Here is a 115,343-nt window from a genome sequence, read left to right as displayed (position 1 = left end):
TCCCCATGACCCGCAGACCACCGTCAGCCTGGTGGAAGCCGCCGGCGGCGAATGCCTGATGCTGCCGTTGGACGTGGGCAATACCGCCTCGGTGGATGCGCTGGCCGAGCAAGCCATACAGCATTTTGGGCGACTGGATTACGCCGTGGCCAACGCGGGTTTGCTGCGTCGCGCACCGTTGCTGGAGATGACCGACGCGCTGTGGGACGAGATGCTCAATGTCGACCTCACGGGGGTGATGCGCACCTTCCGCGCGGCGACCCGGCATATGCATGCGGGCGGCGCGTTGGTGGCGATTTCATCGATTGCCGGTGGCGTGTACGGTTGGCAGGAACACAGCCACTACGCGGCGGCCAAGGCCGGTGTGCCGGGTTTGTGCCGGTCGCTGGCGGTGGAATTGGCACCGCTGGGTATCCGTTGCAATGCGGTGATCCCCGGGTTGATCGAGACGCCGCAGTCGCTGGATGCGAAGAATTCGCTGGGGCCGGAAGGCTTGGCGAAGGCGGCGCGGGCGATTCCGTTGGGCCGGGTAGGGCGGGCGGATGAAGTGGCATCGCTGGTGCAGTTCTTGACCAGTGAGGCGTCGAGCTATTTGACCGGGCAGAGCATCGTTATCGACGGTGGGCTGACCGTGCGCTGGCCTGACTGATGTACCCGATCCAAATGTGGGAGGGGGCTTGCCCACGATGACAGTGTGTCAGTCACAGGTGCCCTAACTGACACACCGCCATCGGGGGCAAGCCCCCTCCCACATTGGAATTGTGTTTGTCTCTGGAGAATTGATATGCCCCAACTCACCCATCGCCGCGCCGTCATCACCGGCGCCGGCAGCGGCATCGGTGCCGCCATCGCCCGTGCCTACGCCGCTGAAGGCGCGCGCCTGGTGCTGGCCGACCGCAACGCCGCCAGCCTCGCCGAAACCGCGATCACCTGCCGCAACCTCGGCGCCGAGGTGTTTGAATGCCTGGCCGACGTGGGCAGCGTCGAAGGCGCCCAGGCCAGTGTCGACCGTTGCGTCGAACAGTTCGGCGGTATCGATATCCTGGTCAACAACGCGGGCATGCTCACCCAGGCGCGCTGCGTCGACCTGTCCATCGACATGTGGAACGACATGCTGCGCGTCGACCTCACCAGCGTCTTCGTCGCCAGCCAGCGCGCCTTGCCGCACATGCTCGCGCAGCGCTGGGGGCGGATCATCAACGTGGCCTCGCAACTGGGGATCAAGGGCGGCGCCGAACTGACGCACTACGCCGCCGCCAAGGCCGGTGTGATCGGCTTTACCAAGTCCCTGGCCCTGGAAGTGGCCAAGGACAACGTGCTGGTCAACGCCATCGCCCCCGGCCCGATCGAGACGCCGTTGGTGGGTGGCATCAGCGAAGACTGGAAGCGCGCCAAGGCCAAGGAGCTGCCCCTGGGCCGCTTTGGCTTGGCGGACGAAGTGGCACCGGTTGCAGTGCTGCTGGCCAGCGAGCCGGGGGGCAACCTGTTTGTCGGCCAGACCCTGGGCCCGAACTCCGGCGACGTCATGCCATGACGGAGGTGTAGCGATGTGCGGACTCTGCGGATTGCTCGGCGAAGACCTGCACTGGAGCGACCCCCTGGGCGACGAACTGCCCCGACGCCGCGAACGCCTGCGCCGGATTGCGGCGATCAACCAAGTGCTGGCGGTGTTCCGGCTCAAGGTCGAAGACTTCCAGGGCGCGTCCTACCTGCTGTTGGGCGCCACCGGTAAACAGGCACTCGCCCATGGCCTGGATCAACTCTGGCAGGCCGCCGAAACCCTGCTCGGCCGCCCGTTGGATCCTCTCGATCCGAAACTGCTCGACCATCTTGAACGCTGAACCGCCCTCTGTGGCGAGGGAGCTTGCTCCGGTTTTCTGGGGGCTGCTGCGCAGCCCAACGGGAGCAAGCTCCCTCGCCACAATGGACGGTTTGGAAACGACTATGAGCATTGCCCTTAACGTCATCACCGGCTTCCTCGGCAGCGGCAAGACCACCTTGCTCAAGCGCCTGCTGCAGGGCGAAAGCCTGGGCGACACCGCGCTGCTGATCAATGAATTCGGCGATGTCGGCATCGACCACCTGCTGGTGGAAGAAGTGGCGCCGGACACTGTACTGCTGCCCAGCGGCTGCGTGTGCTGCTCGATCCGTGGCGAGTTGAAAGACGCGCTGCTCGGCCTGTTGCAGCGCCGCGAGCGCGGTGAAATCCCGGCCTTTAAACGGGTGATCCTGGAGACCACTGGCTTGGCCGACCCGGCGCCGATCCTCGCCACCTTGAACAACGATGTGCAACTGCGCGGGCGTTTCCATATCGGCCTGGTGATCACCCTGGTCGACGCCAGCCACGCCACCCTGCAAGAACGCCTGCACCCGGAATGGCTGGCCCAGGTGGCCGCGGCGGACCGCTTGCTGCTGAGCAAGACCGATCTTGCGGGCGAATGCGCGGCACTGCGCGCGCACTTGCAGGCGCTGAATGCGGGTACGCCGATCCTGAATACCCACGACATCCACAGCGGCGATCAACTGTTGCTGGGTGAGGGCCTGCGCAGCGCCGAACCGGCGGTGGAAGTCAGTCGCTGGCAGCTGCATCGGACCACCACAGCTATCCACGGTAGTGCACAAGTGTGCAGCCTGACCTTCGACCAGCCGCTGGATTGGGTGGGGTTCGGGGTCTGGTTGTCGATGCTGTTAAGATGCCACGGCGAACGAATCCTCCGTGTCAAAGGGCTGCTCAACGTGAACGCCAGTAACGCCCCCATCGTCATTCATGGCGTGCAGCATTGCCTGCATGCGCCGGTCCATTTGCCTGCGTGGCCGGGCAGTGACCGCCAATCGCGGCTGGTGTTTATCCTGCGCGGCCTCGACCCCGCGCTGCTGCGGCGCTCGTTCGAGGCGTTCTCGCGGCGGTTCGCGGCATGATCACCCTTCGCGTCCTCGGCACCTCCGTCACCTTGCTCGAATGCCTGCGTGTACGCGCCGAACAGGAACTGGGCATTCGCCTGGTGTACCAGGTGCATGACGTCGAACAGGCCCAGCGTATCGCGGTGATGCAGCCCGAGAGCTATGACCTGTACGACCAATGGTTTCACAACGTCGACTTCGTGTGGCCGGCCCGGGCGATCCAGCCCATCGACACCCGGCGCATTGCGCTGTGGCACGAGATCAATGACCTGCCCAAGCGCGGGCGCCTATCCCCCAATGACCGCCTGGGCAGCGGCAGTGTGCCGAGTGAGCGCCTGTTCGTGCAGCACGACGGCAGCCTCGGCAGCACTGTCACCGAGCGCATCAGCATGCTGCCGCTGACCCACAACGCCGACAGCTTCGCCTACCGCCCCGAGCGGCTGCCCGAAGGTTTTTGCCACGGCAACGAAAGCTGGGGCTGGCTCCTCGACCCCGCGTGGCGTGCGCGTACGGCCTTGCAAAGCGACGCCGCCATCGGCGCCCTGGATGCCGCGCTGGCGGTGCAGGGCGCAGGGCTGGCGACGTTCAAGGACATCGGCAATATGAGCATCGAAGAGATCGACGTGCTTGCCGACATCCTCGTGCGCAAACAGAAAGAAGGACACTTCGCGGCGTTCTGGTCCGATGATGAAGAGGCCGCGCAACTGATGCTCAGCCCGAGTATCGATATCCAGAGCCTGTGGTCACCGACCTTGATGCGCCTGCATCGCGCTGGGGTGAAATACCGCCTGGCGGTGCCGAGCGAAGGGTATCGGGCGTGGTTTGGTGGCGTGTCGTTGTCGCGGCATGCCAAGGGGCCGGTGCTGGATGCGGCGTATGCGTATCTGAATTGGTGGCTGTCCGGGTGGCCCGGGGCGGTGATGGCGCGGCAGGGGTATTACATCGGCAACCCGGCGCGCAGTCGTGATCACCTGAGCAGTGCGGAGTGGGATTACTGGTATGCGGGTAAGCCGGCGCGGGAGGAATTGCTGGGGAGTGATGGGTTGCCGTTGATTGATATCGGTGAAATGCGTGATGGCGGGTCTTATGAGCAGCGGATGGGGCATATTGCGGTGTGGAATTCGGTGATGGATGAGCATAATTATTTGGTGCGGCGGTGGGGGGATTTTATGCGGGCTCGGGGTGGTTGACCGGGTACCTATCCGTTGCTGCGGTAACGGCTAACCCGGCGTCCTGCCGGGTTCTTACTGTCGATCTCGGTTAAATGTGGGAGGGGGCTTGCTCCCGATTGCGGTGTGTCAGCTAATACATCTGCAACTGCCCCACTGCTATCGGGGGCAAGCCCCCTCCCACAGTTTGATCTCCATGTATCAGGTGCTTACTTTTGGGATCTTCCAGAAGTGAGTCTCAACCCCCCCCAAAAATCAGCCAACCCTCTGTCGCCAATAAACCGGCACTAATATCCCCGGTTTTATTGGGTGCACTTACCCCAACTCCCAGCTAATCTCCTCACACCCAACACTCAAACAAAATAGATGTTTTTTTGACGCCAGGTCAGCGGTCGCAAGGGACGCACATGACAAAGGGACGCCGTGGCAGAGAGAGGCGAACGCTGCCAGAGGGCACTGCAATGAGGTGGCGCCACACGTTCCAAACCCGTATCGCGGGGGTGCTCGCGCTATTGCTGCTGGTCGTCGTTGCCGCTACCTACTTTGCCGTAAAGACCGCGACCTCCCGCGCCGTGGAAAACCAGGCGCGAGTCCAATTGAAAACCGGCAGCCAAGTGTTCGAGCGCCTGCTCGACCTGCGTGGGCATCGCCTGCAAAACGGCCTGGACTGGCTGACCGCCGATCTCCCCTTCAAACGGGCTGTGGCCGAAGGCAAGACCGTGCCGATTCTCGCCGCCCTGCGTCGCCACGGCACCGGTATCCGCTCCAGCGAAGTGTTTGTATTGGGCCTGGACGGCAAGGTCATGGTCAGCACCTTGCCGATCCTCACGCGTGGGCAGTTTTTCCCCTATGACGACGCCCTGCGCCACGCGCGGCGCACGGGGCTGCAGATGCTGATTGTGGCGATGGATAGCCGGCCTTATTTGCTGGTGCAGGATGAAGTGCTCGACCCACTGCCCGTCGCCCGCATCGTCATGGGCTTTCCCATGGACACACTGTTCGCTAACGAACTGCGCTCCATGAGCAACCTGGAGGTGTCGTTCCTCAGCGTGCAAAACGGCAAGCCCGGAGCGCTGTTCAGTACGCAGCCGGACGCTTACCACGCCACCACCCTTAGCCTGCTGCGCGAGGGGCACATCAGCCCTGAACCGAAGATCCACCTGTTTTATGGCCGGCGCGTGCTCAGCCAAGTGTTGCCGCTGGCCAACACCGGCGATGGCAACGAAGTGCGCGTGTTGCTGCAAAGCCCGCTCGACCATGCCTTGGAGTCCTTCGCGCCGCTGGACCGGCAGTTCCTTGGAATCGCCCTCGCGGTGCTGCTGGTGTCGTTGGCCGGGGCGTTGTTTTTGGCGCGACGGGTGTCGCGCCCGCTCAATGCCCTGGTGCAGGCGGCCGGGCGGATTGGCGCCGGTGACTATCGCACGCCGGTGCGGGTGCGCAGCCACGATGAGTTCGGGCTGTTGGCCCGTGCCTTCAATGCCATGCAAAGCGGCATCGCCACGCGCGAGCGGCAATTGGCGCACAACGCGCTGCACGACCCGCTCACCGGCCTGCCCAATCGCGCGCTGGCCATGGAGCGACTGGGCAGCGCGATCAGTGCGCGTCGGCCGGTGGTGTTGCTGTACCTAGGGATCGAAAACTACCGGGTGATCAACGAAGGTTTCGGCCCCCAGGGCGTGGAAGAAATGCTGCGCGAAGCCAGCCGCTGCCTGTCCATGAGCCTGTTGGCCAGTGACACGGCGGCACGTATTGCCGGCAGCGAGTTCCTGCTGTTGCTGGAAAACACCGAGGTCGACCGCGCCGTGGCCCGTGCCGACCGCCTCTACGCACTGCTCACCGAACCCCAGCGTATCGGCAACGACGAGCTGCGCCACGAAGTGAGCATCGGCATCGCCGCCTACCCAGCCGATGGCCAGCACGTGGAAGAGTTGATCAGCCGCGCCGCCATCGCCCGGCATGACGCCTCGAGCCTGCCGGGGCATTTGCAAATCTACCAGCAGGACCGCGACTTGGCCCATCAGCGCCAGATCACGCTTATCCGTGACCTGCGGCGTGCGGTCATCGAGGGTGAGTTGTTCCTGTGCTACCAGCCCAAGCTCGACCTCAAGCACGGGCATGTGCGCCAGGCCGAAGCCTTGTTGCGCTGGCAGCATCCGGCCCTGGGCCAGGTGTCCCCGGACGAATTCATCCCCCTGGCCGAACGCACCGGCAGCATGAGCAGCCTGACCCTGTGGGTGATTGAAGAAGCCATCCGCCAGATCGCCGAGTGGGCGCAGCGCGGCATGCTGATCCAGCTCTCGGTGAATATTTCGGTGGATGATCTGGCCGATGATGAGCTGGCTATCCGCGTCACTGCCTTGTTGATGCAGTACCAGGTGGGGGCCGAGCAACTGATCTTCGAGATCACCGAAAGTGCGATCATGCACAACCCGCAACAGGCGCTCAGCGTGTTGGAGCAACTGCGCGGCTGTGGCATCAGCCTGTCGGTGGATGACTTCGGCACCGGCTATTCGTCGCTCGCGCAATTGCAGCGTTTGCCGGTGCAAGAGTTGAAAATCGACCAGTCCTTCGTGCGCAACCTCAACAGCACCAGTGGCGACGGAGTGATCGTGCGCTCGACCATCGAAATGAGCCACAACCTGGGGCTCAAGGTGGTGGCCGAAGGTGTGGAGTTCGAGCCCAGCCTCAAGCTGCTCAAGCTATGGAATTGCGACACCGCACAGGGCTACCTCATCAGTCGGCCATTGAACGCGATGGCGTTCGAGCGTTGGATGCGCCGCGAGCGGGCGCCCATCTAAATAGTCATTCCCGTCGACTACAGATTTTTAGAGCAGGGTCGATAACCTCTACAGAGCTTGACCGATTGCATAGGTTTTCGCCGACCTGCGGTCATGTGTTCCTGTAAGCTGAGTGATGGCAATTAGCCTTATTTGCGTCATCATGCCTGCAGTGCAACGCTTCTGTGCCAAGGCTGGCCGCTCTTTTAGCCCATTTTCTGCGGATCGACCATGGCTCGGATTTTCCACCTGTTATCCCGTGCGGCGCTGTTGCTGGCCGCGGCCGGCCCCGCGTCGGCGGCGACGCTCGAGGTGGCGGCTTACCAGGCCGACGGCCGCCCGGTCGCCGATGCCGTGGTGACCCTCCGAGGCCCGGCCGATGCACCGCAGGGTGTGCTCAAGGCCGATATGGACCAGCGCGGTCAACGCTTCGCGCCCCATGTGCTTGCGGTGCATACCGGCACGCAGGTGCGCTTCCCCAATAGTGACAATATTCGTCATCAGGTCTATTCGTTCTCCGCTGCCAAGCGCTTTGAGCTGCGTCTTTACGAAGGCACGCCTACCGACCCACTGCTGTTCGATAAACCCGGTGTGGTGGTGCTGGGCTGCAACATTCATGACTGGATGCTGGGCTATATCTACGTGACCGACGACCCTCGCTTCGGCGTCAGCAATGCCCAGGGCCGGGTGCACCTGGAACAACTGCCGGCCGGCGACTACCACCTCACCCTATGGCATCCGCAACTGGCGGGTATGCAGCCGCTGGATGGCGGCACCTTGCACATCCCCGCGGCCGGCCTCAGCCACCGCGTTGTGTTGAGCCTGGAACCTGCGCCTGCGGACTTGCCGCCGGCACCCAGCGCCTTTGGCGATGCCTTCAATCGAGCCGCCCATGAAACTGCGCAATAGTTTCCAGGCGCGGGTCGCCAGTGTGCTGATCCTGCTGTCGCTGGTGGTGATCGGCGCGTTGTATTTCAGCGTCAAGGCCGCGACCCGCTCGGCGGTACACGGTCAGGCCCTGGCGCAGTTGGACGTGGGGACGCGGGTGTTCGAACGCTTGCTCGACGCGCGCGGCCGACGCCTGGCCGATGGCGTGCAGTTGTTGGCGGCCGACTTCGGCTTTCGCGACGCTGTCGCCAGTGGCGATTCAGCGACGATGCGTTCGGTGCTGCTCAACCACGGTAAGCGTATCAACGCCAATGACATGATCCTGCTGGGCATGGACGGCAACGTCCTGGCCAGCACCGTGGAGGAAGTCCCCGAAGGCTCGACCTTTCGCTACGACCAGGCCCTGCGGGAAGCTCGGCGCAATCGCCAGGCGACGCTGATCGTGCCGTTGCAAGGCGAACCGCACCTGTTGGTGGAGGCTTCGGTGTTGGCACCGTTGCCGATTGCACGGGTGGTGATGGGGTTCAGCATGGACGGTGCGTTCGCCGATGAGTTGCGTTCGTTGAGCAACCTGGAAGTCTCATTCCTGGCGATTGATCGTGGCCGTCCTGGCGAGCTGGTCAGCACCCAGCCGCAGGTACTGCGCGCGAGCATCAGCGCGCTGATGCAGGGCGATTCGACGCGCCGTGGCGTGTCCACCACCGATCACCTTGAGCACCGTTTCCTCAACCAGTCGCTGGTCCTGGCCAGTGATGAAAACGGTAAAGTCCTGGCCCTGCTGCAAAGCCCGCTGGACGCGGCGATGCAGGCGTTTGGACCGCTGGATGAAAAGATCCTCGGCATTGCCCTGGTCGCGCTGATCGCTTCGCTGATCGGTGCGTTGCTGCTGGCCCGCACGGTATCGCGCCCGGTGCAGGCGCTGGCGCTGGCGGCCGAGCGTATCGGCAGTGGCGACTACCAGACCCCGGTCGTGCTGGCGCGCAGTGATGAACTGGGGCGCCTGGCCCTTGCGGTCAACGCCATGCAGAGTGGCATTGCCGAGCGCGAACAACAGCTGGCGCATAACGCCCTGCATGATCGCCTCACCGGCCTGCCGAACCGTGCGCTGGCCATGGAGCGCCTGGGCAGTGCAATTGCGCTGCAGCGGCCGATGGCGTTGATCTACCTGGGTATCGACAACCTGCGCGTCGCCAGCGAAGCCATCGGGCCGCAAGCCGTAGACCAATTACTCTTGACGGTGAGCCAGCGCCTGCAAGCGGCGTTGCGCCCCGGCGATACCCTGGCGCACCTGATCGCCGATGAATTCCTGCTGCTGCTCGAAGGCGCGGGCAGCGACGAAGCCGTGGGCATGGCCGACAAACTGCAACAACTGTTGCTGCGTCCCCAGCGCATCAATGGCCATGATCTGGCGTTGGACTGCCGCCTGGGCATCGCGGCGTACCCGGCCGACGGCGCAAACCCCATTACTTTGCTGGAGCGGGCGGCGATTGCCATGAAGGACGCCGCACAAATGCCCGGCCGCTTGCAGGTCTACGAGCAGGGGCGCGACCTGGTGCACCGCCGCCAGATCACCCTGATCCGCGACCTGCGCCACGCCCCCAACCTGGGCCAACTGCTGTTGCACTACCAACCCAAGCTGGACATCCGCCAAGGCCATGTGCGCCAGGCTGAAGCGCTGTTGCGCTGGCAGCACCCGCAATTCGGCATGGTCTCGCCGGCGGAATTCATCCCCTTGGCCGAGCGCTCGGGCAGCATCACGTTGCTGACTCAGTGGGTGATCGAGGAGGGCATCCGCCAGTTGTGCGAGTGGAACGGGCGCGGCCTGTCTCTGCAGTTGTCGCTGAACATCTCGGCGGACGACCTGCTTGGCGATGAACTGGCCCATCGGGTCTCGGCATTGCTGCGTCGCTATGGTTTGCCGGCGGAACAACTGCTGTTCGAAATCACCGAAAGCGCGGTGATGCGCGAGCCGGAAAAAGCCCTCAAGGTGCTCAACCTGCTGCGCGACTGCGGCATTGGCCTGTCGGTGGATGACTTCGGCACCGGCTATTCGTCATTGGCGCACCTCAAGCGCCTGCCGGTGCAAGAGTTGAAGATTGACCAGTCTTTTGTGCGCAACCTCGATGAAACCAGCGAAGACGCGGTGATCGTGCGCTCCACCATCGAGATGAGTCACAACCTGGGCCTCAAAGTCGTCGCCGAAGGCGTTGAATACGCCCACAGCCTGCGCCTGCTGGAGCGCTGGCAGTGCGACACGGCACAGGGTTACCTGATCAGCCGGCCCTTGAGTGCCGACGCCTTCGAAGCCTGGGTGGCCTTGCCCCTCAGTGCGCAAACTTCCCTGGTTCATTGAGTGGCATGACGGTGCGTGTTTCTTTTCTGATGGGTTGCCTTTGCGCGCTGACCCTACAAACGGCGCTGGCCGATAATGGCCGGCTGATCGCGACCGGCGGCGCCAGCAGCATTGAAGGCGCGGCGGGGGGTGGTATCACACCGTGGGCCGTGCTGGCCGGGTATGGCGAACAGCACGAGTGGGGCGCCACGGCATTCGCCACCACGGTCAACCTTCCGGATTATCGCTTGGACGTGGCCGGTCTGGCGCTGGCCTATGACAACCGTGTCGAGCTGTCTTTCGCCCGCCAGCGCTTCGACCTCGGCACACTGGTGCACAGGCTCAACCTGCCCGAAGACAACCTCGGGCAGGACGTGCTGGGGCTCAAGGTACGGCTGTTCGGCGACGTGATCTACGACGCGCTGCCCCAGGTTTCGCTGGGGCTGGAATACAAGCACCAGACCCACTTCGATATCCCCAGCCTGGTGGGCGCCAAGCGCGACAGTGACGTCGAGGGCTATCTGGCCGCCAGCCGCTTGTTCATGGGCGCCGCGTTTGGTTACAACGTGCTGGTCAACGGCAGCCTGCGCTACAGCCGGGCCAATGAGACCGGCTTGCTTGGCTTTGGCGGTGACCGCCGCGACAGCCGCAGCCTGCTCAAGGAGGGCTCGCTGGCGCTGCTGCTCAACCCGCGGTGGGCCGTGGGCGTGGAGTACCGCGAGAAGCCCGACAACCTGTCGTTTGCCGGCGAAAGTGACTGGGCGGACGTGTTCGTCGGCTATTTCCCCAACAAGCATGTGTCGTTTGTATTGGCCTACGCACGCCTTGGCGAAATCGCCACGCTGGATAACCAGAATGGCACCTACCTGTCGGTGCAAGGGAGTTTCTGATGCGCGTGTTACCGCTATTCCTCGCGCTGTTGCTCAGTGCCTGCGCCCAGCAGCCGCCGAAGGATGACAGCCTCTATCGCGACCTCGGCGCCCTGCCGGGTATCACGCGTATCGTCGAAGGCATGTTGCTCAACATCGCGCGCGATGAACGCATCGTCGAGCGCTTCCGGCGCATTGATATCCAGCGCCTGCGCAACAAGCTGATCGAACAATTTTGTATGGAGGCGGGTGGGCCGTGCACCTACACCGGCGACAGCATGGCCGAGAGCCACAAGGGCCAGAACGTGAGCCGCAGTGATTTCAATGCGTTGGTGGAAGACTTGATCAAGGCGATGGACAGCGAGGGGATTGCAGTGCCGGTACAGAATCGCCTGATTGCGCGGCTGGCGGTGATGCGCGGGGAAGTGATCGAACACTGATCGCAACTGTGGGAGGGGGCTTGTCCTAATGCCAGTCAGTTAAGAAGCAGCAAGAGCGAAAAGTAACCCGTGGCGAGGGAGCTTGCTCCCGCTGGACTGCGCAGCAGTCCCAGTCTTTTGAAACAAAGAGCTGGGGCCGCTTCGCGACCCAGCGGGAGCAAGCTCCCTCGCCACAGGTACGGTGCTCACCTTTAACTGACTGGCATTAGGGCTTGTCCCCTCCCACAGTCTTGTTGTCGGTGTCGCTTAATCCGGCAGTTTGAACGCCATCACATAGTCACCCTGCTTGGTACCCAGGGAGCCATGACCGCCGGCCATGACCAGCACGTACTGCTTGCCGTCCTTGCCGGTGTAGGTCATCGGTGTGGTTTGCGCGCCTGCAGGCAGGCGGCCTTCCCACAGTTGCTTGCCGTTTTTGACGTCGTAGGCACGCAGGTACTGGTCGAGGGTACCGCTGAGGAACGACACGCCACCGGCGGTGGTGAAGGTGCCGCCCAGGCTAGGTACGCCCATGGTCAGCGGGATTGGAACCGGCGAGCTGTCACGCACGGTGCCGTTCTTGTGCATCCAGAGGGTCTTGTGGGTGGTCAGGTCGACCGCCGCCACATAGCCCCACGCCGGCGCCTGGCACGGCAGGCCCATTGGCGACAGCATGGCTTCGAGGATCACGCCGTACGGCGCGCCTTTGTTCGGCTGCACGCCTTCGGTTTCGCTGACGCGTGGGCCTTGCTTGGCGATCTCGGCGGCCGGGATCAGTTTCGATTTGAACGCCATGTAGCTTGGGTTCACGAAGGCAATCTGGCGAACCGGGTCGACGGAAATGCCACCCCAGTCGAACACGCCGAAGTTACCTGGGTAAACGATCGAGCCTTGCAGCGATGGCGGGGTGAAAGCACCGTCGTAGCGCATGGATTTGAAATCAATCCGGCACAGCATCTGGTCGAACGGCGTCACGCCCCACATGTCGCGCTCTTTGAGCGGCGGCGGCATGAAGTTCAGGTCGGACTTGGGTTGGGTCGGCGACGTGTGATCGCCCGCGACCGCACCTTGCGGTACCGCCACTTCGTGGATCGGCACAACCGGTTGGCCGGTGGCGCGGTCCAGCACGTAGATGCTGCCTTGCTTGGTCGACGCCATCACCGCTTGCTTCACGCCTTCAGCGGTCTTGATGTCGATGAGCGAAGGCTGGCCGCCCACGTCCATGTCCCACAGGTCGTGGTGGGTGAACTGGAAGGTCCACTTCACATGGCCGCTGTCGATGTCCAGGGCGGTCAGGCCGGCGCTGTATTTTTCCGAGTCTTCGGTACGGTCGCCGCCGTATTGGTCGGGCATCTGGTTGCCCATCGGCAGGTACAGCATGCCGAGTTTTTCATCCACGGCGAACATGGACCACATGTTCGGCGAGTTGCGGGTGTAGGTCTTGCCCTCGGCCAACGGCGTGGTGTCGTCCGGGTTGCCGCTGTCCCAGTTCCACACCAGCTTGCCGGTGTGCACGTCGAACGCGCGGATCACGCCGCTTGGCTCGTCGGTGGAAACGTTATCGGTGACGTGGCCGCCGATCACCACCAGGTTCTTGGTCACGGCCGGTGGCGACGTGGAGTAGTAACCGCCTGGGGCGAAGCTGCCGATGTTGGCACGCAGGTCGACCTGGCCTTTGTCGCCGAAGTCTTCGCACATCTTGCCGGTGTCGGCGTTGAGGGCGATCAGACGGGTGTCGGCAGTCGGTACGAAAATACGTTTCGGGCAAGCATTCGGTGCAGCAGCGGGGCTGGCGCTGCCAGTCGGGCTCTGCTCGGAAGCGTAGGCGGCGTCATCGTGATACGACACGCCACGGCAGGTCATGTGCGCCCAACCCTTGAAGTTCTCGGCACCCTGGCTGCTGATCTTCGGATCGAAGCGCCAGATTTCCTTGCCGGTGTCCGGGTCGAGTGCAATCACCTGGCTGTGCGGCGTGCACACGTAGAGCATGCCGTTGACTTTCAGCGGGGTGTTTTCTGCGGTGGTCTCGCCTGGATCATTCGGGCCAGGGATGTCACCGGTGCGGAAGGTCCACGCAGGCACCAGTTTGTGAGCGTTTTCCGGAGTGATCTGCGCCAGCGGCGAGTAGCGATCACCGTAGGCCGAACGGCCGTAGGAGTTCCAGTCGCCATCGGCCTGGGACGGCGCAGCGCTGGCCATGCCCGGCACCGCATCGCGGTCCAGTTGGCCTTTGATCTCACCGGGGTTGGTGAATTGGCTGGCGACGGCAGCCGCACCGGCCAGCACCACGGCCACGCTCAACGCGCCAGTGCCCAGTGGGGCAGGCTGGCCACGCAGCAACGGACGGCGAAACCACGGGAGCAGCATGACGATACCCAGGGCGAACAGCAGCGCCAGGCGCGGCACCAACTGCCACCAGTCCAGGCCGACTTCCCACAAGGCCCACACGGTGCTGGCGAACAGCACCAGTGCGTACAGACCCAACGCGGCGCGGCGGGTGGCCAGCAGCAGGACGCCGGTCAAGGTGATGCCGATACCGGCCAGCAGGTAGTACAGCGACCCACCGAGCATGCTCAGCTTGATACCCCCGGCCAACAAGGCCAGGCCCATGATCAGCAGCAAGACGCCTAGCAGCCTGGGCAGCAGGCTACTTGGGCTTGAGGCACCGTCAGTGCTCATAGTTGTGTTTCTCCGTTACGTTGGAATTATGTATCCCCGTGTGTCTTCACTGTAGATGACGATTCGGCACGGGCTTGGTTCAGCGTTAATTCGGTTTTTCCGGGGATAAACGGGGTTATCCACAGGCGGGCGATTTATCCCCAGGCGCAGAGGGGGGTAAGACAGCGCTGTCTTTGCAGGCGGGAAATGTCAGCAAGATGGGGTCGACCGGGGAGTGAAACGTTTCAGGTTATTGCCGGGAAGGATAAAGGCAGTGGGCGCCGAGAGAAAGCGCAAATCGCAAGATGCATCATTTCCGATTTGGTAACAGTGACTAAATGTCGCTGCAAAAAGAGGGGCAGGGCAGGGTTTTTGTAGTGAGCGAGCTTGCCTCGCGCGGAGCAAGCCCGCTCACTGCAAGTAGTCAGGCGTACGCCTTAGAACGTTGTACGGATACCGAACTGCACGCTTCTGCCCGGTGCCGGCGCGATATCGCGCAGGATCGAGCTGGCATAGCGCACCGTCTGGTTGGTCAGGTTTTCACCGTTCACAAACGCCAGCCACTGGCTGCCCCCCATGTTGAAGCGATAACCCGCGCTCGCGCCCAGGGTGGTATAGCCATCGGTGCCGCTCTCGTTATCCGGCACACGCCCTTGGCCGGCGGCATGTTCCACGTCGATGCGCGCCTGCCAGCGGTCGAGTTCCCACAGCAAGCCGCTGTTCAAGCGTAACGGTGCAATGCGCGGCAGGGCTTCGCCGGTATCGAGGTTGGTGGCGCGGGTGTAGTCGCCCGACAGTTCCAAGGCGAATTTGCCGTAGGCGCCTTCGCCAAGCTTCCAGTGATCCTGGGCTTCGAAGCCGGCGAAACGTGCACGCACGCCGGAGTATTCGTACTCAGGGATACCGGCTGCGTCCTCTTCACCTTCATCGTTCAATGTGCGACCGGTGCCCAGCAAGCCGATGTAATTGGAGAAGCGGCTGTAGAACACGCCGAAGCTGCCCTTGTGGGTGCCGCTGTCAAAGCGCAGTGCCAGGTCGCTGGACACGGCTTTTTCTTTTTTCAGGTTGGCATCGCCCAATTCGTAAGTGCCGGTGGCGACGTGGGCGCCGTTGGCATACAGCTCGTAGAAGGTCGGCGCGCGCTCGGTGTAGCCCAGGGTCGCGGCCAGGGACCAAATTGGCGTGAGGGTGTACACGGCGCCCGATGACAGGCTGCCGGCGGTGAAGGTGTTGGACCGGTCGGCATTGGCGAAACGCGCATTGCCCTTGGCATCCGGGTCGACGCTGGTGTGTTCCAGGCGCCCGCCGAGGCTGAGTTTCAGGCGCTCGGTGGCCTGCATTTCTTCAAGGATAAACAGTGCGCCGGCGTTGGTATCGGTCTGCGGCACAAAGGCTTCTTCGCCGAGGGCCGAGAACTCGTTGCGGGTCACTTGCGCGCCGACCACGCCGTCGAACGGGCCGATCGGCTGGTGGCGCGCTTCAACCCGCGCTTCATAACCTTTGTTTTTGAAGATCGTGCCGGTTTCGCCGCCTTCGATTTCGCGGTGCTCGTAGTCGGTATAGCCCGCGTCGAGTTTCAGCGAGGTAAACGGGCCTTGCAGGTTGCGGATCTCCGACGCGAAAGCGTAGTGATCCTGCTGCATGCGGATGCGTACATCCTGCTCGGCGGGGGAGCCGTAGTTGGCGTCGTAGTTGCTGTAGGACAGCCCGGCATACCCGTCGTCCCAGGTGTAGGAACCGCCCACGGCGCCGCCGTCCTGGCGCCCATCACTGTTGCCCAGGCGGCCATTTTTTCCGGGCGCGTCGTCGGTTGCCGGGGCGTGTCGGCTGCGGGCCTGGCCAGGGATCTTAAGGTCGTTGAATTCCCGCGCATTGGCATCCAGGTGCAAGGCGAACGTGCCGTTACCGGCTTCCAGTCTGCCGGCGCTGCTGCGGGTGGTGTCGGCGCCGCCGTAGCGCAACTCACCGGCACCGTGGATGCCTTCGATGGCCTCGGTCGGGATGCGGTTGTCGAAGGTGTTGACCACCCCACCGATGGCGCTGCCGCCGTACAACAGGGCCGCGGGGCCGCGCACGATTTCGATGCGGTCGACGTTGACCGGGTCCAGCGGCACCGCATGGTCGTAGGACAGCGACGACGCATCCAGCGCACCGACGCCATTGCGCAGGATGCGAATGCGGTCACCATCCTGACCACGAATGATCGGTCGGCTGGCACCTGGGCCGAAGTACGACGACGACACGCCTGGCTGCTTGTTGAGGGTTTCGCCGAGGCTGCCTTTTTGTTGCAGGGTCAGGTCATCGCCTTCGAGCACGGTGGTGGGCGAGGCGAGTTGTTCGCTGCCCAGCGGGTTGCCGGTGATGACTTGGGGTTGCAGTTCAAGGGCCTGGGCTTCGGAGCAGATCAGCAGGGCGGCAGCGAGCGGGGACAAGCGCCACAGAGAAGAGAGGGACATCGGACATTCCTTGGCAAAACGGGGAAAAGATTTGATATTTATAGTTACAATATAACATCTCTTTTTTTGCTGGGAACGGGAACTTTTTATAACCGGGCAGGCGGGTGATAAGGTGTGCACCTTCGTGACCCATTTTTCATAGGCCTGGCATGACCGCGACAAGCAACGACCCCCTCCATGGCGTGACCCTGCAACACGTCCTCACCACGCTGGTGGAACACTACGAATGGGAAGGCCTGGCCGAGCGTATTGATATCCGCTGCTTCAAGAGCGATCCAAGCATCAAATCGAGCCTTACGTTCCTGCGCAAAACCCCATGGGCTCGGGAGAAAGTCGAAGGGTTGTACGTGAAGCTGATGCGCACCAAACGCCCGTTGGATTGATCCCATGAAGCGGTTCGTGGCGGCAGCGGCATTGGCCGGCTGGGCGGGGTTGGCGATTCAGCAATACCTGATTTTCTATTCGCGCTGGACGTCCGGCGCCAGCCTGCTCGGCGGGCTGATCAACTTTTTCAGTTTCTTCACCGTACTCACCAACACCCTGGCGGTGGTGGTGTTGAGCTATGCCTGGGTGAATCGCGACTCAGCGGCGAAGCGGTTTTTTCTCGCGCCAAGGGTCAGCAGTGGCATTGCTGTGAGCATCGTTGTGGTCAGCCTGGCCTACAACCTGCTGCTACGGCATTTGTGGAGCCCTTCAGGCTTTCAATTCATTGCTGATGAATTGCTGCATGACGTGATGCCGGTGCTGTTTTTGATCTACTGGTGGCGGTGTGTGCCCAAGGGCCATTTGCGCTTCAGGCACATCGGCGCCTGGGTGATCTACCCGTTGGTGTACTTCGCCTACGCGCTGCTGCGTGGGGACTTGCTCGGGCAGTATCAGTACCCGTTCATTGATGTGAGCACCCTGGGTTATCCACAGGTGTTTGTGAATGCCGGGGGGATTCTGTTGGGGTTTGTGTTGATCGCGCTGGCGGTGGTGGGGCTGGATAGGCTCATCAAGCCCCGCACCTGACTTACTCTTCTTCGCTGCCCTCGGCCCGCCAGTAACCGACGGCCTTGAGGAATTCCTCGTTGACCTTGTGCGTGTCCAGCAACACACGTCGTACCTGGCGCGACAGCTTGGTTTCGGTTGCGACAAAGCTGTACAGCGAACCGGCCGGCAGGCTCAGGTTGCGCACTGTTTCGAGCAGGTCATCCTGGCCGCGCACCACCCATTTCACCTGCACGTCGGCGGCACTCTGCAGGGCTTGGCGCTCTGCTTCATTGGCGATCTCAATCACCGCCAGCACCGTGCGCCCGGCCGGGAGTTCTTCCAGGCGGCGCGCGATGGCGGGCAGGGCGGTTTCATCGCCGATCAGCAGGTAGCTGTCGAAGATATCCGGCACGATCATCGAGCCCCGTGGCCCGCCGATATACAGGTGTTGGCCGACTTGCACCTGCTCGGCCCAGGTGGACGCAGGGCCATCGCCGTGCAGCACAAAGTCGATATCCAGCTCACCCGCGTCCAGGTCAAAGCGCCGGGGCGTGTAGTCGCGCATGGCCGGTTGCGGGCCTTCGCCTTTGATGCTGAAGGTCGGGCTTTCCAGCGCCGCTTGTTCAGCGGCGTTTTGCGGGAACAGCAGCTTGATGTGATCGTCGCTACCCAGGCTGACAAAGCCCGCCAGCTCAGGGCCGCCGAGCGTGATGCGGCGCATGCGTGGGGTGAGATCAACCACCCGCAGCACTTGCAGGCGGCGACGCTTGATCTCGTGGGTAACGCGATGGATGGCTTGCGTATTCATTGGTCTTTCCCGTCGGCAATGGCTTGAGCGGTGCCGTTGAGCAGCGCCGCGACACGAATGATTTCTTCCGGGCTCCAACGCCCGTGGTGCGAATGCAAGGCGTGACGCAGGTTGTGTACCGCCTCATGGATTTGCGGTGGACGGTCGTGGCCGCGCAGTGAGCGTTTGCTCACATCGATGCGCATGCGGATGCCGTCGAGGGCAACCGCCTGTTCGCTTAAGAAGAGACGACCGGCGTCGGTGATTGTGTAGCGTTTTTTTCCACCAGCGGCATCGCCAGCGATCAATTCACTTTCTTCAAGAAAGGTCAGGGTGGGGTAAATCACGCCGGGGCTGGGGGTGTAGGCGCCGTCGAACAGGCTTTCGATCCGGCGAATCAAGTCGTAGCCGTGGCACGGTTGCTCGGCGATCAGCGCCGGCAACAGCAGTTTCAAATCGCCGGGGGCAAACACCCGGGGGCCGCGACCGCGGCCGCCGCGGGGGTCAAAACTGTCGCGTGGGTGAGGATCGTCTCGCATGGTAGGAGCCTCTGTGTGTGTCTAGATATAACGTAAGATATATCTTAGATTTCACGCAAGGGCGCCCGACGGACGGTCCGCGTGCCGCCACAGTGTTTTGCACTATTTAGTGGGTCTGCCTAAGTAAACAGTGTTGTTTTTTTGAATATGTAATCCTATTCTTACGGACTCTTCGCAACTAAAGAATTCTCGTTTAGTTCAATGTAATCCCTTTCTTACAGTCGTTCTTAAAGTTTTGGCAAATTGCCATAATCTTCCTATGTGTCTTGGTGTAACAAGGCCACGAGATTCAGGGAAAAAGACGGCTTACTTGCTCGTGCTCGCAGCGGAAACTTGTCGGGTGTCGAACGGCTCCTGATTTGCAATGCAAATAGTTGGAAAAAATCGGCGCTTTTAATAGGTCCTCGCACAACTGCGTCAGGATTTCTAACGATGATTATTGATAGGTGAGTACTTGCAAATGAAATCTAAAATGAAAGCTGCGCTGTTCTCTGTCGGGCTGTTGGCTGCTTCGATGTCCGTTGCTAATGCGGCGGATGGAACCATTACCTTTACCGGCTCGGTGCACTCGGGTGCTTGCTCTATCAAGCCTGAATCCGTCGATCAGACTGTTCCCCTGGGTTCGATCGCAAAGCACCAGTTGCAAGATGGCGGTAAGTCCAATGCGCGCCCTGTGACCATCGAACTGGAAGGCTGCGATTTGACCGGCCTCACCGATAACACCGTGACCACCACCTTCACCGGCGCGCCCTCCAGCGCTGTTCCGGGAGCGATCGGTACCGTGGGTGGCGCGGGCGGCGTGGGCGTCATGATGACGCACGGGGGTCGTCCTATTCAGCTGGGTGTCGCGACCACCCCGCAGGCCATTTCCGTCGGTGATAACACGTTGGAATTTGGTGCTTATGTACAAGGCGCCGCCACGGGCACGATCGTCCCGGGTGATTTCAGCGCGGTCACCAACTTTACCTTGGCTTATCAGTAAGTTTTTCCCCCGCCACCCCGGGTGGCGGGGGGACGCTGACGGGAGGTCCAGGTGAAAACATTCATAAGTCTCGCTATTGCCTCTTTATTGACGATCACCAGCGCCCCTGGCGCGCAAGCGTCTTCGCAAGGCGAAGGGGTTGTCACGCTGGGCGGCGTGGTCGTTGACTCAGCCTGCGGGCTGGAAGCGGGCAGTGCCGATCAGACGATCGTGATGCCCCCCGAACCTGTGGGCCGGCTTTTGCGATTGGCAAGGGGCGCACCCCACCCCTTCCAGTTACGTCTCGTCAATTGCTCATTGAGTCGCGAGGACCCCTTGCGCCCAGGTGTACCGCTGCCTGATTGGCAGCATCTGCGGGTGACGTTCGACGGGCCCAGCGATAGGGAAGGGCGCTCCTTTGCCGTGTCGGGTGGCTCACAAGGGGTCGCTTTCCATATTGAGGATGCTGCGGGTCAAGAGAGTGTGCCGGGTCAGCCGATGGCGCTGCTGCCGATAGTGGAAGGCGATATGACACTCCACTACAGGCTTTACCTGGTGGGTAACGGACTACCGCTGGTGGTGGGATCTCACGGTGCCGCAGTGCGATTCAAGTTGGAATACTTCTGAACAGTGATGGGTTGTTTTCATGTTGAATACGTCGAAGGTGAAAAGTGCACTCCGCCCAAGCCTTTTTGGCGGGTTGATGTCACTGGCAGGCACTGTATTGGGTGCCGGAGATATAGAGTTTAATACCGACGTTCTTGATCTTAATGATCGCACGAATATCGACTTGTCTCAGTTTGCGCGCAGCGGCTTTATTCTGCCTGGCACTTACTCGATGGTGGTGCAGATCAATACTCAGGCCATTGCGGAACAATCGGTGGCGTTTTATCCCCCCGATGATGATCCCAAAGGGAGCGAGGCCTGTTTATCACCCGAATTGGTAGAACAGTTGGGCCTGAAAACGTCCGGTGCCGCCAAACTGACTTGGTGGAACGGCGGACGCTGCCTGGATATCACTGGCTTGCCGGGTATGGAGGTGAGTGGAGATTTAGCCACTTCTACGCTGAACATCAGTCTTCCCCAAGCCTACCTTGAGTACAGCGCCATTAATTGGGATCCGCCCTCCCGCTGGGACGAGGGCGTGCCGGGCTTGTTGGTTGACTACAACATGACGGCGCAGTCGAGTTATCAAAAGGATGAGCGCAACCGTAATAACTTCAGTGGGAACGGAACACTCGGTGCCAATGCCGGGGCGTGGCGCCTGAGAGCTGATTGGCAGGGGCGCGTCGAGAGCGGCCGCGAGCGGTCCTACAAGGATCAAAAGCTGGAGTGGAGCCGTTACTACGCTTACCGCGCGGTGCCTGCGTTGAAGGCGCGTTTGGTGGTGGGCGAGGACTATCTGTATTCGGACCTGTTCGACAGTTTCCGTTTTACCGGTGCCTCGCTCAATTCGGATGAAAGCCAGTTGCCGCCTAACTTGCGCGGCTATGCACCTGAAGTGGTCGGGGTGGCCAAGACCAACGCGAAAGTCGTCATCAGCCAGAAGGGACGCGTGTTGTACGAAACCCTGGTGGCGGCAGGGCCGTTTCGCATTCAAGACCTGCGGGATGCAGTATCCGGCACGCTGGATGTGCGGGTGGAGGAGCAGGATGGTTCGGTGCGCAGCTTCCAGATCGACACGGCGGGTGTTCCTTACCTGACGCGCCCCGGGCAAGTGCGTTACAAGCTGGCGACTGGGCGGCCGTCCAACCTTCAGTACGGCGCTGACGGAGATTTTTTCGGCACGGGAGAGTTCTCTTGGGGGGTCAGTAATGGCTGGTCCCTGTTTGGCGGCGGCATGACGGATAACAACTACCGGGCGGTTTCCGTGGGTGCGGGTCGCGACCTGCTGGCATTCGGGGCCATATCGTTGGACGTGACGCAGTCTCGCGCAGAGCTCTGGAACGAGACGCTCTCGGGAAAATCGTACCGCCTTCAATACTCCAAGCACTTTGAACAATACGACAGCCAAGTCACCTTCGCGGGCTATCGGTTTTCCGAGAAGAACTTTTTGAGTATGAGTGAATACCTGGATGCTCGTCATTACGGGTTGAACGGCGAGCTCAGCAGTCGTAGCGAACTCACCGACGGCTGGAAGCCGATTGGCGGCAGCAAGGCGCTGTATACCGCGACGGTTAACAAGCAGTTCCGGGACCTGGGGGCAACTGTCTACGCCAGTTACAGCAAACAAACGTATTGGGAGCGGCCGGCCACTCAGCGCTGGAACATGTCGGTGTCACGCTACTTCAGCGTGGGCTCCGTCAAGAATATGAGCCTGTCCCTGAACCTGTACCGCAGTCAGGAATACAGCCATAAAGATAACGGCGTAGCGCTGACCGTCAGTCTGCCGTTGGGACGCAGCGGCACGCTGTCGCTGGATGCCAATAGAGCCGCGGGTGAGAACAACTTTTCCACCCGTTACAGCGATCGCTTCGATGAGCGCAACAGCTACCAGCTCAGTGCCGGCGACACGTCCGCCAGTGGTTATTTGAGTCATATCGGTGACCAGGCGGACATTGATCTCAGTGTCAGCACCCAAGAGGGCAATTACAGCAGCCTCGGTGTGTCTGCGCGCGGGGGGGGCACGCTCACGCCTTACGGTGGGGCACTGCATCGTTCCAGCAGTACCGGCGGAACCCGTTTGATGGTCGACACCGGCGGTGTGCCCGATGTGCCTGTGCGGGCTTACGGCACTCCGACCCGCACTAACGCCTTCGGCAAGGCAGTCATCTCCGACATCGGCAGTTATCAGCGCACGGCGGCCAGTGTTGACCTGGAGAACTTGCCTGGCAACGTCGAAGCCACTCAATCAGTGACGCAACTGACGCTCACCGAGGGCGCTATTGGTTACCGGTCGCTGGAGGTGATTGCCGGTGAGAAGGCCATGGCTGTTCTTCGCCTGCAGGACGGCAGTTCACCCCCCTTCGGCGCGACGGTGAAGAACCTCAAGCAGCAGGACACCGGCATCGTCAACGACGGCGGCAATGTCTACCTGAGCGGTATACAGGCCGGCAAACAGATGATCGTCAGTTGGGGCGGTAGCGAGCAATGCGTCCTTACGCTCCCGGCCATTTTGCCCGCGGATGCGTTGACCAACGCCCTCGAACTGAGCTGCCAGAGCGTCGCCACTGATCAATCCTTGCCCGAACCAGCAACGCTGACCGGGAAGCCAATTAATACGGAGAACACATCCTCATGACGCTGAATACGCGCCGCCTATTCCAGGCATTCGCTTTACTGGTCCTGGGCATGAGCCAGAGCACTCACGCCGCGGTGGGCCTGGATCGGACCCGAGTGATTTTTGACGGCGGCAAAGAGGCCACCAGTGTGAACATCACCAACAACAATACCCAGCTTCCGTATTTGGCCCAGGGCTGGATCGAGGATGAAGACGGCAAAAAAATCACTACGCCCTTGATCGTACTGCCACCGGTTCAACGCTTGGAGCCTGGCAAGCAAAGCCAGGTGAAGGTTCAGGCATTGCCGGCGGCCAAGATGTTGCCGCAGGACCGGGAGACGGTTTTCTACTTCAACCTGAGGGAAATTCCGCCGCGCAGCGATAAGGCCAACACGCTGCAAATTGCGCTGCAAACCCGGATCAAATTGTTCTACCGACCCCAAGCCATTGCCCCCAGCCAGCAAGACCTGTCCAACCCTTGGCAGGAGAAGCTGACCCTCACCCGCGAAGGCGAGCATTACAAGGTGAATAACCCTACGCCTTACTACGTGACCCTGGTGGATGCGCGCAGCAGCAAGGACGGTAAAACCGTGCCGGGTTTTGAACCCCTCATGGTTCCGCCCAAAGGTGCGCTGGCGTTGGGCCCCACGGCCAAAGCACTCGGTACCACACCCTATTTGTCCTATGTGAATGACTACGGCGGCCGTCCGGTGCTGGCGTTCACCTGCAGTGGCGATACCTGCAAGGTGAACACCCAAGCCTCGCCGCGTAATGAGTAGCACCTGCTGCGGGAGAACATCATGAAGTCGCAACGTATAAGCGCCTGGGCCGGCCTGTTACTGGTCTTGATGGGAAGTGCGCACGCCGAGGATGAGGACATTGAAGGCATGAGCGGGAAGCTGAATATTCTCGGGTCCATGCATGAAGTTCCGTGCAGCCTGGAGATGGCATCAATGGATCAGACGATTGACCTGGGTGCCGTGTCGACGAGCCAGCTCCAGCGGCCCGGCGATCAGGCGACAGCCAAGGCATTCCAACTGCTTTTCAAGGACTGCCAACGCACCGCAGGCAGCATCCGCAATGAGCGCACCGGGAACCTGACATGGAGTGCGCATCAACCGGTGGTGACGGTCATGTTTGTCGGACTTGCCGATGCCGATGATGCACGCCTGCTCAAAGTTCAAGGCATCACCGGGATGGGCTTGCGCATGATCGATGCCCTGGGGCGGGACGTACAGCTGGGCTCAAGGGGCCAACCGTTGTTCTTGCCTGTGGGCAATAGCACGCAGACCTGGAATGTCCAACCCACGCGCACCTCCGCACCTTTGACCAGCGGGGCCTTTCGGGCCGTCGTTGATTTCAGGCTCAAATATGAGTGAGGGCAGAACAATGGCTAAGTCAAAAGGCCCGTGGGCCCTTCTTATCGGCGGCGGCTTACTGTGGGCGGTCAGTCAAGGTGTGCAGGCTGACGTCAATCTGAGCATCCGTGCGGTCATCATTGCGCCTCCGCCGTGCGTCATAAACAACGGCAGTACGCTCGATGTGCCTTTCGGCAATGACCTGCTGACGTCACGGATCGACGGCGTCAACTATCGTCGGGGCGTGCCCTATACCGTCAGCTGTGACTCCCCGTTCAGCAACGCGTTGACACTGGAACTCAGGGGCACGGGGGCTTCGTTTGATGGCCGCGTGCTGTTGACCCGCAAGCCCGACCTTGGGGTAAAGCTGTTCATCAATGGCGCTGACTGGCCTCTGAATACGGCCGTGAATTTTACCTACCCCAACTTCCCGGTCGTGCAGGCGGTACCTGTCAAGCGCGCGGGCAGCACGCTGACGGGAGGTGCATTCGATGCCGCCGCCACCCTTGTGGTCGATTACCAATGAAGAGAAGCGATCCATGACATTTCGGCAGCAGCGAGCGTTGCTCGCCTTGTGCTTCATCGGCTTTTGCAGTGGCGCGTCGGCCAACCTGACGTTCAGCGGAACACTGAATGAGCCGCCCCCTTGCACCATTAATGCGGGAACCACGATTGAAGTCGATTTTGGCGATGTCGGGGTCAAGCAGGTCGATGGTGTGAAATACCGCAGGGCACTCGGTTACCTCATTACTTGCGGCGCCGACACGCTGCCGTGGCAGCTGAAATTGAGCGTTAACGGAACACCAGCGGCTTATGACGCCTCGGCGGTGCAGACCAGCGCCGCTGACCTGGCCATTCGGATTTTTCAGAATAACGCCCCGTTCCTGCTCAATACGCCACTGGATATCGCCCTGTCGTCACCGCCGCTGTTGGAGGCCGTACCCGTCAAACGGCCAGGCGCAATCCTGGCCCCGGCAAGGTTCACGGCGGTGGCCACGCTGTTGGCCGAATACCAGTAGGAGTTGAGTCTATGCACCCTGCAATTGTTCATAAGGCTTGGCCCTGTGCCGGGCTGGCATTACTGCTCACCTTCGGCTTGATCCCCACGGGGCAGGCGGCGGACAACCTGTCCTTCAAGGGCAACCTGGTTGAAGAAGCCTGCACCCTCCGACCGGGTGACGAGGCGATCACCCTGGAGCTCTGGGACGTTACCAGCAAGCACCTCTACATCAACACGCGCACGCAGGGAAAGGGCTTCAAGGTGCACCTGGAAGACTGCGATACCAGTATTGGCAACACCGTCACCATCACGCTCGGGGGGCGAGAAAACATGGCGCTACCCGGCTTGTTCGCGCTGGATGGTGGAAGTATTGCCTCAGGCATCGGCATCGGTCTGGAGACACCGGCCAATAAGCCATTGCCCGTGAATACCGTCAGCGATGAACAGGTGCTGAGTAATGGCAGCAATGTCATTGAACTCAAGGCCTACGTGCAGGGCGAACCGAATGCCATCAAGGATCAAACCATAGGGCACGGCGCCTATAGGGTGACCTCAACGTTCACGTTGGACTACCCGTAACGCGGTACAGCGAAACTCATAGGCTGAAAAAAATAGCCTCAGACAAACTTCAACTCGCTTCTGGGCGGCTTAAACGCACGGGCTGAATGTTCGTCGTGCGGTGCCCGTTAAGTGAGCAATGAGAGATCAACATGAAACGACTATATGGAGTCTTGCTGCTTCTGGTCCTGACAGGTATTACGACGACCGCCAGAGCAACGGATTGCCGTGTGAACGGCGGACCGTGGATATTTGTAGGCGCAGGCGGCACGCTAAACCTGCAAGTCCCCGTCACTGTTCAACTGGGGGCGGACAGAACCCGAATCATGCTGGAAGGGGTGCGGCTAGAGTGCCGGTTTTCCGGCTTTGGGGGGAGCCAACCTTGGTATACGGACTACTGGGCGACGTCGGCCAGAGTAGGACCTGCCTGGGTACCCGGTGCAAAATTTGCCAACCAAGGCACGGGCTTACGGATAAACGGAAGTTACTACAACAACCCCGTTCCGAATGGCATTCGAATGACAACCATGCCGAACAATCTCATCGGCGTCCCGGTCGATGTAACGCCCTATATTCTAGTGCGCAATGATCCTGCCAACCCTATCGACGTTCGCATCGGGGATGTGCTTGGAAGATTGAATCTCGACCAGACAAACAACTACAACTCCGGCAGTTCGGCGCTTGCGGTGACCTACACCGCCGCCAATAACTTCTCCATTTCGCCGTCAACGTGCACGATCAACAATAACAACCCGATTGACATCAACTTCGGCAACGTACACCAGAGAGCGATAGGCACCGACCCGCTGACAACGACCGTGCGCAGCGACCGTCGGCTGACTTACTCATGCCCGGACGGCGGGATTACCACGCCGATCACCATCACTTACAAGGGCGTTCCCTCGACGTTCGACTCACGCCTGTTGGTGATGACCAATCCCGATGTAGGCACGGCGCTTGTCCGTGCAGGGACTGCGGTTCGAGTCGGCAGCTCCTTCCTCACCCAAATCAACAACAGTGTGGGGGGCGATGATGTGACCTTTACGCTGGTCAGGCGTGCGGGCTCCCTACCCACTGCCGGGCCCATCAACGGCAGCGGTGTGCTGGTGATGGGGGTGCCATGACCTAAGGCCCCGCCACACACTGTGAGTGGCTACCCGGTTGCAGGTACGGCGTCAGGATCGGCGCCATGCCCTTGAGCACCTGCACCGGCAGCGCCGAGGTGAACGTGAAGTGCTGCGCCGAGGCACCGGGCACGAAGGCGGTGAGTGTGCCGAAGTGCTGTTCGCCGATGTAGAACACAAAGGTCGCCGTGCGGTTGATCGACTTGGAGCTCAGCACCCGCCCGCCGGCGCCGATGGCTTCAATCCGGTTATCGCCGGTACCGGTCTTGCCCCCCATGGCCAAGGGCGAGCCGTCGGCCAGTTTGAAGCTGCCGGAAACCCGCTTGGCGGTGCCGGCGTCCACCACTTGGGACAAGGCCCCGCGCAATGCGGTGGCCACCTCGGAAGGCATCACCCGTTTGCCGCGGTCGGGGGTGTTGGTCAAGCGGGTTTCGTAGGGCGTGCCTGTGGCGAACTGCAGGCTGTCGATGCGCAGCACCGGCTCGCGCACACCATCGTTAAGAATAATCCCCATCAACTCTGCCAGCGCGGCGGGGCGGTCGCCCGAACTGCCGATGGCGGTGGCCAGGGACGGTACCAGGTGATCAAACGGGTAGCCCACCGCCTGCCAGCGCTGGTGGATATCCAGGAACGCCTCGACCTCCAGCATGGTCCGGATACGGCTGTCCCGGGCGCCTTGATGGCGGCTCTTGAACAGCCAGCTGTACACCTCCTGACGCTCGAATTGACTGGCTTTGACGATCTCGCTGAAGGTCGCTTGCGGGTGGTTCAGCAGGTAGCCCAGCAGCCATAAATCCAAGGGATGGACTTTGGCGATGTAACCTTGGTCGGGCAAGTCGTAGGCGCCGGGGCCGTAACTCTTATAGAGCTTGGCCAGGCGCTCGTCGGTGAGTTTTTCCTGGGGCTTGACGCCGTTCAGGTGCGAGCGCACGAAGCGGTTGAAGGTGTCCTGGTTGGCGTCAGGCAACAGGTAGCGGTGCACCGCCGCCAGGCGAATCGGCGTGGGCCGCAGGCTGTCGAGAAACGTGTCCAGGCGCGCCTGGGTGTCTTTTTTCTGGTATTTCTTCCAGAACTTTTGCAGGAAGGTCGTGCCCTCGCGGTCGGCGAACCGGGCCAGGTATTCCTGGCGACGCGGGTCATCATCGTCCTTGAGCAGCACGGCGCTGTTGTTCGGCCCCGCGTAGGTGCTGTAGCGCACCAGGTCGCGCATCAAGCGGATAAACGGCAGGTTGATCGACTCCCGCAAGGCGTCCCGCAGGGTGGGATTGCGGCCATTGTCTTCGTTGCGAAAGTTATGGAAGTGATGCAGGCCGCCGCCGGTGAAAAAACTTTCGCCGGGGTTGGCCGAATACGTGCGGTCCAGGGCCGCGTCGAGCATCGCGGCAAGCGATGTGCCGGGGTTCTGGACCAGGTAGTCGACGGCCCAGCGGCTGAGACGGTCCTGGTCGTTAATCTCGGCTTTTTTCAGGGCTGCCGGGGTTTGCCCGGCATAGCGTTGATGCAGTTCGGTGATGATTTGCAGGTAAGTCGTGAGTACCCGCAGCTTGGCGGTAGAGCCCAGTTCCAGCTTACTGCCTTCGTTGATGTCGAAGGGTTGGTCGGTGCTGTCGGTCTGGACCCGCACCCGTGAGCTGTCGGGAGTCAGTTCGAACAAGGTGAAGCTGTAGCGCACTTGCGGTGTGCTGTCGGCGGTGAGCAAGCGTGGGCCGATCAGGCCGATCTGACCGGCAAAGGTCGGGTCGGCCAAGTGTTTGAGGTACTCGGTGACCTGGGCTTGCAAGTCACTCTGCAAGGTACTGGTTGCGGACAGATCAAGGCGGTCAAGGTCGTACAGCGGGCGATTGAGCAGGGCGGCCAGACGGCTGCGGGCAACGCTGATGCCTTTGTTGGTTTCAATCGGTTGGATCGTCGGTTGCTGTTGCCAGTCGCGGTACGTGACCTTGGCGGCCAGCGCGGCCGCCGACAACGCCGAGTCGATCACGCCGTTTTGCGTGAGCAGGCGCAGATGGCTGTCGGTCAACTGCGCCAGCTCCTCGCGGCCCTTGCTCAGGTAGTGAGAGGGGCGGCGCTGGGCAATCATCAGCGACAGCACTTCACGCAGCGCCAGGCCACGTTGCTTCAGGCTTTGCGCATCGTGCGCGGTGCTGGCCAGCGCCTGGTTGACCTGGGCGAAATCGGCGCCGTACCACACACGCAATCCTTCGGCCATGCCGTGCACCTCACCGTGCCCGGGTACTGCCGACAACGGCACGCTGTTGAGGTAATCGCGCACCACATTCTGTCGGGCCTGTAACGTGTGTGGGCCGGCCTGATAAGCGCGCACGCTGGCGGAAATCATCTGGCGGATTTTCTCACCGCCGGACAGCGTCAGGCCGTCGGGGGAGTGGCGATACTTTTCCAGCTGCGTGGCCAACGTGCTGCCCCCAGCGGTTTGCCCCGGCAGGTGCAGCAGCTTCGCCACCTGCGACCAGGCTGCCTTGGCAAAACGTGGCCAGTCCACGGCTGGGTTGGCCAGGGGCTGCTCGGGGTCGAGCAGGTCACGGTTCTCGATGAACAACAAGCTGTGCACCATCAACGGCGGTATGGCGTCGAAACGTGCGTACAGTTGCTGCGGGTAGTTGAACTGGTACAACGGCGCCGCCCGGCAATCGGTGATGGACAGCCCCGCCTGGGTTTTTTCGGCATAGGGCACAAAAAAACCGTGGTTGTTGTACTCCATCAACGCGCCAGAGAACCGGGTTTGCGCCTGCACCCGATAATCGCGTTTAAGCAGCCGGGGCAAAAACTCTCCGAGGGCGCTGTAGCCCAGGCGCTTGTCGAATGGCCCGGCACCGGGGTAAACGATGGCCTCGCTGGGGCCGGGCTCAAGCGTATACGTGAGGCTGGCGGCCAGGCGGCTGAGCTCGCGGGCTTGCAGGGCCGAGGTGCGTACCTCCCGGGCGGTGGCGAAGCCGAGGGCAATCAAGGCCATCAACAGGACCAGCCAGAACACCCGTCGCCATAAACGGCGAGGTGCAGGCGTTTTGGGCAAAGATGGCTGATCCACACTGCTTTCTGAAACGGCAGCCTTGGTCGAATCCGATTGCCACAGAGCACCCATAGTCGATTGATCCATTCACGCAGATTGATCGGACTTGTCTGAAGCTTAGACGGTGGCGGGCGATTGCAGCGGCGTTTTTGTATGGCATGTCGATAGAGGAACGCGTGTTGCGTCAGGGCAACGGGTGTTTCAACCCATTATTGAGCAGTGCCAGCCAGTGTTGGTCATTGGCCTGGCCCCAGCGGTAGGTGCCCTGGTCGTTGAAAAACACCGAGATATCCTGCAGAGACCACGCGATCATTTTCTCATTGAGCAGTTTCATGTAGTCCCGCGCCGGGCAGACGATGGCCGCCCATGGGTCGCAGATCCACAGGTCCGCCCAGCCTGCTTCCTTGAAGTCCAGCGTGTGTGTCAGCGTGGCGGTAGGTGCGCCTACCACCACGAAGGCATGCGCGGGCGGGCTCATGCCCCAGATGTGCGCGTGGCCACCGTTAACCCGGATCAGCTCTCGGGCGACATGAGCCATCTGGTCGCAATTGCCGGCGCCGGTCTTGAGGATCACCTCAGTGTAGTTGGGATGGCCGACGCGGCTGTATTGCCACATCACCAAGGACTCGGCGATGTCCAGCCGGGTCAGTTCGTCAAGGCCGGTGCCCACCACATTGGCTGAGCCGATACCGGTGCTCTTCACCAGGGCCACGGTGCTTGCGTGCGCCTTTTGGGCCAGGTACTGGTTGAGTTTTTCTGCGCTGCCAGCAGCCTGAATGAACGCGGTACGTGGCCAACTCTCCAGTTGCATTGGCCTTGCTGCAATGCTGATCGGCAGGCGTTGCCCTTGATCGCTTGCGTTGAGCAACAACTCGCGTTGCTTGAGCGGGCTCAAGGTGCTGGCCTGCTGGCGAAGGCGCGCAATTTTTTGGGGGCTGAAATCTCGGCGAGCCAGCTGTCCGTACAGCACTTCCAGGGTCGGCAGAGTGACCAGGGGACGGTTGTGGACATAACCTGCCGCCGTTAAATAGTCGAGTTTACGCTGGCTGAATGCGCGGATCAGTTGTTCGTGCTCGCCCCCTTGGCTGAAGTACAACTGATTGCACTCCGACGCGCGGCGACTCACCTCATAGAAAATCCCTGTATCGGCCTCTACGACAATGCGGGGGTTGGGGAGTGTGCCTGGCGGATTAAGGTCGACCGCCATCGCCCGCACGACGCGGCTGTCTTCCACACCCTCAACCAACGCCTGCAATTCAACCACCCGCGTTTCGCGGCTGAGCTTGTTATCCAATTGGTCGTTGGGCAGGCCGAACTGCGGTTCATCGTCGAGTAGGGTGCCGGTGACTTTCGGCTTGTACTTCAAGAGCGGCGGCAGGGCCACCGGCGTGAGGTCGAAGGTGCTCCCCGAGGGTATTGCCTCATACAGCCGGTGGTCATACACCAGTCGTCGCGGGGCCGAACCAACAGCGGGCGCCGCGGTGAGACGGATATGTTCAATCGCCTGGACCCGGCGATGATGAATGGATGAGCGGCTCGTGGAGAGTCTTTTGGTGAAGCACACCAACGGGATCGGGCTGCGTTTTTTTCGGCCGGTGAGGCAAGCCGCGTCCAGCCCTTTTTCGACCCTAAAGTAGGCGGGTGATTGCACATCGTCCAGGTGCGTTACGGCCTTGTGCTCAAGGCGCAGCAGTTGGTTCTGGTGCAGCAGGTCGGTGGCCTCCGAGCGCGGGATGACCAGCGGCTGGGTGGCGAAAAAACGTTCTGTGACCAACGCCCGGTAACCATTGGCGGCGCGCATCGGTATCACGCCGACGGCGCTGGCCAGGCGAAAACTGTCCAGCGGCGGCCCATACGGTCGGGTGCTGAAGGGGGAGCAGGCGTGCCAGCGGTTTTTGTGCAGGAGGGCGTTGATACGCACGAAGTCGCTCCCGCGCAGCACCGTGCCGTTGCCGATGTCGGCGCGGGCCAGCAACGTGGGGTAATCCAGCCATAACGCGTTGGCGGTGCTGCGTTGGATTTGCCCGATCGCCGTGTCGAGCACACGTCCTGCTTCGGTCGTCAGCCGGATCACGCCGCTACCGGCCAGCCTGAACAGGCCGGGAATACCGTCCAGCGGGTTCAGCACGGTATTGAGGAAGGTGCTGCTCAAGCGGCCCAGTTGGATCAGTTTGATCGGCAGCGGTACGGTTCTTTTCAAGATCGCCAGCGAGGCCGTAAGAAACTGTTGGGTGGGAAACAGCAGGGCCAGCAGGTCGATAAAACAGCCATAGGCCCCATCGATGGCGCGGCGCAGGTCTGCGGAGGTGATGTCGGTGGCGCACGACCAAAACGGGACGAGTTTTTTAAGCCGGGCCAGCAACCGATCCCAGCGTTGCTGCAAGTGTTCGTACCGGGTCGAGCCCCTGGCCTGCACGGGCAAGCCGTCGACTTCGAGGAAGAAGTGTTGCTGCACGATGGCGTGAGCAATGGCGCGATTGACCGACGATCCAAACGTGAACGCCGTCGACGGCAGTGAGTTGTCCGGCGCTGGGTTGGATGACCACAGCAGGTCGATGATCACCTTGGAACGGATCCCCAGCCTCGGCGGGCGCCCATTGGCGTAGGCTTCCCAGTCCACGGGCAGCTCATCGCCGACCAGCAGCTGCGTGACGGGGTGGGTCGAGTGGGCACCGCCGGTGGTGGCCGAAATCGGCGTGCCTCCCAGGCGAAACGCCAACGGCGGGCCGTCGCGCTTGTGCACGCGGTTCAGCAGAGGGAACAGCTCGTACTCCTCGATGCCGGTGGGCGATGTCGCGCGCAGGATCACACCCGTCCGCGCGGTACGGGCAAGCTCTTCTTCCTTGCTCAGCAGCGCGAGGTCCTTGCCAGGTGGTTTTTTCAGCACCAACAGTTGCAGGTCAGCCTGTTGCAGGTGCGAACGATCAGCCAGGGGCAATTGCGCCAAAAGGTCTTCAATCGTGGTGCTGTAGGCCTGTTTCATCGTCTCGATATAGGCGCCAAAGGCCGTGTCGAAGCGTTCGTTGATATCCCCTAATTGCCCAAACGATAGACGCAGTTGCGCCAGGTCCAGCTGCGGTTCGATAGACGCCCACCGGGTGTCGTCCAACTGGCCGTCCATGTGCAATTCCACCAGCGAATGCAGGCTGTAGTTCTCGCGATCATGATGGTGCATCGGGAAGCGCAGGCTGCTGCCGGCCAGCGGTGGAACCGGGCGCCACAGGCAGGCTTTTTCCAGCCACGGCTGCTTTGGAAATACCCGTTTGAGATCCTCCAGGGCGATGCTGCGGCGACTCGGCGGTGTGCTGGCAACGGTGATCAGCGCGTCCTTCAAGGCTTGCAGGCGATGCATCAGGCGGGTTTTAAGGGCGTCGATCTCGTCAGTCAGGTATTCACCGTTCTCGCGCTCGGGCAGTTCGCCTTGGGCGATGGCCCAGTCGAGCAAGGTGCGGGTGGCGGTGTACGCGCGCCATTGTTGTTGCTGGACGGTCTTGGGCGGCTGCGCAGCCAGCGCGATCATGTCGTTGTAGGTCATGTACTGCGGTGATCCAGGCGCCAGTGCGTGCGCAATCATTACGCCCTGCTTGAAGGTCATCCAGGCGATCGATGTGCGAAAACGCAGGGTGTCGGGCAATGCCTGCACCAGAAACTCCGGCGTGGTGCCGGCCAGCAACAAGTGCGCCGCCAGCGGGGCGGCGGCGGTCGAGACCTTGCAGGTGCGCATCACGTGCAGTTCCAGTTCGCGGCGTAAGTCGGCATGGGGTTTGCCCCAGTGCACGTCGGCGACCAGGTTGAAGCCGGCCGGCACGTAGCCTGCTTCACCGGCCGCAGGGTCAAGGTCGAGGATCAGTGCGCTCAGCACCAGCAGGCCCAGGCTTGTCTGGCCGGCGGATTCGTCCGCGTGTTGCCCATACCACTGCAGTGCCGTGATCAGCTGTTGGCCCAACGCACGCGCGGGCTCCAGGCCGAGCAGTTGCTTGAGCAGAGCGTCGGCCTGTGTGCGGATCTGCTCAGGCGTTTTGCCGTTCAGCAGGGCGCCGCATAGCCGATCGAGCAGGCGTGGGCGGTTGTTCTGCCGCCCGGTATTGATCGTCTCGATAATGGTTTTTCGTTGGGCGGTATCCAGTTGCACCGGCGAGCGAGCCGTGGCGCTCAACAGCGCGTGGTAGTCACCGAATGCAGGGGGCCTCGGCAGGTTCATGTGCAGGCTCAGCAGGGTGTCGTCGGCGGCGGCCACCGTGTCGGGTATGTCGAGTTCATGGTGGTGCAACAGCTGCTTGAGGCTGAACGGGCCGCAAGCGGAGCGGGCACTCACGGCGGGATGGCGAGCGCTGTCGGGCTGGCGTGCGCTGGAGTCTGGATCGGGTGTCAGTGGCACGCCGGCGGTGTCGATCAGGCTGTCACTGTCCTTGCCCAGGACCAGGGCCTTCAACGCTTCGGCCATGAGCGCCCGGTCGTGATCCAGCGCCAGCCATTGCAGGTGTTGCATCAGGGCGATGTCGGCGTTGGCCAGGTCGGCGACGGGCAGCATCGTCAGCGCCGTCGACTGGCGCAGGGTGTCGATCAGTGCCCGGGCCTCCTCAGGTGTGTCGGGCACCGGCAGGTCGTGGCACTGCAGGAGTTGGGCAACGCTGAACAGGCCACTCTGGTGGACAAGGGTGCAGAGCTGTTCGGCGACGTCGACCAACTGCTGCAGCTGGGCTTCGGGCGGCAACGCCAGCAACTGTTCGATGCCGATGTCGACCAACATGCCCAGGGCATTCTTGCCGCTGAGCCGGCGCGTGGCGGGGTGGAACGCATACATGCCGGGTTGCAGGCCTTGCGCTGACTCAAGCGCCAAGAATTCTGCCGTGGTGGTAAGGGTTGTAAGCAGCGCTGCACCGGCCTGCTGGGTCGTGGCCCAAAACGAGCCGGACTCGAGCTTGAGGTAGGTCTTGTAGGTGGAAAACAGATTGAAATCGTCTCCATCCACCAGGTTCTCCAGGCTGTCGGCGAGTTGGTGCAGGTCCTGGTTCAGCCGCTTGAGGCTGTCATTCAGGCCCACCTTGGGGTCGGCAAAGGTATTCAGTTGATCCAGCGCCTGGGTGATGACCCGGCGCTCCCCGTGATGGCGGGGGTATGGATAGCCGTAAAAGTTCAGCACCTGATCTGCGCCAAGCGCCAGCTGCGTGGTGTCTTGCTGCACGTTCAGGCCAGCCAGGTCCAGTGGCAGGCGTGTGAGCCAGGCCTGCACGTTCGGCCGGTTGAGCGCTTTGCGGTAGAGCTGCAGCCAGCAGCCCAGTGACGAACATTCTGGAATGCGCAAGGTGGTGGTGTCGGTGGATTCCAGGTGATTGATCAGCGCGGTTATCAAGTGGCTATCGGCCGCCAGGCGCAGCGCCTGACCCTGCTTGAGTACGTCGAGGGTGTTTTGCATGAGGATGTCCCTTCGGTGTCATTGCCGTCCTGGCAATCGAGGATTGCTGATCGTGAAGGGCCTGCGCCTGAAGCGGTATCGGCACGGTGCGCCTCAAACCGTGGCCGAGTTCGGTGTTGGCGGTGTGATGGGCTGAACAGGCTGAAATAGAGCCTTTTGCCAGGCCCGTCCGATCAGGCGAGGGGCATGACGCTGCACGGCGGCTGTGCAATACTCGCCCGCCTCGCAACACCTGGAAAACGTCTGAACACAGGTCATGCTTTCTCGTAGAAAGTGCATTTTCCCAGACTAATCGCTGAATTTAGTCGTTTATAGAGTGAAAGGCCCCGCGTTCGGGTTTTTATACTGCATGCCCCACCGATCCTGCAGGACGGGCCTGTTTACCCCTCAGGCCCGATCAGAGTCGCCCCGGACCTATCGGTCTTACGGCGGCAAGTTCGGTGGTTCATCCAATAACAAGACGAGGTTGTACCCTTATGCCAGTTGGCAACTCCCTGCCCCATGGCGAGACCGCTCAGGGCGGCCCGCTCAAACGCGAATTGGGCGAACGGCATATCCGCCTGATGGCCCTCGGCGCCTGTATCGGTGTCGGCCTGTTCCTGGGTTCGGCCAAGGCCATTGAAATGGCCGGCCCGGCGATCATGCTGTCCTACATCATCGGCGGTCTGGCGATCCTGGTGATCATGCGCGCCCTCGGCGAGATGGCCGTGCACAATCCGGTCGCCGGCTCCTTCAGCCGCTATGCACAAGACTACCTGGGCCCGTTGGCGGGCTTTCTGACCGGCTGGAATTATTGGTTCCTGTGGCTGGTGACTTGCGTGGCGGAAATCACTGCCGTCGCGGTGTACATGGGCGTCTGGTTCCCCGACACGCCGCGTTGGATCTGGGCCCTGGCGGCCCTGATCAGCATGGGCACCATCAACCTCATCGCGGTCAAGGCGTTCGGCGAGTTCGAGTTCTGGTTCGCACTGATCAAGATCGTCACCATCATTGCCATGGTGATCGGCGGTGTCGGCATCATTGCGTTCGGTTTCGGCAATGACGGCGTGGCATTGGGCATTTCCAACCTGTGGGCCCACGGCGGCTTCATGCCCAACGGCGTGACAGGCGTACTGATGTCGCTGCAAATGGTGATGTTCGCCTACCTGGGCGTGGAGATGATCGGCCTCACCGCCGGTGAAGCGAAGAACCCGCAGAAGACCATCCCCAGCGCCATCGGCTCGGTGTTCTGGCGCATTCTGTTGTTCTACGTCGGCGCGCTGTTTGTGATTTTGTCGATCTACCCGTGGAACGAAATCGGCACCCAGGGCAGCCCCTTTGTGATGACCTTCGAACGCTTGGGCATCAAGACGGCGGCCGGCATCATCAACTTCGTGGTGATCACGGCGGCACTGTCCTCGTGCAACGGCGGCATCTTCAGTACCGGGCGCATGCTTTATAGCCTGGCGCAGAACGGCCAGGCCCCGGCCACCTTCGGCACCACCTCGAGCAATGGCGTGCCGCGCAAGGCCCTGCTGCTATCGATCTTTGCCTTGCTGTTGGGCGTGCTGCTCAACTATCTGGTGCCGGAGAAGGTCTTCGTCTGGGTCACTTCCATTGCCACCTTCGGCGCGATCTGGACCTGGGCGATGATCCTGCTGGCCCAGCTCAGGTTCCGTCGTGGCTTGAGCCCGGCCGAACGTGACGGGCTCAAGTACCGCATGTGGCTGTACCCGCTCAGTTCCTACCTGGCCCTGGCGTTCCTGGTGCTGGTGGTGGGCCTGATGGCGTACTTCCCCGACACGCGCGTGGCGCTCTATGTCGGGCCGGCGTTCCTGGTAATGCTGACGGTGCTGTTCTACGTGTTCAAGTTGCAGCCGACGCAAGCCACCGTGCCCGCCCGATAGGCCCTATCGCCGGAGCGGTCAGTGGACCCTTTGGGCCAACTGCGCCGCTTCGGTCAATTGCCGGACCAGGCGGTATTGCTCTAGTTTTTCTCGCTCTATCAGTGACTGGCGTCGTTCCAGGTATTCGTCGGAGCGTTTGTTCTGCACCTGCTGATCCAGTTCCTGCTGCTTGAGCTTGGATGCATCCCGGACCGTCAGGAACGGCTCCGGGTAGCTGAGTGCCAGGTATTCGATCCAGAATTCGCGCTCCAGTATCGAGTCCTGTAACCCCGGTGTGCTGCGCAAGGCATTCAGGTGGTCGCGGGCTTCCTGCACGTGCTGTTCGGTCACGCGTTCGTCAATGGCATACAGCATCTGTTCGGGGTGTACCGGCAGGCTGAATTCTTCGGTGAGCCTGACCCTGAAAAACAGCGTAACTTCGGCCGCATCCAGCGGTTCTTCCGGCGTTTCCAGGCGAGCGATGAGGTCCTCGGAAAACTGGTCGAGCTGTTCGATCAGGTAACTGCCTTGCGCCAGCACCAGCAAGTCCTTGTCCACTTGATGGCTTCCCTGTTGAGACTTGGCCTGGTGCGCCCGGTGCATGAGCTCCATGTTGCTGAACGTCAAAATCGCGCCGTCACCGCAGGTGCCTGCGGCGTAAGTGTTGAGGAAGATTGTCTCGCACAGGTGGTTCGAGTTGCCCATGGCAATCAACAGCGTCCACACCCGCTGAGTCAGGCCGGCCCTGATCCGCCCGCCCTGTCGATAATCGTATGACTGGGTCAAGTCCCTCAGCACCCTGAAGGTGTCGTCGGGGCTTGCCCCTTCGTGCTCGCGCAAGGCGTCCCAGAGAAATCGCAGGCTCTCATGTTTATTGGCGTGTACGCCCGACAGCCAGTGATTGAAGTCCTTGGACGGACCCGGCAGGTGCACGATTCCGGGCCTCGCGCCGCGCAGGTTGACCCGGGTTTCGGCGCTGTACCGGGCGAGCCGCTGGCGTGTCTCGAGGGTCAGTGGGTTGTCATGCAACAGGGTACGCCGTTGACGTTCCAGGGCCTGTGGGCTGCTGAAGAGGCTCTCGGGAAGGGTGGTGATGTGGTTCTCCTCCAGGTGCAACAGGCTGAGGTTGGGCAATGCCCACGCGCTGTGTGGCCATTGAGTTAAGCCGGTATTGCGCAGGTTCAGGGTTTGCAACGCGGTTAGCGCGGCGAAGTCCGGAACCACCCCCAGTGGGTTATCGCTCACGTTCAGCTCGCGCAGATTGACCAGCCTGCTCAGGCGTTCGGCGGAGGTGGCTGTCAGCACGATACGGTTGTCTGCTAGGTCCAGGTGGGTGAGGTGGGCCATATCGCTGATTGCGCTGGGCAGTTCGTTCAGGTCACAGTCGATTTTCAACGCGCGCAGCTGGCTGAAATGGCGCAGGAAGGCATCCCCTTGGACGGGGAAAATATCGCCTGCGAGGTGCAGGTATTCGATGTGCTCGAACGTGCGCGAATCGATGCTCAGGGTCGGCAATGTATTGATGGCGTCCAGTTGCAGGGTCAACGAGGACAGGTGAAATAACCCGAAAATGAAGCGCTGAGGGTTTTCCCGTCGGGCGGCTTCGCACAGGCGTAGGGCGAGTGCGCGTCGTGTTGTGAGGTTGCTCCAGGATTGCCTGTCACTGTCGCTATCACTGTCGCTTTCCAGGCTGTCGTCTTGGCTGTAGGTCGCATCGGACCAGCGTTGCAGCTCGGTCGGCAATGCTTGGATTTCGGCCTGGCGCCGATCCAGTTCAATCAGCGCGGCGGGTTCGCTGAGGTTCAGTGAACGAATGAAGCGCCGAGCGTCGTCGTTGGAAAAACGCGGGTAGACCTGCTGGACCCTGGACATCAGGTCGGGCGGGCGATTACCGCCGAAGGGCCACAGCCCACTCCACAGCGGGTAGGCCAGGAACGTTCGATTCACGCCCAGCGGCGGCACCATCCAGGGTTGCACGTGAGGCAGGTCCAGCAGACGTTTGATTTCGACCCGACGTTCCAGGGCAAGGGCGGCGATTTGTTCGCGTAAGTCAGCAATACCCGGTTCGCCCACGACCCCCAGCGCGGCTTTTTCGCTGTCGGACAGTGTCTTGACGATGACGTCCAGCAGCGCGGGCGATGGGGCACCCAGGTGTGCGCCGTCCGCCGCGTAGCCTTGATAGCCGCGTTGGGTGCGAGCGAGTACCCGGCGCACCGAACCGTCCAAGTGCCCGGCGCTTTCCAGCAGGCGCCCGCGCGAGTCACCTTCGTGGATATCGATACGCAGCCCCTTAGGCCAGGTGGGCAGGGATTTGAGCAGGTGCAGGGTGATTTTGTCGCTGTCGGGGTGGGTCCAGGCGCTCAGGTAGAGCCCTTCATAAGCCCGGTTCAAGCGCAGGTCATGGCTGGACAGGCGCACCTGTTCGGCAAGCCGCAGGCTCACTTGATGCTTGTCGCGAAGTTGCCTGAGTTCACGCGGGCTGGCGTGTTCGAGTATGGCCTTGACCAGCGGGGTGGGTAGTTCCGGGAACTTGGCTTTGAAGCGTTTATCGCGCAGGTTGCCGGTGGTCTCGCTCTGGGCGTAGAGCGAATTGAAGATGTCGGCTTTTTCGCGTTGGGCAAATTCGACGATTTTCTTAACCAGCTTGAACAGGCGTTCGTCGTGGGACGCGGGTAATTCACCGAGCAGGCCTTGGGTGATGGCGTCGTTTTGACTCAGCACTTCCAGCAGTTTGGCGTCTTTGTAATCGTGCTCGGTGACCTTCACGGCCTGGGCATCGGGTGCCTGACTGACCGGGTATTGTTGCAGCACCCGGTTCTGGCGATCGACGATCTGCAGCACGTGGCTCGATGGCCAGTCCGGCAGGCTCGATATCACCAACATCTGCAAGTGCGGCTGGGCGCTGCGCGAGGTCGGCTCGGCGCGCATGGCCTCGATGAACCGGTGGATTTCCTGTTCGATCTTCAAGCGTTTGCAGGTGTCTGCCAGCAGCGGCGGTACGGCGCGACCATTGCGGTGGACTTGGCGCAACAGCGGCGCGGAGGTGTCGGTCAGGGCCAGGATTTTAGCGGCCATGTCCCGTGTGAAGGCGTACGCGTGGTTACCTAGCCGATAGAGCAGGCGATGGTCGTCCCAGGTCATCGGGTTTTCGCTCGACAGGCGCCAGGTGCCTTCGCCGTTGTGTTCAAGGGTGGGGGTATCGACGCCGATTTTCGTCGGGTGGTGCAGCCGCCATTTGAGGCGCTTTTTGTCGAAGGCAATCCGGTAGAGCGCATCCAGCAACGGCAGGTAGTGGCGCCCGTCGAGTACGAAAATGCCGTTGGCGGTGGGCGCCAGGTCTGGTGGCAGGTCCAGGCGTTGTTCGTATTGCACCAGCGAGCCGTTGACCAGGCTGACAAACCCTTCGGTATTGCGCTGGTTGCTCATGTAATCCCCCAGCGTGTTACGCAGGCCTTGGCTATCGCTGGCGCTGTTCATGCCCAGTAGCTGGCGTTCATGGGGTTGCAGCACCGAACCGATGGCCAGGTAGAAACTCTCGTTGTCGGGAGCTACCGGAATCGTTCCGCCGTTCCGCAGGTCGTACGCTTCATAGCGCCCACGGCCGTAATGGCGCAGTTCCACGGTCGGGTCGTCCGAGCCGCTGGACAGGTAAGGGGTGGCGATGTCACCGGCGACCACTTCGGTGATCACGAAAGGCCGTTTAAGCGTGTTGCGCACCAAGGCCGAGGCAAACTCCCGGGCCCATTGGTCAATGTCGTCATTGTGCGCGCGTGGGTGGTACAGCCCGTCTATTGCGGCGTCGATACGCAGCGCCGTGCGGTGGTGATCCAACCATTCGGCAAACGCCGTCGGCAAGGTGCCGGCGTCAAGAAAGGCCTGATGCTGGCGTGGCGTGAGTGGGTTAGCCGTGAGCAGTTGCTCAAGGTGGGCGGGCGACAGCGGCCGGTTCAGGTCGCGCATTTTTTTCAGCAGCGGCGTGACGGCCACCAAGGGAGGCGATGCCTTGAACGGCAAGAACCGTCGCACATCGGCGGGAGGAAGTCGCTCGCCTTTTTCGTAACCCGAAAAGTCGACCACGGCACTGAACAGCGTCATCCGCTCCTGCCGAGCGAGGGCCACGACCTGCTCACGAATGGCGACGACCCGTTGGTCCGGCGAACGGTTGTGGCGGGTTTCCTGGCCCAGGGTCGAACCACTGGGTTGCAGCTGGAGGATGAGTAACAGCAACGTGTCGGCGGAACCGGGCGATACCCGCTGGCCATCGGTGGCCAGGTAGCTGCCGTCCTCACGACGCGTCAGGCTGATCAGGTGAGGCTTGGTCGGCGCGTGTTCAGGTTTGCTATAAATTTCAATCACTTCGCCGGCTTCCTCACGGATGCTCAACAGGGCGTCGACCGGCCAGCCCGCCAATTGCGTCAGCAGGCAAAACACCGTGCTGTCGCCGTGCGGGGGCATGTACCCCGGCTGGTCGAAGTGGTCGATGATTTGCTGGATAACCCGGTCGGCTTGCAGGCGCCTGACCCCTTCGATCAGGTTCAGCGGTGCGCTGTGTCCCGCCCAGACCCGGTCCAGGGTGGCGCGCGGTGTGGCGGTGCTCTTGAGCATGTGCTCCAGGTCGGCCACGGGGGCATGGGAAGAGCCGTTGGGCAGCATGCGCTGCAGCAATTTGATGTCGGACAGCGTGTGGGCGTTATGCAGGTCGAACTTCCAGGCCTGCCAGGCGGGTTCGAAAATGATCGGGGGGCTATAGGTGTCAGCGTTTGCGTGTTTGAGCACGTAACGCATGCTCTGCGAGTCGTGCCGCACTTCCACCACCAGTGCCTGGTCGTCGTGGCGCAGTTTGACGTAGCGTTTGCCCTTGACGGAAAAGACCCCCAGGGCGTCCGCGGTTTTGCCGTTAAGCAGGGCCTGGTTGGCCAGCGCGTACGGTTGCGCGTCGGGTTTCCAGAGTGCTTCGACGCCGTCCGGGCGCGTGACTTTGCGTGGGTTGCCCAGCCGGTTCAGGTAGCCGAGCATGCGCTGGCGGTGCAGCCTGCCGGCAGTGGAGATCAGTCGGCCGCTGACGGCCAGGTCGGCCACATCTGCCATGGCGCTGGCGAAACCACTTGCATCACCCTGGATCGCTTCACTCAGGCCTTGGCCGACGCTGTAGGTCAGGCTGCCCATGACGGCCAGTTGCATCATGCGGTTCAGCCCGGTCACGCCGCCGGGCAGTGGTGTCAGCAGCAGTTGCAGGACTTCGCCGGCAATCGCGGCCACGGCGTCCGTGAGGGCCTGCCAGTCGGCTTCGGAACGCGGGGTCGCCAGGGTGTCCAGGTCGGCCTGGAAGCGTTGAATCTGCTGGTGAGTGAACGCTTCGACCAGCGTCAACGGGCGATCCGGGCGCATGGCTGTCGAGAAGCGCACGCTGTCGAGGGTCCGCTGCGGGAAGGCTTTGTGAAAACCGTCATACAGCAATCCAGTCAGCCAATTCATGTCCTTGGGACGCGGCTCTTGGCGCAGCAGCGATTTAAAGGTTGCCAGGCCAATCAGCGGCAGTTGTCGCGACAACCAACCCAGGTCCTGTTGCTGGTGGCTGGCATTGAGTTGCTCGCGCCAGGCGTTTTCGGCCGCCTGCGCGTCAACGTGATAGCGCAGCGCGCCGCCTGGGCGAAAAGGGAAATACGACAACACCCCGAGGCTGGCCACATTGATCAGCAGTAAGGGGATGGGCATTGCGGTGTGCCAGGCGGTGTGCGGCTTGGGGAGGATGGGCGTGCGACTGGACGTCAGGCTCAGCATGTCGAAAGCCGGTTGCGGGCCATCGCCGTTGAGGGCGGCGTGCAGCGTGTCATACATCGGGCGGGTCAAGCCGGTGACGGCGCGGTTGCGCCAGGCGTCGAGCAAGTCGAACAGCAGCAGCGCCTTGGAGGAGGCCTTGATCAGGTTTCGCAGCGTGCCGTCGCTGCTTAACGTCGGGTTGATGAGCGCCCGCAATCGCCCCCCCAGGTTCAGCTTGCGGGCTACGGCGATGAAGTCTTTGACCGGCAGGCTCCGATCGTCGTTGCCGCCGATGATCTCACTGGCTTCTGCCAGGCTATAACCCGAGGCCTGAATGATCGAGCTGGTGAACCCGAAGTTCAGGCAGGCGGCTTCCCACAGGGTCATGCTTTTGGTGTGCTCGATGTACTGCCATTCATCCAGGGCGCGGCGAGGGCGATACGGCGGTTCGGTGACGCGGGGCTCCCAGGGAAAGGGTTGTTCGCGTTTTTCCAGGTAGGTGGTGTAGAGGCGGTAGTTTTCCGGATCACGCCCGCCGATCTTCTCGCGCAGCTCAGCCAAGCCCTCGACTTTGAAGGCCTGGATCAGGCGGTTTTTTTCGGCTTCGACGGCGTTGACGGCAGCCAGGGCTTGGCGTTGCAGTTTGAGGTAACCGGTTTGCTCTGGCGGCGTCAGGCCTTGCATGGCCTGCGCGACAGTGTGCTGAATCAGTTCGAGAGCTTGTTGTCGGGCCCAGGCTGTGCTGGATTGCAGGTTGCCGGATAAGCCGTTGAGCAGTTGGTGGGTGGGCATGTGTTGGGGCCTTTCACAATGGGTGGAAGGCCAAGGGGACCATGGCGCCTTTGGCGCCTGGGGTTAACTATGTACCTGGGTTGCGGACTTCATGGGCGTGTTCAGGCGCTTGTTGAACTCCAGCCACGCGGCCAGCGTCGCCATCAGCGCAGCGCCGGCCAGGGCGGTGAAAACCTGCATGGTGAAGGTATCGCCAGCCAGGGCGTTGACCATGTCAGCCAGCGGCGCCAGCAACACGCCCAGGCAGAACACTTCCAGCGAATAGCGCCCCATCCGGCAGGTTTGCCGTGCCAGCCAGTTTTGCGTCCAGGCACGCCCCGGCAACAGTTTGGCGGTGACATAGGCCAGGGCCAGGAAGTGCAGCAAACGGACCGGCGACAGGTCGGTCTTGCTGATCGGGTAGAGCAACTCGCTGAGCGCGGAAGGCATCAGCGCGTCATGTACGTCGGGCCAGCGCCAGGCAATCGTGATCACGCAGGCCACCAGCGAATAGACCGCTGCGGTGACGAACAGCGGCTGGCGTAGCAGGGGGCGATCATCCTGCGCCCGTGGCGTTTGCCCGTGAATGGCCGCCGCACCGCCCAGTATGAACAGGAACTGCCAGGTGACCGGGTTGAAGTACCACACACCGTCTGCGATCGCCGCCAGGTTCCACCCCAGGTGCGGCGCCAGCAGGTAAACCGCCATCGATACCGCGACCACCGCCCAGGTCTTGCGCAGGAGCAACGGCAGCACCAACGGCAGGCCGGCCAGCAGCACGATATACAGCGGCAATGGGTCCATCAGGTTCGGCTTGAAGCGCAGCAGCAATTCATCCACCAGGGCTTGCTGCGGGTGTGTGACGAAATGCGTCAGGCCCATCTCCTCTACCAGGTCGCGGGTTTCCACATGGCTGTTGGCGAAGAACACGATACCCATCAGCATCGCCAGCAAAAAGATATGCACCACGTACAGCACCCACGTGCGCCGCAGGATCTTCAAGCAGGCCATCCAGTAGCCTTCGCGCTGCAGGACCTTGCCGTAGGCCAGCACGGAAGCGTAGCCAGCAAGAAACACGAAGACTTCAGCCGCGTCGCTGAAGCCGATATTGCGCAGGGTAATCTGGCCAAGGGGATTGTGGGGGACGTGATCCCAGAAAATGAAGATCAACGCCAGGCCCCGAAAAAAATCGATGCGCGGGTCGCGTCCGTTCAGCATGGCAGCGGGCTCTTGAACAAATAGTTTAGTAATGACAGGCGCGTGGCAGGGATGTCGCACGCCGCACGTCGGGCGGGCGCAGGTTGGCGGTATTTGTAAGCAATTGCAAAGCCGGGATATTACTGAATGTCTCTAGATATCCATGATCACTCACGCAGCGTGGTAGCCGGCGAATACGCCATGGGCGCTGCCGGCTTGCACGCAATACGAGCGGCCTAGAAAGCATCCATCAGCAGTACACGGCAGGGCTTTGCCTGGTACTCATTGATTTTCGGTACCGGCTTGATGAAATCTTCGGCGATGACGTTCAACACGGTATCGCTCCCTTACGCTGCCGCCACTTCATGCGGCTCAAAACTGTCCGCTCGCGCCATCTGCCACATGCGCGAATAAAACTCGCCGTTCACCTCGCCCGTCAGCAACTCGCCCGGCTTGAGGAACACATGCAACTGCGAGAACAGCTTGATCTCAGTCGCCGACATGCGCCGCACCAAGTGCTTGGCCGACAGCTGTGACGGATGATCCAGGCCGGCCGCCGCGAGCATTTCCGCCAGCGCCTTGAGCGTGTTGCGGTGGAAGTTGAACACCCGCTGGGCCTTATCCGGCACCACCAGGGCGCGCTGGCGCAGTGGGTCTTGGGTGGCGACGCCGGTGGGGCATTTATTGGTGTGACAGCTTTGCGACTGAATGCAGCCGATGGCAAACATGAAACCGCGCGCCGAGTTGGCCCAGTCGGCGCCGATGGCCAAGACGCTGGCGATATCGAATGCACTGACGATTTTGCCACTGGCGCCGAGCTTGATCTTGTCGCGCAGGTTCAGGCCCACCAGGGTGTTGTGCACGAACAGCAGGCCCTCACGCAGCGGCACGCCGATATGGTCGGTGAACTCCACGGGCGCGGCGCCGGTGCCGCCTTCCTTGCCGTCGACCACGATAAAATCCGGGAGGATACCGGTGTCGAGCATGGCCTTGGCGATGCCCATGAATTCCCACGGGTGGCCGAGGCAGAACTTGAAACCCACCGGTTTACCACCGGAGAGTTCACGCAGTTGGGCGATGAACTGCATCAGTTCGATCGGCGTGGAAAATGCGCTGTGGCGCGACGGCGAGATGCAATCCTCGCCCATCATGATGCCGCGGGTGTCGGCAATTTCCCGGGTGACTTTGTGCTTGGGCAGGATCCCGCCATGGCCGGGCTTGGCGCCCTGGCTCATCTTGATTTCAATCATGCGCACTTGTGGGTTTTGTGCCTGCACGGCGAAGCGTTCCGGGTCGAAGCGGCCGTCGCTGGTGCGGCAGCCGAAGTAGCCGCTGCCCAGTTCCCAGGTCAGGTCGCCGCCGTGTTCCCGGTGGTAGGGGCTGATGCTGCCTTCGCCGGTGTCGTGGGCAAAGTTACCGAGCTTGGCACCCTGATTGAGCGCGCGGATGGCGTTGGCGCTCAACGAGCCAAAACTCATCGCCGAGATGTTGAACACCGACGCCGAGTACGGTTGCGTGCACTGTGGGCCGCCGACCATCACGCGAAACGCGTTGGGGTCGCTCAGGGGCGCGGGACGCATGGAGTGGCCGATGAATTCGAAGCCCGACTGGTACACGTCGATCAGGGTGCCGAAGGGCTTGTCCGCCGTTTCGTTCTTGGCGCGCGAGTACACCAGCGAGCGCTGGGACCGCGAGAAGGGCAGGGCATCGCTGTCGGACTCAAGCAGGTATTGGCGGATTTCCGGGCGAATGGCTTCCACCAGGTAACGGATATTGCCCAGGATCGGGTAATTGCGGCGCACGGCGTGGGGGCTTTGCAGCAGGTCGAAAATGCCGATCAGGCTCAACACGCCGGTGACCAGGGTGATGGGCCACAGCCATTCGTGGTGGATAAAAGGGAGGCTGGCGAGGGTGAAAATGACGCACACGGCAAAGAAGGCGTAACGGCTCAGTAACGACAGGCTCATACGGTTTTTTCCTCAGGTTCAACGCTACAGGTCGATCCGCCATTCTGCGCCTGTAGGGAAAGCCGGTACAACCGATAAGGGCATTGAACTGGGGCTTGCCCTTATTGCAATCGGTTCTCGTTTGGGTGCATTATTTTCGTTACTGTATAACACATCGAATCCACCCAGACGCCCAGGAGGCCTTATGAAAGCTGGTATCCATCCCGACTACCGTACCGTGTTGTTCCACGACACCGCCGCCGACGTGTTCTTCCTGATCGGCTCCACCGCCGACAGCGACCGCACCCATGTACACAGCGACGGCAACACCTACCCGTACATCCCGCTGGACGTCTCCAGCGCCTCGCACCCGATCTACACCGGCCAGCAGCGCAAGACTCAGGTTGAAGGCCGGATTGCCGGTTTCAACAAGCGGTTTGCATCGTTTGGCTCCGGTGCGAAGAAAGCCGAGGAGTGAGGGACTCACGTTTCACCTCAAAGGCTGCTGCCGCTCCCGGAGCGGCTTTTTTTTGACTATTGTCGACCGCTCGTCGCAACCCCTCAGTGGCTATTCAACTGCCAGTTGAATATCCCGAAAACCAATGTAGAGTTAGTCGTTAACGCATAACGTTAAGCATTAAAAGATGATAAGAAGCTTTAAATGCGCTGATACCAGAACCCTTTTTGAAACCGGTCGAACGCGTCGTTGGTCAGCCATCCTTTCAGTGGCGGAACGAAAGTTGAGCATGCTGGATGCTGCGGTTGAACTCACCGACCTGCGTTCGCCGCCGGGAAACCGGTTGGAACAGCTATATGGTGACCGCGAGGGGCAACACAGCATACGAATCAATGGTCAATTCCGAATCTGTTTTATCTGGGGGCCAAATGGTCCGGAAAACGTTGAAATTGTGGATTACCACTGAGGTGAATCATGTTTAAGAATGGCATGCGTCCCGTACACCCTGGGGAAATTCTCAAGGAAGAGTACTTGGAACCGCTGGGCCTTACCGCCGCTGCTCTCGCAAGGGCGCTGCATGTTTCCGCGCCTACGGTCAATGACATCGTCTTGATGCGCCGCAGCATCAGCGCGGATGTCGCGTTACGTTTGGCTGCTGCCTTTGAAACATCCGCGCAATTCTGGCTGAACCTGCAGACTGCCTATGATCTGCGCACAGCGGAAATCACCAAGGGTGCTCAGATTTACAAGGAAGTCGAAAAAGTTGCGCATTGCGCATGATGTTGTACTTGGTGCATTAAAAACCCGGCAAATAGCCGGGTTTTTAATGCTGATCGTTTCGTGGGGTTGTTTAACCCTCTCTATACAGCCCTACGCCGCCGTTTGCCGTATCGGCAACACCACCCGAAAGGTCGTTCCCTTGCCCACCTCGCTGCTGACGGAGATGTTGCCATGGTGTTTCTTGATGATGCCGTAGGAGAGTGACAACCCCAGCCCGGTGCCTTCGCCCACCGGCTTGGTGGTAAAGAACGGGTCGAAGATCTTCTGCACGGTTTCGGGTGTAATCCCACAGCCGTTGTCCGCCACTTCCAGCCAGATATTCTCGCCTTCCACACCGTTGCTGATGGTAATGGTGCCGCGTTCCGGCCCCATGGCTTGTGCGGCGTTGATCACCAGGTTCATCACCACCTGGTTGAGCTGCGAGGCCAGGCATTCGATTTCCGGCAGTGGGTTGTAGTGTTTGACCACATCGGCCTTGTACTTGAGTTCACTGGCGACGATGTTCAGCGTCGAATCGATGCCCTGTTGCAGGTTGGCAAATTGCCAGGTCTGGTCGTTGTCGACACGGGAGAAGTTCTTCAGGTCCTTGACGATCTGCACCACGCGGCCGATGCCTTCCTTGGACTCCCGGATCAGAATTGGAATGTCTTCCTTGAGAAAGTCCAGCTCCAGGCCGGTTCGCAGGGCTTTGAGTTGATCACGCTGTTCTTGCGGCGCAATCAGTTCTTCGGCGCTTTGATAGGCATCGAGCATCTGTTGCAGCTGGTTGAAGTAGCTGTCCAGGGTGCTGAGGTTGGATGAGATAAAACCCACCGGGTTGTTGATTTCATGGGCCACACCCGCCGCGAGTTGGCCAAGCGAAGCGAGTTTTTCCGACTGCACCAGTTGGCTTTCCAGGTGCTTGCGTTCGTCGATTTCCAGTTGCAGCGCCTGGGTGCGTTGTTCCACCAACTGCTCGAGGTGAGTGGTTTGCAGCGTGGCGCGACGGGCCATGTCCCATTTATTGGCCAGGGTATTGGCCATTTGCTGGACTTCAATGTTATCGAACGGTTTTTTCAGGATCAGCAAGCGATCATGGCCATTCAGGCGGTCCAGCAGGTCTTCCCAGGAATAGTCCGAGTACGCGGTGCACACCACCACCTGCAGGTCGGGGGCGACTTTCCAGAGTTCCTCTATCGTTTTCGCACCGTCCCAGCCCTGGGGCATACGCATGTCGACGAACGCCAGGGCATAGGGCTGCTGCTGTGCCATCGCCGAGATGAGTAATTGCAGGCCTTCTTCTCCGCCGTAGGCTGAGTGCAGCTCGAAGGCCGGGGCCTTGGCTTTGACCGTAGCGCCAAACAATGCTGATTCCATCTCATCCAGCACTTGGTTGGAGTCAACCACAGGCATCAGGATCTTGCGGAAGTCGTCGTGAATCGACGGCGTGTCATCAATCAACAGGATGCGTCGGTTAGGGGGCTTGTTCATGCGGGACTTCCGGCAAGGGTCAGAGGAATGGTCAAGGTAAATACCGCGCCCCGGCCCGGCCCGTCGCTGTGGGCGGTGAGCTGGCCATTCATCTCCACAGCGGCCAGGGCGCAGCTGTGCAGGCCAAAGCCGTGGCCTTCCTTGCGGGTGGTAAAACCGTGGGTAAAGATGCGGGTCATGTTTTCGGCCGGTATGCCTTCGCCATCGTCCTTCACGCTGATCTGCAGGGTATCGTCATCCCTCTGCTCGACCCTGAGGGTCATCTGCCGTGGCCGGTCGCTGAGGTTGGACATGGCATATTTGGCATTGCTGATCAGGTTGACCATGATCAACAGCAACCGGTGTTTGTCTGCCAGGATTTCCGGTACCTGGGCGTAGTGCTTGACCACCGTCACATTGTGGCGGCTCAGCGCACCGGCGTTCATCCGCAAGGCATCTTCCATCAACACGCTGATATGCACCGGCTCCAGCAGCGTTGACGCCCCGGCATAGGATTGCTGGGTGGAGACGATGTCCTTGATGTGGTCGACGCTTTTGCTCAGTTGCGCCAGTTCGTCGGTCATGCCTTGCTGTTCGACGGCAATCGCCTCCACCAGTTGGTTCAGGTAGCCGGGCAGCAACTTACCCTTTTCATCCTGAGTCAGGAAGGTACCCAGGTCCCCCTGGTGTTCGTTGATCAACTGCATGGCCTTGCCCAGGCCCTGGGCCTTGCTGCTGCGTAATTTGCGCGCAACCATGTCGGCGGAAATGTTCACGCTGTTAAGCACGTTGCCGACGTTGTGCAGCACGTTGGTAGCAATCTCCGCCATGCCGGCCTGACGGGCGCTGTCGAGTAACTCACTCTGGGCATCCTTGAGCTGCTGCGTGCGCCGCTCCACGCGTTGCTCCAGGGTTTCATTGGCGGCCTGCAAGGCCCGATTGACGCGGTTGATCTCGGCAAAGCTGCGCAACAGGCGCACGGCCAGGTACAGCAGCAAAACCACCAGCAGGGTGGCGAACACCAGCAGGTAACGATGGTACTTCTGGTCGACGAGGTCGGCCGTCTGTTGATCCTGGTTGAGGTAATGGGTCAGCTCATCCAGGCGGTCGGCCACGGGAATGGCTGCAATCCGTTCGAGCAAATTATTGACCAGCGGTTGTTCGCGCAAAATCAGCTCGATGTGCTTGCTCAAGATCTCAACCGGTGCCTGGAACTCGGTTGGCAACTGTTCCTTGTTCACCGCCAGCTTGCCCAGGCCCACCAGGATATCGGCGGCACGCTCGTCGCTGGTGACCTGGGCGAACTCCAGGCTGCTGAGCAGCAGGTCGTAGGTGTCGGTGGCGACGCTTTGCAATTGCCGCCTGCCGTCCTCGTCATAGCGGCTGAACTGGGCCTGGATATCGTCTTCAGCGGTCGGCAAGAAGGCCAGGGAGTTGCGCAGCACCGCGTTGTGGGATTTGAACTGATCCACCAACCGGGCTTTTTCCTGGATCGCCGCCTGGTAACCCTCCAGGGTGGCTTGCCAGCGGGACAGGTCTTCTGGGGCGTGATAGGTGGGGTGACTCTGCAGATCTGCCCACAGCCGCGTCATTTCCCGCAGGGGGGTAACCAGAGGGTCGTAGTTGTGCGTGACGGCGATCCTGGCCTTGAGCACCTCGCTGTCCCATTGCGCATTGAGTTGCTGCAGTTGGCGGATCAGGTCGCGGGACTGGGTGTAAGTGGCCGTCTGATCGCGGGACGACTTCACGTACAAAAACACCAGGATCGAGGCCAGCAACAGCGTCATCAGGCTGAGGAGAAACTGGCTGGTACGGCGGCGAGAAAGGGTCATGAGAGTTGGCTCATAGCGGCTTGCCTGCCCATTCGCCGGTCAGGGTCTTGAGAAACTGCACGATCAGCGCCTTGTCTTCGGCGGAGGGCGTGCGGCCCAGTTGGTACGTGAACATCACATCCACCGCGTCTTCCAGTGTCTTGGCCGATGCATCGTGAAAATACGGCGCGGTGACCGCCACGTTGCGCAGGCTGGGCACTTTGAACACATGGCGATCTTCCTCGTCCTGGGTCAGCAGGTAGCGCCCCAGGTCCGATTCGACCGGGTTGCCGCGCGCCTTGAAGTAGTCCCCCATCACGCCGAACTTCTGGAACATATTGCCGCCGATATTGATGCCCTGGTGGCAGGCGATACAGCCGTACTCCTTGAAGCGCTGGTAGCCGTACTTTTCCTGGATCGTGAGGATATCGGTATTGCCCAACAGGTACCGGTCGAACCGCGAGTTGGGGGTCAGCAGCGTTCGCTCATAAGTGGCCAGCGCATTTTGCACGTTGGCGGCGGTGACGCCGTCGGGGTACGACTGGCTGAAAGCGGCCTGGTAAGCGGGCAGGGCGGACAGGTTCTGCACCACGGTTTTCCAGTCGCTGCCCATCTCCACCGGGCTGATGACCACTTGTTCGATCTGCGCTTCCAGCGTGTCCACCCGGCCGTTCCAGAACTGCTTGAAATTCTGGCTGGCGTTAAACACCGTGGGCGTGTTGATCTCCACCGGATGGCCATCGAAGCCAATGGAGAACGGTTTGTCATCGGCACCGCCGCTGTCCAGTCGATGGCAACTGGCGCAGGACAAGGTGTTATTGGCCGACAGCCGCGGCTCGTTGAACAGCTGGCGGCCCAGTTCGACTTTAGCCGGGTCCAGGGCCAGCGCCGCCGGCAATGGCTTGAGCGGCTCGTCCAACGGGGCGGCCACCAAGGGCGGTGCCGTGACCAGCCAACACGTGAACATCAGGCCAATTCGAGTAGTTGAGACTGCGCTCAAACGAGCACTCCTTGCGTTCGGCTATTGATCGGGCATCAGGGGCGCGGAGCCCACTTGCAGTAACTGGGCGAAATCCTTTGAAGGTACAGCCTTACTGAACAGATGGCCTTGGCCTTCTTCACATTGCTGGGTTTGCAGGAACTTCAGTTGCTCCAGCGTCTCCACCCCTTCGGCGATGATGCTCAACCGCAGGCTCTTGCCCATGCCGATGATAGCGCTGATCAACTGTTCGTCTTGGTTATTCACATTCAGGCCTTGCACAAAAGACTGATCGATTTTCAGCACGTCAATGGGGAAGCGTCGCAGGTAGCTGAGGCTGGAGTAACCGGTGCCGAAATCATCCAGGGCCAGGCGTACGCCCATGGCTTTGATCTTGTTCAGCCTCTCAACGGTGTCGTCGACATTTTGCATCAACACGCTTTCGGTGATCTCCAACTCCAGTCGGTCGGGCGGCAGGCCGCTTTGCTTCAGGATCGCGGCCAGGTTGTCGACAAAATCCCGCTGGCGGAAGTCAATCGCCGAGATATTCACCGAGATGCACAGCGAGGGCAGGCCCATCACGCGCCACGCCTGTGCCTGCTGGCAGGCTTCGCGCAGTACCCATTGGGTCAGGCGCACGATCAGGCCACTGTCCTCAGCCACGGGAATGAAATCCACAGGGCTGACCCACCCTGAGCGGGGTTGAAACCAACGTATCAGGGCTTCTGCTCCTACGATCCGCCCGGATTTCAGGTCCAGCTTCGGTTGGTAGTGCAGCACAAACTCATCGCGCTCCAAGGCCTGGCGGATCGCACTTTCCAGGTTTTGCTGATGCTGGGCGCGCAGGTTCATAGCGTCGGTATAAAAGCTGAAACTGTCGGGGCCGCGCTCTTTACTGGTGTGCATGGCCGTTTCAGCGTGTTTGATCAACTCCACCGCGGTGCCGCTGTCATTGGGGTAAATGCTGATGCCCAGGCTGGCCGTGATGCTCAGGTCATGCCCCGCGACGTGGCGAGTCGCGCTGATGACCTTGAGGAGTTTCTGGGCAACGCCCTGGGTCTGCTGGGGGTGCAAGATATCGTTGAGCACGATCACGAACGCGTCGGAGCCGTAGCGGAACACCGAGTCCGACTCACGCACCGCCGCCACCAGGCTTTGGCTGACCTGCTGCAGCACCTCGTCGCCTACCGGATAGCCCAGGGCATTGTTGATGCGCTTGAAACGGTCCAGCCCGATGAACATGACCGCCAGTTGGGTGTCATGCCGACGGCCCAAGGCCATGGCCTGGGTCAGCCGGTCGCCCAGCAGCGTACTGTTGGGCAATTCGGTCAGCGCGTCGTACTGCAGCAGGTGCGAGACTTTCAGCAGTTCCTGCACACGTTCTTCAACGGTGCGCTCCAGGCTGCTCACTTTGAGCGCGACGTCCTGGGCCAGCTGCCACTTCCACGTCAAGGCGCTGGCCATCTGGCGGATTTCCAGGTTGTCGAAGGGCTTTTTGAGGATCAGCAACTGGTCGTTGTATTTCAATCGCGCTTCGATGGCCTCGAAGGAATAGTCGGAATACGCTGTGCACAGGGCAATCTGCAGGTTAGGGTCGGCATTCCAGAGGGCTTCGATGGTTTGCAAGCCATCCCAACCCGGCGGCATGCGCATGTCGAGGAACGCCATGGCATAAGGCGCGCCGGCGGCCAGTGCCTTGTGGACCAGGGCCAGGGCTTCCTCACCCTGGTAGGCGGAGTCCAGCTCAAACACCTGGCGCACTTTGGCCGGGGTGCCGAACAGGGTGTGCTCAAGGGTGTCCAGCGAGGGCTGGGCGTCTGTCTCGGCACAGAGGATCTTGCGAAAGTCCTGGTGGATGGAGGCAGTGTCATCGACGATCAGAATACGACGGTTGGCCTTGACTGAATCCGGGGTCATACGGCGCACGGCGACTGCAAAAGGTTCGACTGCATAATGACTTCTTCCCTGGTTGCACGTCTGAGCGGGTTGCCAGCGGCTATGAGAGCATAGTCGAGCTCCCTTGATATCGACGGCCAGTTGGCGTCAAATCAACCCCACGCCTTAAGCGAGGGAAGACGGCTTGGGACAAGGGCTCAATGTAGCTCAATTTTGTTTAATTTGAAGGCGCAGTCGGCATGGATGAACAACTCGCGAAGCTTTCCACCGAAAAACCCACCATTTTGCTGGTCGACGATGAAGAGTCGATCCTCAATAGCCTGCGCCGCTTGTTGCGCGGCCAGCCCTACGATGTGCTGCTCGCCGGCAGCGGTGCCCAGGCCCTGGAAATCATGGCGGCGCAGCCCATCGACCTGGTCATGAGCGATGCGCGCATGCCGGGCATGGACGGGGCCACGCTGTTGGCCAAGGTCCATGATATGTATCCCACCACCAGCCGCATCCTGCTGACCGGGTATGCCGACCTCCCGACGATCATCAAGGCGATCAACGAAGGCCAGATCCACCGTTACATCGGCAAACCCTGGAATGACGATGAACTGAAGCTGATCCTGCAGCAGGCCCTGGAACATCAGCGCCTGGAGCGCCTGACCCAGGTGCAGAACGAGCAGCTCAAGACGCTCAACGCGACCCTTGAAAAACGCGTGGAGTCGCGCACTGGCGAGCTGCAGCAGACCGCCGACATGCTCGACCTGGCCTACGAAGAACTCAAGCGCAGCTACGTGACGGGCACCGAGGTGTTTTCGCTGTTGGCCAACTTGCGCCTGCCCAAGGACAAGCAGACCAACCGCCAGTTGATCGACCTGATCCGGGTGTACTGCAACGCCCAGGCCATGGACGAGGTCAGCACGCGCGACCTGACCATGGCCGCCGCGCTCTACAACATCGGCAAACTCAGCTGGACCGACAGCATGATGACCGCCCCGGCCGATAGGCTGCACAGCACTGACCGCGATCTGTACCGCGCCTATCCGACGCAGAGCGAGTCGCTGCTGATGACGCTGGAGCCGATGAAGGATGCGGCGCGGATCATTCGCCACCACCAGGAACGCTATGACGGCAGCGGCTTTCCCGATCACCTCAAGGAGGAGGCGATTCCGTTCGGTTCACGCCTGCTGAAACTGGCGGTGGATTTCATCGAGTTGCAGAAAGGCCTGATCCTTGAGCGGCAGATGAACAGTGATGAAGCGCTGCTCTACATCCAGAAGTATGCCGGGCGCCTTTACGACCCAAGCCTGGTCGACGATTTTATTCAGGCCTGCGCCAAGTTCCTCAGTGATGTGACGCTGGGCGATCCCACCGTCAAGGTCCTGACCACCCGTGAACTGGCGGACGGCATGGTCCTGGCGCGTAACCTCAATGCCGATAACGGCATGTTGCTGCTCAACGCCGGCAAGGTGCTGAACCTGCCGCTGGTGGACAAGCTCATTGCGTTCGAGGCAATGGAAGGCGCGAAATACGCCATTTTTATCAAAGTACCCGAAGAGACCGCGAACCTTTCATGAGCACCTCTACTATCCGCATCGCCGCCGCCCTCCTGATCGGCAGCGATGGCCAAACATTGCTTGTACGCAAGCGTGGCACCCAAGCGTTCATGCAGCCTGGTGGCAAGATCGACGCCGGCGAGCAACCTGCCGAGGCCCTGGCCCGCGAGCTGCACGAAGAGCTGAACCTGTGCATCGACCCCAGCCAAGCCCTCTACCTCGGCAACTTCAGCGCACCCGCGGTCAACGAGCCGGGCTTTACCGTCGAAGCTGAGTTGTTCCAGGTACGCATTGATGTGCCGGTCACCCCCGCTGCTGAAATCGAAGAGGTACGCTGGATCGATCCTGCCGGTGATGGCGGCTTGCACTTGGCGCCGTTGACACGCGACCTGATCCTGCCGTTTTACCGTGCGTCACTGACCGCCACGGCCTGAAGCCTATGATCATCCGTGCACTGGGGGCCCACGACGCCGAGGCTTATCGGGCCTTGATGCTGGAGGCGTACGGCGCCTATCCGCAGGCATTCACCTCCAGCGTGGCCGAGCGGGCGGCGATGCCGTTGAGCTGGTGGCAAAAGCGCCTCGACAACCCACTGGATCGGCTGCTGGGCGGTTTCGACGGCGATGAACTGGCGGGTATTGTCGGTCTGGCGTACGAGCCACGCGAGAAGGCGCGGCACAAGGTGACCCTGTTCGGTATGTACGTGACCGGGGCCTATCAGCAAAGAGGCCTGGGCCTGCGGTTGGTCGAGGCGGCCCTGGATGAAGCGCGCCGACATCCGCGCTTGAAAGTGATCCAGCTGACCGTCACCGCCGGTAATGACGCCGCGTTTGCGCTGTACCAGCGCTGTGGGTTCACTCAATACGGTCTGGAACCGCTGGCGGTGCGGGTGGGCGTGGATTACTTCGACAAAATCCACATGTGGCGCGAACTGAAAGACCAGTGATACGCCCTGTGGGAGGGGGAAAGCCCCCTTCCACCGGTTGAGCTGAGCCTTTCAACGCACCGCGCTGACCCCATCCAAGGTGGAAAACGAGGTGTCCTTCGCGGTCAGCAGAAAGTCGCGCATATACGGCGCGTCCAGCATGTCCGCGCGAATCCCTGCATACAGCGTCGCAAACAAACCCTTCTCACCCAGCCGCTTGGCTTTCACGTAGCCGCGCGAGCTGTATTCATGCAGCGCCCAGTGAGGCATGCCGCACACGCCACGGCCGCTGGCCACCAGTTGCATCATCATCACCGTCAGTTCCGAGGTGCGCACCTGAGCCGGCTCAACGTCGGCCGGTTCGAGGAAGCGAGTGAAGATGTCCAGGCGGTCGCGCTCCACCGGGTAGGTGATCAGGGTTTCAGTCAGCAGGTCTTGCGGCACGATGTAGGCCTTGTTCGCCAGCGCGTGCTGGTTGGCCACGGCGAGCATGGCTTCATAGGTGAACAGCGGCACATAGGTAATGCCTGGCAGTTCCAGCGGGTCGGACGTCACCACCAAGTCCAGGTCACCCCGGGCCAACGCCGGCAGCGGCGCGAAGGCAAAGCCCGAGGCCAGGTCCAGCTCGACTTCCGGCCAGGCATCGCGGAACTGGTCGATGGTCGGCATCAGCCACTGGAAGCAGCTGTGGCACTCGATGGCCATGTGCAAACGCCCGGCGGTGCCGCCGGCCAAGCGTGCAATGTCGCGCTCGGCGCCGCGCAGCAGCGGCAGGGTGGCGTCGGCCAGTTGCAGCAAGCGCAGGCCGGCGCTGGTGAAGCGCAGCGGCTTGGTCTTGCGCACGAACAACGGCATGCCCAGGCGCTCCTCCAGTTCCTTGAACTGATGAGAAAGCGCCGATTGAGTCAGGTGCAGGCGTTCAGCGGCTTCGACCAGGCTGTCGGCTTCGCGCAAGGCGTGCAGGGTCTTGAGGTGGCGGATCTCTAGCACGGGTTATCCATGAGTAAATTTGATGTTTGAGAGGGAATGGTTGAATTTGTCTCATGTTTACAGCCTCTCATTCAACCCCTGCCGAGCGTCACGACGCCGAAACCTCGTCCGCAGCGACCCACAACGGACGGATATGAGGCAGCGCCGAGGATTTTTTGCCGATATCGGAGAACGGCAATGTCGGGTCATCACCGTGAGTCAGGCCCCGATGCTCCGGCAGCTTCAAATGGGCTTTCTCGAACTGATCGAATGTGGCTGCGCGCCGGTTGTAATGAAAGTGCGCGTACCACAGCGGCGTTGGCGGCAACGCGGTCAAATCCCAGATTTCATATTCCTGCATGAAATCCGGACGCCCTTCACGTAACAGGGGCAGGCGTTTCAACCCGCTGTTACGCCTTACCTCGACCACGTTATGCCTGGCCAGGTCATCGAGCATGCCATCGGTGGGCTTTTTACTGGACAGGGAAAACTCCGTCCGCAGGGCACGGCCGGTTGTCGTCAGCTGTGTGGCGCCGTCCTGCAGCTGTTTGAGGGTTATATGATCGGGTGCCAAGGGCGCGATGGTTCGCGCCCGGGTGAGCAGCTCATCGGCCTCTCTTGCCAGCATCTCCTCCATCTCCACCGGCAACAGGCCTTGACGGGCGTAGTCACGCACTTTTTTGATGTAAGCCGCCACGGCCTTCAGTCGCGCTTGCGCTTCACTGATCAGGGCGTTGAGGCTCCTGGCGGCGACAACCTCGGCAATCGGCTCGGGGTTGGTCAGGTAATACCGGCCATTGGCGGTTTGCTCCCAGATTTCGGTACGGCCTTGGGCACCGGTGATGGTGTAGCGACGTACGCGGGTCGAGGGTTCCCAGCTTTCCACACCGATCAGCAGCGTGTTGTCTTCAGTTTCGAAAATTCTACGGGGGCTGCTGATAGGCTTGCGCGGTGCAGGCTCACGCAAGGTTTTACGGGCGCGCTCGGCCATTTTTTCCAGTTCGGCGCGCAGTTGGGGGACGTAAACCGCGTCGAAATGTTGGGGGTAACTGGTTGACCAGCGGTCCAGGTTCATCCGCATGTTTTCGTAGGCATCAATGCAGAAATTGAGGATCGTGTTGCGTTGGTTGAGGTTCGAACTGATTTCCAGCAAGTCGGTTTGCAGATCCAACGCACGCCAGGTCGTGGTTTTGGCGTTCTTCAGCGCACCTTGCAGGTAATGCCAGGAGACGTCCGACAGTGCCTTGCCATGATCGATGACGTCCAGCAGGGCGGCGACCTTGGTGTAGTTACGTTTTCTCTCGGACAGGTGCCGGTTTATCACCTCTGAGGCAATGTTTATTCGTTGTCGGTGCTCACGGAGGGAGACCCGGCTGTTCCAAGTGTTCATGGTCTCCATCGCGGTCTCGGTGTGGCGAAAGTGCTCAAGGTTGGCAATGTGTTTGCCCCTGATCTGTTCTCTGAGGGCCGCCCGTACCGTCACCTGCTCATAGGGCATGGCCTCTAGGAGAGCGGTCAGTTTTTCAATGTCATCGGAATGGGTGACCATCCGTTCTCCCCTGAGCTTGATCAGCCATTGTGACTTCCAGACCACTTCATACGCGGCATCACTTTTGGCTTTAGTCCCAACGCTGGCCCGGTTGCCGCGGGAAAATGGAAGGACTTGCTCGAACTGCTCATGAAGCTGTTTGGCAAGCGCTATGCCTTGCGTCAGGTCGGTTACAAGCTCGTCGAACAGGGCGGTCTCGCCGTTTTCGTAGCGGTCTACCAGAGTCCCTACGCGCTTATGGTTTTGGTCGAAACGATGATAGATCTGGTCAATGCTGGCCTCGAGTGCGTACTGCCGACGGTAGACCTGATCGGTCCACCAGCGCGGCAGACGCTCACGAATTGCCAACGGCCACAGCGGGTCCAGCCTGTCCGCCAGGTGCCCGAGCGCCGCACCGCCGCCTGCCAGGCCACCGGGGTGTGAGGTGCCGTAGACACCGAAGTGTGTGTCCCACTGCCCGGTTTCATCCAGGGCAATCGGCTGCTTGTAGGTTTTTTTCGAGTTGCCGCTCAGGCGCCAGTGACCATCCTGCAGCTCAACCTGATAGAGCGCATGCCTGCGCAAGATGAAGTCGCCGTCGGCATGCCGGTAGATGTGACGATAAAGGCCGTATGTCGCCGGCTGCAGGTGGCCGAGCGAGAGCGCTTTCTCGTATTCGTAACCGCTGAACCGCAGGCCTATATGGGCACTGCGGCTCGGTGGCGGACGCAAATAACCGCTCACGTTGAACGCGTTGCGCAGTTGGCGCGCGGCGGTGCGCGCACGCGCGGCATTCGGGGTGATGAGCACGCCGGTGCCCACGTCGATGGCGGCATCGATCAGTGATTGCAGGACCTGCGTTACCGCCTGTAATCCTTCAACCGGGTCGCCGCGTCGAAACGCACGGACGGCTTCGTTGGCACTGGTCCAACCATCGTGCAGACCGATGGCGGTACCCACGATGGGTACCACGCCCATGGCCATCTTGATCCAGGTAAAGGCCTGCTCACCCTTCATCGCATAGCGTTCCCGGTACAGCTCGCTGTTGGAGCGTGAGGCGGCGCGGTGAGCCTCAAGCAAGCGGCCCATGTGGGCGTTGAACACGTGAGTGGCCAGCGACGGTGCGCCTGGCCAGGGTTTGCCGATGGCAATCAGGGCACTATAGTTTTTCAGCACAGCCTGGTTGATCCGGCCGGCATGGCGTTCGACGTCTCCGGGCACCGCGCGTGCGGCCAGGTAACTGACCATGTCGCTGGACAGACACAGGTTGTAGAGGGCCTGGCGGGCTTGCTCGCGGGTATCGAAGCGGCGCACGTATTGGCGGTCCGGGCTGTCGGGCAGGTAGAGGAGGGTCAGCCCGGTGCTTTTTTCTTCAATGAAGCTGATGCCGGACAACGTGCTGGGGCCGTCATCGGTGTCCGCCCCGCCGACACTGAGTACTGCGGGTAGCACAACGAGACCCACCGGCTTGGCCTGCTCGGCGGCCCGGTTGAACACCTGCAGTTCATCCGCCGTGAGGGTGCCGTTCAAGTGCGCCAACCGACCCTGAATCTTCAGTATCAGGCGGTGGGGTTCCATCAGGCATTCCAGGCGAGCGTCGCGAGTAAACGAGGCTTCCCGGTCGGTGCCCAGCCATGTCTCCTTGATCAGGTCCTCATACTGTTGTGCCACGTCCAGCTCGGTGACCATTGTTTTCACGTAGCGCGGGGTGAGGGCTGCCGCGAGGACTTCACGCTCATTCGTATCGAGCGTGCTGACGAGCACTTTCATAAAGCCCAGGCGTTCACTGAGTGCGTTATCGATGTTACCCAACGCCAGGTCTTCAAGGCTCAGGCTGACTCGGGCCGTGCTGGGTTCCAGCACGGTTTTGGTCGGGGTTCCCGGTGCGCCGGGCGCGGCGAAAAAGTGCTGCCGGTGGGCAACGGTTTCGGGCAAATCCAGTGTCACGGAAAAGGGCTGTTTGAGGGCGAAATCCCGGTTCAGGCGCTTTTCAAGCTGGGTCTTGCAGTAGGTGTGGCTCAGGGGCAGTTTTTGTTCCAGCGCGTGATCGGCCCTGCGCATGGCCCGCCAATAGTCTTCGATCCATGCCTTGAGCTGGGCTCGGTCTTCGGCGCTGACGGTAGTGAGCCAGGTGGTCAGGTGTTCGGCCAGGGCGCCCGTCTGCTGTCGCTCACGCCACTGGGTATAAGCCAGTTCGCGTGCTTCATTCGCCGGTACGCCCAGTTCGTGCAGCAGTTTTACGCGGATGGCTTGCAGTTCAGTGGCTTGTTGCAGGGCCTGTTCGGGCTCGGATGTGCGGTGCAACAGCACTTCAATCTGCTGCACACCGTTGGAAAGCTGCTGGTGCAAGCTGTAATCGAAGGCCTTCTGGCTCAGCAGGCGGGGCTCAAGCGTCAGCGCCGGCTGAGTGGAGGTTTGGACGAAGAACCACGCTTGCAACTGCGCAAAGTTTTCAAAGCGATGCACACCACCATTGTGGCCTGGCCAGTAGAGCAGCAGGCTGTTGGGCGAGGAGGGCAATGCTTTCAAGGTGCTGGCTTGGGTAATCAGCAGCACACCCTCGAGTTCTTTTTGGCTGATGGTTTTTTCGCCGTTCTTCTGCTCGATCATGGACAGGACGAGGCAGGCGACCGCGATGTCCTTGGCGGGTGGTTTGTCGGGGTCCAGCCCATCCATCAACCACTGGTATTCTGGGATGCTGATTTGATTCAACTGTCGTAGCAGCTCGGCTTCCTGCTTCAACCCCTGCCATCGCGCCTGCAGCAGGGCGGTGTATTGAGGGGTGTGCTTCTGCAGTAGCGCCGACAGCATGAGCGCAGGTTTTTGATCGAGCAAAGCGCCGGCTGCTGTGTAGGCCTGCTGCCGGGCCTGATGCAGTGCATCGAATAGAGGGGTGAGTAAGGCCAGGCGCGAGTTGTCCTCGCCCGCGAAGACTTCAAGGGCGTTTTGCTGTTGTTTCAAGGCCTGGCGGCGTAGCCCCAGTGGCACATCGGCGGTCAAGCCAGTAAAGGGCGGCGGGTTTTCGGTACTGTCGGGTGCAGCGGGCAGTTCTGGGGCTGCAGCGAACAGTGGCGCTCGTTGCAGACGGTCGATCCGTTCGGCGGTGTGCAACGCGCTCGCGCCGTGTTCGGCCAAATCACCGTCGGCCGCAGACGTCAGGGTGTCTTGTTTTTGCTTGATCCAATGCTCCTGAAGGTGTGCCAGCCCTGCCTCCAAGGGGGTCTCAACCGTACGGTACTCGATGCTGTGCTCGCGGGTTATCTGTGCGACGCCGGGGAACAATTCCGGCTGATCACGTAGCCAGGTTTCCAGGCGGACGCGATCGCCGAACACCATCAGCGCTGGCTGCCGGGTGGGCAAGTACACACACTGAGTCACAGGGTTGTCCTGGTCGGTACGGGTCATGACCAACGCACCCGGCACCTCGACCGTAGGGCCGCTGGCAGACGTCAACAGCAGTTGCTCGACATACAGGGCCTGGCCGTCGGCGGGTTGTTCGTCGGCAGGTGGATCGACCAGCCGTAGGAGCGGGGCCACCTGGTCGGTATTGATCTCGCTCACGGCGACGGCATGTTGGGCGGCGGCCAGGAAATGCTGGCGGTACAGTTGGTTGGCCAGTTCGCGCCGGGCCATCGGGGTGCCGGGCGCGCGGGCAATCCACCAGGTGATCCAGTGGCTTCTGATCCCATGCCGCAGGTTCAGCTTCAGCAACCGTTGCAGCAGCGCAACCGGTGTCGTCTCTTCAGAGAGACCAGTGAGTGTGCAGCGTTGGTCGAGGGTGGGGTCTACGCCCGCGAACGCATAGTGTTGTTGAGCGTAGGCCCAGGCGTCCGTGAGCGTGACATCCCGGGCAGGGGCATCACCTTGCGCGGCGAAATGCAGATGTACCTGCTCGCCATCCACGTCCAATTCCTGCCTGATCAGTGTGTTGATCGATGCGCGCACGCTGGGCGCGGTCGCCATCAGGTCGCGCAAACGCTGGCGACTGTCCTGCCAGCTCTCGCGCGCTTGCAGCAAGAGATTTTCATCCACAGCACGGCCTAGAGGGGATGAGGGCCTGCGAATGTCGCTGAGGGTAATGCGTGTGTTGAGTTGTTCCGCCATCAGAATGTCTCGGGATCAATGAAGTAACGGGCATTGAACGTCGGCGTGACTTCTGTGGGGGCTTAGATAGTTGTCGCAGTGACCGTTGAGCGGGCTTCATCAAACTGTCACGCAACTGTGGCAGCGCGCTTGAACAAACTTCATCAGACTCGCGCTCTACTGGGGTTCTGCGTTTCGGTGTTTTTCATGCGCGTGTTGCTTTTACTGGCCGCTCTATTGTTCGGCCTGCCGTCTTTTGCGGCTTCTCGATGTGACGTTAATGTCCCGACCCAAACGGTCGACCTGGCTCAGGTGAGCATCGCCTACCAGAGCATCGGCCGTGCGTCCGACCCGGCCTTGCTGCTGGTGATGGGGCTGGGCGGGCAGTTGATCCATTGGCCCGACGAAGTCGTCGTCGCCCTGTGCCAGCAAGGGTTTCGGGTGATCCGCTATGACAACCGCGACGTCGGCCTGTCCACGTGGCGCCAGGCACCGGCCAATGCCAACCTGACCTTTGAAGTGCTGCGCTACAAGCTCGGCCTGCCGGTGGCGGCGCCGTATACCTTGACCGATATGGCCGACGACGCCATCGGCTTGATGGACGCCTTACAGATCCAGCAATTCCACGTGCTGGGCGCGAGCATGGGCGGGATGATCGCCCAGCACCTGGCGGCCATGGCGCCGCAGCGGGTCGAGAGCCTCACGCTGATCATGACCAGTTCCGGCGCCGAAGGCCTGCCGGCACCGAACGCGGCGCTGGTGCAATTGCTGTCGCGGCGCAGCGCGCCGAATCGTGAAGTGGCCCTGGAGCAGCAAGCCGATCTACTGGCGGCGCTGGGCAGCCCGAACGTGAAGGATGATCGCCAGGTGTTGCTGCACCAGGCGGCGCTGTCCTACGACCGGGCCTTCAACCCGGACGGCGTGAAGCGCCAGATCATGGCGATCCTCGCCGAACCGAGCCGCGTGCCGTTGCTCAACCAACTGCGCGTGCCGACCCTGGTGGTGCACGGTACTGCTGACCCGTTGCTGCCGGTGATGCATGGCGTGCACCTGGCGGCGCATATCCAGGGCAGTCAGTTGAAGCTGATCCCCGGCCTGGCCCATCGTTTCCAGGAAGCGTTCAAGGCGCCGTTGCTGGCGGCGGTGTTGCCGTACCTGCAAGCCCATCGCGAAGATGCCGCGCACTGGGCGCAGATTGACTTGGGCGAGCCTGCAAAGGTGTTGTGACATTGGTGTATCGTGCAACCTTTACGGCACATTACTGCTAGCGAGGTTGCCTGCCATGAGTACCCCCCTGAAAATCGATTTCGTCAGCGACGTGTCCTGCCCCTGGTGCATCATTGGCCTGCGCGGCCTGACCGAAGCCCTCGACCAGCTTGGCGCCGAGGTGCAGGCCGAGATCCATTTCCAGCCGTTCGAACTGAACCCGAACATGCCTGCCATCGGTCAGAACATCGTCGAACACATCACCGAGAAATACGGCTCCAGCGCCGAAGAATCCCAGGCCAACCGTGCGCGTATCCGCGACATGGGTGCCGAGCTGGGCTTTGCCTTTCGCACCGATGGCCAGAGCCGCATCTACAACACCTTCGATGCCCACCGCCTGCTGCATTGGGCCGGGCTCGAAGGTTTGCAGTACAACCTCAAGGAAGCGCTGTTCAAGGCGTATTTCACCGATGGGCAGGACCCGTCCGACCATGCCACCCTGGCGATCATCGCCGAAAGCGTCGGCCTGGATATCAAACGCGCGGCCGAGATTCTTGCCTCCGACGAATACGCCGCCGACGTGCGTGAGCAAGAGCAGCTGTGGATCTCCCGTGGCGTGAGCTCGGTGCCGACCATCGTGTTCAATGATCAGTACGCCGTCAGCGGTGGGCAGCCGGCGGAGGCGTTTGTGGGCGCGATTCGCCAGATTATCAGCGACGCGAAAAACTAAAGCCGAACACGGGTCAACATGGGGGAGGGGGCTTGCTCCTGATAGCAGTGGTTCAGTCAAAACATGTGTTGACTGACACTCTGCTATCGGGGGCAAGCCCCCTCCCACATTTTTTCTCGGTGTTCTTGAGATAAGTGCTGGCCCGTCCCTTGCATTGACCCCTTAAAGCCTTAGGGGACACTGCCTTGAACATTCTTGACCTCGACCATAGCCTCACCGCCCAGGCACCGATTGCCCGGCGTTTGGCCAGTGGCCGCGCCCACCGTATCGACCTGCTGGACCTGGGCCCCAAGCTGCGCTTGTGGTCCACCGAAAAAACCTGGAAGCGCTTCGCCGAACGCCTGGCCCAACGGCCCCGGCCTACGGATGCGCGGCCGGAAATCCTGTTTGTCGGCTCCGGCGACTATCACCACCTCACACCGGCCTTTCTGGCCGATCTCAAAGAACCGATCAGCCTGATCCACTTCGACAACCACCCCGACTGGGTGCGCTTCGCGCCCAAGCGCCACTGTGGTTCGTGGGTCAACCGTGCGCTGAAAATGCCGGCGATCAAACGCATCGTCACCCTCGGCCCGTGCAGCGACGACCTGCATAACCCGCAACTGCGCGGCGGCAACCTTGGCGCCCTCAAGCGCGGGCACTTGCAGTTGTTTCCCTGGCAGCACGCGCCCTCGAAAGTCTGGGGGCGGGTAGGCGATGGCGCCGGCCATCGTCAGCAGGAAGACCACCTGCACTGGCGCAACCTGGCCGAGCTGGATTGGACGGCGTTTCTCGAGCAGATGATCAGCAGCCTGCCCACCGAAGCGATCTGGATCACCGTCGACAAAGACGTGCTTGCCAGTGAAGACGCGGCGACCAACTGGGACCAGGGCGGCATGCGCCTGACTCACCTGCTGCAAGCCCTGCGGGCGTTGGCGGCGCGCAAGCGCATCATCGGCATCGATGTGTGCGGCGAGTTCGCCCAGCCTGCCTTCAGCAACGCGTTCAAGCGCTGGGAAGCCAAGTCCGACCAGCCGCCACCCGAGCGTTGGAGCGCGCAAGACCTGCAGCGCAACGCCGCCACCAATGAAGCCTTGATTGATCTGTTTGAGGAACTGTTCCCGTGACCTTGACCGTGGTGTTGCTGGTGGCGTTTTCCATCGTGCTCGATGTGATCGGCCAGCTGTGTTTCAAGATCGGCCTGGACCGGTTGCCCGAGCTGGACGGCGGCTTTCGCCTGAATGCGTTCTGGGGCCAAGTGTTTAATGCGCCGTTGCTGTGGGCCGGGATCGGCGCCTATGCGATCGAATTTTTCGTGTGGCTCGAGGCCTTGTCCCGCGCGCCGTTGAGCCTGTTGTTTCCGGCCGCCGCGCTGGCGTATTGCGGGGTCGTGCTGGCGGGCAAGGTGGTGCTGGGCGAGACCGTCAGCCGCCGCCGTTGGGCGGGCACGCTGGTGATTACCTTAGGTGTGATGTTGGTGGCGATTGCAGGGAGCCAGGCATGAGTACGCAAACGATGAATACCGGATGGCTGCACGGGCGCTTCGGCACGGTGGTGCTGTGGGCCTTGTTGATCTGCACCGAAAGCGCGGGCCAGCTGTTTACCAAAGTGGCCGGGGATCAATTGGGGCAGATGGATTTCAATTGGCAGTGGCTGGGTGAGGTGGCGCGCAACCCTGGGATCCTGGCGGCGATCGCCAGTTATATCGGCGCGTTTTTCGTCTGGATGCTGATCCTGCGGCGCAGCAGCCTGTCCCTGGCGTTTCCGCTGAGTTCGCTGGTGTTTGTGGTGGTGTTGCTGGGTTCGTGGCTGGGGCTGGGGGAACATATCAGCCCGCTACACTGGGTGGGGGTGGCGGTGATCATTGGCGGGATTGTGTTGTTGGCCGAAGGTGAAGAGAACTGATCGGCTTGGTTTTTTTAGTGAGCGGGCTGGCCTCGCACGGGGCAAGCCCGCTCACTACAAGGTCGGGATCAGCCGCGGAATTTGCGGTGTGCGACTAAAAATCCTAATCCATGGGACACCGGAAGCGTTTTCACTCCAGCCGCACGCTGCTGCTCGGCAATCTCTCGATGAAACGCCTTCACTTTCGTCCAGTGCATCTTCGGCCGGTAGTGGTGCTCGGCGTGGTAGCCGTTGTTCATCCAGATCAGGTTGTACAGCACACCGTAGGCACTTACGCCCCAGGCAATTGGCAGGTCCGGGTTGCCGCCGAAGTGCTCGTAGTAGCCATTGAGCGATGACAGGCACTGGCCCAGGTACCAGAACGGCAGCAACCACACCACCGCCTGCCAGTTGTAGAAGGCCAGGGCGAGATAGAACGCCACGGTCACGCCGATCTCGACCTTGACCCAACGCGCATCCGCCGGGCGTTTGCGCTTCATCTCGTCATAGAAGGGCTTGGGATCGTCGCGGAAAAAACTCAGGAAGGTATAGGCCCACGGGTTCTCCGGCTGGCCATCGTGGCCGCGCTGGTAGATCGACAGCGGGTCGATGGTTTTGCCATCCGGCCCCGGCAGGTCGGCGTTGCCACGGTGATGGCGGTTGTGGATATCGCGGTAGAGCGTCTGGGAAAAACCGATGGTCACCGACAGCAACAGGTCGAAGGCCCGGTTCATCGCGCGATGGCTGAAGTAGGCGTTATGGATCTGGTTGTGGGAGATGCTGTTGATGCTCCACGACAGACTGATCGCGTAGACCAGCGCCAGGGGCACCAAGGCCCACCAGTCCAGGCTGTGGAAAGCGCCAACCAGCCAGACGACAAAGGCGAAATGCGCCAGGCCCAGCGCGATGGGCACCAGGTCCCAGAGTGAATGATGCAGCAGGCGGTAAGCGGGGCGAGCCATGAAGAATGTCCTGGAAAAATGGATTCCAGCACCTCATTGCAAAGCCCAGACCAACCTCAATCGAACTTATAGCTGATGGCCGTCTGCACCTGGCCCTGGTTCACGTCGCCGGTTTCCTTGACGATGCTGCTGTTGGCGGCCGAGCCTACCAGGTGGACCCAGCTGGCGCTGGTCAACAGCGACCAGTTGGCCGCCAGGGGGAATTCAAAGCTCTGGGTCAGCGTCATGTTCTGGAAGCCACCACTGGCGTTGTAGGGACGGATGCCGGAATCCGCGGACTCATTGGCATCAACCCCGAAAAAGGTCTGGGTCTGGCGGGCGTCGGCAAAGTGCGCCAGCAGGCCGGTGCTGCCAATGATGCCGCCACCCAGGGGATAACCCAGTTCACCGCCGACCTTGCCCAGCACACCGCTTTGATCTCGCCCGCCGCCGACGGCCTGGCCCATCTGGGCGTATACCCGCCAGAAATCAGCCGGCGCATATTGGATAAAACCGCCCACCTCGGCCATGTCCGACACATTGCGCAGCCCCTGCAGCGAGCCGTTGGAGGTGCGCCCCTGCAGGTAATTGATATACGGGCCGGCGGTAAAACCGTGGGTGTCCAAGGCGCTCCAGGTCAAGCCGTCATCGGTACTCAGGCTGACGGAGCCCCAGTCCAGATCGAAATAGGGCACCGGCCGCGTTTCGTAGCGGCTGCCGGTAGGGTCATGGGGCTGGTAGCTGACGCCTGCGCCGACTTCGCCGGTGATACCGTCGGCCAGTGCCAGGCTTGAAACACTCCACAGGCCAAGTAACCCGGCGAGTGCAGCGCATGTGATCCTCAACATGGTCACAGTTCCTTGATTGAATACGTGCGCATGAACGCGCAAAGCGCCGTGCCCACGCAAGCACTCATCTTGTTTGTAGCAAGCTACAAAAATTGTAGCTCCGACGACACAAATCGCCCTCCATTCCGAGCAAAGCCCCAGCCCCGCTGGGCCTGCGCCAGTTGGCACACTCCCTGCTCTACCCCTTGTTGCAAGCGCACACAGCGCGCTCCTCCAAGGTAAACAACGATGATCCACTGGCATATCGTGTGTGACTTCGACGGGACCATCACCCCCACCGATGTCATCGACAACGTCCTCCAACGCTTCGCCGGCCCCGAGTGGGAAACCATCGAACAGGAATGGCTGGATGGGCATATCGGTTCACGCGAATGCCTGAGCCGCCAACTGGCACTGATCAAGGCCACCCCCTCCGAACTGCTGGCGTATTTCGACAGCGTCGAGATCGACCCGGACTTCCCCGACTTCGTCGATCACGTGATCGGCCTGGGTGCGTCCATCGAAGTCGTCAGCGACGGCATCGAGCAGGGCATCGCGCGGATCCTGTCACGCAACTACGTGACCCTGCTGCCGATCCTCGCCAACCGTCTGCGCCAGGTCGACCAGAACAGCTGGCGCATAGACTTCCCGTACGCCAGCGATGCCTGCCGTGCCGCTTCCGGCAACTGCAAGTGCAAGTCCACGCCGCGCAACAAGCGCGTGCTGGTGATCGGCGACGGCAAGTCCGACATGTGCGTGGCCTCCACCGCCGACTTCGTGTTTGCCAAGGGCAGCCTCGCCGACTACTGCGTGGCCAACCACATTCCGCACGCGCGCTTCGACACCTTTGCCGAAGTGCCTGCATTGCTGGCGCTGCTGCCACAGGGCATCGCCGCCAACGCCACCACCTTCAACACCTCTTCTGACAATCAGGAACTCTTCCACCATGTCTGATATCCGTATCGCTACCGCCGAAGACCAGATCCTTCTGGATAAAGAAGCCAAATACTGCTCCTACGGCGACACCGTCCACTACATCGAGCCGCCACGTATTTTCAGCCGTTGCGAAGGCTCCTACGTATGGGACACCGAAGACCAGGCCTACCTCGACCTGCAAATGTGGTACTCGGCGGTCAACTTCGGCTACGCCAACCCACGCTTGAACAACGCGCTGAAACAGCAGATCGACACCCTGCCGCAAATCGCCAGCCAGTACCTGCACAAAGGCAAGATCGAGCTGTCGGAAATGATCGCGGTCGACGCCAAGAAGAAATTCGGCCTCGACGGTCGTGTGCACTTCAACGTCGGCGGTTCGCAGTCCATCGAAGACTCCCTGAAAGTGGTGCGTAACGCCACCAACGGCAAGAGCCTGATGTTCGCCTTCGAAGGCGGCTACCACGGGCGTACCCTCGGCGCGTCGTCGATCACCTCCAGCTACCGCTACCGTCGCCGCTACGGTCACTTCGGCGAGCGCGCGCAGTTCATCCCGTTCCCGTACCACTTCCGCGGCCCTAAAGGCATGACCAAGGAAGAGTACGGCAGCCACTGCGTGCAGCAATTCGCTCGCCTGTTCGAGACCGAATACAACGGCGTGTGGGACCCGAAAGTCGGCCAGAGCGAATACGCCGCGTTTTACGTCGAGCCGATCCAGGGCACCGGCGGCTACGTGATCCCGCCGATGAACTTCTACCGCGAACTCAAGCAGGTGCTGGACCAGCACGGCATCCTGATGGTGTCCGACGAAATCCAGATGGGCTTCTACCGCACCGGCAAGTTGTGGTCGATCGAGCACTTCGACGTGCAGCCGGACGTGATCGTGTTCGGCAAGGCCCTGACCAACGGCCTCAACCCGTTGGGCGGCATCTGGGCCCGTGAAGAATTGATCAACCCGAAGATCTTCCCACCAGGCTCGACCCACTCCACCTTCGCCTCCAACCCGTTGGGCACGGCGGTCGGCCTGGAAATGTTCAAGATGACCAACGAAGTCGACTACGGCGCGATGGTCATGGCCAAGGGCAAATTCTTCCTCGAAGGCCTGCAAGACCTGCAGAAACGTTTCCCGATCATCGGCGACGTCGACGGCCTGGGCCTGGCCCTGCGTTGCGAAATCTGCGGCCCGGATGGTTTCACGCCGGACAAGGCGACCCTGGACTACATGGTCGAAGAAGGCATGAAGGGCGACATGGTAGTGGATGGCCAAAAGCTCGGGCTGATCCTCGATGTGGGCGGTTACTACAAAAACGTGATCACCCTGGCACCGTCCCTGGAAATCAGCTACCCGGAAATCGAACTGGGCTTGAAGCTGCTTGAGCAACTGCTGGTGCGGGCGACCAACCGGTGAACACGGCAGAGATCGACCTCGGTGAAGGTGATGCCGGTTTCGTTCTCGGTGAAGGTCCGGTCGGGATCCTGTTGATCCACGGCCTGACCGGCACTCCCACGGAATTGCGCCAGGTCGCCAAGGGCCTGGCCAAGGCGGGCAACTGCACGGTGTACGTGCCTACCCTGGCCGGGCATTGCGGCGACAACAGCGACCTGCAAGCCACCGGTTGGCGTGACTGGTACGAAGGCGTGCGCAAAACCTTCGTGGGCGTGAAGCAGCGCCACGAGCAGGTGTTTGTCGGTGGCTTGTCGATGGGGGCGGTGATGTCGATGTACCTGGCGTCGGAGCATCCGGGGCAGGTGGCCGGGTTGCTGATGTATTCCACCACGCTCAAGTACGACGGTTGGAGCATCAACAAAATGGCGTTCATCACGCCGTTGCTGATCCGTATCCCGTTCGGCGTGCGCCTGTTCCGCTTTACCGAGAAGCCGCCCTACGGCATCAAGAATGAACGCCTGCGGGCCATCGTTGAACGGCAGATGAAGGAAGGCGAAAGCAGCGAGGCGGGCCTGTTGACGATGGAGGGCGTGACGGTGCGTGAATTGCACTGGATGAACGCCGTGGTTAAAAAACGCATGCCGTCGATCAACGTACCGGCGCTGGTGCTGCACTCCATCGAGGACGACATCACCAGCCGCTGGAACGCCGATTACGTGGAGCGCCATCTTGGCGGGCCGGTGACCAAGATCCTGTTGGACAACTGCTACCACATGATCACCGTCGACCTGCAATACCGCCGAGTGATCGAGCTAAGCGCCGCATTCATCAGCGAACGAACTCTATGTAGTGAGCGGGCTTGCCCCGCGCTGGGTGGCGAAGCCGCCCCATTTCCGGCACTGAGTTTTTCCAGTTAAACCGCAATTGCAGTTTTTAGGGCGGCTTCGCCCCCCAGCGCGGGGCAAGCCCGCTCACCACAGAAAGCCCGCAGGCCACGACAAACGTATCCACGACAGGCCATAACCAAGGAAACCCTGTGATTACCGCCCAAGCCTTCCCAACCATCCGGGCCATCCAGCGCAGTGCCTGGAACGACTGTTTCCCCGGTGCCCTGGAGGACTGGGACTATTACGTCGCCGTGGAAAACGCCGCTATCGATGATTTCCAGTGGCGCTACCTGGCGGTTTACCAGGATGGAACGCTGGTGGCCGTGGCCGCCGCGTTCATCACTCATTATCGCCTCGACACCACGGTGTCGGGCGCCGGCAAGCGCTTGACCGAGCGTGTGGAGCGACTGTGGCCGGGGCTGTTGCAACTGGGGCTGTATGCCCTGGGTTCGCCGGTGGCCGAACGCTGCGACGCTGGTTTCGCCAGTGGCGTGCCGCAGGCGAGTCGTGCGCTGTTGCTCCAGCACCTGCTGCAAGCTGCACGCCGGGATGCCGATGACTTTGGTATCGGCCTGGTGGCGGTCAAGGACGCGCCGAGCAAAGACCCGCACTGGCTTGAGAGTTGCCGGGCGGCGGGCTTCCAAAGCATGCCGAGCTTGCCCACGGGCATGTTGCCGCTGCCCTATGGGTCGGTGGACGCCTACCTGGGCTCGCTGGGCAAGTCCACGCGCAAGGACCTGCGCCGCAAACTGCGTGCACCAGGGCCGCGGGTGGAGTGGCGGCGCACTATCGACGACGTGCTGCCCGACGTGATGCGCTTGTACGAGGCCACGCTGACGCGTGCCGAATTGCAGTTCGAGCGACTGCCCGCCAGCTACTTCACTGGGGTGCTCGAACGGCTGGATGAGCGCGCGGTCTGTGTTCTTTACTGGGTGGACGAGCAATTGGTCGCGTTCAACCTGATCCTGGTGGACGAACACCGGCTGGTGGACAAGTTTTTCGGGCATGACGTCGCGTTCACCCGCGACTACAACCTGTACTTCCGCAGCTGGCTGACCAACGTCGACTACTGTATTCAACACAATATTGCGTTGTATGAGTGCGGACAGGCCGGGTATGCCAGTAAGCTGCGCCTGGGCTGCGAGTTTCAGGGTAACAGCGTGTTTTTCCGCCACCGCAACCGGCTGGTCAACGGCCTGCTCAAGCTTGTAAAACTGTTTATTCGACCGGATCGTTCCGACCCTGCCATGGCTGCTGCGATAAGCGAAACCTGATGATCACCAAGACCCGCCAGAAAGCCCGCCCCTTTGCCATTTCGCGTTGGAGCGTCCAGCGCAAGCTGGTGCTGGCCTTCTGGTTGGTCAGCGTGATTCCCACCATGATCGCGGCCGAATTGGCGGCGACCACGTTGTCGCAGATCTTCGACAGCAACGTGCGCATCTGGCTGCAGGAGTCGACCAAGATCGTCAAGGACGAGATCGGCGACATCCTTCACGACAACGCGCGCATGGCCAAATTGTTCCTGCGCTACACCAGCCCGCCGTCGAGCCGGCAAGCCGCCAAGCACGACCGGCTGACTGCCGACATTGCCGACGCCACCGATATCGACGTGGTGGCACTGATCCGCGTCAGTGACCACAAGCTGGTGTTCAGCACCGCCGCCGATGACATCGTCAAGCAGATCAGCCTGGCCAACAACACGGTGTTGCAGACGGTGCAGGTGGGGGGCGTATCCACCGGCATAGTGGTCTCGACCTTCGAGACCACCCAGGACGGCGTCGACTATTTGCTGCTGGTCGGGACCTACCTGGACAGCAGTTTCCTCACCAGCGTGGCCGATGTGCATTCCCTCGACCTGCGCCTGTACCTGGCCAACCCCGACGGGTTCTCCGAGATTTTTTCGACCCAGCGCTTCGAGGACCACCCTTCGCGCATTCCCAAGAACGTCGAAACCGCGATGCGCAGCACCAAGCAGCCCAGCGAGCAGTTCACCAATAACTACAGCGGGTTGTACTGGCCGATCTTCAACGATGCCGGCGACTTGCAGGGCGTGATTTTCAGCGGCCTGCTGCGCCACACCAGCCTGGTCGGGCTGGTGAACCAGAGCAATCTGTTCGTGTTGATCTTCCTGCTCAGTTCGGCACTGTCGCTGGCAGCGGGGGTGTTGGTGTCGCGGCGCCTGACCAAGCCGCTGCGGGACCTGTCCCAAGGCGTGAGCGCAGTGATCTCCGGCGATTACGCGCACCGCGTGGTGGTGAGCGGCGGCGACGAGCTGGCGCAGCTGAGCAGCACTTTCAACCACATGACCGAGCGCCTGGGGGAGTTGCATCACCTTGAAGCGCAGTTGCGTCGGCGTGATCGCCTGCACGCCCTGGGCGAGGTCGCCATGGGCCTGGCCCACGAGATCCGCAACCCGCTGGGCATCATCAAGACCGCAACGCAGCTGCTGCACCGCCGCGCGGATCTGGCGGACACCGACAAGCGCCACCTGGAATACGTGATCAGTGAAGTCAGCCGCATCAACGACCTGATCACCGAATTCCTCGACTTCGCCAAGCCCAACCCACCGCTGCGCGTGTTGCAGCCTGCGCGACCCTTGGTGGAAGAAATCCTCGGCTTCTGCGCCCCGGAACTGGCCACCCATAACATCGACGCGCACATCGATGACCAGGCGCCGGGGGCGACGATCTACGCGGATGCCAAGCAACTCAAGCAGGCGTGCCTCAACCTGATTATCAACGCCATCGACGCGATGCCCGAAGGCGGGCGCCTGACCCTGGGCATTCGCACGCTGGACGACACTACCGTGATCAGCATCGCCGACACCGGCCAGGGCATTCCGGCAGACATGATCGAGCGTATCTTCACGCCATTCGTCACCACCAAGGCGTCTGGCACCGGCCTGGGCCTGGCCAAAGTCTATTCGATCATGGAAAGTCACGACGGCAGCATCGAATGTGCCAGCGAGAAAGATGCCGGCGCCACCTTCAGCCTGTACATTCCGGCGATGGGCGAAGACGACGAGGACAGTCATGACGCATAACATTCTGGTAGTCGACGACGAACCCAAGCTCTGCGACCTGCTGGCGTCGGCCCTGGGCCAGAACAACGTGCAGGTGTTTATCGCCGGCAACGGCCTGCACGCGCTCAAAGTGCTGGAGCAGGAAGACATCGACCTGGTGATCAGCGACTGGCGCATGCCAGGCATGGACGGGCCGGCGCTGCTGGCCGAGATCAAGGTGCGTTACCCGCATGTGCCGGTGATCGTGATGACCGCCTACAGCACCGTAAAAAACGCCGTGCAGTCGATGCGCAACGGCGCCTACGACTACATCGCCAAGCCGTTCGACATCGACGAGCTGGACATCACTGTGGTCAAGGCCCTGCAGTTTCGCGACATCATGCGCGACAACGCGCGCCTGCGTGCCGAGCTGGACGAGCACGCACAGTTCGACAGCCTGGTGGGCGACAGCCCGGCGTTTCGCAAAGTGCTGCAAGCGGTGGACTCGGTGCGCGACAGCAGCGCCACCATCCTGCTGACCGGCGAAAGCGGCACCGGCAAGGAAATGGTCGCCCGCGCGATCCACAAGCACGGCAGCCGTGCCGACAAACCGTTCGTGGCGGTCAACTGCGCGGCCATCCCGGAAGGGCTGCTGGAAAGCGAAATGTTCGGCCATCGTAAAGGCGCGTTCACCGGCGCCGTGGCCGACCGGGTAGGGCGCTTCCAGCAGGCCGACAAGGGCACGCTGTTTCTCGACGAAGTGGGCGACATGCCCCTGGCGCTGCAGGCCAAGATCCTGCGTGCGTTGCAGGAGCGGGTGATCGAACCGGTGGGCGATCCCCGCGAGCGCAAGGTGGACGTGCGGGTCATCGCCGCCACCAATAAGAATTTGCTCGAGGCGGTGGCCAACAAAGAATTTCGCGAAGACCTGTATTACCGCCTCAACGTGTTCCCGATCCCGCTGCCGGCCTTGCGCGAGCGCGTGGAAGACATCGCGCCACTGGCCCGCCACTTCGCCCAGACCCTGAGTGCCACCGCCGGCAAACGTATCACCGGTTTCAGCCCGGAGGCCCTGCAGGCCATGGCCGCGTATCACTGGCCGGGCAATATCCGTGAGCTGCAGAATTGCGTGGAGCGCGCGACCATCGTGGCTGCAAAGCCGGTGATCGAGGACATCGACTTGCCGGGTTACCTGTTTGCGTCCAGGCCGAGTGAGGGCGGCGTGACGGCGATCCTCAGCGACGGTCCGGGCATTCCCCAGGATTTGGACGCGGCGCTGGCGGAGGTGGAGAAGGCCTATATCCTGGCGGCGTTGCAGGAGAGCAACGGCGTGCAGGCTGCGGCGGCGGCGAAGATCGGGATATCCGAGCGAAGCTTTTGGTATCGCCTGAAGAAGCTGGGGATTCAAGTGGACAAAATAGTCCGCTGACCTATCTGACACACCTCAATTCAAATGTGGGAGCTGGCTTGCCTGCGATTGCGGTATGTCTGGGCCAGATGAGTTGACTGATACACCGCTATCGCAGGCAAGCCAGCTCCCACAGTTTGATCGAGTTGTGTCAGGTGTGGACGCGTACCCAGATGCTGACCAGGACGGTTGCGGCCATCAACCAAGCGACAGCCGCAACGGCGAGTGACGCTTCCAACCGCATCCGATCCACCATCACATACAACGTCGCCAGGTACACAAAGTACGGAATGATCGACCACATCCCAAACAGGATCGTGGTCTTCAAGTCGTCCACCGAACGGCCCTTGCCGACGATGTAGTGGGCGATCAGCGCAAAGGTCGGGAACAGCGGCACCAAGCCTGCGATGTAATAGTTCTTGGTTTTGGCCAGGGCGGCCAGGATCAACACCACTGCCGCGCCCAGGGCGGCCTTCAATACCAGGTCCATCAGTGGCTCAGCCCGTATTTCTTGACCTTGTCGAACAGCGTGGTCTTGGCCATCCCCAGTTCCTGGCTGGCCTGGGTCAGGTTGCCGCCGCTGCGTTGTAGGGCATCGTTGAGCAGGTTGCGCTCGAAGGCTTCCACCGCTTCGGTAAAGGCCAGGCCTTGGCTGCCGCTGCTGGCGCCGCTTTTCTTGAAGGCAGGCAGGCCGAGGGCGAAGCGTTCTGCGACGTTGCGCAGTTCGCGCACGTTGCCGGGCCAATCGTGGCTCATCAGGCTGGACAGGGTCTGGTTGTCCAGTTCAGGCGCGGTGCGGTCGAAACGCAGGGACGACTGCTGCAGGAAGTGTTCGAACAGTTGCAGGATGTCTTCGCGGCGCTCACGCAGGGGCGGCAGTTCCAGGGTCACCACGTTGAGACGGTAGTACAGGTCGCTGCGGAACTGGCTGGCGCGGCTCAGTTCATCGAGGTCGGACTTGGTGGCGGCGATCACCCGGCAATCCACTGCCACGCTCTGGTTCGAACCCAGGCGTTCCAGGGTGCGTTCCTGCAACACCCGCAGCAACTTGATCTGCAGGTTGATCGGCATGCTCTCCACTTCGTCGAGGAACAGCGTGCCTTCGTGGGCGTGTTCGATCTTGCCGATACGGCGCTTGCCCGCGCCGGTAAAGGCGTTGGCTTCGTGGCCGAAAATCTCGCTTTCGAAGAGGTTCTCCGGCAGCCCGCCGCAGTTCAGGGCGACGAACTGGTGCGAGTGACGCCGACTGAAATCATGCAGGCAGCGCGCGACCAGTTCCTTGCCCGTTCCGGTCTCGCCTTCGATCAGCACGTTGGCCGAGGTGTCGGCGACGTTGGCGATCAGCTCGCGCAGGTTCTGCATGGCCGGCGAGCGGCCAATGATGCGGCCTTCCAGCGAATCACGCTCGGCCAACTGGCGGCGCAGCGACCAGACTTCCCGCGCCAGCCCGCGCTGCTCCAAGGCACGACGGGCGACGTCGACCAGGCGTTCGGGGGAGAAGGGCTTTTCCATGAAGTCGTACGCGCCGTTGCGCATCGCGCCGACGGCCATGGAGATGTCGCCATGCCCGGTGATCAGCACCACCGGCAGGCTTTTATCCAGGGCCTTGAGGCGTGTGAGCAACTCCAGGCCGTCGATGCCCGGCAGGCGGATATCGCTGATCACAATGCCGGCGAAGTTCTCGCCGATGCGTTTCAACGCCTCTTCGGCACTGCCCACGCCGACGCTGGGAATATCTTCCAGGGCCAGGGCTTGCTGGCAGCCGAGCAGCACATGGGGGTCGTCTTCGACGATCAACACGGTGAGGTCGTCTTTCAGGGCTGTAGCGTCTGTATTCATGTCGACTCAGCTTTTTGAGCGCCCGCCAACGGCAGGCACAAGACAAAGGCCGTTCCACCACTGGCCGGGTGTTCCACGGCAAGGTTGCCGCCGGTGGCCGCCGCGAGGCTGGCGGACAGGGTCAGGCCCAGGCCCAGGCCTTGCTCGCCGGGTTTGGTGGTGAAGAACGGTTCGAACAAATGCTTGCGGGCCTCGGGGTCGATGCCATGGCCATTGTCGCGCACTTGCAGGCGGTATTTGCCATCGACGGTGCTGCCTTCCAGCCACAGTTCGGGGGCGGGTTGGGCTTGCATGGCGTCGAGGGCGTTGCCGATCAGGTTGACCAGGATCTGCTCCAGGCGCGTCTGGTCGATTTGCAGTTGGGCGTTGGAAAAGTCGCGATGCAGGGTCAGCGGCAAGCTGTCCAGGCGTGCGCCGAGTACCTGGAACGCGGCGTCCACGGCCTTGGCCAGGCTCGCTTCGCCCTGATCGTCACCGCGCCGGGCAAAGGAGCGCAGGCTGGCGGTGATGCGGCCCATGCGATCGATCAGTTCGTTGATGGTCTTCAGGTTGGCGCTGGCGGTGTCCAGGGCGCCGCGCTCAAGGAAGCGCACGGTGTTGCCGGACAAGGTACGCAACGCGGCCAGGGGCTGGTTCAGTTCATGGGCAATGCTGGTCGACATCTGGCCGATGGCCGCCAGCTTGCCGGCCTGCACCAGCTCATCCTGGGCGCGACGCAGGGTTTCCTCGGCCTGGCGCCGTTCGCGGATCTGGCCCTTGAGCCGTTCGTTGCTGGCGCGCAAGTCGGCGGTGCGTTCGGCAATCCGTCGTTCCAGCTGGCTGTTGGCTTCCTGCAGGGCTTCGCGCGCGGCGAGGCGCGTGGCGATGACTTTACGCCGCTCGTTCCAGGCAATCAGCAAAAACGCCACCAGGCCAAACGCGACGGCTACCAGGATGCCCTGGTTGATCGCGGCGCGGCGCAGGTCGTTGAGCGGGGTGAGCAGGGTGAAATTCCACGGCGTGTCGTTGAGCGGTCGGGTTTGCGCCAGGTAGCTGACTTCATGCTCGTCATTGACCACTTCGCTGTTGGCCGGGAAGGTCAGTTTCTCGCTGACTTCGTTGAGGCGCTCGCGGGCCAGGGGTTCCAGCTCGTTCAAGGTTGCCCAGTAATATTGCAGGCTGTGGGCCAGGCGTTCCTTGGTGTCATCGCTCAGCGGGCGTACGGCCTTGAGGCGGCGGGCCGGGTCGCTGGAGAGGATGATGATGCCGTTCTCGTCGCTCACAAACGCTTCGAGGCGTGCGCGTTGCCAGCGTTCTTCCAGGGCTTCGAGGCGCACCTTGACCACGGCGACGCCGATGATCTTGCCGTGCTCTTCCAGGCCGTGGGCCAGGTAATAACCGGGTTCCCCGTTGGTACTGCCGATGCCATAGAAGCGGCCGGGCTGGCCACGCACGGCGTTCTGGAAATAGGCACGGAAGGACAGGTCTTCACCTTGGTAACTGTCGGCATCGCGCCAGTTACTGGTGGCCAGCACGCGGCCGGTGGTGTCCATCACGTAGATGGCCCGACTGCGACTGCGTCGGTTCAGGCCTTCGAGGTAATCGTTGACGGTCTTGCGGGTTTCCTGGTTCGGGTCGGCCAGCAGCGTGGAGACGCTGGACTCCAGCTCCAGCAAGCTGGGCAAGTAGGTGTATTTGCTCAGTTCGCTTTCGACGGTACGGGCATGCAGCTCCAGCTGGCGTTCGCCGGTGTCGCTGAGGGTGCGGATGCCGTAGTACTCGCTGATCCAGAAGCCGATATAACCCAGGCCGATCATCAGGGCGACGATCAACGGCGGCAGGAACAGTTGGCGGATCAGACGTGGTTTCACGGCAAGTGATGGCGGTGCGGCGCGAAATTGGTTGGGGTCGCATTTCATCACAGATGCCTTGGGTCAGCTACCAATGTGAATACAGGGATCTTTGGTTGGGAAGGCTGATTGTGGCGAGGGAGCTTGCTCCCGCTGGGCTGCGTAGCAGCCCTGAAAACTGACGAGCGCAATTCTTCAATGGAAAAATCAGTCGCCTGTTTTGGGGCCGCTTCGCGTCCCAGCGGGAGCAAGCTCCCTCGCCACAGACAAGCCTCTCAGCACTGCCTGTATTCACCGCACTTAGTGCTGCAGGATTTTCTCAAGGAAGTGCTGCGCGCGTTCGGAGCGGGCGCTGATGTCGCCGAAGAATTCTTCCTTCGGGCAGTCTTCGATGATCTTGCCGGCGTCCATGAAGATCACGCGGTCGGCCACTTTGCGGGCGAAGCCCATTTCGTGGGTCACGCACATCATGGTCATGCCTTCGTGGGCCAGTTGCACCATCACGTCGAGCACTTCGTTGACCATTTCCGGGTCGAGGGCCGAGGTCGGTTCGTCGAACAGCATGACGATCGGGTCCATGGCCAGGGCGCGAGCAATCGCCACACGTTGTTGCTGGCCACCGGAGAGCTGGCCCGGGTGTTTGTGGGCATGTGCCGACAGGCCGACGCGCTCCAGCAGTTGCAGGCCCTTCTTGGTGGCTTCTTCCTTGCTGCGGCCAAGCACCTTGATCTGCGCGATGGTCAGGTTCTCGGTGATGGTCAGGTGCGGGAACAGTTCGAAGTGCTGGAACACCATGCCCACGCGCGAGCGCAACTGCGGCAGGTTGGTCTTCGGGTCGGCAATCGAGGTGCCGTCGACGACCACGTCGCCCTTTTGGAACGGTTCCAGCGCGTTGACGCACTTGATCAGGGTGGATTTACCCGAGCCGGACGGCCCGCACACCACGATCACTTCGCCTTTTTTAACCTCGGTGCTGCAATCGGTCAGCACCTGGAAGTCGCCATACCACTTGTTGATGTTCTTGATAGAGATCATACGGCAAACCTTTTTTGCAGACGCTTGACCAGCAGCGAGGCGGAAAAGCTGATGATGAAGTAGACGACACCGGCGAAGATCAGGAACTCATTGGAGCGGCCGATGATGTCGCCGTTGGAACGGGCGGAGTTGAGGAAGTCCACCAGGCCCACGGTGTAGACCAGCGAGGTGTCCTGGAACAGGATGATGCTCTGTTGCAGCAGCAACGGGGTCATCTTGCGGAACGCCTGGGGCAGGATGATCAGGCGCATGGTCTGGCCATAGGTCATGCCCATCGCCTGTGCCGCCGCCATCTGGCCCTTGGGGATCGACTGCACGCCGGCCCGCACGATTTCGCAGAAGTACGCGGCTTCGAACATCATGAAGGCCACGACGCAGGAGGTGAACGCACCGATCGGGGTGTCTTCACCAGTGATCCAGCGCAGTACGAACGGCACCGCCAGGTAGAACCAGGTGATCACCAACAGCAGCGGGATCGAGCGGAAGTAGTTCACATAAGCGCCGGCCACCCGCGACAGCAGTTTGCTGGAAGACAGGCGCATCAGCGCCAGGATCGTACCCAGCACGATACCGCCGACCACACCCATGACCATCAACTGCAAGGTCATGACCATGCCGTTCCACAGGCCCGGGATGGCGGGGATGATGCCGCTGAAATCGAATTCCATTATTTACCCCCCACGGAGATCAGGCCGGGCACGGCGACTTTCTTCTCGACCACGCGCATCAGCAGCATCAGGCTCATGTTCAGGGTGAAGTAGATCAGCGTAGCCAGGGTGAAGGCTTCAAACAGGTTGGCCGAGAACTCGGCGGTCTGTTTGGTTTGCGCCAGCAGTTCCATCAGGCCGATCAAGGACGCCACGGAGGAGTTCTTGAAGACGTTGAGGAATTCCGAGGTAAGCGGCGGAATGATGATGCGGTAGGCCTGGGGCAGCAGCACGTTCCAGTAGATCTGCGGCAGCTTGAAGCCCATGGCGCGCGCGGCGGATTCCTGGCCACGTGGCAGCGCCTGGATGCCGGTACGCACTTGTTCACACACACGGGCGGCGGTGAACAGGCCCAGGCACACGACAACGCTCAGGTAGGCCGAGGTGGTCGGGTTGAGGTCTTGTTTGTACCAGTCCTGCAGGTTCTGCGGCAGCATGTCGGGTACCAGGAAGTACCAGATGAACAGCTGAACCAGCAGCGGCACGTTACGAAACAGTTCCACGTAGCAGGTCGCGATGCCCGATACGAGGCGGTTTGGCACCGTGCGCATGACCCCCAGAATGGAGCCCAGCAGCAAGGCGATAATCCATGCCACGACGGCGATGGCGATGGTCCAGCCCAAGCCGGCGATGTACCAGTCGAGATAAGTCTCGCTGCCCACGCCGGTGGACTTGAAGAACACGCCCCAGTCCCAGTTGTAATTCATTAGGGTCTCCCCTCGAGATCGATCGATGTACAAGCACCCGCTTGGGGAAAATCCATTCCCGCCCGACGATGAACGCCAGGCACACGCGATCGGCTCGAAAACCGCCAGGTCGAGTGTTCCAAAAATAAAGCCAGCAGGTAGTAACAGACGCCTGAGGGAGGGTTGGCTCCCTCAGGAGATAAGCTTAGTCAGGTATCAGATTTTTACGTCAGGCGCCGGCTTGTCGCTTGGGTTAGCGATCAGCTCCTTAACCTTGTCGCTCATCGGGAAGTTCAGGTTCAGGCCTTTTGGTGGGATCGGGCTCTCGAACCACTTGCTGTAGATCTTGTTGATTTCGCCGGATTTGTACAGGGCAACGATGGCGTCATCGACCGCTTTCTTGAAGGCCGGGTCGTCTTTACGCACCATGCACGCGTAGGCTTCGAAGGACTGCGGAGTACCGGTGATGACCCAGTCGTCCGGCTTCTTGGCCTTGGCTTCTTCACCGGCCAGCAGGGCGTCGTCCATCATGAAGGCAACGGCGCGGCCGCTTTCCAGCATCTGGAAGGATTCGCCGTGGTCTTTGGCGGAGATGACGTTCATGCCCATCTGCTTGTCGGCGTTCATCGCTTTGATGATGCGCTCGGACGTGGTACCGGCGGTGGTCACGACGTTTTTGCCTTTCAGGTCAGCGAAGTCGGCGTAGCTCGGCTTGCCGTCCTTGTCTTTCTTGACCAGCAGACGGGTACCGATTTCGAAGATGTTGACGGTGAAATCAACTTGCTGGGCGCGTTCGGCGTTGTTGGTGGTGGAGCCGCACTCGAGGTCCGCAGTGCCGTTCTGGATCAGCGGAATACGGGTTTGCGAAGTGACCAGGTTGTACTTGGCCTTCAGGTCGGGCTTGTTCAGGTCTTTTTTCAGTTGCTCGACGACGGCCAACTGAATGTCGTGGGAGTAGCCCACGGGTTTGCCCGAACCATCCGCGATGTAGGAAAACGGAATGGAGCTGTCGCGGTGAGCGAGAGTGATGGTGCCGGAGTCGTTGATCTTCTTCAGCGTGCCGGTGAGTTCAGCGGCAAACACTGGCGTGCTGATCAGAGCGGCAGCGATAGCTGCGCCCAGAATATGGGGAACGATGCGCATCAATACTTCCTCGACATTTGTTTTTTTTATGAAGCCGGCTAAACGGCTCTCTTGTACAGCGAATGCCCGTGACGGCTCCTGAGGCGTCTCAGGCAATCGTCCAAGAGTGTAGAGCATGAGTCGTGCCAGGCCAGGATTAAAAGGTTAATTGGTTGATTTTTAAGAGGATTAACTTTGTATGACAGGTAATTTTTAATCCTTGGGTCCGGCAAACCGAATACGCCGGGGTGCGGTGTTCGGAAAACCGAATGCCAAAAAAAGCCCCTGGACCTTACGGCGCAGGGGCTTTTGTGGGCGTGAGCTGTCAGGCAGCTTCAATCTTGCTGCGGTTCTGCTCAACTTTGGACAGGTAGCGCTGCACGTTGTCCTGCTCTTGCGGGGTGGTGAACAGGCCGAGCTTGGTACGGCGCCACAGTACGTCCTGAGGGTGGGTTACCCATTCTTCGGCGCAGAGGTAATCGACCTCACGGGTGTACAGGCCGCCACCCAAGTGGTCGCCCAGGTCGGTCAGCGATTGCACGCCTTCCAGCAGGCGCCAGGTGCGGCTGCCGTAGGTGGTGGACCAGCGACGGGCAATCTCGCTCGGTACCCAGTCAAATTTGTCGCGAATGGCTTCGGCCAGGGCTTCGGGCGTGGTCATGTCTTCGCCACCGGGAAGGCTGGCCTTGGCGGTCCAGCTTGGACGCATCTGAGTGAAGTACGGGGCCAATTGCGCCATCGCCGACTCAGCCAGCTTGCGATAAGTGGTCAACTTGCCGCCAAACACCGACAGGATCGGTGCCTCGCCCGTGCCGCCGGACAGCGCCAGGGTGTAGTCGCGCGTGATAGCCGACGGGTTGTCCGACTCGTCGTTGCACAGCGGGCGCACGCCGGAATAGGTGTGGACGATGTCGTCGCGGCTCAGTTGTTTCTTGAAGTGAGCGTTGACCACCTTGAGCATGTAGTCGGTTTCACCTTCGGTAATCGCCACTTTTGCCGGGTCGCCGGTGTATTCACGGTCGGTGGTACCGATGATAGTCAGGTGATTCAGGTACGGAATGGTGAAGACGATGCGCTGGTCTTCGTTCTGCAGGATATGCGCGTGGGCGCCTTCGTACAGTTTCGGCACGATCAGGTGGCTGCCTTGGATCAGGCGGATGCCGTACGGTGAGTCCAGCTTCAGGTCGTCCTTGATGAACTTGGCGACCCACGGGCCGGCGGCGTTTACCAGGGCGCGGGCGCGGATCGAGAACAGGCTGCCGTCGGCGCGTTCCATGTTCATTTCCCACAGGCCCTTGCTGCGGTGTGCGCTCACGCAGCGGGTCTGGGTATGGATGTGCGCGCCTTTTTCGCGGGCGGCCATGGCATTCAGCACCACCAGGCGGGCGTCATCGACCCAGCAGTCGGAATATTCGAAGCCTTTGGTGATTTCGCTTTTGAGCGGGCTGTCAGGGCCGAACTTGAGGCTTTTCGAACCGGCCAGTTTCTCGCGCTTGCCCAGGTGGTCGTAAAGGAACAGGCCGGCGCGGATCATCCACGCCGGGCGCAGGTGCGGGCGGTGTGGCAACACAAAGCGCATCTGCTTGACGATGTGCGGTGCTTTGGCCAACAGCACTTCGCGTTCGGCCAGGGCTTCGCGCACCAGGCGGAATTCGTAATGTTCGAGGTAGCGCAGGCCGCCGTGGATCAGCTTGCTGCTGGCGGAAGAGGTGTGGCTGGCCAGGTCGTCCTTTTCGCAAAGGAATACCGACAAACCGCGACCGGCTGCGTCTGCTGCAATGCCGACGCCGTTGATCCCGCCACCGATTACGGCAACGTCGTAGACTTCGGCAAGCGGTGGAGCAGGCAAGGTAGAAGGGTTCATCGGCTGGCCTCGCGATCTTTTTCGTATTGGAATTCGAACATTAATGTTCATTTGCGAAAATGGTAGCTGATAAACGCGGGCACAGCCACCCAAGTTCGATTGAAAAAACTCATCGAAGGGCGGGAAAAGGAAAATTTGTGAACATCAATGGGGGGTGGAGCTACTTTTGTAGTGAGCGGGCTTGCCCCGCGCTGGGTGGCGAAGCCGCCCTAAACCCAGGCGTCGCCGTCGCTCAGATGCACTGCGGTGGCCTTATTGGGGCGGCTTCGCCACCCAGCGCGGGGCAAGCCCGCTCACTACAGGTCACACTACTTCCAATCTGACCTTATGCTCATTCAACAATTGCACCAGCGCTGGCACCGGCTGTTGATCGGTCACCAGACAATCCACCAAACTGATCGGCCCCAAGCGAATCATGGCGTTGCGCCCGAATTTGCTCGAGTCCGCCGCCAGGATCACCTGACGGGCATTGGCGATAATCGCCTGGGAAACCCGCACTTCCTGGTAGTCGAAATCCAGCAGGCTACCGTCTTCATCGATCCCGCTGATGCCCACCAAGGCAAAGTCGACCTTGAACTGGTTGATGAAGTCGACACTCGCCTGGCCCACCACACCGCCATCACGGCGCACATTGCCGCCGGTCAACAACACATCGAAGTCGTCCTTGGCGCTGAGCATGGTGGCGACGTTGAGGTTGTTGGTGATGATTTTCAGGTGGTTGTGGTTGAGCAACGCACGCGCGATGGATTCGGTGGTGGTGCCGATATTGATGAACAGCGAGGCGTGATCAGGGATTTGCGCGGCGATGGCTTCGCCGATGCGCTGTTTCTCGTCGCGCATCTGGTCGGCACGCATGGCGTACGCGGTGTTTTCGACACTGGAGTCATAGGCCGCGCCGCCGTGGTAGCGGCGCAGCAGATTGGCGTCCGCCAGCTGGTTGATATCGCGGCGGATGGTTTGCGGGGTGACAACGAACAGCTGCGCCATTTCCTCGATACTGACGTAGCCGCGTTCGCGGACCAGCTCGAGGATTTGTTGTTGGCGGGGAGGCAGATTCATGGGGCGTCCTTTGGGCTGCCATACAAAAGTGGCCCATGATGACGCAGGAATCCGCTCCCTGCCAGTTACAACCTGACGTTGGCTTATTCAGCGCCTTCGTGCGGCTCCCAGTCACGGGTGCGGCTGACCGCTTTTTGCCAGCCGGCGTAGAGCTTCTCCTTGGCGCCCTCGTCCAGCTGCGGTTCGAACTCGCGCTCGATCACCGCCTTGCCGCGCAACTCATCCAGGCTGCCCCAGAAGCCGCACGCCAAGCCGGCCAGGTAGGCCGCGCCCAATGCGGTGGTTTCGCGCATTTGCGGGCGCTCGACCTGGGTGCCGAGGATGTCGGCCTGGAACTGCATGAGGAAGTTGTTGGCCACCGCGCCGCCGTCCACGCGCAGGGCCTTGAGGCGTTCGCCCGAATCCTGCTGCATGGCGTCCAGTACATCGCGGGTCTGGTAGGCAATCGACTCCAGGGCGGCACGAATGATGTGATCCACGCGTACGCCACGGGTCAGGCCGAACAACGCGCCACGGGCGTAGGGGTCCCAGTACGGAGCGCCCAGGCCGGTGAAGGCCGGGACCAGATACACGCCGTTGCTGTCCTTGACCTTGCCGGCGAAGTATTCGGTGTCGGTGGCATCGGCGATGATCTTCAGCTCGTCACGCAACCACTGTACGGTGGAGCCGCCGTTGAATACCGCGCCTTCCAGGGCGTACGCCACTTCGCCACGCGGGCCGCAGGCGATGGTGGTGAGCATGCCGTGGTTGGATTTCACCGCTTTGTCGCCGGTGTTCATCAGCAGGAAGCAACCGGTGCCGTAGGTGTTCTTGGCTTGGCCGGCTTCGACGCACATCTGGCCGAACAGCGCAGCCTGTTGGTCACCCGCGATGCCGCCGATGGCGATGCCGCTTTTGGTACGGCCGTAGATTTCCGAGGACGACTTCACTTCCGGCAGCATTTCGCGCGGTACGTCGAGGATCTCCAGCATCTTCGCATCCCACTCCAGCGTGTGGATGTTGAAGAGCATGGTGCGCGAGGCGTTGGTGTAGTCGGTGACGTGGGTCTTGCCGCCGGTAAATTTCCAGATCAGCCAGCTGTCGATGGTGCCGAACAGCAGTTCACCGTTACGCGCACGCTCGCGGCTGCCTTCGACGTTGTCGAGGATCCACTTGAGCTTGGTGCCGGAGAAGTACGGGTCGGTGACCAGGCCGGTGGTGTCATTGATGTATTGCTCGTGGCCGTCGCGTTTGAGCTGCTGGCAGATCTCAGTGCTGCGGCGGCATTGCCAGACGATCGCGTTGTAGATCGGGCGGCCGGTGACTTTGTCCCACACTACGGTGGTTTCACGCTGGTTGGTGATGCCGATGGCGGCGACCTGGTCATGGTGCAGGCCGGCCTGCGCCAGCGCTTCGACCATCACTGCGCTCTGGGTCGCGAAGATTTCCATCGGGTCATGCTCGACCCAGCCCGCTTGCGGGTAATGCTGAGTGAATTCACGCTGGGCGGTGCAGACCACGTTGGCGTCGCGATCGAAGATGATCGCGCGGGAACTGGTGGTGCCCTGATCGAGGGCAATGATGTAGTTCTTATTCTGAATGTCGGTCATGTCGATTGCCTTAGACGGAAAATAAGGAAGTAAGGAATCAGCCGGGTCCGCAAAGGGGCAGTGCGGGCCCGGCCGGCGGTATCAGGAAATACGCGTCTTGCCGTTGACAGCCGTGTCAGGTGTTTCTTCAGCTATAGCAGGTGCGGCGCTCGGCAGGTGACGGGCAATCAGCCCGCGATACGCTGCGGCGCCGAGGCATGCGCCGACGATCGGTGCAAAAATCGGTACCAGGAAGTAAGGAATGTCACGACCGCCAGTAAAGGCCATTTCACCCCAGCCCGCGAAAAAGGTCATCAGCTTGGGCCCGAAATCCCGCGCCGGGTTCATCGCAAAGCCCGTCAGCGGGCCCATGGCGCTGCCGATCACGGCAATCAACAGGCCGATCAGCAGCGGGGCCAATGGGCCGCGTGGCAGACCGTTGTTGTCATCGGTAAGGGCCATGATTACGCCCATCAGGATGGCGGTGATGACCATTTCCACCAGGAACGCCTGGGCAGTGCTCAGCAGCGCATGGGGGTAGGTGGAGAACACCGACGCCAACTCCAAGCTGGCTTGGGAGCCGCGCACCATGTGGTGAGTTTGTTCGTAATCGAAAAACAGATTGCTGTAGAGCGTGTACACCAAGGCCGCCGAGCAGAAGGCGCCAGCGATCTGGGCGAGGATATAGAAGGGCAGTTTGCGTTTTTCGAAGTCGGCGAAAATACACAACGCGATGCTGACAGCCGGGTTGAGGTGGGCTCCGGAAATACCGGCGCTCAGGTAGATCGCCATGCTGACGCCGACCCCCCAGATGATACTGATCTCCCACAAGCCAAAGCTGGCACCCGCGACCTTGAGCGCAGCGACACATCCTGTACCGAAGAAGATCAGAAGCGCAGTCCCCAGGAATTCGGCCATGCATTGGCTCGAAAGTGAAGGCTGTTGAAGAGCAGTTGTCATGGAAAACCTCATTTGTTGTTCTTGTCTGGCGCACGACCTCAACGGGCGGTTGCGCGATTTTCACCCTGGCAAGGATCCCCATCCCGGCCACGGCTCACTGCGTGAATGCTGCAGGTGTATTCCTACAGTATTCGGAAACGAAAAAATATAGACAAGAATGACGGCTGTCAAAGGTCGAAAGTGAACTGTCGGTCACTTTCAAACTATTGGTCTGGTGAATGATCACACTTGTCACATGACACGTGCACCTTAGGAGTGGGCGGACTAGAGCGTTTTGTGCGGGCTTGGCCTAGAATTGGCGATCTGTTTGCCTCGCTCCGGAGACGTCATGACCCCCGCATTGGATTTGTTGAAAAAAGTTCGCGCCGAACATCGAATCCACAGTTACGAACATGATCCCAAGGCTGCTTCGTATGGGCTGGAGGCCGCGGAAAAATTGGGCCTCGACCCGGCGCAGGTGTTCAAGACCTTGCTGGCCAGCAGCGAGAAGGGCGAATTGTTGGTGGCGGTGGTGCCGGTCGTCGGAAGTCTGGATTTAAAAGCCCTGGCTCACGCGGCAGGCGTCAAGAAAGTTGAAATGGCTGACCCGGCAGCGGCGCAGCGTTCCACCGGCTATCTGTTAGGTGGTATCAGCCCGCTGGGGCAGAAGAAGCGTTTGCGCACGTTTATTGATGTGACGGCGCAGCCATTCGCAACGATTTTTGTGAGCGCGGGGAGGAGGGGCTTGGAGGTTGAATTGCCGGCGGTGGTGCTGGCGGAGCATACCCAGGCCAAGTTCGCGCCGATTGGTCGCGCCTGAGACCCGCCTTCGAAGGCTACCGAGGTCCAATGTGGGAGGGGGCTTGCTCCCGATGGCAGTCTATCAGCCAGCTTATCTGTGACTGATACACCGCTATCGGCAGCAAGCCCCCCCCACATGTTTGACCTGGTTTCGTCAGTGAGCGGCGCTGTGGCGCCGCACGCCGGACTCGCTCTGAGGAATCTGCGCCGCCGTGCTGCCGGACGCCTGGAACAATACCAAGTGTTCGGCCGCCACCCGAATCCCCACATCCGCGCCCACCTGATGGTCTGCATGGCTGGGGAAAATCGATTCCAACTGTGCGCCCGTCGGCAGTTGCAGGCGGTACAACGTCGAAGCACCGAGGAAGGTCTTGCCGACGATCCGTGCTTTCAACGCGCTGTCCGGTGCGTAGACGATGTCATCCGGGCGCAGTAGCACGTCCACCGCGCCGCCGGTAGGCCAGGTGTAGGCACGGTTGCCGCGCAGCTCACCCAGTTCGGTGCTGACCGATTCCGGCGAGCTCAATTGGCCACGAATGAAGTAACCCTGGCCGATAAAACTCGCGACGTAGGGTGTCTGCGGTTCGTGATACAGGTTGTAGGGCGTGTCCCACTGCTCAAGCCGGCCTTCCTTGAACACACCCACCTGGTCGCTGACGGCAAAAGCTTCTTCCTGGTCATGGGTGACCAGGATCGCACTGGTGCCGCGCGCCTTGAGGATGTCGCGCACCTCGTGGCTGAGCTTGCGCCGCAGCTCGCCATCCAGGTTGGAGAAGGGTTCATCCAGTAGCAGCAATGCGGGCTCCGGCGCCAGGGCGCGGGCGAGGGCTACACGTTGTTGCTGACCACCAGAAAGCTCATGGGGGAAACGCTTGCCCAGGTTCTTCAGGTTTACCAGTTCGAGCAATTCAGCGACCACGCGGTCTTTTCGCGGGTGTTTGCGAATGCCGAAGGCAATGTTGTCAGCGACGCTGAGGTGAGGAAACAGCGCGTAGTCCTGAAACACCATGCCAATACGACGTTTCTCCGGTGCCAGGGTGAACCCGGCACTCGAGATGACTTCACCGGCCAGGCTGATTTCGCCCTCGTGCACCGGTTCAAAGCCGGCAATCGCGCGCAGGGTGGTGGTTTTGCCGCAGCCCGAGGAGCCCAGCAGGCAACCGATATCACCCGCATTGAGGTGCAGGTTGAGGTTCTGCACCACCCGTTGATCTTGATAGCCGCATGCCAGATTGCGCAGGTTCAGCAGTAATTCATGGCTCATGCGTGGTGGTAAGACGGCGGGACGAGAAATTCGAGCAACGCCTTTTGCGCATGCAGGCGGTTTTCAGCCTGGTCCCAGGCGACCGAACGTGGGTCGTCGAGCAGGTCGAGGCTGATTTCCTCGCCACGGTGGGCGGGCAGGCAGTGCATGAACAGTACGTCCGGCGCGGCCAGGTCGAGCAGTTCGCGGGTGACCTGGTACGGGGCAAACAAGGCCAGGCGCTTGGCGGTTTCGTCTTCCTGGCCCATGGAGGTCCAGACGTCGGTGCTGACCAGGTGCGCGCCGACAACGGCGTCCTTAGGATCGCGCAGCAGTTGTACGCGACCGTCTGCCTTGGCGAGGAATTCGGCGCTGGGCTCAAAACCTTCGGGGCAGGCGACGCGCAGGTGGAAGTCGAACTGGATCGCCGCTTCTATATAGCTGTTGCACATGTTGTTGCCATCACCGATCCAGGCGACGGTCTTGCCCTGGATCGAGCCACGGTGCTCAAGGAAGGTTTGCATGTCGGCCAGCAACTGGCACGGGTGCAGGTCGTCGGACAGGCCGTTGATGACGGGAACGCGCGAATGAGCGGCAAATTCGGTCACGGTGCTGTGGGCAAAGGTACGGATCATCACCGCATCCAGCATGCGTGACATGACCCTGGCGCTATCGGCGATAGGCTCGCCACGGCCCAGTTGGGTATCACGCGATGACAAGAAGATGGCTTGGCCACCCAGTTGGATCATGCCGGCTTCGAAGGACACGCGGGTGCGGGTCGACGACTTCTCGAAAATCATCCCGAGCACGCGGTTTTTCAAAGGCTCGAACAGTACGCCGCGGTTACGCAGGTCTTTAAGCTCAATGCCTCGACGGATCACGCTGACCAGCTCTTCGGGCGTGCAATCCATCAGGGAGAGAAAGTGCCTTGCGCTCATCATTAACTACCTTTTGCAACAGACCGCAGATACTCAAAGCCTTGTTTATTGTGACAACGGGCGAGACCTGCGGCGAAAGCCGCACGGGGCGACGAAATAGGGGAAGGCGCGATCTTATAATTAAATGTCGCGTCTTACCAATAGGGCTACGGTTTTTAAGGGCGTTCAAGCAGGGCGCCGAGGCGCTTTTGAAGACGAATTCCAGACAGCAGCGGTTCATTTGTACACTGGCGTCGCAACCTTTTGCAATGTGCGGAGGCGGCTGCAGGCCAGGCTGCGTCGGTTTCAGCGCGCGCCTGCGAGGTTTCTGAAACATTTGCTCATGCTTAGCCATGGCCTGGCCTGATGCTTGTCGATTCACGGCACTGACGTTGGTGGTGCCTTGGCCGTCCGCGGGCCATAGTTAGGCCAAAGCCCTGATAAGAGACTGGCCATGACCAAGACTCTCCACCACCGTGCCTGCCATCTGTGTGAAGCCATCTGTGGCCTGACGCTGGAAACCACCCAAGCTGAGGACGGCAGCCTGGCGATCACTTCGATCAAGGGCGACGCCCAGGACAGTTTCAGCCGTGGGCATATCTGTCCCAAGGCCGTCGCGCTGCAAGACATCCAGAATGATCCCGACCGCCTGCACCAGCCCATGCGGCGGGTGGGCAACGAATGGCAGCCGATTGCCTGGGACGAGGCCTTTGCCCTCATCGCCGAACGGCTGGCGGGGATTCAGGCGCGGCATGGGCAGAATGCGGTGGCGGTGTATCAGGGCAATCCCAGCGTGCATAACTATGGGCTGATGACCCACAGCAACTATTTTCTGGGGCAGTTGAAGACGCGCAATCGGTTTTCGGCGACCTCGGTGGACCAGTTACCCCATCACCTCACCAGCTACCTCATGTACGGCCATGGCCTGTTGCTTCCAATCCCCGACATCGACCACACCGACTTCATGCTGATCCTGGGGGGCAACCCGCTGGCGTCCAACGGCAGCATCATGACCGTGCCGGATGTGGAAAAGCGCCTCAAGGCGATTCAGGCACGCGGCGGCAAAGTGGTGGTGGTCGACCCCCGGCGCAGCGAGACGGCAGCCATTGCCGATCAGCATCTGTTCGTGCGGCCAGGCGGTGATGCGGCGTTGTTGTTTGGGGTGCTCAACACCTTGTTCAGCGAAAACCTGACCCGCGACAGCCATCTCCCCATTGAAGGCCTGGAGGATGTACGCCGCGCCATCGCAGGGTTTACCGCTGAGGCCATGAGTCGCCAGTGTGCGGTGCCTGCCGAACAGATCCGCCAACTGGCGCGGGACTTTGCCGCCGCCGACAAGGCGGTGTGTTACGGGCGCATGGGGGTGTCGACCCAGGCGTTCGGCACGCTGTGCCATTGGCTGGTGCAATTGATCAACCTGGTGACTGGCAATCTGGACCGTGTCGGTGGCGCGCTGTGCACCACGCCGGCGGTGGATTTGGTGGCAGCGACCGGCGGCGGGCATTTCAATCGTTGGCAGAGCCGGGTTTCCGGGCGCCCGGAGTACGGCGGGGAGCTGCCGGTGTCGGCCTTGGCTGAGGAAATGCTCACCGAAGGTGAAGGGCAAATCCGGGCATTGGTGACGGTGGCCGGTAATCCGGTGTTGTCGACGCCTAACGGCCGCCAGTTGGAACAGGCGCTGGATGGTCTGGAGTTCATGGTCAGCATCGACCTTTATATCAACGAAACCACGCGCTATGCCGACCTGATCCTGCCGTCCACGTCGGCGCTCGAAAACGATCACTACGACACCACGTTCAATATGTTCGCGGTGCGTAATGTCACGCGATTCAATCGCGCGATTTTGCCCAAGCCGGAAGGCGCGCTGCATGACTGGGAGATTTTTGTCGGCCTGGCCAAGGCGTTCGCGGCGCAGACGGGGGTTGCGCTCAAACCCACCCTGCCGCCTGCACAGATGATCGACTTTGGCTTGCGTGCCGGGGTGTACGGTGACGCGTCCAGCCATAAGCTGTCCGTGGCAATGCTGGCAGATCATCCCCACGGCGTGGACCTCGGGCCGCTCCAGCCCAACCTTGCCGCTCGTTTGAAGACCGCCGATGGCAAGGTGCAAGCGGCGCCGGCGGTGATCCTCGCCGACCTGGCGCGGTTTGCGGCGCAGCCGGTGCCTGTGGCCGACGAACTGCTGCTGATTGGCCGCCGCCATGTGCGCAGCAATAATTCCTGGATGCATAACTATCACCGGCTCGTGAAGGGCAAGCCGCGCCATCAATTGTTGATGCATCCGGATGACCTGGCCCGTCGGCAACTGAGCGATGGCCAGCGTGTGCGCGTCAGCTCGCGCATCGGCATGATCGAAGTGGAAGTGCTGGCCAGCCTGGACATGATGCCCGGCGTGGTCAGCCTGCCCCACGGTTGGGGGCATGGACGCCCAGGTGTCCAGATGACGATCGCCAGCGAACAACCAGGCGCGAGTGCCAATGACTTGACCGACGAGCGGCAGCTGGATGAGTTATCGGGCAATGCTGCGTTGAACGGCGTTCCCGTGCAGGTAGCAGCCGCCTGAGCACCGCGCGGGAATTTTGCGTTACAATGCGCCACCGTGCCGACCTGTGAGTCGCAAAGTTCCAGCCGAGGTGTTCCATGGATATCATCGAAACGATCAAAGAGCAGATTGCCAACAACACCATTCTGCTTTACATGAAGGGCGCGCCCAACGCTCCTCAGTGCGGTTTCTCCGCGAAGGCGTCCCAGGCCATCATGGCGTGTGGCGAGAAATTCGCTTACGTGGATATCCTGCAAAACCCTGAAATCCGCGCCAACCTGCCGAAGTACGCCAACTGGCCTACGTTCCCACAGCTGTGGGTAGCCGGTGAGCTGGTCGGCGGTAGCGACATCATCGTTGAGATGGCCGCTGATGGTTCGCTGCAAACGCTGGTCAAAGAAGCAGCGGCAAACGCCGCAGCCAAGACTAACGCTTGATGCTTCTGTAAAAAACCGTGCAATAAAAAGCCCCGCGTCTCTAAGAGAGCGGGGCTTTTTTGTACCTGCGTGCTGGGGCTTATTCGCCCATCTGCGATTGCAGGTAGTTTTCCAGGCTGACTTTGTCAATCAGGCCCAGTTGGGTTTCCAGCCAGTCGATGTGTTCTTCCTGGTCTTCCAGGATGTCTTCCAGCAGCTCACGGCTGCCGAAGTCGCCTTTGGTTTCGCAGTGAGCAATGGCGGCCTTGAGGTCGCTGTGGCTCTTGCGCTCAAAACCCAGGTCGCTGCTGATCATTTCCTGGGTGTGCTCGCCGATGTTCAGCTTGCCCAGGTCCTGCACGTTCGGCAGGCCTTCCAGGAACAGGATGCGCTTGATCAGCGCGTCGGCGTCTTTCATGGCCTTGATGGATTCTTTGTATTCACGCTTGCCGAGCTTTTCCAGGCCCCAATCGTCATACATGCGCGCATGCAGGAAGTACTGATTGATCGCGACCAGTTCATTGGCAAGGATTTTGTTGAGTTGCTGGATGACTGAGATGTCGCCTTTCATGACTGGGGTCCTGCCCTGTAATAGCTGTATATAAGGCGGAGTTTGAGCGGCGAATTCCTTAGTGTCAAACCTAAGTTATTGAATAATAAATGAAAATTAATCGGAATAAGAATGTTTGTGTTCCGCGTCTTGGCGCTAACTAATTGAATTGCGGGCATAAAAAAACCGGACGTTAAGTCCGGTTCTTTAAAACACGCCCAATCAGGCGTGTGTAAATTCTGCTGAATAGGGGAGCGCGGCCTGGGCTGTCTGCAGCTGCGTCAGGGTTTCCCGTACCACTTGCTTGGCGAGGCAAGCACATTTGCCACATTGGCTGGCAACGCCGGTGGTTTCACGCACTTCCTTGTAGCTGCAGCAACCTTCATAGATTGCTTCGCGGATTTGTCCGTCGGTGACGCCAGTACAGAGGCACACATACATAAGGGAGAACCATCGCGGGTTTAAGGCTTAAGTGGGATGGATCTTAATGTTAACGAGAATGATTGTCAAAGTAGATTCGTAGGGTATTGGCTGGCACCGCGCCCTCACTGACGAACGGTTTTTTCAGTGTATGATGGTCGGTCTTCACGAAGCGTGACTGCGTCACAGGGCTGTCGCTTAAACACGGCAGACTCGGGCCGGTCCTTTTACTTCAATCGTCACCCTCACATCAGGAGATATCCAATGAGCGTACTCGTCGGCAAACAAGCCCCGGATTTCGACGTACCCGCCGTCCTCGGCAATGGCGAAATCGTTGACAGTTTCAAACTGTCTGAAGCCATCAAAGGCAAATACGGCCTGGTGTTCTTCTACCCGCTGGACTTCACCTTCGTCTGCCCGTCCGAGCTGATCGCCCTGGACCACCGCATGGACGATTTCAAGGCGCGCAACGTTGAAGTGGTCGCCGTTTCCATCGACTCCCATTTCACTCACAACGCTTGGCGCAACACCGCCATCAATGATGGCGGCATCGGCAAAGTCAAATACACCATGGCTGCCGACATGAAGCACGACATCGCCAAGGCTTACGACGTTGAATCCGAAGGCGGCGTGGCTTTCCGTGGCGCGTTCCTGATCGACGACAAAGGCGTGGTTCGCTCCCAGATCATCAACGACCTGCCACTGGGTCGTAACATGGAAGAGCTGATCCGTCTGGTCGACGCCCTGCAATTCCACGAAGAGCACGGCGAAGTCTGCCCTGCCAACTGGAAAAAAGGCGACAAAGGCATGAACGCTTCGCCGGAAGGTGTTGCGGCTTACCTGACCGAGAACGCTGGCAAGCTGTAAGCCGGAGTCGAGGTACAAAAAAACCGGCCTGTGAAAGGGCCGGTTTTTTTATGTGGAGGAAAAGCCCCTGGGGCAAGCGTGCTTTTTGTGGTGAGCGGGCTTGGTGTGGTGAGCGGGCTTGCCCCGCGCTGGGCTGCGAAGCAGCCCTAAAACCTGCCTGCGAGGTCTAGCTGAATAAATGCGCTCCCTGGATTGGGGCTGCTGCGCAGCCCAGCGCGGGGCAAGCCCGCTCACCACAACAAGCCCCTTCACCACAGTAAGTCCGCTCACCACAAAAGCGCTGTTAGTCGTTGAAGTCTTCCCAGCCGCCCATCTGCTTCCAACGGTTGACGATGCCGCAGAACAGCTCGGCAGTCTTCTCGGTGTCGTAGCGGGCCGAGTGCGCCTCGCGACCGTCAAAGTCGATTCCAGCCGCTTGGCAGGCCTTCGCCAGTACGGTCTGGCCATAAGCCAGGCCAGCGAGGGTCGCGGTGTCGAAGCTGGAGAACGGGTGAAACGGGTTACGCTTCATGTCCAGCCGCGCCACGGCGGCATTCAGGAAGCCCAGGTCGAAGCTGCTGTTATGGCCGACCAGGATCGCGCGTTTGCAGCCATTGGCCTTCAACGCCTTGCGCACGCCACGGAAGATATCGGTCAGTGCCGCTTCTTCACTCACCGCCATGCGCAGCGGGTGATCGAGCTTGATCCCGGTGAACTCCAGGGCAGCGGCTTCGATGTTGGCGCCTTCGAATGGCTCCACCCTAAAGAAGTGGGTGTGTTCCGGGAACACAAAACCCTGTTCGTCCATGCCGATGGTGGTCGCCGCGATTTCCAGCAGCGCGTCGGTGGCGCAGTTGAAACCACCGGTTTCTACGTCGATGACAACCGGCAGATAGCCGCGGAACCGCTCGGCCATCGGGTGACGGGAACCGCCACCACTGTGCTCGTGTTCGTCATCGTAATGGTCTTCACTCACTTGCTTTCCTCCAGCAGGCGCCAGCGCAGTGTTTCACCGGCGCGCAGCGGGATAACAGTCAGCTCGCCAAACGGCAGGCTGGCAGGGGCGGTCCAGTCTTCACGGACCAGGGTGATGCGGTCGGTATTCGCCGGCAGGCCGTAGAAGCGCGGGCCATTGAGGCTGGCGAAGCCTTCGAGCTTGTCCAGCGAGTTGCGCTGTTCGAATGCTTCGGCATACAGCTCGATGGCGGCAAACGCGGTATAGCAACCGGCACAGCCGCACGCGGCTTCTTTTGCGTGCTGGGCGTGGGGTGCCGAGTCGGTGCCGAGGAAAAACTTCGGATTGCCGCTGGTCGCCGCATCCAGCAAGGCCACCTGGTGGGTGTTGCGCTTGAGGATCGGCAAGCAATAGAAGTGCGGCCGAATCCCGCCCACCAGCATGTGGTTGCGGTTGTACAGCAGGTGATGCGCGGTGATCGTCGCGCCGACGTTGGCCGAGGCCTCGGTAACGAACTGCACGGCATCGGCGGTGGTGATGTGCTCGAACACGACCTTGAGGGTCGGGAACAGCTCGACCACACGGCGCATATGCTCGTCGATGAAGATCTTCTCGCGATCGAACACGTCCACGTCGCCACGGGTGACTTCACCGTGGATCAGCAGCGGCATGCCGACTTCCGCCATGGCTTCGATGGCCGGCAGGATCTTGTCGATACTGGTCACGCCGGAATCGGAGTTGGTGGTCGCGCCGGCCGGGTACAGCTTGGCGGCGTGCACGAAACCGCTGGCCTTGGCCTCACGAATTTCTTCGGGCTGGGTGCGGTCGGTGAGGTAGAGCACCATCAACGGTTCGAAGCGGCTGCCGGCCGGCCGCGCAGCGAGGATACGCTGGCGATAGGCGTCGGCTTGCTCGGCGTTACGCACCGGAGGTACCAGGTTAGGCATGATGATGGCGCGGCCAAAGGTGCGCGCTACATCGGCCACGGTGTGGGGTAACGCAGCACCATCGCGAAGATGAATATGCCAGTCGTCGGGACGCAGCAGGGTCAGGCGGTCGGACATTGGGGATTCCAGGCGGGTCAATCTGGTGGGAATGCTACCGGAAAAGACTCTTGCAGGCACTCGCTATCAAGTTTTGCAGGATGCAACCGATAGCCTTTTGTATGCCTTATCGATGTATGACGCTTTGAAGTGTTGTAGAAACCAGTGGAGCCTCCCGTGCGCCAGCATTATCTAGCCCTGCTCAGTGTGTTCGCCAGCCTGCCTGCGATGGCCCTCACGTTCCAGACACGTCTGGAGAATATTGAGTGGAAGGTAGAAGGCGATCAGTTCGAGTGCCGCCTGACCCAACCGATCACCGACTTCGGCTCGGGTGAGTTCGTGCGTCGGGCCGGCGAGCAGGCGACGTTTCGCCTGAAAGCCTATAACGGCTCGCTGGGTGTGGGCTCGGCCACGTTGTTGGCGGCTGCCGCCCCTTGGCAGCCGGGCCGAGGTGATATCAACCTCGGCGCCGTGCGTGCCGGCAGTGGCGACGTCTTGTTCAACAGCTCCCAAGCCCAGGCCGGGCGCCTGTTTACGGGGTTGCTGGAAGGGCGCAGCCCGACCGTCCGACACTACGGGCGTGAGGGCGGCTATTCGGAAATCCGCTTATTGCCGGTGAAATTCAACAAGGCCTACAACGACTACCAGCTGTGCACCACCAAGCTGTTGCCGATGAATTACGACCAGGTCAAGCAGACCGAAGTCGGGTTCCCGGGTGGCGGTATCGAACTGGACGCGGCGGCCAAGAAGAAACTCGACGTGATTCTCGCGTTCATGAAGGCCGACCCCACCGTCAACCATATCGAGTTGAACGGCCATTCGGACAACGGCGGCAACCGCCTGACCAACCGTGACGTCTCGCGTCGCCGTGGCTTGGCGGTGATGGATTACTTGAAGGCCAACGGTATTCCGGAATCGCAGATCACCTTGCGTTTCCACGGCGAAAGCTACCCGCTGGCGCCTAATACCAATGCGGCCAATCGCGCGCGCAATCGTCGGGTGAATATTCAGCTCGAACGCGTCGCAGCCCCCGAGAAACCGGCGCCCCAGGCCAGCGGCCCGAGCAACCCTGCACACACGTCATAACGTGCAGCCTAAGGTGCGACCATCGGTCGCCCTCTCGACATAATCTGTCGCTTTATCTTCATTTGCTGTCGCGCCCCTGTAAATCCACGGTTTTGGTCGGTAGAATCGACGCCTTTCCGTACAACCCCGTGGAGTGATGGCATGGCCGACGTAAACAAGGTCGTTCTCGCGTATTCCGGCGGCCTGGACACTTCGGTGATCCTCAAGTGGCTGCAGGATACTTATAACTGTGAAGTGGTGACCTTCACCGCTGACCTGGGTCAGGGCGAAGAGGTCGAACCTGCACGTGCCAAGGCGCAAGCCATGGGCGTGAAAGAGATCTACATTGACGACCTGCGCGAAGAGTTCGTCCGCGATTTCGTCTTCCCGATGTTTCGCGCCAACACCGTCTACGAAGGCGAGTACCTGCTGGGTACCTCCATCGCACGTCCGCTGATCGCCAAGCGCCTGATCGAAATCGCCAACGAAACCGGCGCCGACGCCATTTCCCATGGCGCCACCGGCAAGGGCAACGACCAGGTACGTTTCGAGCTGGGCGCCTACGCGCTCAAGCCAGGCGTGAAAGTGATCGCGCCTTGGCGTGAATGGGACCTGCTGTCCCGTGAAAAGCTGATGGATTACGCTGAAAAGCACGCGATCCCGATCGAGCGTCATGGCAAGAAGAAGTCCCCGTACTCGATGGACGCCAACCTGCTGCACATCTCCTATGAAGGCGGCGTGCTGGAAGACACCTGGACCGAGCACGAAGAAGACATGTGGAAGTGGACCGTCTCCCCGGAGAACGCTCCCGACAAGCCGCAATACCTGGAACTGACCTACCGCAACGGCGACATTGTCGCGTTGGACGGCGTTGAAATGACCCCGGCCACCGTTTTGGCGACGCTGAACCGTATCGGTGGCGAACACGGTATCGGCCGCCTCGACATCGTCGAGAACCGTTACGTGGGCATGAAGTCCCGTGGCTGCTACGAAACCCCAGGCGGCACCATCATGCTGCGCGCTCACCGCGCCATCGAGTCCATCACCCTGGACCGCGAAGTCGCTCACCTCAAAGACGAGCTGATGCCGAAGTACGCCAGCCTGATCTACACCGGCTACTGGTGGAGCCCTGAGCGCCTGATGCTGCAACAGATGATCGACGCGTCCCAGGCCCACGTGAACGGCGTTGTGCGCCTGAAGCTGTACAAGGGCAATGTGATCGTCACCGGTCGCAAATCTGATGATTCCCTGTTCGACGCCAACATCGCCACCTTCGAAGAAGACGGCGGCGCCTACAATCAGGCGGACGCGGCAGGCTTTATCAAGTTGAATGCATTGCGCATGCGCATTGCGGCCAACAAAGGTCGCTCGTTGTTCTAAGTTTCAGCCTGTCGTGAAGAATGGCCCCTTGTTCAAGGGGCCATTTTTTTTGCCGGTGTATTTTATAGAATGTCGCGATGTTTATAGTGATTAAACATATGTTGATATTTTTCATCCCCACCTTTCCCAAACAGGGGACTTGAATTGGCTGTTGTTGGAAGTGTGTAGGGGGAATGAATTTTTTACACCTGTGTAGGAACTGGTCTTACAGAAAATTCACTCATGCAGATACAGCGAATATATAAAGCGCTGAATAGTCTGTAAGAATTAAGGATGTAAGTGAATATGTTAAATGGAACTAAAACAGCCGGATCTTTCCTGCTCGTTCACTCGGCCAACGGCGAGAGGCAAGGGGCATTTCCTGAGAGTTACGTGCGGTACGTTTACCCGACCCCTGATATCCCATGGATATTTCACTCAAAATATGTAAGTCCCCAGAAAGGTCTGAAAGGATCCATAAAGCTTGATAAGTCCGAGATGGCGTTTTTTTGTAGGGTAATTCCTTTATCGCTGTGGGGTGGGTCTCTGCTTGCTGTTGCTTGGGGGGGAATGCTATGCCAACTAGGAAACGACTAGGCTATTGTGCTTGCTCTAAATAATTCGAACAGCGAAATTGGACTTTCTCATGAATAAAGTGCTGATCGTGGATGATCATCCCGTCATTCGTCTTGCTGTGCGTATGCTAATGGAACGTCATGGTTATGAGGTCGTTGCCGAGACCGATAACGGTGTCGATGCGTTGCAACTTGCACGGGAGCATATGCCGGACATTGTCATACTGGATATTGGGATACCCAAACTTGATGGCCTGGAAGTTATTTGCCGCCTGTCTTCGACCAAGCAGGCTGCACCGTTCAAGGTGCTGGTGCTGACGTCCCAGGCCCCTGGTCATTTTTCCATGCGCTGCATGCAGGCGGGGGCTGCCGGCTATGTGTGCAAGCAACAGGACCTGACCGAGTTACTGAGTGCGATCAAGGCCGTCTTGTCGGGCTACAGCTACTTCCCGAACCAGGCGCTCAACTCGGTACGCTCCACCATGGGCAATGCCAGTGAGGCCGATATGGTCGAGCGTCTGTCCGGCCGAGAAATGATGGTATTGCAGCAGTTGGCCCGGGGCAGGACCAACAAGGAGATTGCCGACGGCATGTTCCTCAGCAACAAGACCGTCAGCACCTACAAGACGCGTTTGCTGCTCAAGCTCAACGCCCGCTCTCTCGTCGACCTGATCGAACTGGCACAGCGTAACGGCTTGGTATAGAGGAGGGGACGCCACCGCGTGTTGCCCGGGCAACCGGCAGAAAAAAGCCTCCGTCAGGGAGGCTTCCGGCCGTCGACCTCTCAATCAGAGATCGAAGTCGTAATCGGCCAGTTGTTTTTGCAAGCGTCGTTCTTCCAGAAGATTGTCGATGGTACGGCGTTTGCTCAAATTGGTCTTGGCGACCTCTGCCACAGGCGTCTCCGCCCCATCGTCATCCGATTCAACGAGGTCGTCTTCCACTTCCAGTTGTTCTTTGCCAGTGCTCATAAGGTTCACTCCGGGCTAAGACTGCCGTTGGCGCTCCTTATAACGATAATCCATGACCGGGTAAAAAAGATTTTTTCAATCGACCGATCAATAAAACCAATGGTCCCTCAATCGTCGGATGTCTTGTCCTTGTATTCGCACAGGTCTTCTATCCGACAGCTGCCGCAACGCGGCTTGCGGGCCTGGCAAACATAGCGTCCATGAAGGATCAGCCAGTGGTGGGAATCGAGCAAATACGGCTTGGGCACGAATTTCATCAACTGCTTTTCCACCTCCACCACGTTTTTCCCACGGGCAATGCCGGTTCGGTTACTGACCCGGAAAATGTGGGTGTCCACCGCCATCGTCAGTTGACGGAAAGCGGTGTTGAGCACCACGTTGGCAGTTTTACGGCCAACGCCTGGCAGGGCTTCCAGGGCTTCGCGGGTTTGTGGCACTTCACTGCCGTGCAGTTCCACCAGCAGGCGACAGGTTTCGATGACGTTCTTGGCCTTGCTGTTGTACAGGCCGATGGTTTTGATGTATTCCGACAACCCGTCCACACCCAGGGCATAGATTGCCTCCGGCGTGTTCGCCACGGGATAGAGCTTGGCTGTGGCCTTGTTGACGCCCACGTCGGTGGATTGTGCCGACAGGATCACCGCAATCAGCAATTCGAAGGGCGAGGTGTAAGCCAGTTCGGTCTTGGGTTCCGGATTGTCTTCGTGAAGCCTGCGGAAAATTTCCAAGCGTTTTGCGGCGTTCATGGGGCGGTGGTTTCCTTACAGGCGTTCGGCATCAATGTGAAGAGTGGGTCCAGGCTTGGGGTTCTGTGAGCAATTATCTCGGACAGGATAAACGATCGTTACGGCGCCCGGCAGCGCTCGTAGCGGGTCACGCGTCGACGTAGGCGTCCACCTGGCGCTGCGTTTCCTCAAGCCTGTGTTGTGCGGCTTTCAGTTGATCTGCATTTACGCCCGCTTGGCGTTGTAATTTGCTCACCTCCGCCCGGGCGTACGCCAGGGCGGTTTTCAGCTGGCGCAGTTGAGCGTCGATGGGGCGTTTTTCCACGCGCTGCAAATCGGGCCGAGGCTGCTGACTGTCAGCCTCTGCATCGTGCAAGGCTTGCTCCGCGCTGGACAGCGCAGCGCTCAGGAGTGCCAGTTGCTGTTCGTCAGCGTTCTGGTCCTGGGCTTTTTTCAATTCGGCGCGCCGCATGGCCAATTGGATTTTTGCGCGTTTGAGTGCGGGGTCTTTCGGCGGCGGCAGGGTCGTCGGGGTGATGACTTCCAATGCTGCAAGTGCCTGCTCTGCTGCTTCGAACTGCTGCTGCAGAACGATCAACTGCGACTGCTGCTCAAAGGTCGGCGGGTGGCCGAACGCCTTCAAGGATTTATGCAGTTGGGCACGGCTCATGGCGAGCGTGATTTTAGCCTGCTTGACCGCTGCCTCTTGGGCTGCCTGAGCCGCATCGGCCGGCACGGGCTGTGTTGGCGCCGAGCGCTTGGCCCGTGCCAGGCGTTCGGCGAGTTTGTGGGCTTCTTCCCGTTGCAGGCGCGCGTTGCGTTGTTCAAAGCGCCGCCGCGCCCGGTCACGTTTCAAGCCGCGTTCATGATGCTCACGATCATTGGTCGCCAAGCCACCCACAATCGGTAGCACGCGGGTCGCTGGGTGCATCTCAATGCAATCGACAGGGCAGGGCGCAACGCACAGGTCACAACCGGTGCACTCATCAATGATGACGGTGTGCATCAGCTTGGCGGCGCCGACAATAGCGTCCACCGGGCAGGCCTGGATGCACTTGGTGCAGCCGATGCACTCGGCCTCGCGGATATACGCTACCTGGGCTGGCGCTTCCCCGCGATGGGTGTCGAGGTCCAGCACCGGCACGCGCAGCAACAGTGCAAGGCCGGCGATGGTTTCCTGCCCGCCGGGCGGACACTTGTTGATTGCCTCGCCTCGTGCGATGCCCTCGGCGTAAGGCTTGCAGCCCGGGTGCCCGCATTTGCCGCATTGGGTCTGCGGCAGCAGCGCGTCGATACGTTGAATCAGGTTCATGCTGTGATCACGGGTATGCCGATTAAGCGAACAGGCGTGTAATGGATTTGTAGGAGCGCGACTTGCCGGCGATAGCGTCCTTGAGATCGCCATTGCCGGCAAGCCGGGCTCCTACAATAGGCCTAATTTACTCGCCACAGGCCCATAGGCTTACTTGATGCGTTGACCCGGCTTGGCACCGCTGTCAGGGCTCAGCAGGTAGATCTCTTCGCCACCAGGGCCGGCCGCCATCACCATGCCTTCGGAGATACCGAACTTCATTTTCCGTGGCTTGAGGTTGGCGATCATCATGGTCAAGCGACCATCGAGCTTGGACGGGTCCGGATAAGCGCTCTTGATCCCGGAGAACACGTTGCGTTGCTCGCCGCCGAGGTCCAGGGTCAGGCGCAGCAACTTGTCGGCACCTTCCACGGCTTCGGCCTTGACGATCAGCGCGACACGCAGGTCCACGGCGGCAAAGGCGTCGAACTCTATTTCCGCAGAAATCGGGTCCTTGGCCAGCTCGCCGTTACCGGCCGGTGCCGATTCGCCGGTGTCGGTCTGGCTGGCAACCAGGTCTTCTTTCGAAGCGTCGGTCATGGCCTGGACTTTCACCGGGTCGATACGGGTCATCAGCGGCTTGAACTCGTTCAACTGATGGTTGCTGAGCAGAGTGGCGTGATCGTTCCAGGTCAGCGGCGCGACGTTGAGGAACGCCTCGGCATCGGCGGCCAGCAACGGCAGCACCGGCTTGAGGAAGATCACCAACTGGCGGAACAGATTGACGCCCGTGGCGCAGATCGCCTGGACTTCCGCCTGTTTGCCTTCCTGCTTGTTCAGCGACCACGGCGCCTTGTCGGCGATCCAGGCGTTGGCGCGGTCGGCCAGGCCCATGATCTCGCGCATGGCGCGGGCAAAATCGCGGGCTTCATAGGCGTCGGCGATGCTTGGCGCAGCGGCCAGGAACGCGTCGGTCAGTTCCGGCGCGGCATTCTCAGCCACCAATACACCGGCGTTGCCCTTGTGGATAAAACCGGCGCAACGGCTGGCGATGTTGACGACTTTGCCGACCAGGTCCGAGTTGACCTTCTGTACGAAGTCTTCCAGGTTCAGGTCGAGGTCGTCGACGCCACGGCCCAGCTTGGACGCGTAGTAGTAGCGCAGGTATTCCGGCGACAGGTGGTCCAGGTAGGTGCGCGCCTTGATAAAGGTGCCACGGGACTTGGACATCTTCTGGCCGTTGACCGTCAAGTAGCCGTGCACGGCAATGCCGGTGGGCTTGCGGTAGCCCGACCCTTCAAGCATCGCCGGCCAGAACAGGGCGTGGAAATTGACGATGTCCTTGCCGATGAAGTGGTACAGCTCGGCGGTGGAATCCTTGGCCCAGAAGGCGTCGAAATCCAGTTCCGGCGTGCGGTCGCACAGGTTCTTGAAGCTGGCCATGTAGCCGATCGGCGCGTCCAGCCACACGTAGAAATATTTGCCCGGCTCGCCCGGGATCTCGAAGCCGAAGTACGGTGCATCGCGGGAAATGTCCCACTGTTGCAGGCCGGCATCCAGCCATTCGGCGATTTTGTTGGCCACGGCGTCCTGCAGGGTGCCGCTGCGCGTCCAGGTTTGCAGCATTTGCTGGAAATCCGGGAGCTTGAAGAAGAAGTGCTGGGAGTCCTTGAGCACCGGGGTGGCGCCGGAGATTGCCGACTTAGGGTTCTTCAGGTCGGTGGGTGCGTAGGTGGCACCGCATTTCTCGCAGTTGTCGCCGTACTGGTCCTCGGTGCCGCATTTCGGGCAGGTGCCCTTGATGAACCGGTCGGCCAGGAACATTTTCTTTTCCGGGTCGAAATACTGGGTGATCGAGCGCGTGGCAATGTGCCCGGCTTCCTTCAACCGCAGGTAGATCTGGCTCGACAGCTCGCGGTTTTCGTCGGAGTGGGTCGAGTGGAAGTTGTCGAAGTCGACCAGGAACTCGGCAAAGTCGGCGCTGTGTTCAGCCTGCACATTGGCGATCAGTTGTTCCGGGGTGATGCCTTCCTTTTCGGCGCGCAGCATGATGGCCGATCCGTGGGCGTCGTCCGCGCAGACATAAATGCATTGATTGCCGCGATGCTTCTGGAAGCGCACCCACATATCGGTCTGGATGTACTCAAGCATATGGCCAAGGTGGATGGAACCATTGGCATAGGGCAGGGCGCTGGTGACGAGGATCTTGCGTGGCTCGGACATGGGGCTCGGCTACTTGATGAAACGGAGGTCGGCCACTATAAAGCGCCGGGAAATTTATTTCACCCCGTGGCGCTGTTTCCGAATCTTCCCAACCTGCGAAAGCATGCCGTTAAGCCGCTGGAACGGTTAGGATAGCCGCCTGTTTCAGTCAGTCTTTTTTCGGGAGTAGCCCATGAGCGCCGTCAATCGCGCAGCGGTGGAAGCCGTCCTTCGCCAGTACACCGACCCCTATTTGAACCAAGACCCGGTCAGCGCCGGCTGTGTACGTGCCATCGAAATCCAGGGCGACCAGGTGTCGGTCCACATGGAGCTGGGCTATGCCGCAGGTCTGTTCAAGAGCGGTTGGGCGCAGATGCTGCAAATGGCCATTGAGGGCCTCGAGGGCGTGCGTTCCGCCAAGGTCGACATCCAATGCGTGATCGCTGCGCATAAGGCCCAGGCGCAGATCCCGGGCCTGGCCAACGTCAAGAACGTGGTCGCGGTGGCGTCTGGCAAGGGCGGTGTGGGTAAGTCCACCACGGCGGCCAACCTGGCCTTGGCCCTGGCCCGTGAGGGCGCGCGCGTGGGCATTCTCGACGCTGATATCTATGGCCCGAGCCAAGGCGTGATGTTCGGCATCGCCGAAGGCACGCGGCCGAAGGTCAAGGACCAGAAGTGGTTCGTGCCCATCGAGTCACTGGGCGTGGAAGTGATGTCCATGGCCTTTCTTACCGATGACAACACGCCAATGGTCTGGCGCGGGCCGATGGTTTCCGGCGCCTTGCTGCAACTGGTCACCCAGACTGCCTGGGGCGACCTGGACTACTTGGTGATCGACATGCCGCCAGGCACCGGTGATATCCAGCTGACCCTGGCGCAAAAGGTGCCGGTGGCCGGCTCGGTGATTGTCACCACGCCCCAGGACCTGGCGCTGCTCGACGCGAAGAAAGGCGTGGAGATGTTCCGCAAGGTCAATATCCCGGTGCTGGGCGTCGTGGAGAATATGGCGGTACACATCTGCTCCAACTGCGGCCACGCCGAGCATCTGTTCGGCGAAGGCGGCGGCGAGAAGCTGGCGACCCAATACGGCGTGGAGCTGCTGGCTTCACTGCCGCTTTCGATGTCGATCCGCGAGCAGGCTGACGGCGGTAAGCCCACTGTCATGGCTGAGCCGGATAGCCAGATCGCCATGATCTATCAGGAGTTGGCGCGTCATGTGGGCGCGCGGATCGTCCTGCAAGAGGCGGCGACGCCCGCGATGCCGACCATTACCGTCAGCGACGACTGAGGTTAATGAAGGGAAAAAGCCTCGACTGTGTCGGGGCTTTTTCATGCGTGGAAAGTGGTCAAGCAGTCGCGACGGCGCTTTTACGCAGTGGGTGGTGTAAGCATTTGCTTACTTTTCCGTAAGTGTTTGGTTTTTTCATCCGCCATGTACGTCCCAAAATCCTGAGAGACTTTTCTATCTAATTGAAATATAACAATTAATTGTTCTTTGTTTGACGCGAAAGGTTGCCGGCCGGCGGCGTGCATCCCGTTGAACTTACTTTGGAACTCTCTAAGATCAGCCCTGTGTCCACGGATTGGCACAACCATCAAGGAACGATGGTTCGAAGGAATGTCGCAGGATGCGATTCATCAGGATGATGAAAAGGAATACAGGGACTAGGGAAAAAATGTGGGCGGGTCATACCGCCCCTTTTTTTGCCTGTAGAAAAGTGAAACCCGCCCTCCAGAAACGCAAAAAGGCCCGCAAGGGGCCTTTTAGGGGGGGCAACGCTATCAGCGTTCGAGGTCTGCAATCTTACCTTTTTTGCCATCCCACTCCGCTGCATCCGGCATCGGGTCTTTGCGTTCAGTGATATTCGGCCAGATTTCCGCCAGCTCGACGTTCAACTGAATAAATTCCTGCATTTCTGCCGGGACTTCGTCCTCGGAGAAAATAGCGACGGCCGGGCATTCAGGCTCACACAGGGCGCAGTCAATGCACTCGTCCGGGTGGATAACCAGGAAGTTCGGGCCTTCGTAGAAGCAGTCCACCGGACACACTTCGACGCAGTCGGTGTACTTGCACTTGATGCAGTTGTCGGTAACGACGAAGGTCATTTCTAATTTTCTCCTCAGGCGGCGGCAGCGAAACCCTTTGTGGCAGGGCTCGCGAGGTTCGGGAGCGATAGTCTGCAGGCCAGGCTAAAAGCCCACAGCATCCCAAACCGCGCGAGAGTCTACCAGCTTGCAAGCGTCTGCGTTATATCCGAACCTGCAGTGCATATAACATTTCGAGCGCTTTACGGGGCGTCAAGCCGTCCAGGTCAAGTTTTGCCAACTCATCCAGCACCGGATGGGGCAGGCTGGCGAACATGTCACTCTGATGCGGTGCGGCCGGTTTGCTGGTGGCTTTGGTTGGGCTGGCGACCACGGTTTCATGGGGCAAGGCCGTGGTTTCCAGGCGGCTGAGGTGTTCGCGGGCGCGGGTAATCACATCGTTTGGCACGCCGGCCAGTTGTGCCACGGCCAGGCCGTAACTCTGGCTGGCAGGCCCCGGCAGCACGTGATGCAAGAACACGATGCGCTCGTTGTGCTCGGTGGCATTCAGGTGCACGTTGGTCACCAGTGGCTCACTTTCCGGCAACACCGTCAGCTCGAAGTAGTGTGTGGCGAACAGCGTATAGGCACGCAAGTGCGCCAGGCGCTCGGCCGCCGCCCACGCCAGGGACAGGCCGTCAAAGGTGCTGGTGCCACGGCCCACTTCGTCCATCAGCACCAGGCTGCGCTCGGTGGCGTTGTGCAGGATGTTGGCGGTTTCGCTCATTTCCACCATAAAGGTCGAACGGCCACCGGCGAGGTCATCGCTGGAACCGATCCGGGTGAAAATCCGGTCCACCAGTGACAGCTCGCAGCTGGCCGCCGGCACGAAGCTGCCGATATGCGCCAGCAGCACGATCAAAGCGGTCTGGCGCATGTAGGTGGATTTACCGCCCATGTTCGGACCAGTGATCACCAGCATGCGGGTATCGTCGTCCAGCGACAGGTCGTTGGCGACGAACGGCGTGGTCAACACTTGCTCTACCACTGGGTGGCGACCTTGCACGATGCGCATGCACGGCTCGCTGACAAAACGCGGGCAGTTCAAGTCAAGGTTCAGTGCACGCTCGGCCAGGTTGCTCAGCACGTCCAGTTCGGCCAGGGCTGCCGCAGTGTCCTGCAGCGGCGCCAGTTGGCTGATCAAGTCCTCAAGCAACGCCTCGTAAAGCATTTTTTCCCGCGCCAGGGCACGGCTCTTGGCCGACAGGGCCTTGTCTTCGAACGCTTTGAGTTCCGGGGTGATAAAGCGCTCGGCGCCCTTGAGGGTCTGGCGACGTTGATAGTCGATCGGTGCCGATTCAGCCTGCTTGCTCGGCAACTCAATAAAGTAGCCATGCACGCGGTTGTAGCCGACTTTCAAGTTGGCCAGGCCGGTGCGGGCCTTTTCGCGGGCTTCCAGATCGATCAGGAACTGCCCGGCGTTTTCGCTCAGGGATTGCAGCTCGTCCAGCTCGCTGTCGTAACCGGTCTTGAGTACGCCGCCGTCGCGGATGATCGCCGGCGGGTTGTCGATGATGGCTTTTTCCAGCAGTGCCGCGAGTTCCGGGTAGGTACCTGCGGTAACCGCAAGCTGTTGCAGGTGTGGCGTATCCAGCTCGGTCATCGCCACTTGCAGTTGTGGCAAGGCCCCAAGAGCGTCGCGCAAGCGTGCCAGGTCACGCGGGCGCGCGTTACGCAGGCCAATCCGCGCCAGGATGCGCTCGATATCGCCGATTTCCTTCAGCTGTGGCTGCAGCTTTTCAAAGCGATAGCCGTCGAGTAGGCAGGTAATAGAGGTTTGTCGCGCTTGCAGTACAGTCAGGTCGCGCAGTGGGCGGTTCAACCAGCGGGTCAGCAAGCGACTGCCCATGGCCGTCTGACAGCGGTCAACCACCGATTGCAGGGTATTATCGCGCCCGCCGGCCAGGTTGGTGTCCAGCTCCAGGTTGCGACGGCTGGCGCCATCGAGCACCACGGTATCGTCGAGACGCTCGTGACGCAGGCTGCGCAAATGCGGCAGGGCGGTGCGCTGGGTTTCCTTGGCGTAGCCAAGCAGGCAACCGGCGGCACCGATAGCGAGTGTCAACGTTTCACAACCGAAGCCTTTAAGGTCCTGCACCGAGAACTGCTGGCATAGACTTTTCAACGCCGAATCACGCTCGAAGTCCCACGGCGCGCGACGCTTTGTCCCACGGCGTTTTTCCGCCGGCAGATCCTTCGGCCAATCATCCGGAATCAACAACTCCACCGGATTGATGCGCTCCAGCTCCGCCAGCAGGTTCTCCCAGCCCTTGATCTCCAGCACGCTGAAATTGCCACTGGTGATATCCAGCACCGACAGCCCGAACAAACGCTCATCGCCCAGCACCGCGGCGATCAGGTTATCGCGACGCTCGTCCAGCAGCGCCTCATCACTCACCGTCCCCGGCGTAATAATGCGCACCACCTGACGTTCAACCGGCCCCTTGCTGGTGGCCGGATCGCCGATCTGCTCACAGATCACCACTGACTCGCCCAGCTTGACCAGCTTGACCAGATAACCTTCCAACGAATGGTAAGGAATCCCACACATCGGAATCGACTGCCCCGCCGACTGCCCACGCGCGGTCAGGGTGATGTCCAGCAACTTGGCAGCCTTCTTCGCGTCTTCATAGAAGATCTCGTAGAAGTCGCCCATGCGATAGAACATCAACTGATCAGGGTGCTGGTTTTTCAGGCGCCAGTACTGCTGCATCATTGGCGTGTGGGAGGACAGATCGGACGTATTTTTACTCATTGGGTCGTAGGCAAATTCGTTGAAGGAGTGGGGCAAATGTGGGGCATTCCGCCCTGCGATTTTGCAATGGGCGCAAGGTTAACACGCGAGGTCGGGGCTTCGCAGGTCGCAAACGGGTAGGTAAAACGCAGGCCGAAAGCCAGAGGTGGGGAGCAGGCTCCAGGCGCCGCTATTTTGCCCTGCGGCCACTGGCGGGGAACAAGCCTCGGATAACCCCGAGAAAAGCGGCAAACAAGTTGATGGAGGTTGCGGTGGTGATAGCGATCAACACGTTGTCGGAAAACGGAGCTTTGCCGGAATAGTAAGTTGACCAACCATTCCACACGAGCAAAACCGACCAAAAGATCACGCCGCAGGCAGCAAACCAGAAAGCACGCCCCGCATACTTCTTGCGCAGCTGCCTTTCGGCCTTCTGATCCTTCAGGTTTTGGTTTCTTTCATCGTCAGCACCCACTGCCTGCTCGCCCCCAGGTTGGGAGTCCTGGTCGGGCCCTGATGCGGGGGGCAGTGTCAGCTCAAGGTTGTCGAGTTCCTCACTCACGGTTGCGGCTCTTTGGGTGAATGAACTCCGCCATTTCCTTCCAGTCAATGGCGGAACCATCCGCTCCCCTGAGTGCCCAGGCGGTGCCTTCCTCGTGGGAGAGGTTGGACAGTTGAGTCCCTGACCACTTGCCGTATTTATTGATAATGCGGTCAATCAGACGCTGGGCGTAGGTATCGCTTTCAGGAATTCTCGGTGTCACGAAGACGATGTCTTCGACGTCGGGTTTAAGGTTGCTGAGCAGCGACGTCACAGGGCGGCTGCCGTAGGACTTCAACTCATGATAGAGCGATGGAATGACCGGGCCGTATTGCCAGCGGGCAAAGTGATCATCCATAAGGGGCAGCTCCCTTTCACGCAGATGCCAGGACTGCGTGTAAAACAGCAGCTTTTGAAGCTTCATTGGAGTCAAGCCTGAAAGCTTGCCTTCTTTGGCGCGTTCAATGAAGGCGTTAGCAACAGCTAGAGCTGAATAAGCCATGAGCACCTCCGAAATGGCTGGCTACGTTGTTATAGAGTTTCATATATAGGCTCGGGATTGTCGACATGCAATGGCGTCGGTTGACGGGCGCCGTGTCGTATCCCGGGCAGGCTGGAAAAGTTGAATCAAGTGTGGCGGATAATAGTGGGCTGAATACTGTTTGTATAGACAGTGTTTCGTGAGGATTTTAGTGGAATACTGATAAATGCATAGATTATGCAAATTAGCATTTGCCAACCCCAAAATCTCCCGCCATTATCCCCGTTATGCAAAAACGCAACGTTTCTATCGTCTTAAGAGAACTGCTGGACCGCGACCGGATCTCCCCCACGGAGCTTCACCGGCGTACCGGCGTGCCTCAATCCACGTTGTCCCGGATTCTCAGCGGCAAGATCGTTGATCCGTCGGACAAGCACATCTCCCGCATCGCCGAGTACTTTCGCGTCAGCACCGACCAGTTGCGCGGGCGCGCGGCGGTGGGCGCCCTGCGCGATGACGGGCGCGACCCGATGCATTCGGAACTCAAGGACATAAGCCTGTGGGATGACGACACACCCGTTAATGATGACGAGGTGTCGATCCCCTTTCTGCGCGAGGTTGAATTGGCTGCTGGATCAGGAAGATTCGTCATCGAGGAAAGCGAGAAGGCCAGCCTGCGGTTCGGCAAGCGCAGCCTGCGGCATAACGGTGTGCAGTTCGATCAGGCCAAGTGCGTGACGGTGCGTGGCAACAGTATGTTGCCGGTACTGCGTGATGGCGCGACGGTCGGGGTGAACGCGGGCAAGAGTGGCATTGGTGACATCGTTGATGGCGACTTGTATGCCATCAACCACAATGGTCAATTGCGCGTGAAACAGCTCTATCGCTTGCCTTCCGGGATTCGCCTGCGCAGTTTCAATCGCGACGAACACCCGGATGAGGACTACAGCTTCCAGGATATCCAGGATGAGCAGATCAGCATCCTCGGTCATGTGTTCTGGTGGGGCATGTACGCCCGTTAACCTCCTTGCGTAAGACAAAGCCCGCCCATGAGCGGGCTTTTTTTCGCCTGTGGCAAATCACCGAACCCTTGGCCTGCAAGGCTGAAAATGCATTTGTGCAATTCACGCCAAAAAATAAATGCATTTGTGCATTGACTGTATATGCATACATGCATATTCTTCGTCTCAAGCCAGCCAACAAGGTGGTGGAGGCGGCAAGGATGCTGCCAAGGAAGACAAGGAAGGCACGCAACATCGGCAAGGACGCCATCTGAGCGATGGCAGGGATGCCAGGCAAAACCGGCAAGGATGCCGACGCTCTTTAGTTTTACCGCTTCAAGAACAGGCAGCGATGAACCGGCCTTAACGGTTCAGAGGGTTGGCAACTGACCCGGGTGTGCAGCGTAAAGCACCAGAAGCAGTTATCCGGCAGACAGGGATCGTGGTCGGAAAAACATTGAGGAAAGGTCCGTACCGCGCCAGTAGCGCCGAAAGACCGAGGACATCATTACTGAAAAGCCCGGGCAACCGGGCTTTTTGGAATGCCTACCTACACATGGATTTACCCAAGAGCCGGCTCTGTGCCGGTAGTGCTCAGCCAGGAGGCGTGACATGACAAACGAGCAGCAAGCGTTAGCGGAAATGCCTATCTGGCTGGTGATCGTACTGGCCCTGGTCGGCGGGGTGTCTGGCGAGATGTGGCGCGCCGACAAAGAGGGAGCCCGTGGTTGGTCGCTGGTACGGCGCCTGGCGCTGCGTTCTGGGGCGTGCATGGTCTGCGGCGTGTCGGCATTGATGCTGTGCTACGCCGCCGGCATGTCGATCTGGACCGCCGGGGCCATCGGTTGCCTGACCGCCATGGCCGGTGCGGACGTGGCCATCGGCCTTTATGAACGCTGGGCGGCCAAGCGCATCGGGGTCAACGAGGCCCCGACCTCTCGCCCTGATCAGCAGTAACCGCTGCAAGGATGCAAGCAGATGACACTTCTTGAAAAACCTTCCCAATTGCCCATAGCGATTGGGGACGCACTGAAAAGCGCGTTCCCACAGCTGCGCGTTGGCAATCACCATGATTTTCCCGACACGGGCGATAAAACCGGCATCTTGATCAGCGTGGAGCGCAACGGCCCTGGCGTTCGCTCCCTTGCTGGGCGTAAGGCCCATGCCTTGTCGGTTTCACTCAGGGCCACGGTGGCCAGCGGGTCGGCACCGTTTGACGCGTGCGACCTGGCCAGCCAAATGATGGACCTGGCCCTGGATAACCGCTGGGGCCTGCCGCCAGACCAGTGCGACCTGCCCACCGCGATTGTCGCGGCACCTTCCGCACTCACCGGCGCGGAAACGGACTACGACACCT

93 protein-coding genes (2 of these 93 only partly in view) are annotated in these 115,343 nt (G+C 60.7%); 51 read left to right on the top strand and 42 right to left on the bottom strand.

The annotated features are described in order from the left end of the window. The 10 genes from BM403_RS05945 to BM403_RS05900 form a co-directional block, all read left to right on the top strand. Window positions 1-649, top strand: the 3' portion of a protein-coding gene (locus BM403_RS05945) for an SDR family NAD(P)-dependent oxidoreductase (RefSeq protein ID WP_012722415.1). 113 nt of this gene lie to the left of the window's left edge; the window shows 649 of its 762 coding nt (coding positions 114-762); the start codon falls outside the window, past its left edge; its stop codon occupies window positions 647-649. A gap of 135 nt (window positions 650-784) precedes the next feature. Then, a complete protein-coding gene (locus tag BM403_RS05940; protein WP_093542057.1) occupies window positions 785-1,534 on the top strand; it encodes an SDR family NAD(P)-dependent oxidoreductase in 750 nt (249 codons plus the stop codon). A gap of 13 nt (window positions 1,535-1,547) precedes the next feature. Beyond that, complete coding sequence (locus BM403_RS05935; protein WP_093542055.1) at window positions 1,548-1,841, top strand: hypothetical protein; 294 nt, start codon at window positions 1,548-1,550, stop codon at window positions 1,839-1,841. A 103-nt stretch (window positions 1,842-1,944) separates the two neighbouring features. After that, complete coding sequence (locus tag BM403_RS05930; RefSeq protein WP_093542052.1) at window positions 1,945-2,919, top strand: CobW family GTP-binding protein; 975 nt, start codon at window positions 1,945-1,947, stop codon at window positions 2,917-2,919. Beyond that, a complete protein-coding gene (locus BM403_RS05925; protein ID WP_012722419.1) occupies window positions 2,916-4,091 on the top strand; it encodes an ABC transporter substrate-binding protein in 1,176 nt (391 codons plus the stop codon). The genes BM403_RS05930 and BM403_RS05925 overlap by 4 nt, the downstream gene beginning before the upstream one ends. A 440-nt stretch (window positions 4,092-4,531) precedes the next feature. Then, complete coding sequence (locus BM403_RS05920; RefSeq protein WP_012722420.1) at window positions 4,532-6,868, top strand: putative bifunctional diguanylate cyclase/phosphodiesterase; 2,337 nt, start codon at window positions 4,532-4,534, stop codon at window positions 6,866-6,868. Between the two features lie 210 nt (window positions 6,869-7,078). Next, window positions 7,079-7,756, top strand: coding sequence for a methylamine utilization protein (locus tag BM403_RS05915; RefSeq protein WP_012722421.1), 678 nt, complete (start codon window positions 7,079-7,081; stop codon window positions 7,754-7,756). Further along, on the top strand, window positions 7,740-10,088 hold the full coding sequence (locus BM403_RS05910) for a putative bifunctional diguanylate cyclase/phosphodiesterase (protein WP_093542050.1): 2,349 nt from the start codon (window positions 7,740-7,742) through the stop codon (window positions 10,086-10,088). The genes BM403_RS05915 and BM403_RS05910 overlap by 17 nt, the downstream gene beginning before the upstream one ends. 5 nt (window positions 10,089-10,093) lie before the next feature. After that, window positions 10,094-10,957 (top strand): DUF3034 family protein, encoded by an 864-nt coding sequence (locus tag BM403_RS05905; protein ID WP_043204846.1) that lies wholly within the window; start codon window positions 10,094-10,096, stop codon window positions 10,955-10,957. Further along, entirely contained in the window at window positions 10,957-11,376 is a 420-nt protein-coding gene (locus BM403_RS05900) for a group I truncated hemoglobin (RefSeq protein WP_046034410.1), read from the top strand. The genes BM403_RS05905 and BM403_RS05900 overlap by 1 nt, the downstream gene beginning before the upstream one ends. A 246-nt stretch (window positions 11,377-11,622) precedes the next feature. Here BM403_RS05900 and BM403_RS05895 read toward each other — a convergent pair whose 3' ends face one another. Together BM403_RS05895 and BM403_RS05890 are read right to left on the bottom strand one after the other, a co-directional pair. Beyond that, window positions 11,623-14,034, bottom strand: coding sequence for a glucose/quinate/shikimate family membrane-bound PQQ-dependent dehydrogenase (locus BM403_RS05895; RefSeq protein WP_093542048.1), 2,412 nt, complete (start codon window positions 14,032-14,034; stop codon window positions 11,623-11,625). A 416-nt stretch (window positions 14,035-14,450) separates the two neighbouring features. After that, entirely contained in the window at window positions 14,451-16,469 is a 2,019-nt protein-coding gene (locus tag BM403_RS05890) for a TonB-dependent receptor (RefSeq protein WP_093542046.1), read from the bottom strand. A 149-nt stretch (window positions 16,470-16,618) separates the two neighbouring features. Between BM403_RS05890 and BM403_RS05885 the strand changes: the two genes are divergently transcribed. Beyond that, on the top strand, window positions 16,619-16,852 hold the full coding sequence (locus tag BM403_RS05885; protein ID WP_012722427.1) for a VF530 family protein: 234 nt from the start codon (window positions 16,619-16,621) through the stop codon (window positions 16,850-16,852). 4 nt (window positions 16,853-16,856) lie between these two features. Next, window positions 16,857-17,480: a Pr6Pr family membrane protein gene (locus BM403_RS05880; RefSeq protein WP_093542044.1), complete on the top strand. Its 624-nt coding sequence runs from the start codon at window positions 16,857-16,859 to the stop codon at window positions 17,478-17,480. Between the two features lies 1 nt (window position 17,481). On the opposite strand, the gene BM403_RS05875 is transcribed toward BM403_RS05880, so the two are convergent. Together BM403_RS05875 and BM403_RS05870 are read right to left on the bottom strand one after the other, a co-directional pair. Continuing rightward, window positions 17,482-18,249, bottom strand: coding sequence for a siderophore-interacting protein (locus tag BM403_RS05875; protein ID WP_093542041.1), 768 nt, complete (start codon window positions 18,247-18,249; stop codon window positions 17,482-17,484). Continuing rightward, window positions 18,246-18,767, bottom strand: coding sequence for a PadR family transcriptional regulator (locus BM403_RS05870; RefSeq protein ID WP_093542039.1), 522 nt, complete (start codon window positions 18,765-18,767; stop codon window positions 18,246-18,248). Before BM403_RS05870 ends, BM403_RS05875 begins: the two co-directional genes overlap by 4 nt. A 472-nt stretch (window positions 18,768-19,239) precedes the next feature. Between BM403_RS05870 and BM403_RS05865 the strand changes: the two genes are divergently transcribed. The 9 genes from BM403_RS05865 (at window position 19,240) to BM403_RS05825 (ending at window position 26,988) form a co-directional block, all read left to right on the top strand. Then, entirely contained in the window at window positions 19,240-19,749 is a 510-nt protein-coding gene (locus BM403_RS05865) for a fimbrial protein (protein WP_043204847.1), read from the top strand. Window positions 19,750-19,800: 51 nt separating this feature from the next. Continuing rightward, window positions 19,801-20,355, top strand: coding sequence for a fimbrial protein (locus BM403_RS05860; protein WP_012722432.1), 555 nt, complete (start codon window positions 19,801-19,803; stop codon window positions 20,353-20,355). Between the two features lie 19 nt (window positions 20,356-20,374). Continuing rightward, entirely contained in the window at window positions 20,375-22,969 is a 2,595-nt protein-coding gene (locus BM403_RS05855; protein WP_012722433.1) for an outer membrane usher protein, read from the top strand. Further along, the gene (locus BM403_RS05850) at window positions 22,966-23,727 is read left to right on the top strand and encodes a fimbria/pilus periplasmic chaperone (RefSeq protein WP_093542037.1); all 762 of its coding nucleotides are present in this window, start codon (window positions 22,966-22,968) and stop codon (window positions 23,725-23,727) included. The genes BM403_RS05855 and BM403_RS05850 overlap by 4 nt, the downstream gene beginning before the upstream one ends. Before the next feature lie 21 nt (window positions 23,728-23,748). Beyond that, entirely contained in the window at window positions 23,749-24,327 is a 579-nt protein-coding gene (locus BM403_RS05845) for a fimbrial protein (RefSeq protein ID WP_012722435.1), read from the top strand. A gap of 10 nt (window positions 24,328-24,337) precedes the next feature. Continuing rightward, a complete protein-coding gene (locus BM403_RS05840) occupies window positions 24,338-24,832 on the top strand; it encodes a fimbrial protein (RefSeq protein WP_043204848.1) in 495 nt (164 codons plus the stop codon). Between the two features lie 13 nt (window positions 24,833-24,845). Next, window positions 24,846-25,325 (top strand): fimbrial protein, encoded by a 480-nt coding sequence (locus BM403_RS05835; protein ID WP_012722437.1) that lies wholly within the window; start codon window positions 24,846-24,848, stop codon window positions 25,323-25,325. Between the two features lie 11 nt (window positions 25,326-25,336). Continuing rightward, window positions 25,337-25,885 (top strand): fimbrial protein, encoded by a 549-nt coding sequence (locus tag BM403_RS05830; RefSeq protein ID WP_046034414.1) that lies wholly within the window; start codon window positions 25,337-25,339, stop codon window positions 25,883-25,885. A gap of 131 nt (window positions 25,886-26,016) precedes the next feature. Then, a complete protein-coding gene (locus BM403_RS05825) occupies window positions 26,017-26,988 on the top strand; it encodes a fimbrial protein (RefSeq protein WP_093542035.1) in 972 nt (323 codons plus the stop codon). Between the two features lies 1 nt (window position 26,989). Here BM403_RS05825 and BM403_RS05820 read toward each other — a convergent pair whose 3' ends face one another. Both BM403_RS05820 and BM403_RS05815 read right to left on the bottom strand, forming a co-directional pair. After that, window positions 26,990-30,088, bottom strand: coding sequence for a transglycosylase domain-containing protein (locus tag BM403_RS05820; protein ID WP_093542032.1), 3,099 nt, complete (start codon window positions 30,086-30,088; stop codon window positions 26,990-26,992). Window positions 30,089-30,200: 112 nt separating this feature from the next. Beyond that, entirely contained in the window at window positions 30,201-35,432 is a 5,232-nt protein-coding gene (locus BM403_RS05815) for a hypothetical protein (protein WP_093542030.1), read from the bottom strand. Between the two features lie 476 nt (window positions 35,433-35,908). Here BM403_RS05815 and BM403_RS05810 point away from each other — a divergent pair, with 476 nt between their 5' ends. Beyond that, window positions 35,909-37,318: an amino acid permease gene (locus tag BM403_RS05810; protein ID WP_012722443.1), complete on the top strand. Its 1,410-nt coding sequence runs from the start codon at window positions 35,909-35,911 to the stop codon at window positions 37,316-37,318. An 18-nt stretch (window positions 37,319-37,336) separates the two neighbouring features. On the opposite strand, the gene BM403_RS05805 is transcribed toward BM403_RS05810, so the two are convergent. The 3 genes from BM403_RS05805 to BM403_RS05795 all read right to left on the bottom strand — a co-directional run bounded on the left by BM403_RS05805 (window position 37,337) and on the right by BM403_RS05795 (window position 46,992). After that, on the bottom strand, window positions 37,337-43,849 hold the full coding sequence (locus tag BM403_RS05805) for an NEL-type E3 ubiquitin ligase domain-containing protein (protein ID WP_093542028.1): 6,513 nt from the start codon (window positions 43,847-43,849) through the stop codon (window positions 37,337-37,339). Between the two features lie 63 nt (window positions 43,850-43,912). Next, window positions 43,913-45,046 (bottom strand): OpgC family protein, encoded by a 1,134-nt coding sequence (locus BM403_RS05800; RefSeq protein WP_093542026.1) that lies wholly within the window; start codon window positions 45,044-45,046, stop codon window positions 43,913-43,915. A gap of 326 nt (window positions 45,047-45,372) precedes the next feature. Continuing rightward, entirely contained in the window at window positions 45,373-46,992 is a 1,620-nt protein-coding gene (locus BM403_RS05795) for an FMN-binding glutamate synthase family protein (protein ID WP_012722446.1), read from the bottom strand. A gap of 184 nt (window positions 46,993-47,176) precedes the next feature. On the opposite strand from BM403_RS05795, the gene BM403_RS05790 reads away from it, so the two are divergent. The 3 genes from BM403_RS05790 (at window position 47,177) to BM403_RS05780 (ending at window position 48,208) form a co-directional block, all read left to right on the top strand. Continuing rightward, window positions 47,177-47,449 (top strand): type B 50S ribosomal protein L31, encoded by a 273-nt coding sequence (locus tag BM403_RS05790; RefSeq protein WP_012722447.1) that lies wholly within the window; start codon window positions 47,177-47,179, stop codon window positions 47,447-47,449. Window positions 47,450-47,615: 166 nt separating this feature from the next. Continuing rightward, entirely contained in the window at window positions 47,616-47,894 is a 279-nt protein-coding gene (locus tag BM403_RS05785; RefSeq protein ID WP_012722448.1) for a type II toxin-antitoxin system RelE/ParE family toxin, read from the top strand. Window positions 47,895-47,902: 8 nt separating this feature from the next. Then, window positions 47,903-48,208: a HigA family addiction module antitoxin gene (locus tag BM403_RS05780; protein WP_012722449.1), complete on the top strand. Its 306-nt coding sequence runs from the start codon at window positions 47,903-47,905 to the stop codon at window positions 48,206-48,208. A gap of 90 nt (window positions 48,209-48,298) precedes the next feature. Here BM403_RS05780 and BM403_RS05775 read toward each other — a convergent pair whose 3' ends face one another. Genes BM403_RS05775 through BM403_RS05760 form a run of 4 tightly spaced genes read right to left on the bottom strand, consistent with a single transcriptional unit; the run spans window position 48,299 to window position 54,364 of the window. Then, window positions 48,299-49,678: an ATP-binding protein gene (locus BM403_RS05775; RefSeq protein ID WP_046034422.1), complete on the bottom strand. Its 1,380-nt coding sequence runs from the start codon at window positions 49,676-49,678 to the stop codon at window positions 48,299-48,301. Beyond that, window positions 49,675-51,489: a DAHL domain-containing protein gene (locus tag BM403_RS05770; protein ID WP_012722451.1), complete on the bottom strand. Its 1,815-nt coding sequence runs from the start codon at window positions 51,487-51,489 to the stop codon at window positions 49,675-49,677. Before BM403_RS05770 ends, BM403_RS05775 begins: the two co-directional genes overlap by 4 nt. 10 nt (window positions 51,490-51,499) lie before the next feature. Further along, window positions 51,500-52,435 carry a cytochrome-c peroxidase gene (locus tag BM403_RS05765; protein WP_093542024.1) on the bottom strand — a complete coding sequence of 312 codons (936 nt, stop codon included), beginning with the start codon at window positions 52,433-52,435 and terminating at the stop codon, window positions 51,500-51,502. Window positions 52,436-52,489: 54 nt separating this feature from the next. Continuing rightward, window positions 52,490-54,364, bottom strand: coding sequence for a putative bifunctional diguanylate cyclase/phosphodiesterase (locus BM403_RS05760; protein ID WP_093542020.1), 1,875 nt, complete (start codon window positions 54,362-54,364; stop codon window positions 52,490-52,492). 218 nt (window positions 54,365-54,582) lie between these two features. Here BM403_RS05760 and BM403_RS05755 point away from each other — a divergent pair, with 218 nt between their 5' ends. From BM403_RS05755 to BM403_RS05745, 3 genes are read left to right on the top strand one after another with little or no spacing between them, the layout of a single operon-like run. Next, window positions 54,583-55,908: a response regulator c-di-GMP phosphodiesterase, NosR family gene (locus BM403_RS05755; protein WP_093542018.1), complete on the top strand. Its 1,326-nt coding sequence runs from the start codon at window positions 54,583-54,585 to the stop codon at window positions 55,906-55,908. Next, window positions 55,905-56,321, top strand: coding sequence for an NUDIX hydrolase (locus tag BM403_RS05750; RefSeq protein WP_012722455.1), 417 nt, complete (start codon window positions 55,905-55,907; stop codon window positions 56,319-56,321). Before BM403_RS05755 ends, BM403_RS05750 begins: the two co-directional genes overlap by 4 nt. 5 nt (window positions 56,322-56,326) lie before the next feature. Further along, window positions 56,327-56,833, top strand: coding sequence for a GNAT family N-acetyltransferase (locus BM403_RS05745; RefSeq protein ID WP_093542016.1), 507 nt, complete (start codon window positions 56,327-56,329; stop codon window positions 56,831-56,833). Between the two features lie 51 nt (window positions 56,834-56,884). Here BM403_RS05745 and metR read toward each other — a convergent pair whose 3' ends face one another. Then, entirely contained in the window at window positions 56,885-57,802 is a 918-nt protein-coding gene (metR, locus tag BM403_RS05740) for a transcriptional regulator MetR (RefSeq protein ID WP_012722457.1), read from the bottom strand. An 88-nt stretch (window positions 57,803-57,890) separates the two neighbouring features. Beyond that, window positions 57,891-63,341, bottom strand: a complete 5,451-nt coding sequence (locus BM403_RS05735; RefSeq protein ID WP_139237942.1) for a dermonecrotic toxin domain-containing protein — start codon at window positions 63,339-63,341, stop codon at window positions 57,891-57,893. A 258-nt stretch (window positions 63,342-63,599) separates the two neighbouring features. On the opposite strand from BM403_RS05735, the gene BM403_RS05730 reads away from it, so the two are divergent. The 5 genes from BM403_RS05730 to BM403_RS05710 all read left to right on the top strand — a co-directional run bounded on the left by BM403_RS05730 (window position 63,600) and on the right by BM403_RS05710 (window position 67,212). Further along, the gene (locus tag BM403_RS05730) at window positions 63,600-64,619 is read left to right on the top strand and encodes an alpha/beta fold hydrolase (protein WP_012722459.1); all 1,020 of its coding nucleotides are present in this window, start codon (window positions 63,600-63,602) and stop codon (window positions 64,617-64,619) included. Between the two features lie 55 nt (window positions 64,620-64,674). Beyond that, the gene (locus BM403_RS05725; RefSeq protein WP_093542011.1) at window positions 64,675-65,328 is read left to right on the top strand and encodes a DsbA family oxidoreductase; all 654 of its coding nucleotides are present in this window, start codon (window positions 64,675-64,677) and stop codon (window positions 65,326-65,328) included. 185 nt (window positions 65,329-65,513) lie between these two features. Further along, window positions 65,514-66,434 carry an arginase family protein gene (locus BM403_RS05720; RefSeq protein WP_012722461.1) on the top strand — a complete coding sequence of 307 codons (921 nt, stop codon included), beginning with the start codon at window positions 65,514-65,516 and terminating at the stop codon, window positions 66,432-66,434. Next, window positions 66,431-66,811 (top strand): DMT family transporter, encoded by a 381-nt coding sequence (locus tag BM403_RS05715; protein ID WP_064054885.1) that lies wholly within the window; start codon window positions 66,431-66,433, stop codon window positions 66,809-66,811. Before BM403_RS05720 ends, BM403_RS05715 begins: the two co-directional genes overlap by 4 nt. Next, entirely contained in the window at window positions 66,808-67,212 is a 405-nt protein-coding gene (locus BM403_RS05710; RefSeq protein WP_043204854.1) for a DMT family transporter, read from the top strand. The genes BM403_RS05715 and BM403_RS05710 overlap by 4 nt, the downstream gene beginning before the upstream one ends. A 68-nt stretch (window positions 67,213-67,280) precedes the next feature. On the opposite strand, the gene BM403_RS05705 is transcribed toward BM403_RS05710, so the two are convergent. Next, entirely contained in the window at window positions 67,281-68,153 is an 873-nt protein-coding gene (locus BM403_RS05705; RefSeq protein WP_093542009.1) for a fatty acid desaturase family protein, read from the bottom strand. Window positions 68,154-68,209: 56 nt separating this feature from the next. Further along, the gene (locus BM403_RS05700) at window positions 68,210-68,980 is read right to left on the bottom strand and encodes a MipA/OmpV family protein (protein WP_043204856.1); all 771 of its coding nucleotides are present in this window, start codon (window positions 68,978-68,980) and stop codon (window positions 68,210-68,212) included. Between the two features lie 228 nt (window positions 68,981-69,208). On the opposite strand from BM403_RS05700, the gene BM403_RS05695 reads away from it, so the two are divergent. The 6 genes from BM403_RS05695 to BM403_RS05670 all read left to right on the top strand — a co-directional run bounded on the left by BM403_RS05695 (window position 69,209) and on the right by BM403_RS05670 (window position 76,596). Next, window positions 69,209-69,913, top strand: a complete 705-nt coding sequence (locus BM403_RS05695) for an MtnX-like HAD-IB family phosphatase (RefSeq protein ID WP_046034429.1) — start codon at window positions 69,209-69,211, stop codon at window positions 69,911-69,913. Further along, the gene (locus BM403_RS05690) at window positions 69,906-71,300 is read left to right on the top strand and encodes an aspartate aminotransferase family protein (RefSeq protein WP_046034430.1); all 1,395 of its coding nucleotides are present in this window, start codon (window positions 69,906-69,908) and stop codon (window positions 71,298-71,300) included. Before BM403_RS05695 ends, BM403_RS05690 begins: the two co-directional genes overlap by 8 nt. Next, on the top strand, window positions 71,297-72,196 hold the full coding sequence (locus tag BM403_RS05685; RefSeq protein WP_093542007.1) for an alpha/beta hydrolase: 900 nt from the start codon (window positions 71,297-71,299) through the stop codon (window positions 72,194-72,196). Before BM403_RS05690 ends, BM403_RS05685 begins: the two co-directional genes overlap by 4 nt. A gap of 119 nt (window positions 72,197-72,315) precedes the next feature. Then, window positions 72,316-73,440: a GNAT family N-acetyltransferase gene (locus BM403_RS05680; RefSeq protein WP_093542005.1), complete on the top strand. Its 1,125-nt coding sequence runs from the start codon at window positions 72,316-72,318 to the stop codon at window positions 73,438-73,440. After that, window positions 73,440-75,209 (top strand): sensor histidine kinase, encoded by a 1,770-nt coding sequence (locus BM403_RS05675; protein ID WP_012722470.1) that lies wholly within the window; start codon window positions 73,440-73,442, stop codon window positions 75,207-75,209. The genes BM403_RS05680 and BM403_RS05675 overlap by 1 nt, the downstream gene beginning before the upstream one ends. After that, entirely contained in the window at window positions 75,199-76,596 is a 1,398-nt protein-coding gene (locus tag BM403_RS05670) for a sigma-54-dependent transcriptional regulator (protein ID WP_093542003.1), read from the top strand. Before BM403_RS05675 ends, BM403_RS05670 begins: the two co-directional genes overlap by 11 nt. 130 nt (window positions 76,597-76,726) lie before the next feature. Here the strand turns inward: BM403_RS05670 and BM403_RS05665 are convergent, their stop codons facing one another. From BM403_RS05665 to BM403_RS05615, 11 genes are all read right to left on the bottom strand, one after another. Then, entirely contained in the window at window positions 76,727-77,065 is a 339-nt protein-coding gene (locus tag BM403_RS05665; RefSeq protein WP_012722472.1) for a GlpM family protein, read from the bottom strand. Further along, window positions 77,065-78,414 (bottom strand): two-component response regulator AauR, encoded by a 1,350-nt coding sequence (locus BM403_RS05660; RefSeq protein WP_012722473.1) that lies wholly within the window; start codon window positions 78,412-78,414, stop codon window positions 77,065-77,067. The genes BM403_RS05665 and BM403_RS05660 overlap by 1 nt, the downstream gene beginning before the upstream one ends. After that, window positions 78,411-80,312 carry a two-component sensor histidine kinase AauS gene (locus BM403_RS05655; protein ID WP_046034434.1) on the bottom strand — a complete coding sequence of 634 codons (1,902 nt, stop codon included), beginning with the start codon at window positions 80,310-80,312 and terminating at the stop codon, window positions 78,411-78,413. Before BM403_RS05655 ends, BM403_RS05660 begins: the two co-directional genes overlap by 4 nt. A gap of 231 nt (window positions 80,313-80,543) precedes the next feature. Beyond that, window positions 80,544-81,278: an amino acid ABC transporter ATP-binding protein gene (locus BM403_RS05650; RefSeq protein ID WP_012722475.1), complete on the bottom strand. Its 735-nt coding sequence runs from the start codon at window positions 81,276-81,278 to the stop codon at window positions 80,544-80,546. Then, window positions 81,275-81,946: an amino acid ABC transporter permease gene (locus BM403_RS05645; protein WP_064054892.1), complete on the bottom strand. Its 672-nt coding sequence runs from the start codon at window positions 81,944-81,946 to the stop codon at window positions 81,275-81,277. The genes BM403_RS05650 and BM403_RS05645 overlap by 4 nt, the downstream gene beginning before the upstream one ends. After that, entirely contained in the window at window positions 81,946-82,692 is a 747-nt protein-coding gene (locus BM403_RS05640; protein ID WP_046034435.1) for an amino acid ABC transporter permease, read from the bottom strand. The genes BM403_RS05645 and BM403_RS05640 overlap by 1 nt, the downstream gene beginning before the upstream one ends. 195 nt (window positions 82,693-82,887) lie before the next feature. Continuing rightward, the gene (locus tag BM403_RS05635; protein ID WP_010212760.1) at window positions 82,888-83,814 is read right to left on the bottom strand and encodes a glutamate/aspartate ABC transporter substrate-binding protein; all 927 of its coding nucleotides are present in this window, start codon (window positions 83,812-83,814) and stop codon (window positions 82,888-82,890) included. 304 nt (window positions 83,815-84,118) lie between these two features. Beyond that, entirely contained in the window at window positions 84,119-85,657 is a 1,539-nt protein-coding gene (gene glpD / locus BM403_RS05630) for a glycerol-3-phosphate dehydrogenase (protein WP_093542001.1), read from the bottom strand. A gap of 303 nt (window positions 85,658-85,960) precedes the next feature. Next, window positions 85,961-86,716, bottom strand: a complete 756-nt coding sequence (locus tag BM403_RS05625; protein WP_017526345.1) for a DeoR/GlpR family transcriptional regulator — start codon at window positions 86,714-86,716, stop codon at window positions 85,961-85,963. Window positions 86,717-86,799: 83 nt separating this feature from the next. Further along, complete coding sequence (gene glpK / locus BM403_RS05620) at window positions 86,800-88,305, bottom strand: glycerol kinase GlpK (RefSeq protein WP_046034437.1); 1,506 nt, start codon at window positions 88,303-88,305, stop codon at window positions 86,800-86,802. Between the two features lie 81 nt (window positions 88,306-88,386). Next, window positions 88,387-89,244, bottom strand: a complete 858-nt coding sequence (locus BM403_RS05615; RefSeq protein WP_012722481.1) for an MIP/aquaporin family protein — start codon at window positions 89,242-89,244, stop codon at window positions 88,387-88,389. 328 nt (window positions 89,245-89,572) lie between these two features. Here BM403_RS05615 and ybaK point away from each other — a divergent pair, with 328 nt between their 5' ends. Continuing rightward, on the top strand, window positions 89,573-90,043 hold the full coding sequence (gene ybaK / locus BM403_RS05610) for a Cys-tRNA(Pro) deacylase (RefSeq protein ID WP_012722482.1): 471 nt from the start codon (window positions 89,573-89,575) through the stop codon (window positions 90,041-90,043). 135 nt (window positions 90,044-90,178) lie between these two features. Here ybaK and BM403_RS05605 read toward each other — a convergent pair whose 3' ends face one another. Both BM403_RS05605 and argF read right to left on the bottom strand, forming a co-directional pair. Continuing rightward, window positions 90,179-91,288 carry an ABC transporter ATP-binding protein gene (locus tag BM403_RS05605; protein ID WP_012722483.1) on the bottom strand — a complete coding sequence of 370 codons (1,110 nt, stop codon included), beginning with the start codon at window positions 91,286-91,288 and terminating at the stop codon, window positions 90,179-90,181. Continuing rightward, on the bottom strand, window positions 91,285-92,205 hold the full coding sequence (argF, locus tag BM403_RS05600) for an ornithine carbamoyltransferase (RefSeq protein WP_012722484.1): 921 nt from the start codon (window positions 92,203-92,205) through the stop codon (window positions 91,285-91,287). The genes BM403_RS05605 and argF overlap by 4 nt, the downstream gene beginning before the upstream one ends. 433 nt (window positions 92,206-92,638) lie before the next feature. Between argF and BM403_RS05590 the strand changes: the two genes are divergently transcribed. Both BM403_RS05590 and grxD read left to right on the top strand, forming a co-directional pair. Next, window positions 92,639-94,747 (top strand): molybdopterin oxidoreductase family protein, encoded by a 2,109-nt coding sequence (locus BM403_RS05590; RefSeq protein WP_093541998.1) that lies wholly within the window; start codon window positions 92,639-92,641, stop codon window positions 94,745-94,747. Window positions 94,748-94,824: 77 nt separating this feature from the next. Beyond that, a complete protein-coding gene (gene grxD, locus BM403_RS05585; RefSeq protein ID WP_012722486.1) occupies window positions 94,825-95,163 on the top strand; it encodes a Grx4 family monothiol glutaredoxin in 339 nt (112 codons plus the stop codon). Window positions 95,164-95,242: 79 nt separating this feature from the next. Here the strand turns inward: grxD and bfr are convergent, their stop codons facing one another. Continuing rightward, a complete protein-coding gene (gene bfr, locus BM403_RS05580; RefSeq protein ID WP_012722487.1) occupies window positions 95,243-95,713 on the bottom strand; it encodes a bacterioferritin in 471 nt (156 codons plus the stop codon). Between the two features lie 201 nt (window positions 95,714-95,914). Continuing rightward, complete coding sequence (locus BM403_RS05575; protein WP_010564137.1) at window positions 95,915-96,133, bottom strand: bacterioferritin-associated ferredoxin; 219 nt, start codon at window positions 96,131-96,133, stop codon at window positions 95,915-95,917. Window positions 96,134-96,376: 243 nt separating this feature from the next. Here BM403_RS05575 and BM403_RS05570 point away from each other — a divergent pair, with 243 nt between their 5' ends. Further along, the gene (locus BM403_RS05570) at window positions 96,377-96,979 is read left to right on the top strand and encodes a peroxiredoxin (protein WP_003172097.1); all 603 of its coding nucleotides are present in this window, start codon (window positions 96,377-96,379) and stop codon (window positions 96,977-96,979) included. Window positions 96,980-97,262: 283 nt separating this feature from the next. Here BM403_RS05570 and rnt read toward each other — a convergent pair whose 3' ends face one another. Both rnt and pyrC read right to left on the bottom strand, forming a co-directional pair. Then, window positions 97,263-97,934 carry a ribonuclease T gene (rnt, locus tag BM403_RS05565; RefSeq protein WP_010564138.1) on the bottom strand — a complete coding sequence of 224 codons (672 nt, stop codon included), beginning with the start codon at window positions 97,932-97,934 and terminating at the stop codon, window positions 97,263-97,265. Next, window positions 97,931-98,977: a dihydroorotase gene (pyrC, locus tag BM403_RS05560; RefSeq protein WP_093541996.1), complete on the bottom strand. Its 1,047-nt coding sequence runs from the start codon at window positions 98,975-98,977 to the stop codon at window positions 97,931-97,933. Before pyrC ends, rnt begins: the two co-directional genes overlap by 4 nt. 156 nt (window positions 98,978-99,133) lie before the next feature. Between pyrC and BM403_RS05555 the strand changes: the two genes are divergently transcribed. From BM403_RS05555 to BM403_RS05545, 3 genes are all read left to right on the top strand, one after another. Further along, window positions 99,134-100,042 (top strand): flagellar protein MotY, encoded by a 909-nt coding sequence (locus BM403_RS05555; RefSeq protein ID WP_012722489.1) that lies wholly within the window; start codon window positions 99,134-99,136, stop codon window positions 100,040-100,042. 141 nt (window positions 100,043-100,183) lie between these two features. Beyond that, a complete protein-coding gene (locus BM403_RS05550) occupies window positions 100,184-101,401 on the top strand; it encodes an argininosuccinate synthase (protein ID WP_012722490.1) in 1,218 nt (405 codons plus the stop codon). 625 nt (window positions 101,402-102,026) lie between these two features. Then, window positions 102,027-102,659, top strand: coding sequence for a response regulator transcription factor (locus tag BM403_RS05545; protein WP_012722491.1), 633 nt, complete (start codon window positions 102,027-102,029; stop codon window positions 102,657-102,659). An 84-nt stretch (window positions 102,660-102,743) separates the two neighbouring features. On the opposite strand, the gene BM403_RS05540 is transcribed toward BM403_RS05545, so the two are convergent. The 4 genes from BM403_RS05540 to metG all read right to left on the bottom strand — a co-directional run bounded on the left by BM403_RS05540 (window position 102,744) and on the right by metG (window position 107,165). Beyond that, window positions 102,744-102,926: a PA3496 family putative envelope integrity protein gene (locus BM403_RS05540; RefSeq protein WP_012722492.1), complete on the bottom strand. Its 183-nt coding sequence runs from the start codon at window positions 102,924-102,926 to the stop codon at window positions 102,744-102,746. A gap of 107 nt (window positions 102,927-103,033) precedes the next feature. Continuing rightward, on the bottom strand, window positions 103,034-103,672 hold the full coding sequence (gene nth, locus BM403_RS05535) for an endonuclease III (RefSeq protein ID WP_012722493.1): 639 nt from the start codon (window positions 103,670-103,672) through the stop codon (window positions 103,034-103,036). 127 nt (window positions 103,673-103,799) lie between these two features. Next, the gene (gene rsxB / locus BM403_RS05530) at window positions 103,800-105,056 is read right to left on the bottom strand and encodes an electron transport complex subunit RsxB (protein WP_255611015.1); all 1,257 of its coding nucleotides are present in this window, start codon (window positions 105,054-105,056) and stop codon (window positions 103,800-103,802) included. A gap of 57 nt (window positions 105,057-105,113) precedes the next feature. Beyond that, complete coding sequence (metG, locus tag BM403_RS05525; RefSeq protein ID WP_012722495.1) at window positions 105,114-107,165, bottom strand: methionine--tRNA ligase; 2,052 nt, start codon at window positions 107,163-107,165, stop codon at window positions 105,114-105,116. 172 nt (window positions 107,166-107,337) lie between these two features. Between metG and apbC the strand changes: the two genes are divergently transcribed. Continuing rightward, entirely contained in the window at window positions 107,338-108,432 is a 1,095-nt protein-coding gene (gene apbC, locus BM403_RS05520; protein WP_012722496.1) for an iron-sulfur cluster carrier protein ApbC, read from the top strand. 494 nt (window positions 108,433-108,926) lie between these two features. Here apbC and fdxA read toward each other — a convergent pair whose 3' ends face one another. The 4 genes from fdxA to BM403_RS05495 all read right to left on the bottom strand — a co-directional run bounded on the left by fdxA (window position 108,927) and on the right by BM403_RS05495 (window position 113,006). Next, complete coding sequence (gene fdxA, locus BM403_RS05510; protein WP_003208688.1) at window positions 108,927-109,250, bottom strand: ferredoxin FdxA; 324 nt, start codon at window positions 109,248-109,250, stop codon at window positions 108,927-108,929. A gap of 142 nt (window positions 109,251-109,392) precedes the next feature. Then, on the bottom strand, window positions 109,393-111,984 hold the full coding sequence (mutS, locus tag BM403_RS05505) for a DNA mismatch repair protein MutS (protein WP_012722497.1): 2,592 nt from the start codon (window positions 111,982-111,984) through the stop codon (window positions 109,393-109,395). Between the two features lie 169 nt (window positions 111,985-112,153). Beyond that, the gene (locus BM403_RS05500) at window positions 112,154-112,525 is read right to left on the bottom strand and encodes a hypothetical protein (RefSeq protein ID WP_012722498.1); all 372 of its coding nucleotides are present in this window, start codon (window positions 112,523-112,525) and stop codon (window positions 112,154-112,156) included. Continuing rightward, window positions 112,518-113,006 carry a Panacea domain-containing protein gene (locus BM403_RS05495; RefSeq protein WP_043204860.1) on the bottom strand — a complete coding sequence of 163 codons (489 nt, stop codon included), beginning with the start codon at window positions 113,004-113,006 and terminating at the stop codon, window positions 112,518-112,520. Before BM403_RS05495 ends, BM403_RS05500 begins: the two co-directional genes overlap by 8 nt. A 266-nt stretch (window positions 113,007-113,272) precedes the next feature. On the opposite strand from BM403_RS05495, the gene BM403_RS05490 reads away from it, so the two are divergent. The 4 genes from BM403_RS05490 to BM403_RS05480 form a co-directional block, all read left to right on the top strand. Continuing rightward, the gene (locus BM403_RS05490) at window positions 113,273-114,007 is read left to right on the top strand and encodes a LexA family transcriptional regulator (RefSeq protein ID WP_005785382.1); all 735 of its coding nucleotides are present in this window, start codon (window positions 113,273-113,275) and stop codon (window positions 114,005-114,007) included. A gap of 5 nt (window positions 114,008-114,012) precedes the next feature. Then, the gene (locus BM403_RS31350; protein ID WP_139237941.1) at window positions 114,013-114,261 is read left to right on the top strand and encodes a hypothetical protein; all 249 of its coding nucleotides are present in this window, start codon (window positions 114,013-114,015) and stop codon (window positions 114,259-114,261) included. Between the two features lie 337 nt (window positions 114,262-114,598). Then, window positions 114,599-114,943, top strand: coding sequence for a phage holin family protein (locus tag BM403_RS05485; RefSeq protein WP_093541994.1), 345 nt, complete (start codon window positions 114,599-114,601; stop codon window positions 114,941-114,943). A gap of 21 nt (window positions 114,944-114,964) precedes the next feature. Continuing rightward, window positions 114,965-115,343, top strand: the 5' portion of a protein-coding gene (locus BM403_RS05480) for a hypothetical protein (protein WP_093541992.1). Its footprint extends 137 nt past the window's final position; 379 of the gene's 516 nt are visible here — the first part of the coding sequence; the start codon lies at window positions 114,965-114,967; the stop codon falls past the right edge of the window.

The sequence above is a fragment of the Pseudomonas sp. OV546 genome, from assembly GCF_900116845.1.
Lineage (GTDB): Bacteria > Pseudomonadota > Gammaproteobacteria > Pseudomonadales > Pseudomonadaceae > Aquipseudomonas > Aquipseudomonas petroselini.
Note: the sequence above shows the minus strand (reverse complement) of the source record. Positions and strands in the feature narration are given on the sequence as shown.

Bases quoted from the DNA above. Each gene is read 5' to 3' on its own strand.
- BM403_RS05940 (WP_093542057.1), top strand. From the start codon at position 785: ATGCCCCAACTCACCCATCGCCGCGCCGTCATCACCGGCGCCGGCAGC.
- BM403_RS05935 (WP_093542055.1), top strand. From the start codon at position 1,548: ATGTGCGGACTCTGCGGATTGCTCGGCGAAGACCTGCACTGGAGCGAC.
- BM403_RS05930 (WP_093542052.1), top strand. From the start codon at position 1,945: ATGAGCATTGCCCTTAACGTCATCACCGGCTTCCTCGGCAGCGGCAAG.
- BM403_RS05925 (WP_012722419.1), top strand. From the start codon at position 2,916: ATGATCACCCTTCGCGTCCTCGGCACCTCCGTCACCTTGCTCGAATGC.
- BM403_RS05920 (WP_012722420.1), top strand. From the start codon at position 4,532: ATGAGGTGGCGCCACACGTTCCAAACCCGTATCGCGGGGGTGCTCGCG.
- BM403_RS05915 (WP_012722421.1), top strand. From the start codon at position 7,079: ATGGCTCGGATTTTCCACCTGTTATCCCGTGCGGCGCTGTTGCTGGCC.
- BM403_RS05910 (WP_093542050.1), top strand. From the start codon at position 7,740: ATGAAACTGCGCAATAGTTTCCAGGCGCGGGTCGCCAGTGTGCTGATC.
- BM403_RS05905 (WP_043204846.1), top strand. From the start codon at position 10,094: ATGACGGTGCGTGTTTCTTTTCTGATGGGTTGCCTTTGCGCGCTGACC.
- BM403_RS05900 (WP_046034410.1), top strand. From the start codon at position 10,957: ATGCGCGTGTTACCGCTATTCCTCGCGCTGTTGCTCAGTGCCTGCGCC.
- BM403_RS05895 (WP_093542048.1), bottom strand. From the start codon at position 14,034: ATGAGCACTGACGGTGCCTCAAGCCCAAGTAGCCTGCTGCCCAGGCTG.
- BM403_RS05890 (WP_093542046.1), bottom strand. From the start codon at position 16,469: ATGTCCCTCTCTTCTCTGTGGCGCTTGTCCCCGCTCGCTGCCGCCCTG.
- BM403_RS05885 (WP_012722427.1), top strand. From the start codon at position 16,619: ATGACCGCGACAAGCAACGACCCCCTCCATGGCGTGACCCTGCAACAC.
- BM403_RS05880 (WP_093542044.1), top strand. From the start codon at position 16,857: ATGAAGCGGTTCGTGGCGGCAGCGGCATTGGCCGGCTGGGCGGGGTTG.
- BM403_RS05875 (WP_093542041.1), bottom strand. From the start codon at position 18,249: ATGAATACGCAAGCCATCCATCGCGTTACCCACGAGATCAAGCGTCGC.
- BM403_RS05870 (WP_093542039.1), bottom strand. From the start codon at position 18,767: ATGCGAGACGATCCTCACCCACGCGACAGTTTTGACCCCCGCGGCGGC.
- BM403_RS05865 (WP_043204847.1), top strand. From the start codon at position 19,240: ATGAAAGCTGCGCTGTTCTCTGTCGGGCTGTTGGCTGCTTCGATGTCC.
- BM403_RS05855 (WP_012722433.1), top strand. From the start codon at position 20,375: ATGTTGAATACGTCGAAGGTGAAAAGTGCACTCCGCCCAAGCCTTTTT.
- BM403_RS05850 (WP_093542037.1), top strand. From the start codon at position 22,966: ATGACGCTGAATACGCGCCGCCTATTCCAGGCATTCGCTTTACTGGTC.
- BM403_RS05845 (WP_012722435.1), top strand. From the start codon at position 23,749: ATGAAGTCGCAACGTATAAGCGCCTGGGCCGGCCTGTTACTGGTCTTG.
- BM403_RS05840 (WP_043204848.1), top strand. From the start codon at position 24,338: ATGGCTAAGTCAAAAGGCCCGTGGGCCCTTCTTATCGGCGGCGGCTTA.
- BM403_RS05835 (WP_012722437.1), top strand. From the start codon at position 24,846: ATGACATTTCGGCAGCAGCGAGCGTTGCTCGCCTTGTGCTTCATCGGC.
- BM403_RS05830 (WP_046034414.1), top strand. From the start codon at position 25,337: ATGCACCCTGCAATTGTTCATAAGGCTTGGCCCTGTGCCGGGCTGGCA.
- BM403_RS05825 (WP_093542035.1), top strand. From the start codon at position 26,017: ATGAAACGACTATATGGAGTCTTGCTGCTTCTGGTCCTGACAGGTATT.
- BM403_RS05820 (WP_093542032.1), bottom strand. From the start codon at position 30,088: ATGGGTGCTCTGTGGCAATCGGATTCGACCAAGGCTGCCGTTTCAGAA.
- BM403_RS05815 (WP_093542030.1), bottom strand. From the start codon at position 35,432: ATGCAAAACACCCTCGACGTACTCAAGCAGGGTCAGGCGCTGCGCCTG.
- BM403_RS05810 (WP_012722443.1), top strand. From the start codon at position 35,909: ATGCCAGTTGGCAACTCCCTGCCCCATGGCGAGACCGCTCAGGGCGGC.
- BM403_RS05805 (WP_093542028.1), bottom strand. From the start codon at position 43,849: ATGCCCACCCACCAACTGCTCAACGGCTTATCCGGCAACCTGCAATCC.
- BM403_RS05800 (WP_093542026.1), bottom strand. From the start codon at position 45,046: ATGCTGAACGGACGCGACCCGCGCATCGATTTTTTTCGGGGCCTGGCG.
- BM403_RS05795 (WP_012722446.1), bottom strand. From the start codon at position 46,992: ATGAGCCTGTCGTTACTGAGCCGTTACGCCTTCTTTGCCGTGTGCGTC.
- BM403_RS05790 (WP_012722447.1), top strand. From the start codon at position 47,177: ATGAAAGCTGGTATCCATCCCGACTACCGTACCGTGTTGTTCCACGAC.
- BM403_RS05785 (WP_012722448.1), top strand. From the start codon at position 47,616: ATGATAAGAAGCTTTAAATGCGCTGATACCAGAACCCTTTTTGAAACC.
- BM403_RS05780 (WP_012722449.1), top strand. From the start codon at position 47,903: ATGTTTAAGAATGGCATGCGTCCCGTACACCCTGGGGAAATTCTCAAG.
- BM403_RS05775 (WP_046034422.1), bottom strand. From the start codon at position 49,678: ATGAACAAGCCCCCTAACCGACGCATCCTGTTGATTGATGACACGCCG.
- BM403_RS05770 (WP_012722451.1), bottom strand. From the start codon at position 51,489: ATGACCCTTTCTCGCCGCCGTACCAGCCAGTTTCTCCTCAGCCTGATG.
- BM403_RS05765 (WP_093542024.1), bottom strand. From the start codon at position 52,435: ATGTTCACGTGTTGGCTGGTCACGGCACCGCCCTTGGTGGCCGCCCCG.
- BM403_RS05760 (WP_093542020.1), bottom strand. From the start codon at position 54,364: ATGACCCCGGATTCAGTCAAGGCCAACCGTCGTATTCTGATCGTCGAT.
- BM403_RS05755 (WP_093542018.1), top strand. From the start codon at position 54,583: ATGGATGAACAACTCGCGAAGCTTTCCACCGAAAAACCCACCATTTTG.
- BM403_RS05750 (WP_012722455.1), top strand. From the start codon at position 55,905: ATGAGCACCTCTACTATCCGCATCGCCGCCGCCCTCCTGATCGGCAGC.
- BM403_RS05745 (WP_093542016.1), top strand. From the start codon at position 56,327: ATGATCATCCGTGCACTGGGGGCCCACGACGCCGAGGCTTATCGGGCC.
- BM403_RS05730 (WP_012722459.1), top strand. From the start codon at position 63,600: ATGCGCGTGTTGCTTTTACTGGCCGCTCTATTGTTCGGCCTGCCGTCT.
- BM403_RS05725 (WP_093542011.1), top strand. From the start codon at position 64,675: ATGAGTACCCCCCTGAAAATCGATTTCGTCAGCGACGTGTCCTGCCCC.
- BM403_RS05710 (WP_043204854.1), top strand. From the start codon at position 66,808: ATGAGTACGCAAACGATGAATACCGGATGGCTGCACGGGCGCTTCGGC.
- BM403_RS05705 (WP_093542009.1), bottom strand. From the start codon at position 68,153: ATGGCTCGCCCCGCTTACCGCCTGCTGCATCATTCACTCTGGGACCTG.
- BM403_RS05700 (WP_043204856.1), bottom strand. From the start codon at position 68,980: ATGTTGAGGATCACATGCGCTGCACTCGCCGGGTTACTTGGCCTGTGG.
- BM403_RS05695 (WP_046034429.1), top strand. From the start codon at position 69,209: ATGATCCACTGGCATATCGTGTGTGACTTCGACGGGACCATCACCCCC.
- BM403_RS05690 (WP_046034430.1), top strand. From the start codon at position 69,906: ATGTCTGATATCCGTATCGCTACCGCCGAAGACCAGATCCTTCTGGAT.
- BM403_RS05675 (WP_012722470.1), top strand. From the start codon at position 73,440: ATGATCACCAAGACCCGCCAGAAAGCCCGCCCCTTTGCCATTTCGCGT.
- BM403_RS05670 (WP_093542003.1), top strand. From the start codon at position 75,199: ATGACGCATAACATTCTGGTAGTCGACGACGAACCCAAGCTCTGCGAC.
- BM403_RS05665 (WP_012722472.1), bottom strand. From the start codon at position 77,065: ATGGACCTGGTATTGAAGGCCGCCCTGGGCGCGGCAGTGGTGTTGATC.
- BM403_RS05660 (WP_012722473.1), bottom strand. From the start codon at position 78,414: ATGAATACAGACGCTACAGCCCTGAAAGACGACCTCACCGTGTTGATC.
- BM403_RS05655 (WP_046034434.1), bottom strand. From the start codon at position 80,312: ATGAAATGCGACCCCAACCAATTTCGCGCCGCACCGCCATCACTTGCC.
- BM403_RS05650 (WP_012722475.1), bottom strand. From the start codon at position 81,278: ATGATCTCTATCAAGAACATCAACAAGTGGTATGGCGACTTCCAGGTG.
- BM403_RS05645 (WP_064054892.1), bottom strand. From the start codon at position 81,946: ATGGAATTCGATTTCAGCGGCATCATCCCCGCCATCCCGGGCCTGTGG.
- BM403_RS05640 (WP_046034435.1), bottom strand. From the start codon at position 82,692: ATGAATTACAACTGGGACTGGGGCGTGTTCTTCAAGTCCACCGGCGTG.
- BM403_RS05635 (WP_010212760.1), bottom strand. From the start codon at position 83,814: ATGCGCATCGTTCCCCATATTCTGGGCGCAGCTATCGCTGCCGCTCTG.
- glpD (WP_093542001.1), bottom strand. From the start codon at position 85,657: ATGAACCCTTCTACCTTGCCTGCTCCACCGCTTGCCGAAGTCTACGAC.
- BM403_RS05625 (WP_017526345.1), bottom strand. From the start codon at position 86,716: ATGAATCTGCCTCCCCGCCAACAACAAATCCTCGAGCTGGTCCGCGAA.
- glpK (WP_046034437.1), bottom strand. From the start codon at position 88,305: ATGACCGACATTCAGAATAAGAACTACATCATTGCCCTCGATCAGGGC.
- BM403_RS05615 (WP_012722481.1), bottom strand. From the start codon at position 89,244: ATGACAACTGCTCTTCAACAGCCTTCACTTTCGAGCCAATGCATGGCC.
- ybaK (WP_012722482.1), top strand. From the start codon at position 89,573: ATGACCCCCGCATTGGATTTGTTGAAAAAAGTTCGCGCCGAACATCGA.
- BM403_RS05605 (WP_012722483.1), bottom strand. From the start codon at position 91,288: ATGAGCCATGAATTACTGCTGAACCTGCGCAATCTGGCATGCGGCTAT.
- argF (WP_012722484.1), bottom strand. From the start codon at position 92,205: ATGAGCGCAAGGCACTTTCTCTCCCTGATGGATTGCACGCCCGAAGAG.
- BM403_RS05590 (WP_093541998.1), top strand. From the start codon at position 92,639: ATGACCAAGACTCTCCACCACCGTGCCTGCCATCTGTGTGAAGCCATC.
- grxD (WP_012722486.1), top strand. From the start codon at position 94,825: ATGGATATCATCGAAACGATCAAAGAGCAGATTGCCAACAACACCATT.
- bfr (WP_012722487.1), bottom strand. From the start codon at position 95,713: ATGAAAGGCGACATCTCAGTCATCCAGCAACTCAACAAAATCCTTGCC.
- BM403_RS05575 (WP_010564137.1), bottom strand. From the start codon at position 96,133: ATGTATGTGTGCCTCTGTACTGGCGTCACCGACGGACAAATCCGCGAA.
- BM403_RS05570 (WP_003172097.1), top strand. From the start codon at position 96,377: ATGAGCGTACTCGTCGGCAAACAAGCCCCGGATTTCGACGTACCCGCC.
- pyrC (WP_093541996.1), bottom strand. From the start codon at position 98,977: ATGTCCGACCGCCTGACCCTGCTGCGTCCCGACGACTGGCATATTCAT.
- BM403_RS05550 (WP_012722490.1), top strand. From the start codon at position 100,184: ATGGCCGACGTAAACAAGGTCGTTCTCGCGTATTCCGGCGGCCTGGAC.
- BM403_RS05545 (WP_012722491.1), top strand. From the start codon at position 102,027: ATGAATAAAGTGCTGATCGTGGATGATCATCCCGTCATTCGTCTTGCT.
- BM403_RS05540 (WP_012722492.1), bottom strand. From the start codon at position 102,926: ATGAGCACTGGCAAAGAACAACTGGAAGTGGAAGACGACCTCGTTGAA.
- nth (WP_012722493.1), bottom strand. From the start codon at position 103,672: ATGAACGCCGCAAAACGCTTGGAAATTTTCCGCAGGCTTCACGAAGAC.
- rsxB (WP_255611015.1), bottom strand. From the start codon at position 105,056: ATGGCGATCTCAAGGACGCTATCGCCGGCAAGTCGCGCTCCTACAAAT.
- metG (WP_012722495.1), bottom strand. From the start codon at position 107,165: ATGTCCGAGCCACGCAAGATCCTCGTCACCAGCGCCCTGCCCTATGCC.
- apbC (WP_012722496.1), top strand. From the start codon at position 107,338: ATGAGCGCCGTCAATCGCGCAGCGGTGGAAGCCGTCCTTCGCCAGTAC.
- fdxA (WP_003208688.1), bottom strand. From the start codon at position 109,250: ATGACCTTCGTCGTTACCGACAACTGCATCAAGTGCAAGTACACCGAC.
- mutS (WP_012722497.1), bottom strand. From the start codon at position 111,984: ATGAGTAAAAATACGTCCGATCTGTCCTCCCACACGCCAATGATGCAG.
- BM403_RS05495 (WP_043204860.1), bottom strand. From the start codon at position 113,006: ATGGCTTATTCAGCTCTAGCTGTTGCTAACGCCTTCATTGAACGCGCC.
- BM403_RS05490 (WP_005785382.1), top strand. From the start codon at position 113,273: ATGCAAAAACGCAACGTTTCTATCGTCTTAAGAGAACTGCTGGACCGC.
- BM403_RS05485 (WP_093541994.1), top strand. From the start codon at position 114,599: ATGACAAACGAGCAGCAAGCGTTAGCGGAAATGCCTATCTGGCTGGTG.